Origin of the sequence: Streptomyces sp. PR69, from assembly GCF_026420845.1 — a bacterium.
Taxonomy (GTDB): domain Bacteria; phylum Actinomycetota; class Actinomycetes; order Streptomycetales; family Streptomycetaceae; genus Streptomyces.
In genome coordinates this window covers 1-85239 of record NZ_JAOWCB010000027.1, presented here as the reverse complement: position 1 = coordinate 85239, position 85239 = coordinate 1, and the positions used below count along the sequence as shown (strand labels likewise).

61 protein-coding genes, 10 tRNA genes, 1 other RNA gene, 1 pseudogene and 1 riboswitch are annotated in these 85239 nt (G+C 71.2%); of the genes and pseudogenes, 37 read left to right on the top strand and 36 right to left on the bottom strand.

Annotation, left to right across the window (positions count from 1 at the left end):
- Positions 1 to 292: 292 nt before the first annotated feature.
- Positions 293 to 865 (bottom strand): MarR family winged helix-turn-helix transcriptional regulator, encoded by a 573-nt coding sequence (locus OF819_RS22650; protein WP_267245445.1) that lies wholly within the window; start codon positions 863 to 865, stop codon positions 293 to 295.
- Positions 866 to 1030: 165 nt separating this feature from the next.
- On the opposite strand from OF819_RS22650, the gene OF819_RS22645 reads away from it, so the two are divergent.
- Positions 1031 to 2326 (top strand): MFS transporter, encoded by a 1296-nt coding sequence (locus tag OF819_RS22645; RefSeq protein WP_267245451.1) that lies wholly within the window; start codon positions 1031 to 1033, stop codon positions 2324 to 2326.
- 66 nt (positions 2327 to 2392) lie between these two features.
- Here the strand turns inward: OF819_RS22645 and OF819_RS22640 are convergent, their stop codons facing one another.
- Both OF819_RS22640 and OF819_RS22635 read right to left on the bottom strand, forming a co-directional pair.
- Positions 2393 to 4204: an ATP-binding SpoIIE family protein phosphatase gene (locus tag OF819_RS22640; protein ID WP_267245444.1), complete on the bottom strand. Its 1812-nt coding sequence runs from the start codon at positions 4202 to 4204 to the stop codon at positions 2393 to 2395.
- A 106-nt stretch (positions 4205 to 4310) separates the two neighbouring features.
- Positions 4311 to 5777 carry an NAD(P)/FAD-dependent oxidoreductase gene (locus OF819_RS22635; RefSeq protein ID WP_267245443.1) on the bottom strand — a complete coding sequence of 489 codons (1467 nt, stop codon included), beginning with the start codon at positions 5775 to 5777 and terminating at the stop codon, positions 4311 to 4313.
- A gap of 310 nt (positions 5778 to 6087) precedes the next feature.
- On the opposite strand from OF819_RS22635, the gene OF819_RS22630 reads away from it, so the two are divergent.
- Positions 6088 to 6948, top strand: coding sequence for a TetR/AcrR family transcriptional regulator (locus OF819_RS22630; RefSeq protein ID WP_267245442.1), 861 nt, complete (start codon positions 6088 to 6090; stop codon positions 6946 to 6948).
- A gap of 274 nt (positions 6949 to 7222) precedes the next feature.
- Positions 7223 to 9403 (top strand): sigma-70 family RNA polymerase sigma factor, encoded by a 2181-nt coding sequence (locus OF819_RS22625; RefSeq protein ID WP_267245441.1) that lies wholly within the window; start codon positions 7223 to 7225, stop codon positions 9401 to 9403.
- A 145-nt stretch (positions 9404 to 9548) separates the two neighbouring features.
- Here OF819_RS22625 and OF819_RS22620 read toward each other — a convergent pair whose 3' ends face one another.
- Positions 9549 to 11780 (bottom strand): asparagine synthase-related protein, encoded by a 2232-nt coding sequence (locus tag OF819_RS22620; RefSeq protein ID WP_267245440.1) that lies wholly within the window; start codon positions 11778 to 11780, stop codon positions 9549 to 9551.
- A 1020-nt stretch (positions 11781 to 12800) separates the two neighbouring features.
- On the opposite strand from OF819_RS22620, the gene OF819_RS22615 reads away from it, so the two are divergent.
- The 4 genes from OF819_RS22615 to OF819_RS22600 all read left to right on the top strand — a co-directional run bounded on the left by OF819_RS22615 (position 12801) and on the right by OF819_RS22600 (position 18167).
- A complete protein-coding gene (locus tag OF819_RS22615; protein WP_267245439.1) occupies positions 12801 to 14219 on the top strand; it encodes an MFS transporter in 1419 nt (472 codons plus the stop codon).
- Positions 14220 to 14331: 112 nt separating this feature from the next.
- On the top strand, positions 14332 to 15540 hold the full coding sequence (gene lhgO / locus OF819_RS22610; protein ID WP_267245438.1) for an L-2-hydroxyglutarate oxidase: 1209 nt from the start codon (positions 14332 to 14334) through the stop codon (positions 15538 to 15540).
- 477 nt (positions 15541 to 16017) lie between these two features.
- On the top strand, positions 16018 to 16767 hold the full coding sequence (gene trmB, locus OF819_RS22605; RefSeq protein ID WP_267245450.1) for a tRNA (guanosine(46)-N7)-methyltransferase TrmB: 750 nt from the start codon (positions 16018 to 16020) through the stop codon (positions 16765 to 16767).
- Positions 16768 to 16820: 53 nt separating this feature from the next.
- Positions 16821 to 18167, top strand: coding sequence for a PrsW family intramembrane metalloprotease (locus OF819_RS22600; RefSeq protein ID WP_416370597.1), 1347 nt, complete (start codon positions 16821 to 16823; stop codon positions 18165 to 18167).
- A 291-nt stretch (positions 18168 to 18458) separates the two neighbouring features.
- Here the strand turns inward: OF819_RS22600 and OF819_RS22595 are convergent, their stop codons facing one another.
- The 3 genes from OF819_RS22595 to OF819_RS22585 all read right to left on the bottom strand — a co-directional run bounded on the left by OF819_RS22595 (position 18459) and on the right by OF819_RS22585 (position 21360).
- Positions 18459 to 19538, bottom strand: a complete 1080-nt coding sequence (locus OF819_RS22595; RefSeq protein WP_267245437.1) for a M23 family metallopeptidase — start codon at positions 19536 to 19538, stop codon at positions 18459 to 18461.
- A gap of 11 nt (positions 19539 to 19549) precedes the next feature.
- Positions 19550 to 19695, bottom strand: a riboswitch (cyclic di-AMP (ydaO/yuaA leader).
- Positions 19696 to 19931: 236 nt separating this feature from the next.
- Entirely contained in the window at positions 19932 to 21092 is a 1161-nt protein-coding gene (locus tag OF819_RS22590) for a PP2C family protein-serine/threonine phosphatase (RefSeq protein WP_267245436.1), read from the bottom strand.
- Positions 21093 to 21286: 194 nt separating this feature from the next.
- Positions 21287 to 21360: transfer RNA gene (locus OF819_RS22585), tRNA-Met, on the bottom strand.
- 279 nt (positions 21361 to 21639) lie between these two features.
- On the opposite strand from OF819_RS22585, the gene OF819_RS22580 reads away from it, so the two are divergent.
- The 4 genes from OF819_RS22580 to OF819_RS22565 all read left to right on the top strand — a co-directional run bounded on the left by OF819_RS22580 (position 21640) and on the right by OF819_RS22565 (position 27272).
- Positions 21640 to 22623, top strand: a complete 984-nt coding sequence (locus OF819_RS22580) for a UDP-glucuronic acid decarboxylase family protein (RefSeq protein WP_267245435.1) — start codon at positions 21640 to 21642, stop codon at positions 22621 to 22623.
- Positions 22620 to 24584, top strand: a complete 1965-nt coding sequence (locus OF819_RS22575) for a glycosyltransferase family 2 protein (protein ID WP_267245434.1) — start codon at positions 22620 to 22622, stop codon at positions 24582 to 24584. The genes OF819_RS22580 and OF819_RS22575 overlap by 4 nt, the downstream gene beginning before the upstream one ends.
- Positions 24585 to 24659: 75 nt before the next feature.
- Positions 24660 to 25685: a UDP-glucose 4-epimerase GalE gene (gene galE / locus OF819_RS22570; RefSeq protein WP_267245433.1), complete on the top strand. Its 1026-nt coding sequence runs from the start codon at positions 24660 to 24662 to the stop codon at positions 25683 to 25685.
- A gap of 51 nt (positions 25686 to 25736) precedes the next feature.
- Positions 25737 to 27272, top strand: a complete 1536-nt coding sequence (locus OF819_RS22565) for a UDP-glucose dehydrogenase family protein (RefSeq protein ID WP_267245432.1) — start codon at positions 25737 to 25739, stop codon at positions 27270 to 27272.
- A gap of 1905 nt (positions 27273 to 29177) precedes the next feature.
- On the opposite strand, the gene OF819_RS22555 is transcribed toward OF819_RS22565, so the two are convergent.
- The 6 genes from OF819_RS22555 to OF819_RS22530 all read right to left on the bottom strand — a co-directional run bounded on the left by OF819_RS22555 (position 29178) and on the right by OF819_RS22530 (position 33799).
- Positions 29178 to 29250: transfer RNA gene (locus OF819_RS22555), tRNA-Lys, on the bottom strand.
- A gap of 172 nt (positions 29251 to 29422) precedes the next feature.
- The gene (locus OF819_RS22550; protein WP_267245431.1) at positions 29423 to 31513 is read right to left on the bottom strand and encodes a DEAD/DEAH box helicase; all 2091 of its coding nucleotides are present in this window, start codon (positions 31511 to 31513) and stop codon (positions 29423 to 29425) included.
- A gap of 203 nt (positions 31514 to 31716) precedes the next feature.
- Positions 31717 to 32337 carry a hypothetical protein gene (locus OF819_RS22545; protein ID WP_267245430.1) on the bottom strand — a complete coding sequence of 207 codons (621 nt, stop codon included), beginning with the start codon at positions 32335 to 32337 and terminating at the stop codon, positions 31717 to 31719.
- Between the two features lie 183 nt (positions 32338 to 32520).
- Entirely contained in the window at positions 32521 to 32883 is a 363-nt protein-coding gene (locus OF819_RS22540; protein WP_267245429.1) for a fluoride efflux transporter FluC, read from the bottom strand.
- Positions 32880 to 33440 carry a fluoride efflux transporter FluC gene (locus tag OF819_RS22535; RefSeq protein WP_267245428.1) on the bottom strand — a complete coding sequence of 187 codons (561 nt, stop codon included), beginning with the start codon at positions 33438 to 33440 and terminating at the stop codon, positions 32880 to 32882. The genes OF819_RS22540 and OF819_RS22535 overlap by 4 nt, the downstream gene beginning before the upstream one ends.
- A gap of 8 nt (positions 33441 to 33448) precedes the next feature.
- Positions 33449 to 33799, bottom strand: coding sequence for a metallopeptidase family protein (locus tag OF819_RS22530; RefSeq protein ID WP_267245427.1), 351 nt, complete (start codon positions 33797 to 33799; stop codon positions 33449 to 33451).
- Positions 33800 to 34000: 201 nt separating this feature from the next.
- On the opposite strand from OF819_RS22530, the gene OF819_RS22525 reads away from it, so the two are divergent.
- The 4 genes from OF819_RS22525 to OF819_RS22510 all read left to right on the top strand — a co-directional run bounded on the left by OF819_RS22525 (position 34001) and on the right by OF819_RS22510 (position 35914).
- Positions 34001 to 35548, top strand: a complete 1548-nt coding sequence (locus OF819_RS22525) for a metallophosphoesterase family protein (protein ID WP_267245426.1) — start codon at positions 34001 to 34003, stop codon at positions 35546 to 35548.
- Between the two features lie 80 nt (positions 35549 to 35628).
- Positions 35629 to 35701, top strand: a tRNA-Glu gene (locus tag OF819_RS22520).
- A gap of 39 nt (positions 35702 to 35740) precedes the next feature.
- Positions 35741 to 35815, top strand: a tRNA-Asp gene (locus OF819_RS22515).
- A 22-nt stretch (positions 35816 to 35837) separates the two neighbouring features.
- A tRNA-Phe gene (locus tag OF819_RS22510) sits at positions 35838 to 35914 on the top strand.
- Between the two features lie 148 nt (positions 35915 to 36062).
- Here OF819_RS22510 and OF819_RS22505 read toward each other — a convergent pair.
- The 3 genes from OF819_RS22505 to OF819_RS22495 form a co-directional block, all read right to left on the bottom strand.
- Positions 36063 to 36887: a cytochrome c biogenesis CcdA family protein gene (locus tag OF819_RS22505; RefSeq protein WP_267245425.1), complete on the bottom strand. Its 825-nt coding sequence runs from the start codon at positions 36885 to 36887 to the stop codon at positions 36063 to 36065.
- On the bottom strand, positions 36884 to 37648 hold the full coding sequence (locus OF819_RS22500; protein WP_267245424.1) for a DsbA family protein: 765 nt from the start codon (positions 37646 to 37648) through the stop codon (positions 36884 to 36886). The genes OF819_RS22505 and OF819_RS22500 overlap by 4 nt, the downstream gene beginning before the upstream one ends.
- 89 nt (positions 37649 to 37737) lie before the next feature.
- Positions 37738 to 38190 carry a hypothetical protein gene (locus OF819_RS22495; RefSeq protein WP_267245423.1) on the bottom strand — a complete coding sequence of 151 codons (453 nt, stop codon included), beginning with the start codon at positions 38188 to 38190 and terminating at the stop codon, positions 37738 to 37740.
- Positions 38191 to 38413: 223 nt separating this feature from the next.
- Between OF819_RS22495 and hrpA the strand changes: the two genes are divergently transcribed.
- The 3 genes from hrpA (at position 38414) to OF819_RS22480 (ending at position 43059) form a co-directional block, all read left to right on the top strand.
- Positions 38414 to 42355, top strand: a complete 3942-nt coding sequence (hrpA, locus tag OF819_RS22490; protein ID WP_267245422.1) for an ATP-dependent RNA helicase HrpA — start codon at positions 38414 to 38416, stop codon at positions 42353 to 42355.
- 124 nt (positions 42356 to 42479) lie between these two features.
- A tRNA-Asp gene (locus OF819_RS22485) sits at positions 42480 to 42554 on the top strand.
- A 295-nt stretch (positions 42555 to 42849) separates the two neighbouring features.
- On the top strand, positions 42850 to 43059 hold the full coding sequence (locus OF819_RS22480) for a DUF6274 family protein (protein ID WP_267245421.1): 210 nt from the start codon (positions 42850 to 42852) through the stop codon (positions 43057 to 43059).
- 302 nt (positions 43060 to 43361) lie between these two features.
- Here the strand turns inward: OF819_RS22480 and bldC are convergent, their stop codons facing one another.
- Together bldC and OF819_RS22470 are read right to left on the bottom strand one after the other, a co-directional pair.
- The gene (gene bldC, locus OF819_RS22475) at positions 43362 to 43568 is read right to left on the bottom strand and encodes a developmental transcriptional regulator BldC (protein ID WP_003949541.1); all 207 of its coding nucleotides are present in this window, start codon (positions 43566 to 43568) and stop codon (positions 43362 to 43364) included.
- Between the two features lie 539 nt (positions 43569 to 44107).
- Positions 44108 to 44965: a hypothetical protein gene (locus OF819_RS22470; protein ID WP_267245420.1), complete on the bottom strand. Its 858-nt coding sequence runs from the start codon at positions 44963 to 44965 to the stop codon at positions 44108 to 44110.
- A gap of 154 nt (positions 44966 to 45119) precedes the next feature.
- On the opposite strand from OF819_RS22470, the gene OF819_RS22465 reads away from it, so the two are divergent.
- Together OF819_RS22465 and OF819_RS22460 are read left to right on the top strand one after the other, a co-directional pair.
- A complete protein-coding gene (locus OF819_RS22465; RefSeq protein WP_267245419.1) occupies positions 45120 to 46205 on the top strand; it encodes a Leu/Phe/Val dehydrogenase in 1086 nt (361 codons plus the stop codon).
- Positions 46206 to 46700: 495 nt separating this feature from the next.
- Entirely contained in the window at positions 46701 to 46949 is a 249-nt protein-coding gene (locus OF819_RS22460) for a DUF3073 domain-containing protein (RefSeq protein WP_267245418.1), read from the top strand.
- A gap of 69 nt (positions 46950 to 47018) precedes the next feature.
- On the opposite strand, the gene purM is transcribed toward OF819_RS22460, so the two are convergent.
- The 4 genes from purM to OF819_RS22440 all read right to left on the bottom strand — a co-directional run bounded on the left by purM (position 47019) and on the right by OF819_RS22440 (position 51572).
- The gene (gene purM, locus OF819_RS22455; RefSeq protein ID WP_267245417.1) at positions 47019 to 48101 is read right to left on the bottom strand and encodes a phosphoribosylformylglycinamidine cyclo-ligase; all 1083 of its coding nucleotides are present in this window, start codon (positions 48099 to 48101) and stop codon (positions 47019 to 47021) included.
- A gap of 91 nt (positions 48102 to 48192) precedes the next feature.
- A complete protein-coding gene (gene purF / locus OF819_RS22450) occupies positions 48193 to 49710 on the bottom strand; it encodes an amidophosphoribosyltransferase (protein WP_267245416.1) in 1518 nt (505 codons plus the stop codon).
- Positions 49711 to 49843: 133 nt separating this feature from the next.
- Positions 49844 to 50671 carry an META domain-containing protein gene (locus OF819_RS22445; RefSeq protein ID WP_267245415.1) on the bottom strand — a complete coding sequence of 276 codons (828 nt, stop codon included), beginning with the start codon at positions 50669 to 50671 and terminating at the stop codon, positions 49844 to 49846.
- A gap of 100 nt (positions 50672 to 50771) precedes the next feature.
- Entirely contained in the window at positions 50772 to 51572 is an 801-nt protein-coding gene (locus tag OF819_RS22440) for a maleylpyruvate isomerase family mycothiol-dependent enzyme (protein ID WP_267245414.1), read from the bottom strand.
- Positions 51573 to 51747: 175 nt separating this feature from the next.
- Between OF819_RS22440 and OF819_RS22435 the strand changes: the two genes are divergently transcribed.
- Positions 51748 to 52152, top strand: a complete 405-nt coding sequence (locus OF819_RS22435) for a nuclear transport factor 2 family protein (protein ID WP_267245413.1) — start codon at positions 51748 to 51750, stop codon at positions 52150 to 52152.
- 58 nt (positions 52153 to 52210) lie between these two features.
- Here the strand turns inward: OF819_RS22435 and OF819_RS22430 are convergent.
- From OF819_RS22430 to purS, 5 genes and pseudogenes are all read right to left on the bottom strand, one after another.
- Positions 52211 to 53082 (bottom strand): annotated as a pseudogene (locus OF819_RS22430) (M23 family metallopeptidase).
- 104 nt (positions 53083 to 53186) lie between these two features.
- Positions 53187 to 53705: an ArsR/SmtB family transcription factor gene (locus OF819_RS22425; RefSeq protein WP_267245412.1), complete on the bottom strand. Its 519-nt coding sequence runs from the start codon at positions 53703 to 53705 to the stop codon at positions 53187 to 53189.
- 123 nt (positions 53706 to 53828) lie between these two features.
- Positions 53829 to 56078, bottom strand: a complete 2250-nt coding sequence (gene purL / locus OF819_RS22420; RefSeq protein ID WP_267245411.1) for a phosphoribosylformylglycinamidine synthase subunit PurL — start codon at positions 56076 to 56078, stop codon at positions 53829 to 53831.
- Positions 56079 to 56163: 85 nt separating this feature from the next.
- The gene (gene purQ / locus OF819_RS22415; RefSeq protein WP_267245410.1) at positions 56164 to 56853 is read right to left on the bottom strand and encodes a phosphoribosylformylglycinamidine synthase subunit PurQ; all 690 of its coding nucleotides are present in this window, start codon (positions 56851 to 56853) and stop codon (positions 56164 to 56166) included.
- Positions 56850 to 57128 (bottom strand): phosphoribosylformylglycinamidine synthase subunit PurS, encoded by a 279-nt coding sequence (gene purS / locus OF819_RS22410; protein WP_267245409.1) that lies wholly within the window; start codon positions 57126 to 57128, stop codon positions 56850 to 56852. Before purS ends, purQ begins: the two co-directional genes overlap by 4 nt.
- Positions 57129 to 57427: 299 nt before the next feature.
- Between purS and OF819_RS22405 the strand changes: the two genes are divergently transcribed.
- The 4 genes from OF819_RS22405 to OF819_RS22390 all read left to right on the top strand — a co-directional run bounded on the left by OF819_RS22405 (position 57428) and on the right by OF819_RS22390 (position 58601).
- Positions 57428 to 57763, top strand: a complete 336-nt coding sequence (locus OF819_RS22405) for an Lsr2 family protein (RefSeq protein ID WP_323748954.1) — start codon at positions 57428 to 57430, stop codon at positions 57761 to 57763.
- Positions 57764 to 57885: 122 nt separating this feature from the next.
- Positions 57886 to 57957 (top strand) — tRNA-Gly (locus OF819_RS22400).
- Between the two features lie 88 nt (positions 57958 to 58045).
- Positions 58046 to 58118 (top strand) — tRNA-Gly (locus OF819_RS22395).
- Between the two features lie 410 nt (positions 58119 to 58528).
- Positions 58529 to 58601, top strand: a tRNA-Gly gene (locus tag OF819_RS22390).
- Between the two features lie 118 nt (positions 58602 to 58719).
- Here OF819_RS22390 and OF819_RS22385 read toward each other — a convergent pair.
- The 7 genes from OF819_RS22385 to ffs form a co-directional block, all read right to left on the bottom strand.
- On the bottom strand, positions 58720 to 59622 hold the full coding sequence (locus tag OF819_RS22385; RefSeq protein WP_267245408.1) for a phosphoribosylaminoimidazolesuccinocarboxamide synthase: 903 nt from the start codon (positions 59620 to 59622) through the stop codon (positions 58720 to 58722).
- 161 nt (positions 59623 to 59783) lie between these two features.
- Positions 59784 to 61244, bottom strand: a complete 1461-nt coding sequence (locus OF819_RS22380) for a N,N-dimethylformamidase beta subunit family domain-containing protein (RefSeq protein ID WP_267245407.1) — start codon at positions 61242 to 61244, stop codon at positions 59784 to 59786.
- Positions 61245 to 61412: 168 nt separating this feature from the next.
- Complete coding sequence (locus OF819_RS22375) at positions 61413 to 61538, bottom strand: hypothetical protein (protein ID WP_267245406.1); 126 nt, start codon at positions 61536 to 61538, stop codon at positions 61413 to 61415.
- Positions 61535 to 63604, bottom strand: coding sequence for a hypothetical protein (locus tag OF819_RS22370; protein WP_267245405.1), 2070 nt, complete (start codon positions 63602 to 63604; stop codon positions 61535 to 61537). Before OF819_RS22370 ends, OF819_RS22375 begins: the two co-directional genes overlap by 4 nt.
- Before the next feature lie 211 nt (positions 63605 to 63815).
- Positions 63816 to 65153: a phosphoribosylamine--glycine ligase gene (gene purD / locus OF819_RS22365; RefSeq protein WP_267245404.1), complete on the bottom strand. Its 1338-nt coding sequence runs from the start codon at positions 65151 to 65153 to the stop codon at positions 63816 to 63818.
- Positions 65154 to 65213: 60 nt separating this feature from the next.
- Positions 65214 to 67502: a DNA polymerase III subunit gamma and tau gene (locus tag OF819_RS22360; RefSeq protein WP_267245403.1), complete on the bottom strand. Its 2289-nt coding sequence runs from the start codon at positions 67500 to 67502 to the stop codon at positions 65214 to 65216.
- Between the two features lie 83 nt (positions 67503 to 67585).
- Positions 67586 to 67680, bottom strand: an RNA gene (ffs, locus tag OF819_RS22355) — signal recognition particle sRNA small type.
- 73 nt (positions 67681 to 67753) lie between these two features.
- Here ffs and OF819_RS22350 point away from each other — a divergent pair.
- The 7 genes from OF819_RS22350 to OF819_RS22315 all read left to right on the top strand — a co-directional run bounded on the left by OF819_RS22350 (position 67754) and on the right by OF819_RS22315 (position 74682).
- Positions 67754 to 67838, top strand: a tRNA-Ser gene (locus tag OF819_RS22350).
- Positions 67839 to 68366: 528 nt separating this feature from the next.
- Positions 68367 to 69671 carry a hypothetical protein gene (locus OF819_RS22340; protein ID WP_267245402.1) on the top strand — a complete coding sequence of 435 codons (1305 nt, stop codon included), beginning with the start codon at positions 68367 to 68369 and terminating at the stop codon, positions 69669 to 69671.
- 542 nt (positions 69672 to 70213) lie between these two features.
- On the top strand, positions 70214 to 71707 hold the full coding sequence (locus tag OF819_RS22335) for an ATP-binding protein (protein ID WP_267245401.1): 1494 nt from the start codon (positions 70214 to 70216) through the stop codon (positions 71705 to 71707).
- Positions 71708 to 71770: 63 nt separating this feature from the next.
- Entirely contained in the window at positions 71771 to 72157 is a 387-nt protein-coding gene (locus OF819_RS22330; RefSeq protein WP_416370599.1) for a roadblock/LC7 domain-containing protein, read from the top strand.
- Positions 72154 to 72531, top strand: coding sequence for a DUF742 domain-containing protein (locus tag OF819_RS22325; protein ID WP_267245400.1), 378 nt, complete (start codon positions 72154 to 72156; stop codon positions 72529 to 72531). The genes OF819_RS22330 and OF819_RS22325 overlap by 4 nt, the downstream gene beginning before the upstream one ends.
- A complete protein-coding gene (locus OF819_RS22320; protein ID WP_267245399.1) occupies positions 72512 to 73135 on the top strand; it encodes a GTP-binding protein in 624 nt (207 codons plus the stop codon). The genes OF819_RS22325 and OF819_RS22320 overlap by 20 nt, the downstream gene beginning before the upstream one ends.
- Before the next feature lie 125 nt (positions 73136 to 73260).
- Positions 73261 to 74682: a cytochrome P450 gene (locus OF819_RS22315; RefSeq protein WP_267245398.1), complete on the top strand. Its 1422-nt coding sequence runs from the start codon at positions 73261 to 73263 to the stop codon at positions 74680 to 74682.
- Positions 74683 to 74735: 53 nt separating this feature from the next.
- On the opposite strand, the gene OF819_RS22310 is transcribed toward OF819_RS22315, so the two are convergent.
- Positions 74736 to 75995, bottom strand: coding sequence for a pyridoxal phosphate-dependent aminotransferase (locus OF819_RS22310; RefSeq protein WP_267245397.1), 1260 nt, complete (start codon positions 75993 to 75995; stop codon positions 74736 to 74738).
- 5 nt (positions 75996 to 76000) lie between these two features.
- Positions 76001 to 77107 carry a tryptophan dimethylallyltransferase family protein gene (locus OF819_RS22305; RefSeq protein WP_267245396.1) on the bottom strand — a complete coding sequence of 369 codons (1107 nt, stop codon included), beginning with the start codon at positions 77105 to 77107 and terminating at the stop codon, positions 76001 to 76003.
- Between the two features lie 617 nt (positions 77108 to 77724).
- Between OF819_RS22305 and OF819_RS22300 the strand changes: the two genes are divergently transcribed.
- The 5 genes from OF819_RS22300 (at position 77725) to OF819_RS22280 (ending at position 84760) form a co-directional block, all read left to right on the top strand.
- A complete protein-coding gene (locus OF819_RS22300; protein WP_267245395.1) occupies positions 77725 to 79362 on the top strand; it encodes a Y4yA family PLP-dependent enzyme in 1638 nt (545 codons plus the stop codon).
- Positions 79359 to 80747, top strand: a complete 1389-nt coding sequence (locus OF819_RS22295; RefSeq protein WP_267245394.1) for a pyridoxal-phosphate dependent enzyme — start codon at positions 79359 to 79361, stop codon at positions 80745 to 80747. The genes OF819_RS22300 and OF819_RS22295 overlap by 4 nt, the downstream gene beginning before the upstream one ends.
- Position 80748: 1 nt before the next feature.
- Positions 80749 to 82023 (top strand): aminotransferase class V-fold PLP-dependent enzyme, encoded by a 1275-nt coding sequence (locus OF819_RS22290; RefSeq protein WP_416370598.1) that lies wholly within the window; start codon positions 80749 to 80751, stop codon positions 82021 to 82023.
- Positions 82024 to 82080: 57 nt separating this feature from the next.
- Positions 82081 to 82830, top strand: coding sequence for a class I SAM-dependent methyltransferase (locus tag OF819_RS22285; protein ID WP_416370596.1), 750 nt, complete (start codon positions 82081 to 82083; stop codon positions 82828 to 82830).
- A 520-nt stretch (positions 82831 to 83350) separates the two neighbouring features.
- A complete protein-coding gene (locus OF819_RS22280) occupies positions 83351 to 84760 on the top strand; it encodes a sugar transferase (protein ID WP_267245392.1) in 1410 nt (469 codons plus the stop codon).
- The last annotated feature ends 479 nt before the right edge of the window (positions 84761 to 85239 follow it).

Genomic DNA, 85239 nt, shown 5'->3' with positions numbered 1-85239 from the left:
AGCGGCTCCGACTCTATCAGATCCTTTCAGACCTGATTCCCAGTCAGCGGGAGTTGCCTTTCCGGCCGTTGCGGCCGTTCCGACGCCCAAACTGTAGCCGATTTCCCGGGCGGCTCATAATCGAGCCTTTGAAATGAATTTCGGCATGCCGAAATTCATCCCGGCTGGGAGGTCGTGCGTGAGTTGGGTTGCCGCTCTCGGCGGCGGGATCTGTCGCCGCAAAACCGTTCCGGCTCTGTGACAACCCGAAGAACTCTACGGACCGCGCAGGTGCGTGTCAAGCACTGGCCGATCAGTCCAGGTCGGTCAGCCGACCGCCCGCGTCCGGCTGGGTGTCCTCAACCCGGCGCAGCACACGGATCAGCAGCTCGCCCAGCAGCGCGCGCTCCTCGCCGGACAGGTCCTGGAGCAGATCTTCCTCGAAGCTCGTGGCCATGCGCATCGCCTCAAGCCACTTCGCCCGGCCCTCGTCGGTGAGCTCCACGATGACGCGTACGCGGTTGGTCTCGTCCCGGTCGCGCGTAACGAGGCCCTCCGACGCCATGCGGTCGATGCGGTGCGTCATCGCCGCCGGGGTGAGACCCAGACGGCGGGCAATGTCGCCGGGGCCCATGCGGTAGGGGGCGCCGGAGAGGACGAGGGTCTTGAGGACCTCCCACTCCGTGTTGCTGATGCCCAGGTCAGCCACCTGGCGGCCATACGCCACGTTCATCCGCCGATTGAGCCGGCCCAGAGCCGAGACCACCTTCTCGACCTGCGGGTCGAGATCGCCGAACTCTCGCTGATACGCGGCGATCTGTTCGTCGAGGCTCGGTTCCCGGGGCTCGGGAGAGGTCTCGGGGCCCTCAGGGGTCGCAGTTGGCATGCGCCGCAGTATCGCATGCAGCGCGTTGGCGTTGAAGTCCTTGGATGTGTACTGTTTACCTTCGAACTTTAAGCTTGAAGTCTTCAGACCTGAGGGCTTCACATGTTTCAAACCCCCAGATCTTCGTGATCTTCAGAACCAAGGCAGGTGAGTGTGACCAGGGCGATGGGCGCCGCGATGCGCCGGATCCAGGCAGGCAACGTGCTGAGTGCGTTCGGACTCGGCTTCACCGTTCCCTTTCTGTATGTCTATGTGGCGCAGGTGAGACAGCTGGGCGCGACGACCGCGGGTGTGGTGCTCGCGGTGTTCGCCATCGCCGCACTCGTCGCCCTCCCCTTCACCGGACGGATCATCGACCGCCGCGGGCCGCTGCCGGTTCTCGTGGGGGCCGCTGTGCTGGCGGCCGTCGGAGCCGCAGCACTGGGCGTGTCGGGAAGCGTCCCCGCCGTCGTACTGTCCGCCGCGCTGCTCGGCAGCGGTACGGCCGTGATGCAGCCGGCCCTGGCGACGATGCTCGTGTGGTGCTCCAGCAGCGCCACCCGCACCCGGGCGTTCGCCATGCAGTTCTTTCTGCAGAACCTGGGGCTGGGCATCGGCGGGCTGATCGGGTCGAAGATCGTCGACGAGAGCCGGCCGGCGAGCTTCACCCTGCTGTTCTCCATCGAAGCCGTGATGTTCCTGGTGCTCACGGGGCTCGCGCTGACCATCCGGCTGCCGCAGGCCCCGTCACTGCGCGACGCGCTGCCGGAGAACGCCGAGGCCAAGGCCAGGGGCGGGCTGCGGACGGTGCTGGGGCACCGGGCCATGGTGCAGCTGTGCGTGCTGGGCTTTGTGCTGTTCTTCGCCTGCTACGGGCAGTTCGAGTCAGGTCTCACGGCGTACGGCACGGAGACCGCCGGGATCGACGCCTCCACGCTCGGCGTGGCGATGGCCGCGAACACCGGGGCGATCGTGGTTGCTCAGTTCCTGGTGCTGAAGTTCGTCGAGCGCCGCAGGCGCAGCCGGGTGATCGCCGGAGTCGGGCTGCTGTGGGCCGTGGCGTGGATCGCGGCCGGATACGCGGGCCTGGGGCACGGCAGCCAGGCCATGGCGACGGCCGCCTTCATCTCCACGTATGCGCTGTTCGGGCTTGGTGAGGCGATGCTGTCGCCGACGGTCGCACCGCTGGTCGCGGATCTGGCGCCCGAGTCGATGGTGGGGCAGTACAACTCCGCGTTTGCACTGGTCAAGCAGCTGGCGCTGGCGATCGGCCCGGCGGTGGGCGGTCCTATGGGGGCCATGCTGCCCGGCCCGTACATCGTGACCTTCATCCTCTTCTCGCTCGGCATCACGGTGCTGGCGCTGCGGCTGGGGCGGCGGCTCACCCCCGTACAGGACCAGCCGTCGCTCGCCGCGGCGTCGCGGGTGGTGGCGGTGCACAAGCCCGCGTCGCCGGAGACGGCCGTAGGCGCCGCGCACTGACCGGCTGCCGCTGACCGGCTGCCCACCGGTCACCGAACAGCTGCCCAGTGAGCGGATGGCACCCCGTCAGCGCGGCAGGGCGAACTCGCACCAGACCGCCTTGCCGCCGCCCGGGGTGCGGCGGCTTCCCCAGGACGAGGCGATCGTCGCGATGATCGAGATTCCGCGGCCCGCCTCGTCCTCCGTCTCGGCGCGGCGGCGGCGCGGCAGATGGTCGTCCCCGTCCGTCACCTCGATGGTCAGCCGGCGGTCGGTGCGGCGGAGCCGCAGCCGCATGGGCGGCGTGCCGTGTTTCAGGGAGTTGGCGACCAGTTCGCTGGCCGCCAGCACCCCCAGATCGTGCAGCTCCGGAGAGAAGCGCCAGGACGCCAGCACCCCTGATGCGAAGGCCCGCGCGCGCGGGGCGGCCTCCACACCGCCGAGGAGGTCCAGGGCGGCGTTGTGGAACAGCTCGGCGTCCATGCCGGTGCGGGTGGGGTGCTGGATGACGAGCACGGCCACGTCGTCATCGTGGTCGGCGGTCACTCCCAGGGAGCGGATCAGCCGGTCGCAGACGACCTGGGGTCCGCCCGTCGCGCCGGCGAGGGCGCCCTCCAGCGCGGCCACGCCCTTGTCGATGTCCTCGTCTCGGCGCTCGACCAGCCCGTCCGTGTAGAGGACGGCGCTTGCGCCGGGCGGCAGGGCGATGGAGCCCGAGGTGTGCAGCCAGCCTCCCGTGCCGAGCGGCGGGCCGGTCGGCTCCTCCGCCCTGCGGACCGTGCCGTCCTCGTCCCTGACGAGGATGGGGAGATGGCCGGCGGAGGCGTAGACGAGGCGTCCCTCGTTCGGGTCGTGGACGGCGTAGACGCAGGTGGCGATCTGACTGGGGTCGATCTCGGAGGCGAGCCCGTCGAGCAGCTGGAGCACCTCGTGCGGCGGCAGGTCGAGGCGGGCATAGGCCCGTACGGCGGTGCGGAGCTGGCCCATGACGGCGGCGGCGCGCACTCCGCGGCCCATGACATCGCCGATGACGAGGGCGGTGCGGCCGGCGCCGAGGGTGATCACGTCGTACCAGTCGCCGCCCACCGCGGCGTCCGTGCCGCCCGGTTGGTAGGTGGCGGCGATCCGCAGATCGTCGGGCTGCTCCAACTCCTGGGGCAGGAGCGACCTCTGGAGGGTGACGGCGGTCTCGCGGTGGCGGCGTTCGCTGGCGCGCAGCCGCTCGGCCGCCTCGGCCTGGTCGGTGACGTCGGCCGCGAAGACGAGGACGCCTGCGACGTTCCCGCCGTCGTCGGCGCCCCCTGTGCCTGCCGTACCTGCCGTGCTTGCCGTACCTGCCGTACCTGTTGTGCCTGCTGTGCTTGCCGTACCTGTTGTGCCTGCTGTGGCTGCGGGGGCTTCCGCGCCGTCTGCGGGCGATCCGGCGGGCAGTGCGGCGGCGGCGCGGCTGCGCTCTGCGGGCAGGCAGGTGATGGTGTACGAGCCATGCCCCTGGACCTTGCGGGACTTGACGGTCCGCGGCCTGCCGCTGCGCAGCACCTGGTCCATCAGCGGGAGCAGGCCGAGCTCCGCCAGCTCGGGACAGCTCTCGGCGGCTGCCGTGCCGGCCTTGCGGGACCCGAAGACCGCCGCATAGGCGTCGTTGACATAGGCGACGCGGTGTTCCGGTCCGTACACGAGGGCGACCAGGGCGGGAAGCCGGCCGAGGATCTCGCCGACGGAGAAGTCGTCGAGGGCGGGGGCGTCGGGCGGGGCCTCCGGCTGCCGGGTGTACTCGCCGCGGGCCGCGGGCACCGAGCCTTCCCCCCGCTGGGCCGGGGAGCGCCCATGGTCGGTCCTGCGCGCTGCGGCGCGACGCTGCGTACCCGGGAGCCTTGCGCTCCAACGCGTGAAGTTCACTGACTTTCTAGCCTCAATGGGTTGTCGCCAAGGGTCACTCTGCGCAGGTGTGAGCCCACCTATGGTCACACGTCCAGTGTGACCGACCGGACTGACAGTCCTGCCGCTACGGACCGTCCTTCGGACGGTCTTTGGGGCTGCCGTGCCCGTCCTTGGAGTCGCCGGATCCCAAGGGCCCGTCGGGCCCTTGGGATGTACGTCTGCCGCCCGCGGCGAGTTCAAACTCCGCACGGGGATGTTCCAGCGAACCGAGGGAGACGATCTCGCGTTTGAACAGGCCGGCGAGGGTCCATTCGGCGAGCACCCGCGCCTTGCGGTTGAAGGTGGGCATGCGGTTGAGGTGGTACATGCGGTGCATCAGCCACGCGGGATAGCCCTTGAGCTTGCGGCCGTAGACATGGGCGACGCCCTTGTGGAGGCCGAGGGAGGCGACGGAGCCCGCGTACTTGTGGGCGTACTCCCTCAAGGGGCGGCCGCTGAGCGAGGCTGCGATGTTCTCGGCGAGGACCTTGGTCTGGCGCAGGGCGTGCTGGGCGTTCGGCGCGCACTCGGCGCCGGGTTCGCCGGCCGTGAGGTCGGGGACGGCGGCGGCGTCGCCGGCCGACCAGGCGTGTTCGACGCCGTCGACGGTGAGCTGGGCGGTGCAGCGCAGCCGTCCCCGTTCGTTGAGGGGCAGATCGGTGGCGGCCAGGAGGGGCGCCGGCCGCACACCCGCTGTCCACACGACGGTGCGGGTGGGGAAGCGCGAGCCGTCGCTCAGCACGGCGACCCGGTCCTCGCAGGACTCCAGGCGCGTTTCGAGCCTTACGTCGATGTTGCGGGCGCGCAGCTCCCGTACCGCGTACTTGCCCATCCGCTCCCCCACCTCGGGGAGGATGCGGTCGGTGGCCTCGACCAGGATCCACTTCAGGTCGGCGGGCTTGATGTTGTGGTAGTAGCGCGCGGCATAGCGGGCCATGTCCTCCAGTTCGCCGAGTGCCTCGACTCCGGCGAAGCCGCCGCCGACGAAGACGAAGGTCAGCGCTGCGTCGCGGATGGCGGGGTCGCGGGTGGAGGAGGCGATGTCCATCTGCTCGATGACATGGTTGCGCAGGCCGATGGCCTCTTCGACGGCTTTGAAGCCGATGCCGTGGTCGGCGAGACCGGGGATGGGCAGGGTGCGTGAGATGGAGCCGGGCGCGAGGACGAGTTCGTCATAGGAGATCTCCCGGGGGCCTGCGCCCTCCTCGTCCGTGGCGAGGGTCCTGACGGCAGCCGTGCGCTTGGCGTGGTCGATGGCCGTGGCCTCGCCGATGAGGATGGCGCACTTGTCGAGCACCCGGCGGAGCGGGACCACGACATGGCGCGGGGAGATGTTGCCTGCGGCTGCTTCCGGCAGGAAGGGCTGGTATGTCATATAAGGGTCGCGGGTGACCACCAGGATCTCCACCTCGCCGCGGCCGAGCTCGGCCTTCAGCGTCCGCTGGAGGCGCAGCGCGGTGTACATGCCGACATAGCCTCCGCCGACGACGAGGATGCGCCTGTCCGGACGTCGGCCGGGGGTCGTCCCGCCGGGATTCGCAGCCTTCACCATCCCATGAGGCAACGGGCTCAGGCGTTTGTCCACAGCCCCGGCGAATTGTGTGACCGGCAGTCCGCGCGGAAGCGGGGCGGCACGCTTGCCGCGGGGGATGGAAGGCGTGCAGGTCAGGATAGGCGTGGGGGGTGAGGGGAGGGGGTGTAATAGGGAACCTTCCGGCCCTTGCTCCGATCGGGGGGCGCTCTGTGCGGAACCACCCTCTTCTGAATTGACCCGGGCTCAACTATGTTCGTACCTCGTCGGGGTGTCCGGACGCGGCACGCCCGAAAGACCAGGGTGGGGAAAGTCTCCGGGGGGAGACATCATGACCGGGGGAACACATATGCACATCCAGGACACGCATTGGCACACCGCCGACATCCCGGCGGGGGCGGCAACCACGTCGGCGTCAGCGCCTGCGACCGGGTCAGCGTCTGCGTCTGCGTCAGCGCCTAAGTCCGCGTCGCCGGGCGCGCCGACGGCGGTCGCCACGCGCGCGGGGTCCGTCGGCGCCGGGCGTCAGACGCCGCTGCGGGTGGACGCCCAGCGCAATCTGGAGCATGTGCTGCGGGCGGCGCGCGAGGTGTTCGGCGAGCTGGGCTACGGCGCGCCGATGGAGGACGTGGCGCGGCGCGCCAGGGTCGGTGTGGGGACGGTGTACCGCCGATTCCCCAGCAAGGACGTGCTGGTGCGGCGTATAGCCGAGGAGGAGACCGCGCGGCTGACGGAGCAGGCGCGGACGGCGCTGGGGCAGGAGGAGGAGCCCTGGCCGGCGCTCGCGTGCTTCCTGCGGGCGTCGGTGGCGTCGGGCGCGGGCCGGCTGCTGCCGCCGCAGGTGCTGCGGGTGCGCGTGGACGGCGAGGGCCAGCCGAGTGACGGCGGCGAAGAGGTCCGGGTGCCCCAGCAGCGGGCGGGCGGGCCGGGCGCGGCGCGGGTGGTCGGGCCGCGCGGGGTGCCGGCGGAGGAGCAGGAAGGGTCGGGCGCGGACGAGCTGCTGGAGGTTGTGGGGCAGCTCGTGGAGCGGGCGCGGGAGGCCGGTGAGCTGCGCACTGACGTCACGGTGGCCGATGTGCTGCTGGTGATAGCCACGGCCGCGCCTTCCCTGCCGGACGCGGTGCAGCAGGCGGCGGCCTCGGAGCGGCTGCTGGACATCCTGCTGGAGGGGCTGCGGCCGCGGGCGGTCTGACGTCTCCGGAGGCGGGGCCCGCGGGTCGGCCGGCCGGTCGACCGGGTCGTCAACCGGCCGGTGAACAGGCTGGCGCGTCGGCTGGTGAACCGGCCTGCTGCATGCGGTCGTCATAGGGCCGTCGGGGCATTACCCGAACGAGTGAAGGCTCGTGCCCGGTTTCGGGGAGTCTCCCCGGACGGGTGGTTGCGGGACCTGAGGGTTCGGCGTATAGCGGCTCTGTGGCACTCTGGCCCGGTGTTCGAGTCCGCGCGTGCGTACGGGAGCTTCCGCGATGAGCGGTGACGGTCGGGGTGACAGCCGGGACGAGTCTCTCGACCGTGCGGGCGGCGATGAGTCCGCCGGTCTGCCTTCGCGGCAGGTCCCGAGCCAGGGAGGGCCCCGGGGCGCATCCGGGATGCCGGGCGGTGGTGCGGGCTCCGAAGCGGCTGACGTCCGGGGCTTGGCGGCGGAGGCGGGTTCCGGTTCCGGCGCGGGCTGGGATTCTGGCGGGCATTCGGTGCCGCCGCAGCGCGGGCGTAGGGGACGCCGGGGCGGACACGGCCGGCACACGGGTCGGCGGGGGGCGAGGCAGGGGGAGTCCGTACTGCCGCCGCCCGTGGAGGCGCCTCCGTCGGACGCCGATCTCGTCCAGCGCATGCGGGACGGCGAGGACAGCGCATACGAGGAGCTGTTCCGCCGTCACTCGGAGGCGGTGCGGCGTTATGCGCGCAGCTGCTGCCGGGATGCCCACACCGCCGACGATCTGACGGCCGAGGTCTTCGCACGGACGCTGCAGGCGGTCCGCAGGGGCGCGGGCCCTGAGCAGGCGGTGCGGGCGTATCTGCTGACGACCGTGCGACGGGTCGCCGCAGCCTGGGCGAAAACGGCGAAACGGGAGCATCTGGTCGAGGATTTCGCGGTGTTCGCCGTGGAGGCGGCGCGCAGCGCGGACGGGGCGCGTGCCGAGGGCCTCGATCTGGGCGCGGATGTGCGCGCGATGCAGGAGGCGGAGCAGTCGCTTGCCTTGCAGGCGTTCCGTTCGCTGCCGGAGCGCTGGCAGGCGGTGCTGTGGCATACGACGGTGGAGGAGGAGTCGCCGAGCGAGATCGCACCGCTCTTCGGGCTGACGGCCAATGCCACGGCGGTGCTGGCCAGTCGGGCGCGGGAGGGCCTCAAGCAGGCGTATCTGCAGGCCCATGTGAGTTCCGCGCTCACCTCGGGCGGGGACTGTGCGCGGTATGCGGACCGGCTGGGGGCGTATGCCCGCGGGGGGCTGCGGATGCGGGCGGAGCGGGGGCTGCGCAGACATCTGGAGGAGTGCGCGAGGTGCCGGCTGGCCGCGGGCGAGCTGGAGCATGTCAATGCGGGCATTCCGGCGCTGCTGCCGGTCGCGGTCATCGGCTGGTTCGCCGCCGGGTATTCGCTCAAGGCCGCGGGCGTGGTGGCCGGAGGGGCCGTTGGGGCGGCGGGTGCGGGCGCGGCGGCCGCGGCGACGGGTGGAACGTCCGGGAGCGCCGGCGCATCGGGGGCCGCCGGTTCGGCGGGGGCGTCCGGTACGGCCGGGGCGTCCGGCTCGTCGGGTGGTTCGTCGGCGGCGGGCGGGGCGGCGGGCGAGGGCATAGGGGCCGCTGCCAAGGCAACCATCGCGGCGGCGCTGGCCGCCGCGGCCGCGGCGGCGGTCGTCTGGGCGCTGGCCGGCGACCCGAAACCCAAGTCCGAGCCCGTGCCGCAGGCCAAGCCCCCTGCCGCGCAACCGCTGCCGCCGGCGGAGCCCGCCCCGCCGTCGCCGTCGCCGTCCCCGGAGCCCTCCGAGCCGCCTGCCCCGCCCGCGGCGGCGCCCGCCGCGCCGCCGCCCGCGTCCACACCGACCCCGACGCCAACGCCCCCACCGACCCCCTCCACGGCGCCCGCGCCGGCACCCGTCCCGACCGCGGCGTCTCCGACACCCGCCCCGGAGCCGAGCCCGCCGCCCACGCCCACGCCGTCCCCCACGCCGACTCCCACACCGCCGCCCACACCGGAGCCGCCGCCTCCGGCCCCGGAGGTCTATCAGGTCAATCAGCTCCGATACGGGATCCTCGGCGACCACACCGGGCCCGAAGTGCGGTTGGGCGAGAGCAGCTGGCTCTGGCAGCGCTGGGGCATGTCGATCGCCGGCACGCACTACGCACACGGGGCCACCGTGCACGGCAGGTCCTCCGTCACCATCGACCTCAACCGCTCGTGCACCGCCTACCGGGCCGAAGCCGGCGTGGACGACATGATGCTGGGGCTGGGCGCGGTGCGGTTCTCCGTCTACGGGGACGGGACGCGGTTGTGGCGTTCGCCGGTGATCCGGGGCGGGGACCCGGCGGTGCCGGTGAATGTGTCGCTCGTCGGGCACAAGACGCTGCGGCTGGTCGTGGAGCCGCAGTCGGCGTTCGACTCGGCGACGCTCGCGGACTGGGCCGAGTCGCAGATCAGCTGCCGCTGACCTGCCTCAGGACAGCCGATCCCTGCGGCCGCTCCCGGCAGCCGAGCCCGGCAGCTAATCCGAGCGGCCGCTCCGGAGCCGCTGCTCCGGCGGTGCGGGGTCCGGCGGTGCGCGGTCAGGCGGTGCGCGGTCAGGCGGTGCGCGGTCAGGACTGGAGGGTGCGGCGCGGCGGGACGCCGGCCGCGACGGCCCGCTGGCGCGGGGCGGCCGCGCCCGTCCAGCACGTGCCGCGGCGGGACAGCAGCCGTCTGAGCCAGAGTTCGGTCGAGACGAGGTCGGCCAGTCCGTCCAGGGGGACGGGTTCCCCGTCGGCGGCCTGGCGCAGGGCCTTGCGGATGACCCTGGCCTCCACCAGTCCGGCGTCCGCCAGCAGCGGGGCGTCGAAGAGGGCCATCAGATGCGGCAGCGCCGCGCGCAGCCCCGCGCGTGCCGCCGCCGCGGCATACGCGTGGGTGGTCGCGCCCCAGCCCGGCGGCAGGTCGTGGATGCCCGCCCCCGCGAGCACGTCGCGCAGGATCGCGGCGCGCGCGCCCGGCTGGACCCGCAGCGACTCGGGCAGCCCGCGGCAGGCGCGTACGACGGCGTTGTCGAGGAAGGGAGCGTGCAGCCGCTGGCTGCGGATCTCCGCGGCCTGCTCCAGAATCCGCTGGTCGGTGGCGTGGCGGGCGAGGGCCGCGCGGGCCCGCGCCTCGCCCGGGCGCTGCACGGAGACGGGCCGGGTCGCCGCCGCGCTGAGGCGAACCGATACTTCCGCGAGCGCCTCACCGGTCAGCCAGCGTGCGGCCGGCCCCGGCCGGGACCAGGCGAGGGCGGCGAGCGAGGCGCTGAGCGGCCCGTCGGCGTCCATGAGGTCGGCGAAGCCGTCCCGTGCGCCGCCCGGCCCGCGCCCGGCGCCGCGGCCGCCCGGGCCGCCTCTGCCCGCGCCGCGCCCCGGCGTGCGGTTGGCTTCCAGCAGCCGCCCGGCGGCCTTCTCCATGCCGGTGCGGTAGGGGGTGCGGGCCAGTCGGCGGGCGGCCCGGTAGACGGTCAGCGGAATGAACAGCGACTGCGGCGACGGCCCTTCGGCGCGCGCGAGCGCGGTGACGGGCCGCAGCAGATGGCGGCGGCGTCGGTCCATCAGCAGATCGGCGAGCCGGGCCGGGTGGGCGTCCAGCACCTGCCGGGCCCCTGCCCCGGTGAAGTGGTCGGCGCTGCCCGCGGCGAGCCGGGAGCGGTGGCGTTCCGCGGTGACGAGCGAGGGCGCGGGCTCATCGGTCAGCGGTCCGCTGTCGAGTCCCGTGTAGGGCAGGCCCTCCTCGCCTGCGGCGACCACGACATGGTGCAGCCGGGGGTTGGAGGCGATGGCGCGGGCGCGTTCCAGTTCGGCTTCGCGTACCTCGCGGCCGCCGGTGGCCAGATCGTTGAAGGTGACGGCGAGGAGCCGTTCGCCCGCTCCCGTGCCATGTCCCAGTACGGTGCCGGGCACGCCGGGCAGGCCCGCGGCGAGCAGCGCGAGCGTGCCGGACGCGCTGCCTCCCGACAGATCCGCGCCGATGCCGGGCGCCGGCCCGGAACGTCCGCGGGCGGCGCGCCGTTCGGCGGGCCCCATGCCCGGCACGGGCCCCGGGTCGGGCGGCAGGGTCTCCGGCGCGTGCCGGGGGGCGGTGAGCCGGGCCCGTACGGCTTCGATCAGGGCGTCACGTACGCCGTCGACGGCACGGTCCGGGTCGATCCGCGGTCCGGCGACGGCGAGCGAGGCGACGGGCTCGTATCCGGTGATCTCACGTGAGCCCTCGCGGAGGATCAGCGCATGGCCGGGCGGGATGCGTTTGACCCCTTCGTACGGGGTGGAGTCGCCGAGCGCCTCCGGGCTCTCCGGGCAGGCGAGCAGCGCCGCGAGATGCCCGATGTCGAGCTGCGCCTCGATCAGGTCGGCGAGCGGAAGCGCGGCGGTGGCATAGGCGGTGCCGCCCGCCCACGGGGTGTAGAAGACGGGCCTGGCGCCGGCGAGATCGCCGATCACGGTGACGCGGCGACCGACCTGGACGACGGCGGTGTAGCTGCCGGGCCAGGCGGTGAGATGCCTCAGTGCGCCCCCGCGTGCCGCGAAAAGGCCGAGTCTGAGCTGTTCGTCGCTGGCCGCGCAGCAGCCCAGGACGGCGAGCCTGGCGACGGGGGCGGCCCCGGTGGTGCGAGGGGGAGCGTCGGCGGTGACGACGCGGATCTCATCGGGCCGCCAGTCGCCCACGGCCCACAGCGGATCCGGGTCGCCCCACAGCAGCTGGGAGCCGACGGGGTGGACGGTGCGGGCTTCGTCGGCCGCGCCGGCGGGGTCCCCGACGGCCCCGGCCGTGCCGAAGTGTGCGGCGACACTGCTCCATCCCACCAGCCACCGCATCGCCGCCTCCACAGGTTGTGGACAACCACATCCACCGCTTCACATCTGGGGGACATGCTGCCACGAAGGAGGCGCGCACGCGGGGCTGCGGGTAGCGCGCGCAAAAAGTGAACGCGCCCCTGGCATGGGCCACTTACCTCCCGGAAGCACCCTCGCACGCCCCCTTCAAGCCCCCGGAAGTGTGTCCGCACTTCACCTCAATGGATGCGAACAAGCCTTCAGCAAGGGGAAGTTGGCTCATGCAGCAACGTCGACATTCGGCCAATCTGCGCCGCGAACACAGGGCCGCGCACACATCCGTACAGATGGCTGTGCAGGCCGCCGGGAGGGGGGCGTCGATCTCCGCGCGGCGGGCGCGCGGCGGCCCCGCGAGGGCCCGCAATGGCCCTGCGGCGGCCTCCACGCACGATCCGGGAGACGCGGCACGCCCCCCGGACCGGTCCGCCGCCCGCGGGGATTGAGGCGGCGGCATCCCCCAGCCCACCGGTTGAAGTCCACGGCGGGCCGACCCACGCAGCACTCATGGAAGCGCTCCCCCACCAGTCGGGGCAGAGCGCACACACAGGCGCACGGCCACACGCCCGGAGCACGGCCACACAGGCCGCAAGGGGGGTGACCGGGGCGGTCTTGCCGCGCCCCGCGTCCCGACGCCCTCCCCGCGCCGCCGGGCCGGGCCCCGCCCTTTCGCGCCTCCCCACGCCACCCCCCTCGCCCCGCCGCCGCGCCCGCCGGCCGGCCGGCGGGCGCGGCGTCACGGACGCCGGCCAACTGCCCGCCGTCAGAAGGCCGTCGCGCGTTACGCACAACAATCTCGCCATACGGAACACCGCCCCTTAACGGTCGGGATGCGGCGAACTACGCTGGGTTTACTGATGTTCTCCGCGGGGGCGCATATTCCCGGGGGCTCGGCCACATGCCTTTGCAGCCGTGATCCCGGGCGTGCGAACCGGGAGGACTCAGCACGAAAGCCGCGCGCCCGGGCAGCGACGCGGCGGCCGTCTGTGTGTCGAGGGGTGGCGCATGTCCAGGGAGCAACGCGGGCCGAACGAAAAGCTCGGCACCGTTCTCGCCCTCGCGGGAATCAGCAACGCCGGTCTCGCCCGGCGGGTCAACGACCTCGGCGCGCAGCGCGGTCTGACCCTTCGCTACGACAAGACCTCGGTGGCGCGGTGGGTGTCGAAGGGCATGGTGCCCCAAGGCGCCGCGCCTCATCTCATCGCCGCGGCGATCGGGGCCAAACTCGGCCGTCCCGTGCCGCTGCACGAGATCGGCCTCGCCGACGCCGACCCGGCCCCGGAGGTCGGCCTCGCCTTCCCCCGCGACGTGGGCGAGGCGGTGAAGACGGCCACCGAGCTGTACCGCCTTGACCTCGCGGGGCGGCGCACCGGCAGCGGCGGGATCTGGCAGTCGCTGGCCGGATCGTTCGCGGTCAGCGCCTATGCGACACCCGCCTCCCGCTGGCTGATAACGCCCGCCGACTCCTCGGTCGAGCGTTCGGCGGACGGCGGCGACGAGGCCCCCGCGCGCGTGGGCCACAGCGATGTGGCGAAACTGCGCGAGGCAGCCGAGGACGCCCGCCGCTGGGACTCCAAATACGGGGGCGGGGACTGGCGTTCGTCGATGGTCCCGGAGTGCCTGAGGGTGGACGCGGCCCCGCTGCTCCTCGGCTCCTACTCGGACGAGGTGGGCCGCGGGCTCTTCGGCGCGACCGCGGAGCTGACCCGGCTGGCCGGCTGGATGGCCTTCGACACCGGGCAGCAGGAGGCGGCGCAGCGCTACTACATCCAGGCGCTGCGGCTCGCCCGCGCGGCCGCGGATGTGCCCCTGGGGGGCTATGTGCTGGCCTCGATGTCCCTCCAGGCCACCTACCGCGGCTTCGCCGACGAGGGCGTCGACCTCGCCCAGGCGGCCCTGGAGCGCAACCGCGGCCTCGCCACCGCCCGCACCATGAGCTTCTTCCGGCTGGTCGAGGCGCGCGCCCACGCCAAAGCCAACGACGCCGCCGCGGCCGGCTCCGCGCTGCGGGCCGCGGAGGGCTGGCTGGAGCGCGCCCGCGAGGGCGACTCCGACCCGACGTGGCTCGGCTTCTACTCGTACGACCGCTTCGCCGCCGACGCCGCCGAGTGCTACCGCGATCTGAAGGCTCCCCGCCAGGTGCGCCGCTTCACCGAGCAGGCGCTGTCGCGGCCCACGGAGGAGTTCGTCCGCTCCCATGGGCTGCGGCTGGTGGTCTCGGCGGTCGCCGAGCTGGAGTCGGGGAACCTGGACGCGGCCTGCGCGGCGGGCACGCGCGCGGTGGAGGTCGCCGGGCGCATCTCCTCGGCCCGTACGACGGAGTACGTACGGGATCTGCTGCACCGGCTGGAGCCGTACGGGGACGAGCCGAGGGTGGTGGAGCTCAGAGAGCGGGCCCGGCCGCTCCTGATGACCCCGGCGTAGCCCGCGCACAGCCGTCCGCGGTCGTGGGGGGGGGGAGGCCCACGCCACTGTCTGAGCTGGTTTAACGGCATTGTCAGTGGGCCAGTGCACTATCGGGGTGGGAGGTGTCGCGTTGAGGGCGTACGACTGTGAGGTGCTGGTGGTCGGCGGCGGGATCGTCGGCCTGTCGACGGCCTATGCGCTCACCCGGGCGGCGCCCGGCACCAAGGTGACGGTCCTGGAGAAGGAGCCGGGACCGGCCCGGCACCAGACCGGGCGGAACAGCGGCGTGATCCACAGCGGCGTCTACTACCGGCCCGGCTCGCTCAAGGCGCGGTTCGCGGTGCGCGGCGCGGCCGAGATGGTGAAGTTCTGCGCGGAGTACGGGATCGACTGCAAGGTCACCGGCAAGCTGATCGTCGCCACGGAGCGCGAGGAGCTGCCCCGGCTGCACGCCCTGGTCCAGCGCGGCCGGGAGAACGGCATTCCGGTGCGGGAGCTGGGAGCCGCGCAGATCACGGAGCACGAGCCGCATGTGCGGGGCCTCGCCGCGATCCACGTCGGCACCACGGGGGTATGCGACTTCCGCGCGGCAGCCGCCCAGCTGGCCGCCTCCGCGGAAGCCTCCGGCACGGACATCCGGTATGGGGAAGAGGTCGCCGCCATCGACCGGCGCGCCTGGGGCGTGGCGGTCCGCACCACCGCGGGCACGGTGATACGGGCGCGCGTCCTGGTGAACTGCGCGGGGCTGCACTGCGACCGGGTGGCCCGGCTGGCCGGCGACGACCCCGGCATGCGGATCGTCCCCTTCCGGGGCGAGTACTACGAGCTGACCAGGCCCGCGCTGGTGCGCGGCCTGGTGTATCCGGTCCCCGACCCGGCCTTTCCCTTCCTCGGCGTCCATCTGACCCGAGGGATCGACGGGGAGGTGCACGTCGGGCCGAACGCGGTCCCGGCCCTGGCGCGCGAGGGCTACCGCTGGTCCACGGTCCGCCCGGCCGAGCTGGCCGCCACCCTGGCCTGGCCCGGCTCCTGGCGCATCGCCCAGCGCCACTGGCGGTACGGTGCGGGCGAGCTGCACCGCTCCCTGTCAAAGCCGGCCTTCCTCGCCGCGGTGCGCAGGCTCCTCCCGGAGATCACCGCCACCGATCTGCGGCCCGCGGCGGCGGGGGTGCGGGCGCAGGCGGTGCTGCGGGACGGCACGCTCGTGGACGACTTCCTCATCCACGAAGCCCCCCGCACGGTCCATGTCCTGAACGCCCCGTCCCCCGCGGCGACGGCGTCGCTCCCCATCGGCCGCGAGGTCGCCGCCCGGGCGCTGTCGGCCCTGACGGAGAACTAGCCCCTGGGGCTCCGCCCCAGCCCCGTTTCCCGGGGGCTCCGCCCCCGGACCCCCGCGCCTCAAACTCCCCCAGCTACCGCTGGGAGGTACCCCCAGGCGGGGCTGGATTGTGCGGCACCCGGCGCCTCAAGCGTCGGCGGGGCTGAATGTGCAAGCCTCATTGCCGGCGGGGCTGGGATTTGGCGCAGCCAAATCAAGCCCGTTGGGTGCACCTCCGTGGGGGTACCCCTGGGGGCACCTCCGTGGGGGTACCCCCGGACGGAGTCTGGGGGAGGTAGCTGGGGGAGGAGTCTGGGGGAGGTAGCTGGACACGGCCGAAGGCTGTACAAGGGGTCTGGGGGCGGAGCCCCCAGTTACGGAAAGCGGGGGCTCCGCCCCCAGGACCCCGCGCCGTAGAATCGGGGCATTGTGTCTGCGCAGCTTCGAAACCCCGTACCCGGCGACGGCCCCGACCCCGCGCCCTCCGGCGCCACCCGTGTGAGCCACCGCCCCAAGGGAGCACCGCGGTTCCCCGGCGGCCCCGCCGCCGATCCCGCCGGATCGCACCACGAGCGGCGGATCCGGAGCTTCCAGCCGCGGCGGAGCCGGGTCACCGCAGGTCAGGCCGGTGCGCTGGAGCGGCTGTGGCCCGTCTGGGGTCTGGACATCGACGGGCGGCGCGTCCTCGACCTGGACGAGATGTTCGGCGGGCTGCCAGTCGTCCTGGAGATCGGCTTCGGCATGGGCGAGGCCACCGCGCAGATGGCCGCGGAGGACCCGCACACCGGCATCCTCGCGGTCGACGTGCACACTCCCGGCCAGGGCAACCTCCTCGCTCTGGCCGAACGGAACGGCCTGTCCAACATCCGGGTGGCCAACGGCGACGCGATCATCCTGCTCCGCGAGATGCTGCGGCCCGGCTCGCTCGACGGGGTGCGCGTCTACTTCCCCGACCCCTGGCCCAAGAAGCGGCACCACAAGCGGCGGCTGATCCAGCCCGAGTTCCTCACGCAGGCCGCCGGGCGGATGAAGCCCGGCGGCGTGCTGCACTGCGCCACGGACTGGGAGCCGTACGCCGAGCAGATGCTTGAGGTGCTCACCGCGCACCCGGATTTCGAGAACACCCAGCCCGACGGCGGCTACGCTCCCCGGCCCGCGTTCCGGCCGCTGACCCGGTTCGAAGGGCAGGGGCTCGAAAAGGGCCATGTGGTGCACGACCTGCTGTTCCGCCGGGTATCACCCTCCTGATCGCAGCCACAACACGGTCGCACACTGTCAGTGCCCCTCGTTAGGGTCGTCTGGTGTCCGAGTCGCCACCGCAGCCGCAGCAGTCGCCGCAGTCGCCGCCTCCGCTGCACTCCCCGCAGCAGCTGGCGGAGCTGCTCGCCGCCATGCCCGAGCGCTCCCGGTGGCGCTACAAGCCGCGCCGCGTGTCGCACCTGTGGCGCAGCAAGGCCGTCCGGGCCGGTGCGGTCATCACCCTGCTGGCCCTGTGCGGGCTGATGATCCTCGCGCTGGTGCGCGAGCAGACCGGCACCCATGGTTTTCTCGTCGGCCTGGGCCTGGCCACCCTTCCCGTCCCCCTCCTGATGGCCGCCTTCCGCTGGCTGGACCGGGTGCAGCCCGGCCCCTGGCGGAATCTTCTGTTCGCTTTCGCCTGGGGCGCCTGCGCCGCCGCGCTCGTCGCGATCATCGCCAATACGTTCGCGACGCGCTGGATAGCGACAGCCACTGCGGACCCGGCGAGCGCCGACACCCTCGGCGCGACGGTCATAGCCCCCGTGGTCGAGGAGAGCGCCAAGGCCGCCGCGATCCTGCTGATCTTCCTCTTCCGGAGAAGGGACTTCACGGGAATCGTCGACGGCGTCGTCGTGGCGGGCTTCACCGCCACCGGCTTCGCCTTCACCGAGAACATCCTCTATCTGGGCAGCGCCTTCGGCGAGGACCAGTCACTCGGCACCTCGGGCCTGGAGTCGGTGACCGCGGCGACGTTCTTCGTGCGGATCGTGATGTCGCCGTTCGCCCATCCGCTCTTCACGGTGCTCACGGGCCTCGGCTTCGGGTTCGCCGCGCTCGCGGCCCGGCGCCGCCGGTTTTGCAGGACGGCGCTGCCCGTCCTCGGCCTCCTGCTCGCGATGGGCGTGCACGCGCTGTGGAACGGCTCGGCCACGCTCCTCGGCCCCTGGGGCTTCTATGCCGTCTACGGGGCGTTCATGGTCCCGGCCTTCGGGCTGCTGACCTGGCTGACGATCTGGTCGCGCCAGCGTGAGCTGCGCACGATATCCACGCATCTGCCCGCGTACGCGGCGGCGGGCTGGCTGTCTCCGGACGAGCCGCCCGCCCTGTCGTCGATGCGGGCGCGGGCGATGGCCCGCGATTTCGCCCGCCATACGTTCGGCAAGCCCGCGGCGGACGCGGTGTCCGAGTACGAGTCCTTCGCGACCACGCTGGCGTTTCTGCGCCATCGGGCCCACCGGGGCACGGCCGGAGAGGACTTCGCGGAGCGGGAGCGGGAGCTGCTGCACCATCTGTGGCAGCGCAGGGAGGTGGCCGGCCCCGCGCTGACGTACGCGGCGCGGGCGTCGGGCCAGGTGTGGTCCCCGCCGCCGTACCGGGACTACGGGGGCTACAACCCGTACCGCGCGTAGGCAGCGGCGGCCCGGCGGGCCTGCGCCCCAGGACCCGCAGGGGGAGCCTGCGCCCCAGGACCCGCAGGGGGAGCCTGCGCCCCAGGACCCGCAGGGGGAGCCTGCGCCCCAGGACCCGCAGGGGGAGGGAGGGGCTGCCGCCCGCGGCGCGGCAGACCGGCAGCCCTGGCGTCGGGGGGTGTGCACCAGAGCTGCCGGCGTTCGGTGTGCGGACGCTGCCGCGTACGCGGGCGGCCGCGCCGCCGCACAGGCGCGCCGCGGGGCAGCGTGCGCCTGGGGGCGGGGGAGCCGTCAGACCGTCAGGCCCTTGCCGCGCAGCCACGCCATCGGGTCGACGCCCGCGCCGCCCGGCGTATGCACCTCAAGGTGGAGGTGGGGGCCGGTCACATTGCCGGTCGCGCCCACCCGTCCGATGGTCTCGCCGGCCGTCACCTTCTGCCCGGCGCTCGCGGTCATGGAGGACAGGTGTGCGTACCAGACCTCGGTGCCGTCCTCAAGCTCCAGCACGATGCGGTAGCCGTACGAGCCCGACCAGCCGGCGGACTTGACCGTGCCGCTGTGCACGGCCTTGACGGGGGTGCCCGTCGGCGCGGCGAAGTCGAGGCCGGTGTGCTGGCCGGAGGACCACATGGAACCGGCCTGGCCGTAAGTGGAGGTGATGGTGTACGAGGAGGTGGGCAGGGAGTAGCTCGCGGCGAGCTTGGCGAGGCGCTCCGCTTCCGCCTTGGCCTTGGCGGCCTCCTCTGCCTTCCGCTTCTCCTCGGCGGCCTTGGCCTCGGCCGCCGCCTGCTGCTTCGTCGCCTCGGCCGCTGCCTTCTCGGCTGCGGCCTGCTCCGCCGCCGCCTTGGCCTCCGCCTCGGCCGCGGCCTGCTGCTGTTCGGCCTGCTGGAGGATGCGGGCGCGCAGCGCCTCGCCCGCGCCGCCCGCGCTCGACTCGGGGCTGTCGGAGCCGGAGCCGGAGCCGAGCATGGCGAAGGACCCGCTGCCCGCGCCGCCGTCCTGGTCCGCTGCGCCGGAGTCGTCGGACGCTTCGCCGTCGCCGCCGTCGCCGGAGTCGTCGGAGCTGCCGATCAGGGCGCCGACGCCCGGGAGGGACTCGGCCTCGGGCAGGTCCGGAAGGGATATGGAGACGGCGGGCTTGTCCTGGGCGGTGGCCAGGCCGCCCGCGCCGACCGCGGCGATGACGCCCACGCCGAGCACCGTGGAGCTGCGGGCGAGTCCGCCGCGCTGCTTGACGACGCGGTGCCGGCCGCGCACCGGACGGACGGAGTCCTCGGTGGGGTTCCACTCCCCCCAAGACCGCTCTGCAGCCCGCTCACCGAAGTAGGCGGATTCGAAGGGTGCTTCGGGGGCAGGTTTGTTGGACGCCACGGAGGCGTACTCCTTTCCTTCCTTCTCGCCTACCGGGTTAGCTGACGGGTTCGGAGCAGGAAGGTCTCCTACGGCGCCTTCGCAGGCTGCGAAGGTGTCCGATTCACCCCAAATAGTGGTTCCCCGGCTCCCTTTCAGGATTCGGCGCACACGCACGGCGCCGCCTCTGACGACGGCTGGGACAACCGCGTTGCGTTATCGAACGTTAATAGACACCCGCTCGGGAATCCAAGCCGTTCCGTCTGATCTTTAAGTTCTTTGCGCGAGACACAACTGGACATAAGCACATACAGATAGGCAAGTTGACCGCCCCTCAGTCCTCTCGCGCCCCACCTCTGAACCCGCCCAAGAACTGACTGTGTGTCAAATGTTATGCGGAGGGCTCCCTCTCGATTACGGACGGTGCCGGTCGTCCGCGCTGGCCCGGACGACCGGCACCGTCCTGCGCTTCCGCGGCTGCCGCTCCGTCGGACGCATCACCGCAAGCAGCGCCATATCGTCCGTGGTCCCGCCGTCCGTGTGCCGCCGGACGTCCTCGACCAGCGCGTCCAGCAGCTCCTCGGGACCGGGGAAGATCCGGCCGCTCAGCCGCTCCCCCGGGTCGTAGAAGACGCCGTCGGCATCGCGCGCCTCGGACAGCCCGTCGGTGTAGAGCAGCAGCGTCGCCCCGGGCGGCAGCGGCCGCGCCTCCGCACGGTCCGGCCAGCTCCCCAGGTCCCCCATGCCCAGCGGCAGCGCCGCCTCGGCCGGCTCCAGCAGGTCCACACGCCCGTCGGCGTACAGCAGCAGCGGCGCTGGGTGCCCCCGGTTCACCACCCGTACGGCGTCCAGCGGCCGCGAGACCTCCGCGAGCACCGCCGTGGTGAACCCCTCGACCGCGTCCAGCCCGCTGCGCCGCGTCCCCTCACGCGCCAGCGCCCGCTCCAGCCTCCCCGCGACGCCTTCCAGCGAGCGCTCCTGCTCCGCCGCCTCCCGGAACGCCCCGATGACCACGGCCACGGCCTCCACCGCGTCCAGCCCCTTGCCCCGTACGTCCCCGACCACCAGCCGCACCCCGTAGGGCGTGTCCTGTACGGCGAAGAGGTCGCCGCCGATGAACGCGTCCGCCTGCGCCGCCTCGTATCGCGCGGCGACCCGCAGCCCGCCGATCTGCTCCGCGGGCGTGGGCAGCACGGCGCGCTGCGCGGTCTCCGCGATCACCCGCGCGGAGGCGAGCCGCTCGTTGCCGCGCCGTACGACGTCATTGATGAGCAGCGCGAGAGCCGACACCGTCACCAGCGTGGTGGTCTCGGTCAGGGCCGTGATCTGGCTGACGGTGTGGTTGTAGGCGTGCATCCCCATCACGCCGACGATCGCGGCGAGGCCGGTGATGGCGGTGGCGCGCCGGGAGAAGAAGGGCGCGGCGATCAGCGGGGATGCGGCGAACATGGGGACGGCGGTGAACTTGGCCGGCGTCGCGAAGTCGAAGACGACCCCGCCGAGGATCATCAGACCGGGCAGCAGACGGACGAAGAGCTGCGCCGAGCTCACGTCCTCGTACCGTCGCTGCCCCACCGATGCTCTCCTGCCCAGTCCGCTCAGGCTGCGGACCGTACCGCGCCCCTCCCAGGCTGGCCGGATCCGCGCCGCACGGCGACCCGGCCGTCGGCCGACCGGACGATGCCCCTGCCGCTCACCGGCGAAGCCACCGGGGCACGACGACGGCGGCCCGGCACTCCTGTGAGAAGTGCCGGGCCGCCGTATGCGAGTAGCGGGGACAGGATTTGAACCTGCGACCTCTGGGTTATGAGCCCAGCGAGCTACCGAGCTGCTCCACCCCGCGTCGGTGAACACCACCTTACGCCATCCGAAGCCCGGTCAACGACACGGCTCCCGCCGGACCGGCACACGGCCCCCTGCCGACCGGCCGGGCGACTCGCCCGGAGCCCGTTCACACGCCCGAGTGACGGGGCCGACGGCCCCCGGCCCGCAGGGCGCGCGCCGCGGCCGCCAGATGCCCGCCGATCAGCGCAGCAGCGCCGGAAACCATCACAGAAAATCCTATGAACGTCCATACGCTTTTCTGCGGTTGTCCGATAACCGAGACCGCTGGAGATAAGTCATGCGCGTTGTTGTGACCGGCGGCGGCGGCTTTCTGGGCTCGCATCTGTGCGAGGCACTGCTGCGCCGCGGCGACTCCGTGGTGTGCCTGGATGATTTCTCGACGGGCGAGCCGAAGAACATCGCCCGGCTGAGACAGAACCCCGCTTTTGAATTCCGCCACACAGATGTCAGCGTCGCCGTGGACGTGTCCGGTCCGGTTGACGCCGTGACCCATCTGGCGAGCCCCGCCTCACCGCCCGACTATCTGCGGCTGCCCCTGCAGACCCTGGCCGCCGGCAGCCGCGGCACGGAGAACGCCCTGCGTCTGGCCCACCGCCACGGCGCACGCCTGGTCCTCGCCTCGACGAGCGAGGTGTACGGCGACCCCTTGCTCCATCCGCAGGACGAGGACTACTGGGGAAATGTCAATCCCATTGGCCCGCGCAGCGTGTACGACGAAGCCAAGCGATTCGCCGAAGCGCTGTCCTTCGCCTACCGGCGCACCCTCGACGCAAATGTCGGCATCGTACGCATCTTCAACACCTACGGTCCGCGCATGCGTCCGCACGACGGACGCGTGGTCTCCAGCTTCATCACCCAGGCGCTGAGCGGAGCACCGCTGACCGTTTACGGGGACGGAAAGCAGACCCGCAGCTTCTGCTATGTCGACGATCTGATCCGCGGAATCATCGCCATGCTCGACTCGGACGAGGCGGGCCCGGTCAATCTGGGAAATCCGAGGGAACTGGCGGTCACGGAGCTGGCCGAACTGGTCCTCGACATCACCGGCTCCTCGTCCACGGTGGAGTACCGCGGGCTGCCCGCCGACGACCCGGTGCGCCGCCGCCCGGTGATCGCCCTCGCCGAGGAACTGCTCGGCTGGCACCCGGAGGTCGACATCGCGGAGGGGCTGCGCCGCACGGTGGAGTGGTTCGCGGCCCGCCCCGAGGACCTGGCCGCCGGAGCGAGGCTGCTGCACTCCGGGCGGTCGGGACTGCCATGACCCTCCCGCTCGACCGCCCGCAGGCCCCGCAGGCCCCACAGGCCCCGCAGGCCCCGCAGGCCCCGCAGGCCACGGCCGTACGATCGTCCGCACCGGCCACCGCCGTACCACCGCCCGCACCGCCGCCCGCCGCGGCGCCCGCACCCGGCAGCCCGCCCGACCCCGAAGCCCTGCGGACCCACATCCTGCACCTGTCGGACGGCAATATCCTCGACGTCCCCGCCGACGGCCCGTCCTTCGACCTCGACCCCCGCCCCCTCAAGCCCCGGCCCTACGCTTTCGCGACCTGTCTGCCCCGGCGCGACCGGCTGAAGGTGACGGCACTGGCCACCGGCTGGCTGACCTGCGTCATCTGGTTCTGGATCTGGTGGCTGCAGCCGGAGCACCGGGTGAGCTGGCTCGGCCTGACCGTCAACAGCCTGCTCCTGCTCTATCTCTCCCTCCTCCCCCTTCAGTTCATCGTCGCCGTCATCAGACTCCAGCGTTTCCAGCCGCGGGCCGAGGTCCCGAAGCTGCGCACCGCGTTCGCGGTCACACGCGCCCCGTCGGAACAGTGGGAGGTGGCCGAGAAAACGCTCCGGGCGATGCTGGCCCAGGACTTCCCGTACGCATACGACGTCTGGCTCTGCGACGAGGACCCGTCACCGGAGATCCAGCGGTGGTGTGCGGAGCACGGAGTGCGGGTGTCGACCCGCACCGGGCGGCCGGACTACCACCGCGCCGACTGGCCCCGCCGCACCAAGTGCAAGGAAGGCAATCTCGCCTACTTCTACGACCACTGGGGCTACCGCGACTACGACGTCGTCGCGCAGCTCGACTGCGACCATGTGCCGCAGCCGGGCTATCTCACCGAGGTGGTCCGGCCGTTCGCGGACCCCGCCATCGGCTATGTGGCCGCGCCGAGCGTCTGCGACTCCAACGCGGACTCCTCGTGGGCGGCGCGCGGCAGGCTCTACCGTGAGGCGATCTTCCACGGCGCGGTGCAGCTGGGCCATTCGGGGGGCCTGGCCCCGGTGTGCATCGGCTCCCACTACGCGGTGCGCACCGCCGCCCTGCGCGACATCGGGGGCCTCGGCCCGGAGTTGGCGGAGGACTTCTCGACGGCATTTCTGCTCAACTCGGCTGGCTGGCACGGTGCGTTCGCGATCGACGCCGAGGCGCACGGCGAAGGGCCGTACACCTTCGCCGCCATGATCACTCAGGAGTTCCAGTGGTCGCGAAGCCTGACCTTCATGCTCTTCGGGCTGCTGCCGCGGCATCTGAGACGGCTCCCCTGGAAGCTGCGCATCCGCTTCCTCTACACGCTTTCGTTCTACCCCATGCTGGCGCTGGTCACGACGACCGGGCTGGCGCTGCCCGCCGTGGCGGCGGTGGTGGGCATCCCCTGGATCAATGTGAACTACTTTGTGTTCCTGGTGCACTTCTGGGCCATGTCGGTGTGGCTGGTGCTGCTCACGGTGTTCATGCGGCGGCGGGGCCTGCTGCGACCGCGCGACGCCCCCGTACTGAGCTGGGAGAACTGGCTGTTCGGCCTGTCCCGCTGGCCCTATGTCGCCTGGGGGGTGGCGGCGGCCGTACGGCAGCGGCTGCGACCGCGTCCCGTCGTCTTCAAGGTCACCCCCAAGGCCCGCAACGGCCTGGAACCCCTGCCGCTCCGGCTGGTCGCACCGCATCTGGCCGTCACGCTGACGCTGTCGTGCGCGGCCGTGTACGGGGAGCTCACCGGCCCCGCGGCCGGCTATGTCTTCCTCTGCATCCTCGGCGCGCTGTCCTACGCCGCGGTCACTCTGGCAATCGCGGGGCTCCACGCGGCGGAAGTAGCCAAGGGGGCGGGCATGCCCGTGCACAGGGCGCTCGGCACCGCCCGCACCCCACTGCTGGCCGGGGCCGCGGCGCTGCTCCCGCTCGCCCTGGCCATCGCGCTGTACCCCCGCTACGCGGCGGGCGTCTTCGGCTGGTGACCTGACGCCGGCACACCCCATGCCCCTTCTCCTCCCTGCCTCTTCCCTCCCCGCGGCATGAAACGAGGTCCCTCCATGTCCGAAACGGTCCTGGTCACCGGCGGCGCCGGATTCATCGGCAGCCACACCTGCGTCGAACTGATCGAGCACGGCTACGAGGTCGTCGTCGTCGACGACCACTCCAACAGCTCGCCCCACGCCCTGGAACGCATCGCGAAGGTCGCCGGCCGCCCTGTCGCCGCCGCCTACCGGGCCGATCTGCGCGACCGCGCCGCGCTGGACCGCGTCTTCGCCGCCCACTCCATCGACGCGGTCGTGCACTTCGCGGCGAAGAAGGCCGTGGGTGAGTCCGTGGAGAAGCCGACGGAGTACTACGACGTCAACCTCGGCGGCACGACGGCGCTGCTGCACGCCATGCGGACGCACAGGGTGCACCGGCTGGTCTTCTCCTCGTCCTGCTCGGTCTACGGCGACGCCCCGGCCGGCATCCCGCTCACCGAGAACCACCCGGCCGCCCCCACCAATCCGTACGCCACCTCCAAATGGCTCTGCGAACAGCTCCTGGCCGACGCCTGCCGGCACCAGCCGGAGCTCAGCGTTCTGGCGCTGCGCTACTTCAACCCGGTCGGCGCGCACCCGAGCGGTCTGCTCGGCGAGGACCCGCACGGCGTGCCGGGCAACGTCATGCCGTATCTCGCCCAGGTCGCGGTCGGCAGACGGGAGGCGCTGAGCGTCTTCGGCGACGACTATCCGACGGCTGACGGCACCGGGGTGCGCGACTACATCCATGTCATGGACGTCGCCGACGGCCACCGCGTCGCCCTCGAACACCTGGGCGACGACCGCGGCATGCGGGTCTTCAACCTGGGCACCGGGGTGGGGACGTCCGTCCTGGACCTGATCGCCGCGTTCCAGGAAGCCTGCGGCCGGCCCATCCCGTACGAGATCACCCGCCGCCGCCCCGGGGATGTGGCGGCGCTGGTGGCCGACCCGGGCGCGGCAGGGCGCGCATGGGGCTGGACCGCCACCCGCGGCCTCGCGGCGATGTGCGCCGACGCATGGCGCTTCCAGGACCTCAACCCGGACGGCTACCCGGACTGAACCGGCCAAGCCGGACCGACCTGCCGCACAGCGGCTTACAGGAGGCATGACATGCGGTTGACCGTCATCGGCACGGGATACCTGGGCGCCGTGCACGCGGCGTGCATGGCGGAGATCGGACACGACGTCCTCGGCGTCGACTCCGACGCCGCCAAGATCAAGGAACTCGCCGTCGGCAGCCCGCCCTTCTTCGAGCCGGGGCTGGGCGAGATCCTCGGCAGAAACGTCCGCTCCGGGCGGCTGCGGTTCACCACCTCCCTGCGGGAGGCCGCCGGCTTCGGAGACGTCCACTTCATCTGCGTGGGCACCCCCCAGCAACGCGACTCGCCCGCCGCGGATCTGCGCCACGTCGACGCCGTCGTCACGGGCCTCGCCCCGCATCTGCACCGCCGCTGTCTGATCGTGGGCAAGTCGACCGTCCCGGTGGGCACGACGGTCCGGCTCGCCTCGCTCGTCGACGGGCTCGCCCCCGAGGGCGGGGGCGCGGAGATCGCCTGGAATCCGGAGTTCCTGCGCGAGGGGTACGCCGTCCAGGACACGCTGCGTCCCGACCGGCTGGTGTCCGGCGTCCTGTCCTCCCAGGCCGATCAGACCCTCCGTGCGGTGTACGCGCCCATGCTCGCCGCGGGCGTCCCGTACCTCTGCACCGACCCGGCCACCGCCGAGCTGGTGAAGGTCGCGGCGAACTCCTTCCTCGCCACGAAGATCTCGTTCATCAACGCCATGGCCGAGGTCTGCGACGCGGCCGGGGCGGATGTGGCAACCCTGGCCGAGGCCATCGGGCACGACACCCGCATCGGGCGGCGCTTCCTGTCCGCGGGGCTCGGCTTCGGCGGCGGATGCCTGCCCAAGGACATCCGCGCCTTCGCCGCCCGCGCCCGGGAAATGGGCGTGGGCCACGCCGTGGACTTCCTCCACGAGATCGACGCGATCAATCTGCGGCAGCGGCGGCGGGCCCTGGACGTCGCCAGGGACCTCGCGGGCGGAGACCTCGCCGGCCGGCGGGTGGCGGTCCTCGGGGTGACGTTCAAGCCGGACAGCGACGACGTACGGGACTCACCCGCCCTCGCCGTGGCGGAGGCGGCCCTCCGCGAAGGCGCAGAGCTGTCCATCCACGACCCGGAAGGCGCGGAGAACGCACGCGCGGTGCTGCCCGGGGCGGAGTACGCGCCGGACGCCGTCACCGCGTGCCGGGACGCCGACGTCGTCCTGCATCTGACCGAGTGGGCCGCGTACCGCGCACTGGACCCGGCCGCGCTGGCCCCGCTCGTGCGGACCCCGAGGATCCTGGACGCCCGCAACGCCCTCGACGCACCGCGCTGGCGGGCGGCGGGGTGGACGGTGCGCGCCCTGGGCCGCCCGGCGCCCGGCGGCGCCGCCGGTCCGGCCGCGTCTCTGCTCCCCGGCCAGCAGCCCGCGGCCGGGGTCCGTCAGCCGGCGGGGGAGGCGGGGGGCTCCGTACGGGACTCGGCGCTGGACTTGGCGCTGGACTCGGTACGGGACTCAGTGCGCGACTCAGTGCGGGACTCTGCGGACGGCTGGACGGCGCCCATCGACCTGGAGCCGCTGAGAGGCGTGCCGAAGTAGTCCACGTCCCCCGGATCGATGCCGAACTCCCGCAGATCCAGTGCGCCCGGCACGGTCCCCGAACACCCCGGCACCAGCGCGACGACTCCCTCGTCCGCGCTGGTGACCGGGGCCTTGGCGGCGGGCAGACAGGGGTCCGCGCTGGTGCCGGCCGACGTCCTGCCCCACTTCTCCTGCCCGGAGGCCCCGCGCCACGCGGCCAGCGAGGAGAAGGTCTGCCGCCCCCAGCGCAGCGCCCATGCGCCGGTGCTGAAGTAGTTGTTGGCGCGGAGCGACACCTGCGCGGACGGGAAGGCCGCCCGTGCATCCACCAGCGGGGCCCCGTCCGTCACAAAGATGTTGTTGCTCACCACCGTGTTGTGCAGCCCCTCCTGCAACCGCAGCGCGGGCGCCGCCACACCCGTGCCCGAGGCCTTGAGGACCACCGTGTTGTGATAGATCTTCAGGTCGTCGAGCCGGGCGCCGTACGCCACGATGCCGCCGTACTCCGACAGCTTGCGGGCGTCGTCCAGGCTGAGGTTGAAGCGGACGGTGTTGTCCTTGTGGGTGCCGCCGCCGTGACCGGAGTAGATCATGTAGCCGGGGCCGTCGTTGTGGAACGACAGGTTGTACTGGACGACGGACGACGACACGTTGTTGTCCAGCCCGAAGCCGCCGCCGTCGGCCCGTGACCCGGTGTGGTTGCCCGCCGAGACGTTGTTCTCGATGAGCATGCGGGTCGAGTCGTGCGTCCAGATCCCCTCCGGGCCCTCGGGGGCCTTCGCCGAGGACCGCGCCCCGTTGTCGTACGCGTAGGACCGCTGCACCTTGCCGTCGCGGATGCTGCCCAGGACGATCCCGCTGCCGGTGTTGCGGTCGTGCGCCGTCGGATCGCCGGCGTTCCCGTACACCTTGGCGCGCAGGACGGTCACACCCTCGTGGGCGTACGCCGGTGCCTTCGGGTCGTAGCGCGGGCCGAAGGAGACGATGCCGGTGTCCTGGTTGCCGGACACGGCCACATCGCTGATCACGACATCCCGGAAACCGCCGCCGTCGCGCCCGCCGATGCGGATGCCGTTGCGGAAGTGGGAGACGTCCACATCGGAGATCCTCAGGTGCGCCGGCTTCCTCTCCTGCCTCCCCTCCTGCTTCTTCTCCTGCTCGCCGCCCGCGTCCGCCCCGCTGAAGAAGTCGACGCCCGCCCACTGTTCGAACGCGGCTTTGTCCCCTTCGAGATTGAGATCGCGGATCTCCACGCCCCCGGTGTCCCGCACCGAGATTCCCGGGCTGTCCTCCGCGACGATGGTGGCCCGCCCCTCCCCGTACGACTCGATCACCACGGGCGCCTTCGCGCTCCCGGCGTCCCCCTTGCCGATGCTGAGCGTGCCCCGGAAGCGGCCGCCGCCCTCCAGCCTCAGCCGGTCGCCGGGCCTGAACCGCAGCGCGTCCGCCTGCTGCAGCGACCGCCAGGGCCGCTCTTCGGACAGTCCGTCGTTGTCGTCGTCCCCGTCGGGGCTGACGTAGTACGTGTAGCCGCCCGCGGGATTCTTGCTGGCCGGCGCATAAGGCTCGGGCAACTCACACCCGCCGAGCAATGCCGCCGCACCCATACACCCCGCTACCAGGACGGCCCACCGCGGCCACCGCGTCACTCCCGCCGCACCAGCCCCGGCGCCATACGCCCGCCTCCGCATCGGCCATCACTCCCGCCAGCTCACTCGGGCCGCTCGGCGGCCAGCCTGCCAGAGGAGATACGTCCGGATTCGCTCCCGACATGACGCACCGGCGGGAACCACCCCGCCGGTGTACGCCCGCTCGGGCACGCACGGGGCACACGCACGTCCCGGAACGGCGAAGCGCCCGGCCGGCTGAACCGGTCGGGCGCTTCATCGCAGGTCAGGGAAGTCTCCCCAGCCCCTGGAGCAGTAGGCCGTGTGGGACTCGAACCCACAACCAACGGATTAAAAGTCCGCTGCTCTGCCAATTGAGCTAACGGCCCGCGAAAACAGGCACCCGTGCAGCATAGCCGGACTGCTCGCGCGAGCCGATCGGGTATCGGATCTTCGCCGGGTGTGAAGAGGCATATGGGTGGACGGGCCGGGCGCACCAGGTGCGCCCGGCCCGTCTGCCGGTGTCCGGAGCCTGCTTCAGCCTGTTTCCGAGGCTTTCGGTCAGCCGTTGCGCTTCCAGCGCGGCTTGTCGTCGCGGCGGCCGAAGGAGGAGCCGGAGTTGCTGCGGTGGTCGCCGCCGCGGTGGTCGTCACGACGGCCGTACGGGCGGTCGCTGTTGAAGCGGTGGCCGCCGCCGGAGGGGCGGTCGTCGCGGCGGTCGCGGTTGAAGGGGCGGTCGCTGCCGCGGTGGTGGCCGGGGCGGTCGTCGCGGCGGAAGCCGCCACGCTCGTCACGGCGGTCGTCACGGCGGAACGAACCACGGTCCTCGCGGCGGAAACCGCCGCGGTCGTCCCGCCGGTCGTCACGACGCTCATCCCGGCGGTCGTCACGACGGAACGAACCACGGTCCTCGCGGCGGAAGCCGCCACGGTCGTCCCGCCGGTCGTCACGACGCTCGTCACGACGGTCGTCACGACGGAAACCGCCGCGGTCGTCCCGCCGGTCGTCACGGCGCTCATCCCGGCGGAAGGAGCCGCGGCGCTCGAAGTTGCCGCGCTCGTCACGACGGTCGTCACGGCGGTCATCGCGGCGGTTGTCCCGGCGCTGCTCGCGCTCCTCGGCCGCTGCCGCGGCGGCCGCAGCCGCCTCGACCTCGGCCTCGGCGGCCTCGGTGACCTCGGCGACAGCCGTCTCGGGGTCCTCGCCGCGGTCGCGCGCCGCGCGGGCGACCAGGCGGTCGGCCTCCTCGCGGAGTTCCGCCGCGCGGCGCTGGACGCGCTCAAGGCGGCGGGTCAGCTCGACGACCTCGCGCTCGGCCTGCTTGGCGGCGTTGTTGGCGGAGTCGGCCTGGACCTCGGTCAGGGACCGCGCGCCGGTGATCTCGGCGACCTCCGGGTCGAACGAGCCGCCCTGCCCGATGATGTGGCGCGTGGCGTCCACGCCCGCGTCCTCCATCAGACGGAAGATCTGCCGGCGCTGGTGAGGCAGCGACAGGGAGACGACCGTGCCGGACTTGCCGGCCCGCGCCGTACGGCCCGAGCGGTGGAGATAGTCCTTGTGGTCGCCAGCCGGGTCCACGTTCAGGACCAGGTCGATGCCGTCGACGTGGATGCCCCGGGCGGCGACGTCGGTGGCGACGAGCACATTGACCTGGCCGTCCTTGAAGTCGGCGAGCGTGCGGGTGCGCGCGCCCTGGGTCATGCCGCCGTGCAGCGCGTCCGCCTTCACCCCCGCCTCGCGCAGCTGCTCCGCGACCCGGTCGGCGCCGAGCTGGGTGCGTACGAAGACGATGGTGCGGCCCTTGCGGGCGGCGATGGCGGCGGTGACCGGGGCCTTGTCCTTGGGCTTCACGATGAGGACGTGGTGCGTCATGGTCGTGACCGCGCCGGCCGACGGGTCCACCTCGTGGGTCACCGGGTCCACCAGGTAGCGCTTGACCAGGGTGTCGATCTCGTCCTCGAGCGTGGCCGAGAACAGCAGGCGCTGCCCGCCCTCCGGGACCTGGTCGAGCAGCTCGGTCACCTCGGGCATAAAGCCCAGGTCGGCCATCTGGTCGGCCTCGTCGAGGACGGCGACCTGGACGGACTCCAGGGAGCACGCGCCGCGGTTGATGATGTCCCGCAGCCGGCCCGGGGTGGCGACGAGGACGTCGACGCCGCGCTCCAGCGCGTAGATCTGGTTGCCCATGGACGTACCGCCGCAGACGACCTTCATCTTCAGGCCGAGGACGTCGCCGTACGGCTGGAGGGCGTCCGCGACCTGCATCGCGAGCTCACGGGTCGGGGTGAGGATGACACCGCGGGGCTTCTTCTTCTCGGTGTAGCCGCCGGCCAGGGTGGCGAGCAGCGGCAGGCCGAAGGAGAGCGTCTTGCCGGAGCCGGTGCGGCCGCGGCCGAGGATGTTCTTGCCGGCCAGGGCGTCCGGGATGGTCGCGGCCTGGATCGGGAAGGGGACGGTCACGCCGTTCTGCGCGAGCTTGCGGACGACGCCCTCGGGCAGGCCCAGGTCCCCGAAGGTGATCTGGGGCTCAGCGGGCGCGCTGTCGGCCGCGGAGGCCACCGGGGCCTCGGCGGCCGCAGGAGCCTCGGCAGCCGCGGCGGTGTCCGCCCCGGTCTCGGGCACGACGACGTGATCAGAATTGAATGCGGACATGCGAAATGCGAAACCTTCCGGAGTCTCGGCACGCGCCCAAACTCCGTGATTCGCAAATCGACCGCCTCAATGCGGTCAGCCACGGCCAGGGAGAGTACGCGCCACACGGCGCGCTCTTTCGGCGCCGGGCAATGAATGGGATCAAACGATCTACCACCATACGCACCCTCCCCCTTCCAACGCAAACCGGGTGGCCGACGCCCCTACGCCGGCCCCGGCTGCGGCGACGCCTCCGGCTCGCCCTTCATGCCGTCGCCCTGCTCGTCCGCCGGGTGCATCGCCCCGGCTTGCACCTCGGGGTTGGAGGAGGCCGGCGGCTCGTCGGTGGGCTCCGGCGAGGGCCCGGGGCTCGGCTCGGAGGGCGGCTCCGAAGGCTCGCTCGGCGGCTCGGACGGCGGGGGCGAGGAGGGCGACCCGTCGTCGTCGCCCTCGGTCGGCGACGGTTCGCCCTTCGACGGCTTCGGCTGCGCACCGCCGTCGCCGGGCTCCGGCGGCGGGGAGGGCTCCGGTCCGCTCGGGCTCGGCGACACGGCCGCTTCCTTCTCCCCCTGTGTCTCGTCTTTCTCCTCCGCCCGGTCCTCCTCGTCCTTCGCGCCCTGCTTGTCGATGTGCACCCGCCGGCCGCCCGGGGCCCCGTGCCCGCCGTCCGGCTCCGCGGCCGTTCCGCCCTGGTCCAGGGACGTGCTCGGCGCCGGCTTCGCGTCGCCCTTGTCGTTGTCGCTGACGCTCATACAGCCAGCCGACGAGGCCGCGAGCGCCAATGAGGCGGCGATCCAGACGGCCGTACGGCGGCCACGGCGGCCGGGGACTGACAACTGGCGCACAACGGCACCTCCGGGACGGGAGCAGGGGACGCGACTGCCCTGCCCAACTCCCCTCGCCCCACAAGGGACACGCCCCACAGGCCACCCGCCCGGCCCACACGGCGACACCCGCCCGGCGGGCTCGCCGCGGGACCGCCGCGGGACCGCCCGCATACGGACGCGTGCCTCCACGCGCGCGTACGGCTAGGCCGTGAGGCCGCGTGCCAGCTCCACGCCCAGGAACACCGACCCCAGCCCCACGAGCAGCGACGCCCCCACATTCGCCGCCGCCAGGAACTTCCAGCCGCGCTCCGCCAGCCGGAGCGTCTCGTACGAGAAGGTGGAGTACGTCGTCAGCGCCCCGCACAGCCCCGTGCCCAGCAGCGCATACGTCTGCGAGGACACCGACGCCCCCGCCAGCAGTCCGAGCACCAGCGCACCGCACGCGTTGACGGTGAACGTCCCCCAGGGGAAGACCGAGTCGTGCCGCAGCTGCACCGCACGGTCCGTCAGATAGCGCAGAGGCGCCCCGACCGCCGCGCCCACGGCCACCAGCAGCCAGTTCACCGCGCCGCCGCCGTCCTGGCCAGCACGGCCCGCGTCGCCGACGCCGCCAGCCACACCGCGGCCACCGCGCCCACGACCGTCCCGCCCGCGTACGCCAGCGCCGTACCGGCCTCCTCGCGCTCCAGCAGCTCGGTGAAGTCCAGCGCGTACGTGGAGAAGGTGGTGAAGCCGCCCAGCACCCCGACCCCGAGGAAGGGCCGCACCAGCGGATGCGTGCGCGCACCCCGGCCGCCCTCGCTGACCAGTGCCATGAGCACCCCGATCAGACCGCAGCCCGCCACATTGACCCAGAACACGGCCCATGGGAACGCCCCCGCCGGGGCCGGCCAGTGCACGGAGGCCGCGTACCGCGCCAGCGCCCCGGCCGCGCCGCCCGCCGAGATCGCGCCCAGCACCTGCCACTTGTGCGCGCCGGCCGTCTCGGCGCGCTGTGCGGGCACATGGAGGTCGACGTCGGGGTCGATGGCCTCGGAGGCCGGGCCATGGACGTAGTTGGGGTATCTCCCAGACCCTGCCTTTCCGGACCCCCCGGCTTTCCCTGCTTTCCCGGATCTCATGGCAACCATCATCCGTACCCCAGTGCATGCAGCCGCTCGTCGTCGATCCCGAAGTGGTGGGCGATCTCATGCACCACGGTGATCTCGGTCTCCGCGACGACGTCCTCGCGCGACTCGCACATCCGCAGCGTGGGGCCGCGGTAGATCGTGATCCGGTCCGGCAGCACGCCCGCGTACCACTCGCCTCGGTCGGTCAGCGGAGTCCCCTCGTAGAGCCCGAGCAGCTCGGGGTCGTCCGCGGTCGGCTCGTCCTCGACGAACACCGCGACATTGTCCATCAGCCGCGTCAGCTCCGGCGGGATCCGGTCGAGCGCCTCGGCGACCAGTTCCTCGAACTCCTCGCGCGTCATCTCCAGCACGTGGCCATTGTCACGTACGAGCCCCGTGCGCAGGGTTCCGGCCCGCCTCTCCGCATGCTCCGCTGCTTACCTGGGCATATCGGAGCAATGGACCGCGAAGCCTCGGAACGCCGTCCTCGCCGCCCGAACCCGAGCCGCCGGAACCCGCGCCACCCGATTCCCCCTCGCCGCGCCCCAGGTCGCCTCAGGGGCCCGCTCGACATGCTCCCGCGTCGCTACCGCGCCCACCACGCCACCCCTGTCAGCTCCCTCGTCCACACCCCGCACCCGTGGGCCAGCGCCCTGGGCATGGCGGCGGTGGTGCTGCTCGGCGCGTGGCTCGGGCTGCTGATCGTCGGCAGCGTCCACACCCCGGTGGGGCCGATGGACACCAGCATGACCCTGCGCCCCTCCGTGACCGGCGGCACAAAGATCAACGTCTCGCCGCTCGGCGCGCTGGAACTGGACTCCCATGTCGCCCCGATCCGTCTCGACGTGGACGTCGACCGGCTCGACCCGGCGCGCTCCCAGGACCTGGTCGAGAACCCGCAGCTGATCTCCGGCCTCCAGGACGAGATCTCCCGCGATGTGCGGGACGGCGCCACCGATCTGGCTGTGCGCTCCTGCATCGCCGTCGTCGCCGGCGCCACCGCCCTCGGCCTGGCCGTCTTCCGCAGCCCGCGGCGGGCCCTGACCGCGGGCGGCCTGGCGCTCGCCCTGCTGGCCGCGTCCGGCACCGCCGCGTACGCCTCCTGGAACCCCAAGTCCGTCCTGGAGCCCCGTTACTCCGGACTGCTCTCCTCCGCGCCCTCCGTCGTCGGCGACGCCCGCTCCATCATCAGCGAATTCGACGTCTACCAGAAGGAGTTGGCCCGGCTGGTGACCAATGTGACCAAGCTGTACGAGGCCACCTCCACGCTCCCCGCGTACCAGCCGGACCCGGGCACCATCCGGGTGCTGCACGTCTCCGACGTCCACCTCAACCCCGCGGCGTGGCACATCATCGGCTCGCTGGTGAAGCAGTACGAGATCGACGTGATCATCGACTCCGGCGACACCATGGACCACGGCGCGACCGCGGAGAACGCCTTCCTCGACGCGATCCCCGGGCTCGGCGCTCCCTACGTCTGGGTCCGGGGCAACCACGACTCCCTCATCACCCAGGAGTACCTCAGCAAGCTGAAGAACGTGCACGTCCTCGACGAGGGCGCCGCCATGGACATCGGCGGGCTGCGCATCGCGGGCACCGGGGACCCACGCTTCACCCCGGACCGCTCCCTGGAGGACGGCGGCGAGGCCGTCGAATACATGGCCGGAATCCGGTTCGCCTCCGCCCTGCGCGACCAGGAGAGGGCGGGCACCCCGGTGGACATCGCGGTGGTCCACAACCCGCTTGCCGCCCGCGAGACGGACGGGACCGTTCCGCTCGTCCTGGCGGGCGACATCCACCGCCGCGAGAACGAACTCCTCCCCTTCGGCACCCGCCTCAAGGTCGAGGGCTCGACGGGCGGCGGCGGGCTGCGCGCGGTGGAGAGGGACGAGCCGGCGAAGGTCGAGACCTCGGTGCTGTATCTGGACCGCACGACCAAACGGCTGCAGGCCTGGGACGAGATCACCCTGGGCGGCCTGGGGCTGACCTCCGCAGAGGTGACCCGCCATCTGGCGGAGGAGAACACCCCGCTGCCGACCGCCTCGCCCAGTCCTTCCGCGACCCCCTCTCCAAACCCCTCCCCAGGGCCGGGATCACCCAGCCCCGCCCCCTCCCTCTAAACCGTTTTGGCGATACCTCCTCCCATCCCATATGCTTCTCACGTCCCCGACGCGCTGAGAAGCGCCCAGGTGGGCCCTTAGCCCTCATCGTCTAGTGGCCCAGGACGCCGCCCTTTCAAGGCGGTAGCACGGGTTCGAATCCCGTTGGGGGCACGCATCACCATGTGCGAGACTTGCTCTCGCACCATGCTTGGTCCTGTGGAGCAGTTTGGAGTGCTCGCCACCCTGTCAAGGTGGAGGCCGCGGGTTCAAATCCCGTCAGGACCGCTGCGGCCCTCACCGGTCGCGTGGCTGGGTAGCTCAGTTGGTACGAGCGTCCGCCTGAAAAGCGGAAGGTCGCCGGTTCGACCCCGGCCCCAGCCACCACCGCCCGCCAGGGCCCGAACGCCCCCTCCGGAGCACCGGAGGGGGCGTTCGCGTTTCTCCTACGCCAACGCGCACGCCAAGTGAGGCGACCCGTCCGCTGAGGCCCGGCCCCCGGGGGGGATGTCTCCGGGGCCGGGCCGCTGGGGTGTCAGGTGCGTTCGCGGCGGCGCCAGCCGCGGGTGCCGAGGGTGATGGCGGCGATCGCCACGGCCGCCACGATGAGCAGCCAGTCCGGGATGGCGGCGCCCAGGTCCCGCGCCCACCGCTCGGCTGCGAAGGAGTCGTCGACCGACAGCAGGCCCGGAAGGGCCGTGGCGCCGTCGAAGGCGAGGAAGAGGCCGCCCAGGGCGATGAAGAACAGTCCGGACAGCAGCGATGTGGTGTGCAGCTCCAGCCGGCCCAGCCGGAAGGCGCGGCCCCGCAGCCACCGCCGTCGGCCCAGGTCGAGGCGGTCCCACAGCAGCGCGAGCAGGAACAGCGGCACCGCCATGCCCAGGGCGTAGACCGCGAGGAGCAGACCGCCGTACACCGGGCTGCCGCTGAGCGCGGAGACCGTCAGGACGCTGCCGAGGATCGGGCCGGCGCAGAAGCCAGCGAGGCCGTACACCAGGCCCAGGGCGTAGACGGAGACCGCGTTCGTGGGGCGGATGCGGCCGGAGAGCTCGGCCATACGGCGGGAGGCGAAGCCCAGCCCCAGGATCTGGAGCACGCCCAGCGCGATGATGAGCCAGCCGCCAACCGCGACCAGCAGATCGCGGTTGCCGTAGAAGAAGCGCCCCGCGTAGGAGCCCGCCGCGCCGAGCGGCACCAGGGTGGTGGCCAGTCCCGCGTAGAAGATGCCCGTACGGGCCACGAGCCGGGACGCGGAGTCGATGGAGTACGCGAAGAACGCCGGGAGCAGCAGTGCGCTGCACGGGCTGAGCAGCGCGAGCAGGCCGCCCAGGAAGGCGGCCAGATATCCGATGTCGCTCACTTCGCCGCCGCCTGCTTCGCCGCCGCCTCGATCACCTCGGCGAAGGTCTCGGCCGGCTGCGCGCCCGCCAGCGGCCGGCCGTTGACCAGGAACGACGGGGTGGATGTCGCGCCCAGTCCGTATGCCTCGTCCTGGTCCTTCCGCACCGCCTGCTTCGCCGCGTCGCCGTCCCGGTCCTTGTCGAAGCGATCGAGGTCCGCGACCCCCGCCGTCTCGGCGAGCTGCCTGAGGCGGTCCGCGCCAAACCCCTTCTCCTTCGCCCCCTCGGCGTACGCGGCCTCGTGGAACTGCCAGAAACGGCCCTGCTGCCCCGCCGCCCAGGCGGCCCGGGCCACCGACTCGGACTCCTCTCCGAAGATCGGGAAGTTGCGCCACTCGATGCGCAGGGTGCCCTTCTCGACGTACTTCTTCACCAGCTCCGGCTCGGTGTCCCGGGCGAACTTCCCGCAGTAGCCGCACTTGAAGTCGGCGTACTCGATCAGTACGACGGGCGCGTCGGCGCGCCCCTGGGCGAGCGGGTCCTTGGCGTCGCGGCGGGCGAGTTTCTCCAGCTCCGGGTAGACGCCTGCCTGGGAGTCCGCGGAGGAATCAGTGGAGGAGTCGGCGGAGGAGTCGGCCGCGGCGCTGGCGTTCCGGGACGGCGAGGGGTCGGCGTCGGGGCGGGTGGCCGTGTACGAGGCGAAGCCGAACAGCAGCGCGGCGGCGACGACGCCCGCGCCGATCGCCAGCGGCTTGCGGGATGAACGAGAGAAAGCGGACATGGCAGTGCTCCTGAGCGAAGGCCGTGATGGGTGCGTGAAAGGGGGGGACAGCGTGGTGCGGGTACCGGGTGGGCGGTACCGGGCACTGCCTAAACGCGCAGGATGGACAGTTCCATGGGTGAGGGCGGGGCCAGCGGCGGAGGCCCGCGCTCCGGTGTGACGTCCAGCATGACCCCGGCCAGGCTGCCGCCCGCGGCGGACGCGCTGTGGCCTGTCTGGTGCAGGGCCGGAAGGAACTCGGAGCCGACGCCGCCGCGCGGCGGGGTCGCCGGGTGGGCGCCGTTGTCCTGGTCCTTGACGCCCTTGCGGCAACCGGGGGCGTGCTGATCCGCGAAGCCCTGTTCCGCGACGGTCGCTGTCGCGGCAGTCACCGCGGTCGCCGGAGTCGCGTTCGTCACGCCCCCGGAGGAAGCGGGAGAAGAAGCGGGAGCAGGGGCCGCGCCCGACGACGCGCACAGCAGCAGCGCGAACACCATGCCCAGCAGCACCGCCGTCGCCGCCGCTGCCGGGACCCGGCCTCGGTGCGCGCGACTGGCCAGCATGGACAGGGCTTCCTTTCGCTCAGGACCGGACACGGCGGGGCCGAACACAGCGGGGGCCGGACACGGCCAGGAACCGGATACGGCCGGTCAGGGCCGGACAGGATCAGGCGGGTCCGGACGGATCTGGTCCATACTGCCTCATCGCCTCAGCCAGCCCGCGCCTGAGCCCGCGGGGCAAATACGTTCGCCACCGCTTTCGCGCGGGTGCGATCCTGGGATCCGTATGTCTACTTCCTTCGCCGACCTCGCCGACCTCAAGACCTTGCTGGCCGGGGCCTCGCTGCGCGACGCCCACCGCCTCGGCCGCCGTCTTGAGGGCGCCCGCCGCATCCGCAAGCCCGAGGCGCGGCAGGCCGTGCTGGCCGAGATCGCCGCCGAGGCCGAGAAGTCCGCCGCCCGTACCGCCGCGCGCGCCGCCCGCGTCCCGGAGGTGTCGTATCCGGAGCAGCTCCCGGTCAGCCAGAAGAAGGACACGATCCTGGAGGCGATACGCGACCACCAGGTCGTGATCGTGGCGGGCGAGACGGGCTCCGGAAAGACCACGCAGATCCCCAAGATCTGTCTGGAGCTGGGCCGCGGCGTGCGCGGCATGATCGGCCATACGCAGCCGCGCCGCATCGCCGCGCGCACCGTCGCCGAGCGGGTCGCGGAGGAGCTGAAGACCCCGCTCGGCGAGGCCGTCGGCTGGAAGGTCCGCTTCACCGACCAGGTGAACCAGGACGAGACCTTCGTCAAGCTGATGACCGACGGCATCCTGCTCGCCGAGATCCAGACGGACCGCGAGCTGCGCGCCTATGACACGATCATCATCGACGAGGCGCATGAGCGCAGCCTCAACATCGACTTCCTGCTCGGCTATCTGTCCCAGCTGCTCCCCCGCCGCCCGGACCTCAAGGTCGTCATCACCTCCGCGACGATCGACCCGGAGCGGTTCTCCCGCCACTTCGGCGATGCGCCGATCGTCGAGGTCTCCGGCCGTACGTATCCGGTCGAGGTCCGCTACCGCCCGCTGCTCGAAGAGGACAGCGAGGAGGCCGACCGCGACCAGATCACGGCCATCTGCGACGCCGTGGACGAGCTGCAGGGCGAGGGACCGGGCGACATCCTGGTCTTCCTCTCCGGGGAGCGCGAGATCCGCGACACGGCGGACGCGCTGATCAAGAAGAAGCTGCGCAATACCGAGGTGCTGCCGCTGTACGCGCGCCTCTCGCACGCCGAGCAGCACCGTGTCTTCCAGCCGCACTCCGGCCGCCGGATCGTGCTGGCCACGAATGTCGCCGAGACCTCGCTGACCGTCCCGGGCATCAAATATGTGATCGACCCGGGGACCGCCCGCATCTCCCGCTACAGCCATCGCACCAAGGTGCAGCGGCTGCCCATCGAGCGGATCTCGCAGGCGAGCGCCAACCAGCGCAAGGGCCGCTGCGGCCGCACCTCCGACGGCATCTGCATCCGGCTGTACACGGAGGAGGACTTCCTCTCCCGCCCGGAGTTCACGGACGCGGAGATCCTCCGTACGAATCTGGCCTCCGTCATCCTCCAGATGACCGCGGCCGGACTGGGCGACATCGAGAAGTTCCCGTTCATCGACGCGCCTGACCACCGCAATATCCGCGACGGCGTCCAGCTGCTCCAGGAGCTGGGGGCGCTGGACCCCAAGCAGAAGGATCCGAAGAAGCGGCTCACGCAGCTGGGGCGCAAGCTCAGCCAGCTTCCTGTCGACCCGCGGCTGGCCCGTATGGTCATCGAGGCGGACCGCAACGGCTGTGTGCGCGAGGTCATGGTCATCGCGGCCGCGCTGTCGATCCAGGACCCGCGCGAGCGGCCCGCCGACAAGCAGGCGCAGGCCGACCAGCAGCATGCCCGCTTCAAGGACGAGACAAGCGACTTCCTCGCCTTCCTCAATCTCTGGCGCTATGTCCGCGAGCAGCAGAAAGAGCGGGGCTCGTCCAGTTTCCGCCGGATGTGCAAACAGGAATATCTCAACTTCCTGCGCATCCGCGAATGGCAGGACATCTACTCGCAGCTGCGCACGGTCGCCAAGCAGATGGGCATTCATCTCAACGAGCAGGACGCGTCCGACCAGCAGGTGCATGTGTCGCTGCTCGCGGGACTGCTCTCCCACATCGGGATGAAAGACGTCAAGGAAGGCGCGAAGAACGAGTACCTGGGAGCGCGGAACGCCAAATTCGCCGTCTTCCCCGGTTCGGCGCTCTTCAAGAAGCCGCCGCGCTTCGTCATGTCCGCGGAGCTGGTGGAGACGTCCCGGCTGTGGGCACGGGTCAATGCGAGGATCGAGCCGGAGTGGATCGAGCCGCTCGCCCAGCACCTGGTCAAGCGCACCTACAGCGAGCCGCACTGGGAGAAGGACGCGGCGGCGGTGATGGCGTATGAGAAGGTCACGCTGTACGGCGTGCCGATCGTCGCACAGCGCAAGGTGAATTACGGGCGGATCGACCCCGAGGTCTCCCGTGAGCTTTTCATTCGCAACGCCCTGGTCGAGGGTGACTGGCGGACCCACCACAAATTCTTCGCGGACAACAGAAAACTCCTCACCGAGGTCGAGGAGCTGGAGCACCGCGCCCGCCGCCGGGACATCCTGGTCGATGACGAGACGCTGTTCGACTTCTACGACCAGCGGGTACCGGAGCATGTCGTCTCCGGAGCGCACTTCGACTCCTGGTGGAAGCAGAAGCGCCGTGAAGAGCCGGAGCTGCTCGATTTTGAGCGCGAGATGCTCATCCGCGAGTCGGCGGAGGCGGTCACCAAGCAGGACTATCCGGACTCCTGGCATCAGGGCCGGCTGAAGTTCAAGGTGACGTACCAGTTCGAGCCGGGCGCGGACGCGGACGGCGTGACCGTCCACATTCCGCTCCAGGTGCTGAATCAGGTCACGGAGGAGGGCTTCGACTGGCAGATCCCGGGTCTGCGCGAGGAGGTCGTCACCGAGCTGATCCGCTCCCTGCCCAAGCCCGTACGGCGTCACTATGTGCCCGCGCCGAACTACGCCAAGGCGTTCATGGAGCGCGCCGAGCCGCTTCAGGAGCCGCTGACGGCGACGCTGGCGCGCGAGCTGCAGCGGATGGTCGGGGTGCCGGTCGCGGCCGAGGACTTCGATCTCTCCAGGGTCCCGGACCATCTGAAGATCACCTTCCGGATCGTTGACGAGCGCCGCCGCAAGCTGGCCGAGGACAAGGATCTAGAGGCCCTGAAGCTCCGGCTGAAGCCGAAGGCCCGTCAGGCCCTGTCCAAGGCCGCCGCGGGGGCCGCCACGCGCTCCGGAGGGGCCGTGGAGCGCACGGGGCTGACGGACTGGACGATCGGCTCGCTGACGCGCGTCTTCGAGACCCGGCGGGCGGGCCAGCCGGTCAAGGCGTATCCGGCGCTGGTGGACGCGGGCGACGGCACCGTGTCCGTACGCCTCTTCGACACCGAGGCCGAGCAGGCCGAGGCGATGTGGCGCGGCACCCGCAAGCTGATCATGCTCAACATCCCGGTGAACCCGGCCAAGTTCGCCGCGGACAAGCTCGGCAACCAGCAGAAGCTGGCGCTGTCCCGCAATCCGCACGGCTCCGTGCAGGCGCTGTTCGAGGACTGCGCGACGGCCGCGGCGGACCGGCTGATCGCGGACCGCGGCGGACCTGCGTGGGACGAGGAATCGTTCCGGAAGCTGTACGACGGCGTCCGCGCCGACCTTGTCGACCTCACCGTGCGCACGATCGGCCAGGTCGAGCAGATCCTGGCCGCCTGGCAGGCCTGTGAGCGCCGGCTGAAGTCCGTCAACAGCCCCGTTCTGCTGGCCAACGTCCAGGACGTACGGGAGCAGCTGGCGGCGCTCATGCCGGCCGGCTTCGTCACCGCGACCGGGCTGAAGCGGCTGCCGGACCTGATGCGCTATCTGGTCGCCGCGGACCGCCGCCTGGCCCAGATGCCGACGGGGGTGCAGCGCGACACCACGCGTATGCAGAAGGTCCAGGACATGCAGGACGAGTACGCCTGGCTGCTGGAACAGCTGCCGAAGGGGCGGCCGACGCCGCGGGAGGTCCTGGACATCCGCTGGATGATCGAGGAGCTGCGGGTGAGCTACTTCGCGCACGCGCTGGGCACGGCGTACCCGGTCTCCGACAAACGCATCATGAAGGCGATCGACGCGGCGGCGCCGTAGGGGCGCGGGGGCGCGGCGGAGGGGTGGCCGGTAGCGGCGTCGTCGCCAAGAGTGAGTTCGACCGGACCCTCTGAGCTGCTGTAGAGTCTTGCTTCGCAGCGCACGGAAGAGCGCGGCGAAACCTGGTCCTGTGGAGCAGTTTGGAGTGCTCGCCACCCTGTCAAGGTGGAGGCCGCGGGTTCAAATCCCGTCAGGACCGCGCGTGATGTCGAAGGCCCGCACCTTGTGGTGCGGGCCTTCGCCGTACCCTGGGCCGCCCCCGGAGGCCGCGCCCGCGGCGCCGGCCGCGATCGGGACACCGGCCGCGATCGGGACGGCAAATCCAGCCAGTGCCATGCCCGTTGGGCACGCCAGGCCGCATCATGGATACCGGCCCCTCCGTACCCGCGCCGTGCACGCGCACGGTGGCTGGCAATCGTGCGCGTGTCTTGACGGCGTCATCTGCCACCGGTACGCAGTCTCTAGAGGACGGCACACACCCGGAGGTGACGTGCATGGCGGCGTCCACAGCGAGGCAGCACGAGACCAGGGCGCTGTTGCGCGCCCATCTGTCGGCCGCTTCCAGCTACCGGCACCTCACCCGGCACTGCCCCATCTGCCACCGCCTCCTGAGACTCGCCATGGAGTCTCAGGCGGCCGCCCGGCGGCCCGCGCCCGCCTCCGCGGGCCCCGCCGCCGAGGACGAACAGCCGCCCGCCGAGTGACGGCGACGGCACAGCCGGGGTGTGACCGGAGTCACCAAACAGGTTTTCAGAAACGCGAAACTTACGCGCCCCCTACATGCGCCCCATTTAATGCGTGCAATTGCACCGTCATTTCCGGTGTGCCGCCCAGGAGCGGGACGCGGCCGGTTCACCGGGCCAGGGGCACACAAAGATCGCGCTGGACCCGGCGGAGTCCAGCGCGATCGACGACGCTTGTCTGTTGGGGCAGACGCCCGTCATGTGGAGCTATGGGGTGGGCTTTGCCGGGTTGGGGGTCCGGAACGCCCGGTTGGTGGGGTGTGTCAGGCCTCGCTACGCTGCTGCGGGATGCCCGCAAGCAGTGCGCGGACCTCTGCCTCGCGGTACCGACGGTGTCCACCGAGCGTGCGGATGGACGTGAGCTTGCCTGCCTTGGCCCAGCGGGTCACCGTCTTCGGGTCCACGCGGAACATCGTGGCGACCTCAGCCGGGGTCAGCAGCGGCTCGGCGTCAGGGGTGCGAGCGGTCATGAGCGGCCTCCTCGGGAGAACCGAACCTTCTCGGTTCTTTCCTCTAAATTCTGCACCTTGACCCGCGTTGCCCGAAATGGCAGACGCGGGCCGAGTCGGTTATAGGACGAACGGCTTGTCCTCGGCACTACAACTACACCATCTGTCCAGCCACGTCGGCCAAACCGATGGAATTGCCCTCTCAGGTGTCCATCAACGGCGGAAGGCCGATGGACCATGCCATAGCGGACAGTCACGTCACAGTGACGATCAGTCACAGAGCGATCAGGAGTCGTCAGACCCCCCATAGAGTGCAATGCTGAGTATTCCGCCCATACTTGGACGGAAGGAACCCTCCCCGGACTCCTTGTCCTATTTTGACACGAGGTTGGGTGATGGGCGCAAGGGCCCAGATAGTGCAGTCCATCACGCTTGAGACAAAGGCCCGTATCAGGACCTACGTCCTGGACAGAGGGCCCACTCCGGAGTCTCATAAGCCTCAATGAGTCCAGCGGTCCCCACAAGCCCCGACGGCAACAAAGGCTGAATTGGTCAAATGCTCAATTGGCGAACTGCCGGTCCCTGACCGCGCGCCAACGCTCTGTCAGCCGGGCGTACGCCATGCCCGCGCCCTCCCCGTCCCCGGCCCGCAGCGCCGCGATGCCCTCGGCCACATCCGCCGCCGAACGGTCCTCTGCGAGCTGGGAGGCGGGTACGGCGTACACCAGGCCGCCGTAGTCCAGCTCGACCAGCGACCGCGGATGGAACTCCTCCAGCCACCGGCCGACATCCACGAGCGCCTCCGTCAGCGGCCCCTCGTCGATCGCCTCCCGCAGCGTCTTGAGCGCCCGCGCCACCCTCCGCCTGGCCTGAACCATGGGGGTCCGGTAGCGCAGCACCGGCCCGGACCCCGCGGAGTCCGTCTTGCAGCCCTCGGGGTCGTGCTCCCGCTCCTCGTCCGCGAAGAGGGTGAACCAGCCCACGGGCACCTGCCACACCGAGGTCCTGATCCAGGGCCTGGCGTCCGGGTTGCGCTCCCGCCAGCGCTCGAAGTCCGCGGCCGCCTGCCCGCGCACCACCGGCGGCAGCGCCGCGTCCAGCAGCGGCGCGGGAAGCCGGCCGGGCAGCTCCTCCAGGGCCAGCCAGCCCCGCAGCCGGGTCCGCCAGGGGCAGACGCACACCACCCCGTCGAGCTCCGCGACGAACGCGTCGCCGCTCTCGTGGACCGGCACCGCGACGGGCGGCACCGGCAGCAAGTCGGCGAGCGAGCGGCGCAGTTCGTCCTGGGCGGTCGGCCTGTCCTCGCGCCGGGCATATGCGGCCCAGTGGGCGCGCTCCGGCTCCGGGAAGGCCGCCAGCGGCTCGTAGACCCGCAGGTAGGCCGCGTAAGGAACGAGTACCGAGGACAGCGCTGGCATGCTCCGATCCTTCCACGGGAGTACTCCGGGAGAGGGTGATCCTGAGCACTGGGTCTCAGCTACGCGCGCGTAGGACTTACCCTCATCCCCAACCGCGCCTTCCCCACCCACAGGAAGGCCGTCACCCGCCGCTTCGTACTTGGGAGTCACCACCGTGACCGATGTCACCGACGGCGTCCTGCACACCCTGTTCCGATCCGAGCAGGGCGGCCACGAGCAAGTCGTGCTGTGCCAGGACCGCGCCTCCGGCCTCAAGGCCGTCATCGCCATCCACTCCACCGCCCTGGGCCCGGCCCTCGGCGGCACCCGCTTCTACCCGTACGCCTCCGAGGAGGCGGCCGTCGCCGACGCGCTGAACCTCTCCCGGGGCATGTCGTACAAGAACGCCCTGGCCGGACTGGACCACGGCGGCGGCAAGGCCGTGATCATCGGCGACCCGGAGAAGATCAAGACGGAGCGGCTGCTGCTCGCCTACGGCCGTTTCGTGGACTCCCTGGGCGGCCGCTACGTCACCGCCTGCGACGTCGGCACTTACGTCGCGGACATGGACGTCGTCGCCCGCGAGAGCCGCTGGGTGACCGGCCGCTCCCCGGAGAACGGCGGCGCGGGCGACTCCTCCGTCCTCACCGCGTACGGCGTCTTCCAGGGCATGCGCGCCAGCGCCCAGCATCTGTGGGGCGCGCCGACGCTCAGCGGCCGCCGGGTCGGCGTCGCCGGCGTCGGCAAGGTCGGCCACCATCTGGTGGACCATCTGGTGACGGACGGCGCGACGGTCGTGATCACCGATGTGCGCGAGGAGTCGGTCCGCCGCATCCTCGACCGTCACCCGCAGGTCGTGGCGGTGGCCGACGCCGACGCGCTGATTCGCACCGAGGGGCTGGATGTGTACGCCCCCTGTGCTCTCGGCGGGGCCCTGAACGACGAGACCGTCCCGGCGCTGACGGCCTCGGTCGTCTGCGGCGCGGCCAACAACCAGCTTGCGCACCCCGGCGTGGAGAAGGACCTCGCGGACCGCGGGATCCTGTACGCCCCGGACTATGTGGTCAACGCCGGCGGAGTGATCCAGGTCGCCGACGAGCTGCACGGCTTTGACTTCGACCGCTGCAAGGCGAAGGCCTCGAAGATCTTCGACACCACGCTGGCGATATTCGCACGTGCGAAGGAAGACGGGGTCCCGCCGGCCGCGGCGGCGGACCGCCTGGCCGAACAGCGCATGGCCGAGGCCCGCGGCAACGGCTAAGACGGTCGGGCCCGCGGTGCGCAGCCCGCACCTCACGCGCCCCGGTTCGCCCAAGGGCGAGTGAGCCGAAGGGGTGCGCGGGTGTCGAAAGGGAGAACACGCGCAGGGCCCCGAGGAACGTGGGGGTACCCCCGGACGGAGTCTGGGGGAGGGCCGAGCATGATCGACCGTCGACACACGCTGAAGCACCCCGGAGGCGAAGGAGCCACAAAGAATGGTGCCTGCCCGCCGACCGTGGGAAATCGTGGGAGAGAAGACTCACGCCGGTCGGCGGGTCGACCGTCGAGAAGACGTTAAAATCGCGGTTGACCAGCGAGGACGGGGCGTCTCGCGGGCCCTGCGAGCAGGCGCGTCATGCGGGCGGCGTACCGTATGGGCGCGGAAGCAGGTACCGTTGAAGCTCACGGACCGGTCTCTTCGCGGAGAGACCGCTCTGAACCATGAACGCGTCAAGACTCTGGGGCCGTCGAGCCCCGTCACCGAGGGGGTCGAGCCATGGGGCGCGGCCGGGCCAAGGCCAAGCAGACGAAGGTCGCCCGCCAGCTGAAGTACAACAGCGGCGGGACAGACCTGTCGCGTCTGGCCGACGAGCTGGGCGCCACGGGTCCGCATTCGAGCCAGCCGGCGAACGGTGAGCCGTTCGAGGACGAGGACGACCCGTACGCCCGCTACGCGGATCTGTACAACGACGACGAGGAAGAGGACGAGGAGTCCGGTCCGTCGTCGCGGCGTCGCGGCGCTTGACGTCCGTCATCTGCACGTTCTGCACGCGCTTCCAACCCGGTCCGGGACCCGGACCGGGTTGAGTGCTGTTCAGCTCGCGTAGTCGCCGACGAGCGTCGCGCCCGTGGTGTGCTGCTCGCCACGCTCGGTGATCTCGCCCGCGACCCATGCCTCGACACCCCGGTCCGCCAGCACGCTGAGCGCCACGTCGACCGACTCCGGCGGGACGACGGCCATCATGCCCACGCCCATGTTCAGCGTCTTCTCCAGCTCCGCGCGCTCGACCCGTCCGGCGGCGCCGACCAGGTCGAAGACCGCTCCAGGGGTCCAGGTGGCGCGGTCGACCGCGGCGTGCAGGGCATCCGGGATCACCCGGGCCAGGTTGGCGGCGAGCCCGCCGCCGGTGATGTGGCTGAAGGCGTGCACCTCGGCGGTGCGCGTCAGGGCCAGGCAGTCCAGTGAGTAGATCTTGGTGGGCTCCAGCAGCTCCTCGCCGAGGGTCCGGCCGAACTCCGGAACCTGCTGCTCCAGGGTCATGCCCGCACGGTCGAAGACAACATGGCGCACCAGCGAGTACCCGTTGGAGTGAAGGCCGGACGAGGCCATCGCGATGACCGCGTCCCCCGTGCGGATGCGCTCCGCGCCGAGGACCTGATCGGCCTCCACGACGCCCGTGCCGGCGCCCGCGACGTCGAAGTCGTCCGGGCCCAGCAGTCCCGGGTGCTCGGCGGTCTCGCCGCCGACCAGGGCGCAGCCGGCCAGCACACAGCCTTCCGCGATGCCCTTGACGATCGCGGCGACCCGCTCGGGGTGCACCTTGCCGACGCAGATGTAGTCGGTCATGAACAGCGGCTCCGCACCGCACACGACGATGTCGTCCATGACCATCGCGACGAGGTCATGGCCGATCGTGTCGTAGACGCCCAGGCGGCGGGCGAGGTCGACCTTGGTGCCGACGCCGTCGGTGGCGGAGGCGAGCAGCGGGCGCTCATAGCGCTTGAGGGCGGAGGCGTCGAAGAGGCCGGCGAAGCCGCCGATGCCGCCGAGCACCTCGGGGCGGCGGGCCTTCTTCACCCACTCCTTCATCAGTTCGACGGCGCGGTCGCCCGCCTCGATGTCGACGCCCGCGCTTGCGTAGCTGGCGCCGCCCTCGGCAGTAGGGGTCTCAGACATGGCTGGGAGCTTTCGTGTCGTTGCCGTCCATACGGGCCGTGCGCGGTGCACAGGCGGTACGGGGGAGCATGCGGAGCATTGCGGCTGCGTCCTACGGGCGGCGGAGCGCGTCGGCGGCGTCCGCGCCGCCCGCCAGCTCGGTCTCCAGGAGCTGCTTGCCGAGCAGCTCGGGGTCGGGCAGCTCCATCGGGTACTCGCCGTCGAAGCAGGCGCGGCACAGATTGGGCTTGGCGATGGCAGTCGCCTCGATCATGCCGTCGATGGAGATGTACGCGAGGGAGTCGGCCCCCATCGAGGCGCCGATCTCCTCGATCGTCATGCCGTTGGCGATCAGCTCGGCGCGGGTGGCGAAGTCGATCCCGAAGAAGCAGGGCCACTTCACCGGCGGGGACGAGATCCTCACATGGACCTCGGCGGCGCCGGCCTCGCGGAGCATCTTGACCAGGGCCCGCTGGGTGTTGCCGCGGACGATCGAGTCGTCGACGACCACCAGCCGCTTGCCCCGGATGACTTCCTTGAGGGGGTTGAGCTTCAGCCGGATGCCGAGCTGGCGGATGGTCTGGGACGGCTGGATGAAGGTCCGGCCGACGTAGGCGTTCTTCACCAGTCCGGAGCCGTAGGGGATGCCGCTGGCCTCCGCGTAGCCGATGGCGGCGGGGGTGCCCGACTCCGGCGTCGCTATCACCAGGTCGGCCTCGACCGGGGCCTCCTTGGCGAGCCTGCGGCCCATCTCGACGCGGGACAGGTAGACGTTCCGGCCGGCGATGTCGGTGTCCGGGCGGGCGAGATAGACATACTCGAAGACACAGCCCTTGGGCTTTGCTTCAGCGAATCGTGAAGAGCGGAGGCCGTTCTCGTCGATGGCGATCAGCTCACCGGGCTCGATCTCGCGTACGAAGCTCGCACCGCAGATGTCCAGGGCGGCGGTCTCGCTGGCGACGACCCAGCCGCGGTCCAGGCGGCCGAGGACGAGAGGGCGGATGCCCTGTGGGTCACGGGCGGCGTAGAGGGTGCCCTCGTCCATGAAGGCCAGGGAGAACGCGCCCTTGACGCCCGGCAGGACCTTGGCGGCCGCGTCCTCCACGGTCAGCGGTTTGCCGTCGTCGTCGGTCTGGCCCGCGAGCAGCGCGGTGATCAGATCCGTGTCGTTGGTGGCGGCGACCTGAGTGGCGCGGCCGTTCTCCTTGGGGAGGGCGGCGACCATCTCGGCCAGCTCGGCCGTGTTGACCAGATTGCCGTTGTGACCCAGGGCGATCGAGCCATGGGCGGTGGCCCGGAAGGTGGGCTGGGCGTTCTCCCAGACGGAGGCGCCGGTGGTCGAGTAGCGGGCGTGTCCGACCGCGATATGGCCCTGGAGCGAGCCGAGGGAGGTCTCGTCGAAGACCTGGGAGACCAGGCCCATGTCCTTGAAGACAAGGATCTGGGAGCCGTTGCTCACCGCGATTCCCGCGGATTCCTGGCCCCGATGCTGGAGGGCGTACAGCCCGAAGTACGTGAGCTTGGCGACCTCTTCGCCGGGGGCCCAGACACCGAAGACGCCGCAGGCGTCCTGGGGGCCCTTCTCTCCGGGGAGCAGGTCGTGGTTGAGTCGTCCGTCACCACGTGGCACGCCACCGAGTGTAGGCGAGATCGACCACTGGTCCGAATTGGGGACCGGTGCCAAGCGTCACACCGCCTCAGGCGTCCCCGCCGCCGCCCGGCGTCAGGGCTGGTCAGGCTGCGTCAGGCCGTATCAGGCCGCGTCAGGGCTGCGGCGCGGCGGCGGTCAGGCCCCGGCCGTCGTCCGCGGTCAGGGTCAGGGAGCGCTGCTCGATCTCATACGTCACCGAGTCCTGCTCCAGCACCCTCAGCACCGCGGTCTCCAGCTCCGCCTCCGGCCCTTCGCAGAGCTTCCGGGTGGTCGCCAGCTTGCTGAGAGTGATCGTGGACTGCGCCTCGTCGACCTCCGCCGCGACGCTGAAGGTGTTGCAGCCGAGGCTGCCGCGCAAGGTGCCCTCGTCGTCCAGCGTCAGATGCGCCTTCCTCTCGGCGCCTGCGGGCACCGAGGACACGGTCTCGCCGGAGATGAGCGAGGTCACCGTCCACTTGGCGCCGGCCAGCGGGGCGTCGGGCACGGCCGGGTCGGAGGTGAGGGCGATGGTGTCGCCCTGCCGTGTGGTGAGAGTGAGCCTGCCGTCGTCGACCGCCGCCGTGAGCGTGCCGGAGAACGCCTTGCTGAGCAGCTCCTCGAACCGCATCACGGGCTTCTCGCAGCCGATCTCGGTCATCACGCCCCGGCCGACGGTGACGGTGTCGCCCTCGACGGTGACATCGGCCCCGAAGCGATTGCAGCCGTAGTTGCCCTCGGCGCGCCCCTCGTCGGTGAAGGTGACATGCGCACCGGTCGGGTTCGCGGTCTTCTCGCCGTCCACGGTCACGCTCTCGACGGACCAGCGGATGCCGGTGAGGACAGGGCCCTCGGACACCGAGCTGCCGCCCGGACCGGACCCGGGGTCGTTTCCGCAGGCGGTGAGGGCGACGGAGAGCACGGCGGCCAGCACCGCGGCGGGAAGGCTCAGCTGCTTTCGCATGCCGATGGGACGGGAGGGACGGGCCCGTGGTTCCGCTTTCGCCTCTCTCTTCCTCCCGTCCTCCCGCATTTCCTCTCCGTCACTCTCTCGGTGCGCTGGGTCAGCTGACCACGGGCAGCAGGGCCGACAGATCGGCGCGCTCCCCGCTCGCACTGACCTTCGCCGCGTCCAGCGCCCGGCTCCACTCCAGGCGTCCGGTGGCCAGCCGGACCCAGGTCAGCGGGTCGGTCTCGACGACATTGGGCGGGGTGCCGCGGGTGTGCCGCGGTCCCTCCACACACTGGACCACGGCGAACGGCGGCACCCGCACCTCCGTCGACGCCCCCGGGGCCTTCACCGCGAGGACATCCGCCAGCAGCCGGGTGCACGCGGCCAGCGCCTGGCGGTCGTACGGGATGTCGACGCCGGTCGCATCGGCGAGGTCGTCGGTGTGCACGACCAGCTCGACCAGGCGGGTCACCAGGAACTCGTCCAGCCGCATCGCCCCGAACCGCATCGGGACCAGCCGGTCGTCCGGCGCGAGCGGCAGCAGCTCACGGGCGCGGGCCGCGACGCCGGCGAACAGCTCGGCGGGCTCGGCCTCGGCGGTGAGCTCCCGGGTGTCCTCGTCGACCTGCCCGGCGGCCGTGCCCGTGCGCAACGCCCAGTCCATCATCGCCACTTCGGGCAGGGGCGGGGGCTGCGACGCCGACCGCTCCAGGCCGTGGACCAGCGATCGGACCCCGAGGGCGAGATGCGCGGCCAGCTCTCGCACGGTCCAGTCGCCGAGGCGGGTGGGAAGGGCGAGCTGCTCGGGGGTGAGGGCGTCGACCGCACTTCCCACATGCTCGATCTGCGCGAGGACCGCGGCGCGGGTCTTGGCGGGGTCATAACGGCGGGTGCGCTTCTTGGCCGGAGGCATGGGCCCGACATTAATGCCCCGGCCCGGTGAAGGGCCTCGCATGGCGGGACGCCTTGGGCGGGCGGACGATGAAAGAGGAAGGGGACGCCAAACGGGACACCAAACCGGACACCAATCCGGACACCAATGGGGACAGCAGATTCACGGCGTAGGCGGATGAAAGGTGTGAGCGACCATGGGTGAGCACCCGGACGTGGCTCTGGTGCGCCGGGGCTATGAGGCTTTCAGCAGGGGGGACATGGAGACGCTCGCCTCGTTGATGACGGGGGACGTCGCCCACCATGTGCCGGGCAGCAGCCAGATGTCCGGACACTTCAAAGGCCGGGACAACGTCATGGCGATGTACGCCAAGCTCGCCGAACTGACCGGTGGGACCTTCGCGGTCGCCTTGCACGATGTGTTCACGGACGGCCGCGGCCACGCGATGTCCGTCCACACCTGGCGGGCGGACCACGGCGACCGGGGCATCGAGATGCGCGGCGGGATCTTCTTCACGATCGTCGGCGGCAAGGTCACCGATCTCGACGAGTGCGTGGCGGACATCGAGGAGGCGGACGCCTTCTTCGGAACGGCCGAGTAAGCCAGCGGCCGAGTAGGCCCCTCGGGAAACCCGGGCCCAGCGAGACCCCCTGCCCTGCTCACTCCCCTTGGAGCAGGGCAGGCTCACTGCCCACGGTGAACGTCTCGCGGTTGCCCGGGACACCCAGCCCGCGCCACAGGAAGGGGATGCCGCCCGCGGCCTCCAGATCCGGCCCGTCCATCAGCTGGAAGTGGAGATGCGGCTCCGAGGAGTTGCCGGAGTTCCCGCAGCGGGCCAGCAACTGGCCCGCAGCGACCCGGTCGCCCTCCCGCACCACCGGGGAGCCGCGCTGGAGATGCGCGTAGACGGCATGACGCCGTCGCCGAGGTGGAGCACGACGTGGTTGCCGACGATCCGGGAAGTCCCCGCAACACTGCGTATCGCCCCCTCGACGAGCAGCATGTATATCAGCGCGAGCAGGGACGTGCGGCTGAGGTGGTCGCGCCGGCCGTCGCTCACCCGCACGACGGTGGCGTCCGCCACGGCGAGCACAGGAGCGCCGAAGGCCGGGAACGCGCTGCTGCGGCGGGCGAGGGGCCACAGCCACCGGAAGCCGGGCCGGCCGCCGTCGGCATCGCCGTCCGTGTCGCCTTCCGCCACGATGTCGATCGCGTATGTCTGCCCCAGCTGATGGGTGCCATGGCTGGGCACCCGGTCGGCCGGGCTGTTCAGCGCGGACCAGCGGCCCGTGACCGGCGGGTCCACCTCCACGGCCGTGGGCCGTCTGGCCGTCTGCGCGGCCCGGAGCAGCCGGCCGAGGACGAGCGTGCCGGCGACCGCCAGACCGGCCGGCAGCCAGATCCAGGGCATGGGGAACGGCAGCTGCCCCGACAGATCCACGGCTATCAGTGCGAAGAACGCCAGCCAGCAGCAGCGGATGGTGATCGCGAGCGGCTTGCGCACGGACGCGAACGGCTTACGCGGAGACATCCGGACCTCTCCCCCAGGGTGTCGTCGGTGTTCATGATCGGTCGGGTGACGCCCTGGCCGGGCGGTGTTCACGGCCGGGCGGTGTTCGGGGCCGGGAGCGGCTCTCAGGGGCGTGCGGCCATCAGGGCGACCAGCAGCGGCACCGCCCGGTTGCCCGGCACCTCGTAGCGGCCCCGGCGCCCTCCCGTATGGACCCAGCCGGCGGCGGTCAGCTGGCGCAGATGGTGGTAGATCTGGCCGCTGGTGCCGATCCCCTCGAGTTCGGCGAGCTCCGCCGCCGTGCGCCTGCCGCCGAGTATCTCGCGCAGCAGCCGCAGCCGGACCGGATGGCCGAGCGCCGCGAACGACTCCGCAGCGTCCGACCAGTCGGCGTCGACCGCCATGAGCTGATCGGTCAGGGCCCCGTACTGCCATTCGTACTGCTCGCCCGTCGGAAGCCGCACCGCCCCGGTGAAGAGCACCCCTCCATCGGCCGCGCCCGCCTCCGCGAGCTGGCCCTTGAGTCCTTCCAGCGCCCAGAAGTCGCCCTCGCGCACAGCTCGGCCGACGCTGCCGTCTCCCTGTGGTCCCTCCAGCGCGGCGATGCGCCGCTCCAGCGCTGTGAGGCGGTCTTCCAGTCCCATGCCCCAACCTTACGTAATTACGTAATCCCGCACAAGAAGTCAGGGCAAGAAAATCACAGGCGACGGACATGACAGAGCCCCTGCCCGCGCGGACGGCGGGCAGGGGCTCCGTACGGAAAACGCTCAGGCCAGCAGACCCGGAATGGTCTCCTCGTGCGCGGTCCGCAGCTCGGCCAGCGGGATGCGGAACTCGCCCTGCACCTCGACCTCTTCGCCGTCCACGACGCCGATGCGGGTCGCGGGCAGCCCGCGCGCGCCGCACATGTCGGTGAAGCGAAGCTCCTCGCTGCGCGGCACGGCGACGACCGCACGTCCCGCCGACTCGCTGAACAGGAAGGTGAACGCGTCCAGACCGTCCGGGACGACCAGCCGCGCGCCGACGCCGCCGCGCAGGCATGACTCGACGACCGCCTGGACGAGCCCGCCATCGGAGAGGTCGTGCGCCGCGTCGATCATGCCGTCGCGGGAGGCGGAGATCAGGATCTCGGCGAGCAGCTTCTCCCGGTCCAGGTCGACGGCCGGGGGCAGTCCGCCCAGATGGCCGTGGACGACATCGGACCAGGCCGAGCCGCCGAACTCCTCCTTGGTGTCGCCGAGGAGGTAGAGCAGCTGGCCCTCCTCGGCGAAGGCGATCGGGGTGCGGCGCGTGACGTCGTCGATCACGCCGAGGACCGCGACGACGGGCGTCGGGTGGATCGCCGTCTCGCCGGTCTGGTTGTAGAGCGAGACATTGCCGCCGGTCACGGGCGTGCCCAGGTCCCGGCAGCCGTCCGCGAGCCCGCGCGTGGCCTCGGCGAACTGCCACATCACACCCGGGTCCTCAGGGGAGCCGAAGTTCAGACAGTCCGAGATCGCCAGCGGCTTCGCACCGGAGGCGGCCACATTGCGGTAGGCCTCCGCCAGCGCCAGCTGGGCGCCGGTGTACGGGTCGAGCTTGGCGTACCGGCCGTTGCCGTCGGTCGCCATGGCCACGCCGAGGTTGCTCTCCTCGTCGATGCGGACCATACCCGCGTCCTCGGGCTGCGCGAGCACCGTGTTGCCCTGTACAAAGCGGTCGTACTGGTCGGTGATCCATGCCTTGGACGCCTGGTTCGGCGAGCCGACGACCTTCAGCACCTGAGCGCGCAGCTCATCGGCGCTCTCCGGGCGGGGCAGCTTGCCGGCGTCGTCCGCCTGCAGGGCGTCCTGCCAGTCCGGGCGGGCGTAGGGGCGCTGGTAGACCGGCCCCTCATGGGCGACGGTCCGCGGCGGCACATCCACGATCTGCTCGCCGTGCCAGAAGATCTCCAGCCGCTCGCCCTCGGTCACCTCTCCGATGACGGTGGCGATGACGTCCCACTTCTCGCAGATCTCCATAAAGCGGTCGACATGCTGCGGCTCGACGATCGCGCACATGCGCTCCTGCGACTCGCTCATGAGGATCTCCTCGGGCGAGAGGGTCGCATCGCGCAGCGGCACGGTGTCCAGCTCGACCCGCATGCCGCCGGAGCCGGCCGAGGCCAGTTCGCTCGTGGCACAGGACAGGCCCGCGCCGCCGAGGTCCTGGATGCCCGCGACCAGGTTCTCCTTGAAGATCTCAAGCGTGCACTCGATGAGGAGCTTCTCCTGGAACGGGTCGCCGACCTGGACGGCGGGCCGCTTGGCCGGACCGGTGCTCTCAAAGGTCTCGGAGGCGAGGACGGAGACGCCTCCGATGCCGTCGCCGCCGGTGCGGGCGCCGTAGAGGATCACCTTGTTGCCGGGGCCCGACGCCTTGGCGAGATGGATGTCCTCATGCTTCATCACGCCGATGCATCCGGCGTTGACCAGCGGGTTCCCCTGGTAGCAGGGGTCGAAGACGACCTCGCCGCCGATGTTGGGCAGGCCCAGGCAGTTGCCGTAGCCGCCGATGCCCGCGACGACGCCCGGGAGCACCCGCTTGGTGTCCGGGTGGTCGGCCGCGCCGAAGCGCAGCGGGTCGACGACGGCGACCGGACGCGCGCCCATGGCGAGGATGTCGCGGACGATGCCGCCGACGCCGGTGGCCGCGCCCTGGTAGGGCTCGATATACGAGGGGTGGTTGTGCGACTCGACCTTGAAGGTGACCGCGTACCCCTGGCCGACGTCCACGACGCCCGCGTTCTCGCCGATGCCGACGAGCAGGGCGTCGGACTCGGGGGCCTTCTCGCCGAACTGCTTGAGATGGACCTTGCTGCTCTTGTACGAGCAGTGCTCGGACCACATCACGGAGTACATGGCGAGTTCGGCGCCGGTCGGGCGGCGGCCGAGGATCTCGCGGATACGGTCGTACTCGTCCTTCTTCAGGCCGAGTTCGGCCCACGGCTGCTCGGCGTCCGGGGTCTCGGATGCGTGCTTGACGGTATCGAGGGTCACGCTCGGTCGCTCCTTCGCGCGTGGTGGTGCTGGGATCGCGGGTCGGGGCGCTCAGTCGCTCCCTCGGCTGTTCCGGCATCGAGGGTCATGCGTTGACCAGCTTCTTCAGGATCGACGTGAAGAATCCCAGGCCGTCGGTGCGGCCTGTGCCGACGAGCGGTTCGACGGCGTGCTCGGGGTGCGGCATCAGGCCGACGACATTGCCCGCCTCATTGGCGATGCCGGCGATGTCCCGCAGCGAGCCGTTCGGGTTCATGTCCAGATAGCGGAAGACGACACGGCCCTCCGCCTCCAGCTCGTCCAGGGTCCGCTCGTCCGCGACATACCGGCCGTCGATGTTCTTGAGCGGGATGGAGATCTCCTGGCCTGCCTCGTAGTCCGAGGTCCAGGCCGTCTCGCTGGTCTCCACCCGCAGCTTCTGGTCGCGGCAGATGAAGTGCAGATGGTTGTTCCGCAGCATCGCCCCGGGCAGCAGATGCGTCTCGGTGAGCACCTGGAAGCCATTGCAGATGCCGAGGACCGGCATTCCGGCCCTGGCCTGGTCGATGACCGTCTCCATCACCGGCGAGAAGCGGGAGATGGCCCCGGCGCGCAGATAGTCGCCGTAGGAGAAGCCGCCGGGCAGCACGACGGCGTCGACCTGCTTGAGGTCCTTGTCGCGGTGCCACAGCGGCACGGGCTCGGCGCCCGCGATCCGCACGGCGCGCAGCGTGTCCCGGTCGTCGAGCGTGCCGGGAAAAGTGACGACTCCGATACGGGGCGTCCCGGCGGTCACGACTCCGCCTTCGCGGACTCGGGCGCGGCCTCGGACTCCACCTTCACAACGAAGTCCTCGATGACGGTGTTGGCGAGGAACGTTTCGGCCATCTCATGGATGCGGGCGAGGGCGGCCTCGTCGACCGGTCCCTCCACCTCCAGCTCGAAGCGCTTTCCCTGACGTACGTCGGCGATCCCCTCGAAGCCGAGACGGGGCAGTGCGCGCTGCACCGCCTGTCCCTGCGGGTCGAGGATCTCCGGCTTGAGCATGACGTCGACTACGACGCGTGCCACTGGCACTCCCGGTGGTGTGTTGCGTGGGCGGTTCCCTCAGCGTACCCGCCCGGAAAATCTACGCGAGTAGATATCTCAAGCACACCCGGTGAAAATCCAGGTAAATATCCGGGGGGACATTGCGGCGGACACGCGCAGGCAATTGGCCCGGCTTCACATTGTGAGACCCTTGGCTGTACAAAGGAAAGCAGAGGAAAGCGGCATTGCCCTCGGCATTGCGCCGCAACCAGCCGGAAAGCCGGTATCGCCGCATGTCAGCAGGTTGACGACGACGGTGCCGCCAGAAAGGACCGATATCCGTGGTTCAGCGAGTAGTGGTTGTGCTCTCCGACGACATCGACGGCGGAGAAGCGGCGGAAACGGTCTCCTTCGCTCTGGACGGGAAGTCATACGAGATCGACCTCAATCCCGCCAATGCAAAGAAACTGCGCAAGGCCCTGGCGCCGTACGTGGCCGCGGCCCGAAAGCAGTCGAAGGCGTCGAAGCGCGGCAAGCGCCGCACCGACTACCGGCACACCTCCCTTGAGCCGGCGCCGGCGGCGGTCCGCGCCTGGGCGCAGGCCAACAAGATGGACGTCCCCGCGCGGGGACGCATCCCCAAGCATGTCTACGAAGCGTTCCGCAAGGCGAGTTGAGACACCGTCGGGCGCCCCGGACCGCCTCCCGGGGCGCGGAGTTGCACAGCACCCCCGTTGATCGGCTAAAGTCTGGAGCACGCCGAGGGGCGAGGCCGAAAGGCCGCAGCCCAGCGCAGCGTGCGGGTGTAGTTCAGTAGTAGAACATCCCCCTTCCAGGGGGAAGGCGCAGTGTGCAATTCCTGTCACCCGCTCTGCCGTCGCTTTACCGGTTTCCGGCCTGGCCGGTGGATCAGGTATAGTGGCGGACGCACCGCCCGGTGAGAGCCGAGCGGCAGCAATGCGGACGTGGCTCAGTTGGTAGAGCATCACCTTGCCAAGGTGAGGGTCGCGAGTTCGAATCTCGTCGTCCGCTCAGCGAGGCAGAGGCCCCGGTCATCCGACCGGGGCCTCTGTCGTTTCTCCGGCGACTGTCGGCTGTCGGCTGTGACAGTCGCCACATCGCCGTGGCGCCGGGCCGCCCGGTGTCAGCCGGTGTCACTCCCTGATCGTCACCGGCCGTGGCGGCCCCGGTCACCTCCTGCGCACCCGCGTCGCCAGCGCCCGTCCCCGCCGCGCCCGGCGGAAACCGCTCTGTGGAGCAGGAGTTGGACCACCGGCGCGATCTCCGCGGGATACGCCCGATCACAGAGATCGCCGAGCGGCCTGTTCATGTCGGGGAAGCGGGCGGCAACGGTGCTGCACCCGCCGCCGCGAGTCGGCATGCCGCGATGCGTCCCGCTCGGGAGCGAGGTTGGGTATAGTGGTCTCCGCGCTACGGCGCATGCGGACGTGGCTCAGTTGGTAGAGCATCACCTTGCCAAGGTGAGGGTCGCGAGTTCGAATCTCGTCGTCCGCTCCGTGAAAGAAGCCCCCGGCCGGATGGCCGGGGGCTTCTTCGTGCTGTTCCGCTTTGTGCTGTTCCGCTTTGTGCTGTTCCGCTTCCTGCCGCCCTGCTTCCTGCTGTCCGGCGGCTGCTACGACCAGCGCGCTCCGGTCAGCAGCTCATACGCCTCCAGATACTTGGCGCGGGTCGCCGCCACCACCTCGTCCGGCATCCCGGGCGGCGGCTGGTCGCTCTTGCGGTCCCAGCCGGAAGCGGGCGAGGTCAGCCAGTCGCGTACGTACTGCTTGTCGTACGACGGCTGGGCACGCCCCGGCGTCCACTGGTCGGCGGGCCAGAAACGGGACGAGTCCGGGGTGAGCACCTCGTCCGCGATGACCAGCCGGCCGTCCTCGTCAAAGCCGAACTCGAACTTGGTGTCCGCGAGGATGATCCCGCGGTCGCGGGCGATGTCGCGGGCGCGCCCGTACACGGCGAGCGTCAGCTGCCGCAGCTGCGCGGCGGTCTCCGCGCCGACCTGCCGCGCCACCTCCTCGTAGGAGACGTTCTCGTCGTGGTCGCCGACGGCGGCCTTGGTGGCGGGTGTGAAGATCGGGGCGGGCAGCTCGGAGCCGTCGCTCAGGCCCTCGGGCAGCGCCAGTCCGCAGACCGTACGGGACTCGCGGTACTCGGCCAGGCCGGAGCCCGTCAGATAGCCGCGCGCCACGCACTCCACCGGGACCATGGACAGCGAGCGGCAGACCAGCGTGCGGCCCTCCCAGTCGGCGGGGGCGCCGGGCGGCAGATCCGCGGACAGCACATGGTTGGGGACGAGGTCCTCCAGACGCTCGAACCACCACAGAGACAGCTGGGTCAGCACCCGGCCCTTGTCGGGGATCTCGGTCGGCAGGACCCAGTCATAAGCGGAGATGCGGTCACTGGCGACCATCACCAGATCGCCCGCCTCGTTCCGGTAGAGGTCGCGCACCTTGCCGGTGTGCAGATGCACCAGCCCCGGCACCTGCTGCGGCTCGGGCTTTTCGACAAATCCGGACACGGTTCCTCCCCGTGGTTCTGTACGAGTAAGCCGATTGTCCCGTACGCGGTGGTGATCGGCCTGACCAGGGGGCTCGTATGCAGCGCGCACGGCCGTGCCGCTCGGGATCGGGGGCGGGCCGGGGTCTGCCCGCGGGCGGGCGTGCCCGGGGGCCGGCGCGTTCAGTCCCGCTTGCAGATGCGGTCGAGGAGATTGGCCGTCGCCCGCTGGATACGGCTGTCGACATGGCCGGGCCGGTCCAGCGCGGGCGACCAGGCGAAGGTGCCGGAGGCGAAGACCAGAGCGCCGGAAGAGGCGCGGTACACGGAGGTCTCCTGATGGCGGACGGCCCCCTCGCCGTCCCTGTACGGAGAGTGCGCCAGCAGAATCCTGCCCTGGTGCTCGGGCAGTGCGGTACGCGGGAAATAGCGGTCCGCCTCGCCCGCCACCAGCCCCGGAAGCTCATCGCCCTCGCCCGCTCCGGTGGCCTCCCACAGCCAGTGTCCGGCGTTCCGCACGATCAGCGGGGCGGGCTCGGGCACCCGCCCCGCGTACTGGATGCCCAGCAGCTGCTGCTCGGGGCGGTCGATCTCACGCCAGAGCGCCGGTTTGCCGGGCCCGCGGCGTTTTCGGCAGGTCAGGAGCCGGTCGGGCACCCCGGAGGGGGAGTCGCCCAGTTCGATCCGCCAGTACATCGTGTTCGCGGAGAGGAAGACGAGCGAGGTGCCGCCGTCGCGGGCGGACTCGACCGTGCGGCGCATCGGGACCGACCAGTACTCGTCATGGCCCGGGAAGACCAGTCCGCGGTAGCGGGCGGGGTCGATGCGGCCGGCGTGCAGATCGCGGGCGTCGGCGTAGGCGAGGTCGTAGCCGTAGCGCTCGGCCCAGCGAATGAAGTCGTAGGCATGGCCCACATGCAGCGGCAGCCCCGCGCCCGCGTAGGGGCGGTCGAAGGAAACGGTGGTGGCCGCGTCCTCCTCGCCGAGCAGCCGGCCCTGCTCGTCCCAGGCGTGATACAGGCTCGCTCCGGTGCGGCCGTCCTCGGGATAGAGGTTGTACGCCTGCCAGGTGATGTCGGGCAGCAGCAGAAGAAGATCGGCGGGGCGGTCGTCGCGAACCGTGAAGGGGACATGGGAGCGGTAGCCGTCCGCCGTGGTGAGCACGGCGACATAGGCCCCCACCGACCAGTACGACGGAATCTGCAGCCGCCAGGAGAGCCACCAGTGGTGGCAGGAGACCGTGCGATCGGCCGTCAGGGGCGGCGGCTGGACGATGCCGGACAGCCGGGGGCTCGTGCTGATCTTGGCCGCGCCGTCTCCCGCGTAATGCCCGATGCGGTAGACGTCCACGGAGAACTGCTGGGGCGGGTCGACCGTGATGTGGAAGTCGAGGGACTCCCCGGGCGCCGCCGCGCCGGTCGAGGTGAAGCCCTTGATCTGGCGGCGCACATCGTCGGCGGCCCGGGGGCCGCCTGCTCCGCCCTTCGCCAAGGCCGGGTCCGCGTACCAGGGAACGACCTGGCCGGTGTCGTCGAAGTAGTGCTCGCCGCCGCGCAGCCAGGGCAGCGGGCCCTGGCCGAAGGGGTCCGTGACGGCATGGGCGAGGGCTCCCGATTCCCATCGCCGGATCTGCTCCGCCCCCATGCTGCACGCCCTCCCTCGGCTCCCCGGGTCTACGGCTGTCCCGCGCCGGCTTCCTCCGACCGACACGCGATGCCCAGCACATCACATGACGCATGCGACCCGTCACCGCTTGTTGTGAACGGATATGAATAGATATGAACGGCTGTAAATGGCTTTGAACGGAACGAATCATTCCGGCCTGTCGGCCGGGCTTCGATCAGGCGGTGGTCGGCCGCCCATCAGGCCGCCCGTGTGGCAGCCGATCAGGCCGCCCATCGGGCCGCTCATCAGGCCGCCGGCCGGATCGTCGATCACACCAGGCGGACCGGCTTCTCGGGGCGGATGCCCAGAGAGCCGAGCCAGACCCGCAGCGGCTGCGCGTCGCCGTCCTCGACGAGGCTGAGAACCGTGCTGCTCAGATCAGCCGTGCGCTCGCCGCCGACCAGGAGGGCGGGGCCGTCCAGCCAGTCGAGGCCCGGGACCGCGCCCGCCGTGTCGACCGCCGCGCAGCAGACCATCGCCGTGACATGGTCGGCCAGCAACTCTCGCCCGCTGCGGGGCGGCTGCAGCGGAAAGAGCGGCAGCGGGTCCGCGTCCCACAGGGCGAGCGATTCGCCCGCGGCGCCTCCTGCCGGAACCGGGGTGTAGGTCGAACCAGGCATCCCGGAATCGCCCCCGGGGACGGGCGGCGATCCGGCCGCGCCCAGGGCAGCCGCCTTACGCCTGGCGGCTTCGTCACGGGCCGCCTCCTCCCGGGCTACCTCCGCGCTGATCCCGGCCGCGAGCGCCTCACTCCGCTCATCGGCCCCGCCACCGGCCGCCTCACCGACCCCCGGGGCGGCTGAGGCGCTCGGGGCGGCCGAGGTACTCGGGCCAGCTGAGGCACCCGAGGTGCCGGACGCCTCTTCTGCCGTGGCGGATGCCCCGGATGCCCCGGATGCCCCGGACACCCCGGACGCCGCCGACGCCTGCGCTGCGGCCGACGGTGCGGCCGAGAGATGGTCCATCACCCGTGCGAGCGTCGGCCCCTCGGATCCGGCCGACGGCGGTACACCCATCTCGTCGAGCACCCGGTGCAGCCTGGCCGCCTCCGTACGCCATTTGCGGTCCACGACCTCCTCCGGATACTGCTCCCAGTCCACCGGCGACCAGTCGGGACCCGCCTCGGCCGGGCCTCCGTGGAAGAGGCGGGCCGCGAGCAGCGAGGCGGCCTCGTCCACCGCGCCGGGCTCCTCAAGCAGATCGCACGCGGGCCGTTCGCCCAGCCGGGAGGCGAAGCCCTCGGCGAGCCGGTCGCGCCGGGACAGCTCCGTCAGCGCGGACACCACCCCCGCGTCCAGGCGGGAAGGCCAGCGGCCCATCCGCCAGGCGGGCAGCGCCACTCTGGTCAGCAGCCTGTCCCAGCCCGCGTAGGCGAGACCGACCTGCTCCTGGGCGACGATCCGCAGGCCGTAATCCACAGCCTGTGCACGCTCGGAGGCCGCGGCCGCGACGCCTCGCTCCATCTCCGCCGCGTGCTCCCGGCAGCTGCGGAGCATCCCGCGGGCCGTCCAGCCGACGAAGCGGAGCGCCGTCGCGCGTATCGGCCGTATCAGCCGACGCCGTATGAGCCGCGGCATGAGACGGGGCATGAGACGCGACGGCCGGTCGTCCTGGCCGCCGCCCCCTCGGCCAGGGCCGGTGGCCCACTGCCCGGCGGGACCGCCGTCGCGGGCCGCGTCGCCCACCGCGGCGTCCAGGCCCCGGACGAAGCGCCGCGCCGCGGCTATGTCCGGATGGGCGGAGGGCCCGGTGCCGGCCACGACCGGGGCGAGGACCGCCCGCAGCTCGGCGACCCTCATCCACCACAGGAAGGGCGAACCGATCACCAGCACCGGGGCCTCGTCCGAGCCGCGGCGACGCCGCCTGCCCCGTATCGCATGCGACGGATGGGAGCGGTCCTCAAGCCAGCTGTCGCAGTCTGGTGTGACCGCCAGGGCGGAGGGCGCGGGCACATCGAGCCGGTCGGCCAGATCCCGCACCAGCCGGTACAGATCGGGCGCGGCCCGCTCCGGCAGGTCGACCGTGGGGGTGAGCGCGGGGGTGGCCCGGGCGATCGCGGTGGCGACCGCGGCCGCCACCAGCAGCACTGCCGCCGCGAAGCCGGACACCGCCCAGCGGGCGGCATCCCAGCCCGGACCCGTCATATGCCCGGTGGGGCCGCCCGCGAGCAGCACGACGGCGGCGGCCGTGGGCAGCAGCGCCACGGCCAGCGCCCTGCTGCGGACGCGCAGCACGGCGAGGGCCCGGGAGCGCGCGCCCTGCGCGCCCACCGACTCACCGAAGACGAATGCAGAACCCGAATCTGGACCTGAACCAGAGCCGGAACCGGAAACGGACATGGCCGGACGTCACCCCCTCTGCCCTGCGACGGCTTTGCTCACTCCCCCACTGTGGCATCCGTCACTGACATCGCAATGTCAGTGGGCCAAGTGCCGGAATGCGCCGGAACGCCTGCGCCGCACACTAGTTGGGGTGCCGCCGAGCGTCATCCGGATGGCTTAGCACTCACTCGATGGAATGGCTTTGGGCAAAGGTGCTGACGTCGGCCGTTCAGCCCTGAGTGGCGTTCTCCGCGGCCTCGCGTGCGATGTCCGTACGGTGCTGCGAACCGTCCAGCCGGATGCGCGCCACCGCCTGGTAGGCCCGCTCCCTGGCCTGCGCCAGGTCGGCGCCGGTCGCCGTGACCGACAGGACCCGGCCGCCCGCGCTCACGACCTTCCCGCCGACGCCGACGCCGACGCCGACGCCGCCGTCGCCGTGACCGCCGCCGTCGCCGCCGGGCTGGTCCGGCCTGCCCGCGGACCGCTTGGTTCCGGCGTGCAGGACGTACGCGTGCGGGGCGTCCTTCTCCGCGACCTCGTCCAGTCCCTCGATCGGGTCGCCGGTGCGCGGCGTACCGGGGTAGTTGTGCGAGGCGATGACCACGGTGACGGCGGCGTCGTCGCGCCAGTTCAGCGGGGGCCCGGCGTCAAGGGTGCCGTTGGCGGCGTGGAGCAGGACGCCGGCCAGCGGCGTCTTCAGACGGGCGAGGACCACCTGGGTCTCCGGGTCGCCGAAGCGGGCGTTGAACTCGATGACCCGTACGCCGCGCGAGGTGATGGCAAGACCCGCGTACAGCAGACCGGTGAACGGCGTGCCCCGGCGGCGCAGCTCGTCCACGGTGGGCTGGAGGACCGTCTCCATGACGTCGTCGACGAGCGAGGCGTCGGCCCACGGAAGCGGCGAGTACGCGCCCATGCCTCCGGTGTTGGGGCCCTTGTCGCCGTCCAGCGCCCGCTTGAAGTCCTGGGCGGGCTGGAGGGGGAGGACGGTCGTGCCGTCGGTGACGGCGAAGAGCGAGACCTCGGGGCCGTCGAGATACTCCTCGATGACGACGCGGCCGCAGGCGAGCGCGTGCGCACGGGCGGCGTCGAGGTCGTCGGTCACCACGACGCCCTTGCCCGCGGCGAGGCCGTCGTCCTTGACGACGTACGGAGCGCCGAAGGCGTCGAGGGCCTCGTCGATCTCCTCGGGGGTCGTACAGACGTAGCTGCGGGCCGTGGGCACTCCGGCGGACGCCATCACCTCCTTGGCGAATGCCTTGGAGCCTTCCAGCTGGGCCGCCTCCTCGGAGGGCCCGAAGCAGGGGATGCCGGCGGCGCGCACCGCGTCGGCGACGCCGGCGACCAGCGGGGCCTCCGGGCCGATCACGACCAGGTCGGCCTCCAGGCGGGAGGCGAGGCCGGCCACGGCCGCGCCGTCCAGCGCGTCGACCGTGTGCAGCTCGGCGACCTCGCCGATGCCGGCGTTTCCGGGCGCGCAGTGCAGCGCGGTGACGTCGGGGTCGAGGGAGAGTGAGCGGCACAGGGCGTGTTCGCGGGCGCCGCCGCCGATGACGAGGACCTTCACGCCATGCAGCCTAACCGCCGGCGGCTCATGCCTTCGTACGGGACTCCGACGGCCGGGCCGCTACTCGTTCGTATATTCCTCCACGACTGTCGCGCCGAGCTCCCGGACGATCAGCTCATGGCCGGAGAGCGCGGAGTCGACCAAGTCCGGATCGTCCTCTTCCGGTACGTCGTCCTCAAGGGAGACGGGGGGTGGCGCGGGGGTGTGCGGTACGGGTTCGGGCGACGCGACGGCCGATGCCGCCGCCCCGGCCTGTGCTGCGGCCTGTGCTCCGGCCCGGGAGGCGGGGCGCGGCTCGGGCGCGGCCGCCTGAGCCGCGGGCTGCGATGAGGGGGGCGTGGGGGCGGGCGTGGCTGGGGCAGACGCGGGGGACGCCGCCGCACTGCCGTAGCCGCCGGGGCTGCCGGAGCCGTAGCCGCCGCCGTAGCCGCCGGAGGGAGCGGGCGGACGCGGCGAACCGCCGCCGGGGCCGCCCTGGCCGCCCGAGGGATCGACGATCGCCTCGATCTTCCACTGCACATGGAACTGCTCGGCGAGCGCCTGCCGCAGCACGTCCTCGCTGCCGCTGCTCGCGAAATTGTCACGCGCTCCGGCGTTGATGAAGCCGAGCTGGAGCGTGGTGCCGTCGAACCCTGCGACCTGGGCGTTCTGGCTGAGGAGGATCCAGGTGAAGCGACGGCGGTTCTTGACGGCCTCCAGGATGTCCGGCCACATGTTCCGCACCTGGGCGGCGGCCTGCGCGGACGGCTGCGGCTGCGGCGTCGGAGCGGTTTGGGGCTGAGCGGCTTGAGGCTGAGCGGCCTGGGGGTGAGCGGCTTGGGGCTGAGGAGTCTGCGCGGAGGGCTTGGCCGCTGTGGGCCAGCCGCCGGGCCGACGCCCGCCGTCGCCGCCCTGACCGGCGGGGCCGCCCTGACCGCCCTGACCGGCGGGGGCGGCAGGGGCGGCGGCCGTGGGCCATGCGCCGGGGCGCGCTCCTCCGGAGCCCGCGGCCTGCGGCGGTTCGGAGGCCGGTGCCGGGGCGACCTGGGCAGACGCGGGAGCCGGGGCGGTCGGAGCCTGCGCGGGGGCAGGCGGAGGCACAGGTGCGGGAGCGGGAGGCTGCGTCGCGGGAGCCGGGGCCATATGCCCCTGCACCTCGGGCCCGGGGACGTACCCCATCGCGGGCGCGCCGGCCGGGGGCCCCTGGAGTGCGGCCCCGCGCTCCAGCCGATCCAGCCGGGCCTGCACGGAACGCTCGTCGTCGAAGGCGGCCGGCAGCAGCACCCGGGCGCAGATCAGCTCAAGCTGCAGCCGCGGCGAGGTCGCCCCGCGCATCTCCGTCAGCCCGGTGTTGACCAGATCGGCGGCCCGGCTCAGCTCGGCCGCCCCGAACACCGAAGCCTGCGCCTGCATCCGCTCGACCACATCGGCGGGCGCGTCGATCAGCCCCTTGTCGCCCGCGTCCGGCACGGCGGCCAGGATGACCAGGTCCCGCAGCCGCTCCAGCAGGTCGGCGACGAACCGCCGCGGGTCGTTCCCCCCCTCGATGACCCGGTCCACGACCTCGAAGGCCGCCGCCCCGTCACCCGACGCAAAGGCGTCCACGATCGAGTCGAGCAGCGAGCCGTCCGTGTATCCCAGCAGAGCGGTGGCCATGGCATACGTCACACCGTCCGCGGCCGCGCCCGCGAGCAGCTGGTCCATGACGGACATCGAGTCACGCACGGACCCCGCGCCCGCACGCACGACGAGCGGCAGCACGCCGTCCTCGACGGGGATGTCTTCCTTGGCGCAGACCTCGCCCAGATAGTCCCGCAGGGTGCCGGGGGGCACGAGACGGAAGGGATAGTGGTGCGTACGCGACCGGATGGTGCCGATCACCTTCTCCGGCTCGGTGGTCGCGAAGATGAACTTCAGATGCTCGGGCGGCTCCTCGACCACCTTCAGCAGGGCGTTGAAACCCTGCGGGGTGACCATATGCGCCTCATCGATGATGTAGATCTTGTAGCGGCTGCTCGCGGGCCCGAAGAATGCCTTCTCCCGCAGCTCACGGGCATCGTCCACGCCTCCGTGCGATGCCGCGTCGATCTCGATCACATCGATCGACCCCGGCCCGTTCCGCGCCAGGTCACGGCACGAGTGGCACTCCCCGCAGGGGTTGGGCGTGGGTCCCTGCTCACAGTTCAGACACCGCGCGAGGATGCGCGCACTGGTCGTCTTGCCACATCCGCGCGGCCCGCTGAACAGGTACGCGTGATTGACCCGGTTGTTCCGCAGCGCCTGCTGCAGCGGGTCGGTGACATGCTCCTGCCCGATGACCTCCGCGAAGGTCTCGGGTCGATAGCGGCGGTACAGCGCAAGGGACGACACGCCTACGAGGTTATCGGCCCCCACCGACAACGAACCCCGCCCGCGCCCCGACCGCCCCGACACCCCGGCCCGCCCCCGCAAACACAAGGGCCCCCCACGCACCCGCCAGAGCCGACCTACCCTTGCTGCCTTCCGGCCCTGGGGGAGTTCAGTCAGATAGCGCCACGTGAGGGGCTCCGCACAGAGTACCCGAAGGTGCGGGTGAGGATCGAGTTCGCGAGCACTCCTCTCGGTCATGTAATGTTTCCGGCGGAGGATTCGCCTAGAGGCCTAGGGCGCACGCTTGGAAAGCGTGTTGGGGGCAACCCCTCACGAGTTCGAATCTCGTATCCTCCGCTCCCGCCTGAACAGGCGAAACGAAGGCCCCGGACCGCGCGAGCGGCCGGGGCCTTCGGCGTGCCTGGTCCACGCGATCATGCGACCGGTCTGGGGCCAGCTCGAACGCCCTGGCAGCGCGGCACGGGTCTGGCAGGTCAGCCGTCGCCGCTTCGTCAGCAATGTCCTCGGGCCCCATCTCGAACCGGTCTGCCGCGACTGGGCGCTGCATCACGCCGACCCCGAGCTTCTGGGCGGTCTGCCCGCCCCGCGTCGCCGGCCTGCGCGAGGTGGTCATCGAGTGCCTGACGGACGTTCTCAACATCGCCGAGAGAGACGGCTCGGGGGCCGCCTCTCCCGGGGCCCTAGCGGCGCTGTTACGCCGCGGTGACGGTTTCAAGATCAGCTGGGGTCGCGGGGCGTGTGAAGATCGATTACACGCCGCGTGCACCGCGCATTCGCGTGCACCGCTCTCATCTGATCCGGCCCGTAGGCGAGCGTCCATCGCGCTCAGCGGGTCGCCCGGCCGATTCCTTGGGGGGAGTCATCATGTCCGCTCGTCTTGTCGCAGCCGCCGCCGTCACCACGGCAGCAGCCGTTGGAGCCACACTCGTTCCGGTCCACGCCTATGCCGCGTCCGCCGCTCCGGCGGGGCTCGCGGCGCTCAGTGTCGAGCTTGGTGCGCCGGCGCCGGACGCGGCGTTGGAGCGGGGTGGGGCGAAGGCGTCGTTCTCGTTCACCGTGAGGAACTCCTCGGACGAGGCAGTGGACTTCCGGCCCTGGCTGGTCGGGGAGTCCGATGGGGCCAGCCCCGTCCGGCCCGATCAGGTCGCCTTCGATGTGAGCGCGGTGAACGCGCCCGAAACCGCCTCGCGGCTTCTCGGTGAGGGCACGGGTGTTCAGGGGGCCTTCTTCCCCAAGGGCGGCGGCGCGGGCGAGGCGTTCTCGGTGCCGGCTGGGTCGGAGCTCAGCTGGAAGGTCACCGTCGGTCTCGGCGAGGGCTTTCCCGCCAACAACGGCAGCCTGAAGCTGACCGCCGCCGATCTGAACGGGCCGGTGGGCAGCACCGGATCGGTCGCCTTCAAGGCGGATCCGGCGGTCGACGCCAAGCCGCTTCAGGTGTGGTGGGGCAACGGCCCCGAGGGGGTCATCCGCCCCGGCGGGCCCGCGCGGCACATCAACGTATATCTGCGGGCCCCCGGTGAGGGCGGCTACGACAAGGCCCTGGAGACCCGCGTACGCCTGCTGTCGCCCGGAGGCGGCGGGCCGCGCCCGGAGTTGGGGGTCGAGCTCTACCGCGAGGGAAGCTGGAAGCCGCTGAAGGCCGTTGGCGAGGGCGAGTGGCTGCTTCCCGGCGTCCCCAAGGGCTTCGGCGGCGGGAAGCAGGAGAGCTTCCCGCTGCGCCTGACGGTGCTCGACGCGAACGGCCTGACCGCTGACACCAAGGTCACGCTGATGGCCGCGGTGAGTCTGGAGGGTGAGAGCGGCCCGGCCTTCGCCGAGGCCGAAGGCGTGGTCACCGTGGGGCCTGCGGCCAAGGCGCCCTCCTCGCTGAGCCCGTCCGCGGCCGTCGCCCGCACCGCCCCGGCCACCACGGATGCCACGGACGCCACCGCCCCGGCCACCGACGCGTCCGGGACCGCGGGCGCCCGCGCCGCAGGCTCCGCGGCCGCGCCGGTTTCCGCCGCGGGCGCCCAGGCGGACACCTCCGCTCCGGCGGCCACGGGCAACCTCGCCCGCACCGGCTCCTCCTCGGCGCTGCCGCTGTACGGGGGAGTCGCGGCGGCGCTGCTGGCCGTCGGCGCAGCGCTCGCGTTCGTCGGCATACGCCGGCGGGGCGGCGCACGCTCCTGACGCGAAATCGCCACATAAGGCCCCGACCGGCGGACGGTCGGGGCCTTACGTCGTACGGCGGCCATCCTCCGCCGGGGCGCTCCGAAGGGAAACCGATAAAGCGGGACCGGTCAAAAGGAGGTCAGAAAGCGCACTCAGGCGGTCAGGAGTAGCACAGCAGAGATTCTTCAATTCGGTTTTCCGCTGACCGACCAGGGTCAAACGATTCTTCCGAATTTCGCACATGAGTACATTCATGTGTTGTGTGCACTCGGAGCACATAATCATTCCGACCCCGCTATGCTCGCTGTCGCGCAGCGAGTTGCGACGATTACAGCACGTCGCTGCTGGCTGTCGTGGTGCCGCCGATCGCACGAGAGCCCGGGCGTCCTGGGACCCGGCTCCATGCGCGCGGAACGCCGACGCGACATGCGCCGCGGCCAAGCGCTGGCAAAGCGTGGCCCGGCCGTCGTCGACAGCCGGCGATCTTGATCATGCGACCCTCCCCGGCACCCGTATATGCCCTGTATGACGCCCTGTCCGTGAGCGCTCTGAGGATGCAGATGGTTCGTGCTGGTTCGTCACCCGGGAGGCCCGGGTCCGCCTCCACCCCCATGTGGCTGCTGCCACCCGTACTACTGGCCGTCTGTACGGTCGCTGCCGTCTTGTTGACGCCCCCGACGGCCCGTGCCCAGGTCGCCTGGGTGGGTGCCATCGCGACGGCAGCGGTGGCCGTCGCAGCCGCGGAGGCGGCACGCCGGGGACATGCGATCGACGAACTGCGCAAGCAGAGCGCCGAAAGGGAGGAAGCCCTGCGTCGGCAGCTGGCCGAGCAGGAGACCGAGACCGTGCGGATGGCCGAGGAGCTGCTGCCCAAGGCCATGGGCCGGCTGCAGCAAGGCACCCCGGCCGAAGAGGTGCTGCGCACCATCGACTATGTGTCGCGCGTCAGCCCCCGGTTCCACGACGCGAGCATGTCCGTGCTGCGCTATGTGCTGCAGGCCGTCGAGGCCCAGTCGGATCTGCGTGACTCCGCCCAGCGGGCCTTCGTCAACATCGCCCGGCGCGTCCAGGCCATCGTCCACCAACAGGCGCTGGAAATCCGGGAGATGGAGGACCGGCACGGTCAGGACCCCGAGGTGTTCGGCGATTTGCTGCACCTGGACCACAGGACCGCGCTGATCGGCCGGCTGGCGGACAGCATCGCCGTACTGGGCGGAGCCCGGCCGGGCCGGCAGTGGCAGAAGACCATCCCGCTGTTCAATGTGCTGCGCGGCGCGATGTCGCGGATCACCGACTACCAGCGTGTCGATCTGCACTCCGTGGCCGAGGTCGGCATTCTCGGCCGCGGGGTCGAACCACTGATCCACGCCGTGTCCGAGCTGCTGGACAACGCCACTCGCTACTCGCCGCCGCACACACGGGTCCATCTGACCGCGGCCGAGGTCCAGTCCGGTGTGGCCATCGAGATCGAGGACGCCGGGTTCGGCCTGACCGACGAAGCCCGGGTGCGCGCCGAGCGGGCCCTGGCGCAGAACGCCACCAGCGGACTGGACCTCGACGACCTGGGTGAGGCCCCCCGCCTTGGCCTGGCGGTCGTCGGCCGGCTGTCCCACACGCACAACTTCAAGGTGGCCCTCCGGGTGTCCGCGTACGGCGGCGTACGCGTCGTCCTGATCGTGCCGCCGAATCTGCTCACCACCACCCCGGTGCCCGGCGGAGCGCTGGCCAAGGCCGCCAGCCTGCCGCCGCCCCGCTACCCCTCAAGCGCGGGACGCCGCCCCGCGCCGATGATCGCGGAGGAGTCGGCGCCCGTTCCGCGCGGCGTCAACGGCCTTCCGCAGCGCAGGCGCCGCACGCGCGCCGTGACCCCGCCCCTGCGGCGGCCCAAGCCTCCCGTCCCCACCTCTGACTCCGCGTCCCCGGTGTCAGCCGCCCCACCCCCGCAGGCCGGACTATGGCTGGCCGCCTTCCAGGAGGGCATTTCCGGCGAACCCGAAGCTGAGTCCCCAGCACACCGTCGCCATGGCCTGAGCGCTGAAGAGTCCGAGCAGTAACTGAGCCATGAGGCCCATGAAGTAAGGATGAGTAAGTAAGTGGTGACAAAGCAGCGGCTCAATATGGACTGGATGCTTGAGGAACTGGCGTCCAGTGTTCCGCAGACCCGTAATGTCGTGGTGCTGTCCTCCGACGGGTTGTGCATGGCGCAGTTCGGCACGGACGAGGACGCCGCAGACCGCCTCGCCGCCGCCTGTGCCGGGCTGCAGAGCCTGTCGACGGCCATCGCCACGGAATTCCCGCACGGCGACGGAAAGATGAAGCTCGTCGTCATCGAGATCAACGGTGGCTTCTTCTATCTGATGGCGGCCGGCGCCGGAGCGTATCTGGCGGTGCTCGCCGATGACGACGTGGACGCCGGGCTGATGGGACAGCGTATGCGGGACCTGGTCGCCCGGATCGGCCAGCACCTCACCAGCCCGCCGCGGGCCGACCGGCGGGTTCCGTGAGCGATCCGAAACACGAGCAGCCCCGGCCCTGGGAAGAAGGCGGCCCCGAACGGCTCTATGTCATCACATCCGGCCGAAGCCAGTCCGCCGAAGATCACCGCCCTCTGGACATGGTCACGCTGATCGTGACCAAGAACGACGTTCCCGGTTCGAGCATGCAGCCCGAGCATGCCGCCATCATCCACATATGCGACTACCCGCTGTCCGTCGCGGAGATCTCCGCATACCTCCACCTGCCGGTCAGCGTGGTCACGGTGCTGCTGGTGGATCTGCTGGAGAGCGGCCATGTCGAAGCGCGGGCGCCGATCCCGACCGCGTCTTTGCCCGATGTCGAACTTTTGGAGGCGGTGATGCATGGACTGCAGAATCTCTGAACCCGTCGTCGGCCCGCGCAGCGAGGACACCCTGCCAGCCTCTGTCACCACAGCGGTGAAAGTGGTGATCGTCGGCGGCTTCGGGGTCGGGAAAACCACCCTGGTCGGCTCGGTCAGTGAGATCCGTCCGCTGACCACCGAAGAGACCATGACGCAGGCCAGCGCCGATGTGGACGACATCGCCGGAGTCGAGCGCAAGACCGAGACGACCGTGGCGATGGACTTCGGCCGGATCACCCTCAGCGACAAACTGGTGCTCTATCTGTTCGGCACGCCCGGTCAGCAGCGCTTCTGGTTCCTGTGGAACGGCCTCTTCGAAGGCGCTCTGGGCGCGGTGGTGCTGATCGACACCCGGCGGCTGGAAGACAGCTTTGACGTCATGAGCCAGCTGGAGGAACGCGGCGTGCCCTTCGTCATCGCCATCAACGCGTTCCCGGACGCCCCCGCGTATCCCATGGCCGAGCTCCGAGCGGCCATGGACATCCCCGACACCGTACCCATGATCGACTGCGATGCGCGCAACCGCGGCTCCAGCCGCGACGCCCTGCTGTCGCTCCTGCGCTATCTGCACACCCTCACCACCACACCCCCGGAGTCCCGGTGACCGCCTCTTCGCCCAAGCAGTCCCCCGCCGCGTCCGCCTCCCCGCGGCCTCCTCAGTGCCCGGTCCGATTCGGGGACCCCGACGCTCTGGCGCGGCTCTTCGGGCCTGAGGCGGCAGAGGATCCCATGGGCTTGTACGAACGGCTGCGCGCCAGGCACGGACCGGTCGCGCCCGTCATGCTGGACGGCGATCTGCCCGCCTGGCTCGTCCTCGGCTACCGGGAGATTCTGGAAGTCGTCGGCACACCCTCCCGGTTCAGCCGTGACTCCCGCACCTGGCGCTGGTTCAAGGAAGGCAGGGTCCCGCCGGGCTCCCCGCTGCTCCCGATGATCGCCTGGCAGCCGGTCTGTCTGTTCCTGGACGGCGAGGAGCGCCACCGGCTGCGCCTGGCGCTCAATGTGAGTCTGGAGCGCTTCAACCGCCGTGGAATCCGACGCCATATCACCCGGTTCACCCACCAGTTGATCGACCAATTCGCCGAGCGGGGGGAAGCGGACCTCGCCGCGGACTTCGCGGAGCATCTGCCGATGCTCGTCATGACCCAGCTCCTGGGCATGCCCGATGCATACGGGCCGCGGCTGGTCGAAGCGAGCAGGGACATGGTGGCGGGCACCGAGACATCGGTGGCCAGCAATGAGTACATCGTGGAGACTCTCCAGCAGCTCACCAGGCGCAAGCGGAAAGAGCCGGGCGAGGACGCCACGTCCTGGCTGATCGAGCACCCCTCCAAACTCACCGATGAAGAGGTCTGGAATCACCTCCGGGTCATTCTCATCGCGGCGAACGAAACCACGGTCAACCTGCTCAAGAGCACCCTGCGGATGGTGCTGACCGATCCGCGGTGCCATGCGTCGCTGGCCGGCGGTCAGATGACCCTGCCCGACGTGGTGGAGCAGGTGCTGTGGGACGAACCGCCGCTGATGACCATTCCCGGTCGCTGGGCCGCCGTGGACACCGAGGTCGGCGGCCAGAAGATCAAGGCGGGAGACATGCTGCTGCTCGGCCTGGGCGCCGGGAACCATGACCCGTCCGTCCGGCCCGACCTCTCGGTCCCCCTGCACGGCAACCGCTCCCATCTCGCCTTCAGCAGCGGCCCGCAGGAGTGCCCCGGCCAGGAGATCGGCCGGGCCATCGCCGACACCGGCATCGACACCCTGCTGACGAGGCTGCCCGATCTGCAGCTGACCGTCCCCGATGAAGAGTTGCAGTGGAAGTCCGGCTGGATGACACGCCATCTGACCAGCCTGCCGGTGAAGTTCACCCCGCCTGAGCCGGGGACGTCTCCCGAGTCCGCCACGTCTGCCGCTGCGCCCGCCGCGTCTGCCGGTACGGCCGTCGCCGGCGCGGCGGCTGGGTGTCCGCTCGGGAAGCTCACCGACACCGACACCGACGCGGGCGAGGGCAGCGACTCCGGGGACGAGCCCTCTGTTCCGGCCCAGCAGACAGCAGAACAGACAGCTCAGCCGACAGCAGCTCCACCGGCGGCCGTTCCCCCAGCGCGTACATCGTGGTGGGACTCGCTGAAAGCATGGCTGCGACGGCGGTGATCCGCGGACGTCGGCCGGTACGCCGGTACGTCAGCTAGGCGCCGGCTCCCCTGTCAGGCGGCCGGCAGACGTCCGGGTACGCGGGTCCCGGCGTTCTCGGTGCTTCGAACCGAGAACGCCGGGAGGCCTTGGACAGCCCTCTCCATACGATCCAGCGCCTCTTTCATCATCCCCCGGGATGTGGCATAGCTGATGCGGACGTTGCCTTCGGCACCCGGGCCGAAAAACTCGGTCGTGCCGGCCACGACTGCGATCCGTGCCTCTGCCAGGAGAAACTCAGCCATCTCCTGGCTGCCCAGCCCGGTGGCGGATATGTCAGGGAACAGAACGAACGTGCCGTCCGGACAGCTGCACGATATTCCGGGCATCGCATTGAGCCGAGCCACACAGTAGTCCCGCGTCTCCTGCAGATGCTCCAGAAAGGCATCCCGCCACGACCATCCATGACGCAGCGCGGCCAGGGCGCCGACCTGAGCGAAGGGCGTCAGGCTGTGCGCGGCGCCGAGATGCTGGAAGGCGAGCTGGAGATCGACCGCCTCACGCGCACTCGGGGCGATCACAAACCCCATTCTCAGCCCGGGAAGGGCAAACGTCTTGGAGACCCCGATCACCGTGTGGATTCTCTGACTTCCCGCGGTGTCCAGGCTTGCCATGCTGGTATGCGCCGCGGGAGGGTAGACGATCTCGTTCCAGACCTCGTCGGAAAGGATCGGCACATCTCGTTCACGGGCTATCTCGGCCACCGCACGGAGCGTCTCCTCCGTGAAGACCGTGCCTAGTGGGTTATGCGGATTGCAGAGACAGATCAGAGCGGTGCGCGGCGATATCAGCGAGGCGAGTCGGTCCGGATCGAGCTGTCCGGTGCTCTTGTCCATGGGGCAGTACACCCGTCGGCCCCCTGCGGAATCGATGGCCTGACCGAACAGCAGGTCGACCGGATCCAGCAGTATGCATTCATCGCCTTCCCGGCAGAGCAGGTGCACCACTCCCCAGAGGGCCGCTGCCGTGCCGGAGGCCGGCACCACGCACTCAGGGGGTGCACTGATTCCGTAGCGGGCCTTCGCCACTTCCGAGAAGGTTTCCCGGAGTTCGATGAGTCCGTCAGGCGAAGAATAGAAGAAGTAGCCGTCGGCAAGGGACTGTATGACGGCGTCCGTGACGGCCTGGGGTGCGGGGAAGTCCGCTTCCGCCGCCGTCAGCGGGATGACGTCGGGGGGGTAGGTGCCCCACCGGATATGTGATCGACGCCGCAGCAGTTCGGGCTGGATCTGCGAGTCGTCGAAGAGCGATCCGGTCGCAGCCTGTGGTGACATGGCGATCACCCTCTCTGATAGCGGGCAGGCGGATGCCGGTCGTACAGTTCAGAGGACCAGTACGTGGTCATACGGGGACGGCCTTGCTGCACACGTACAGAGGCATAGGTGTGAATCCCCCGCCCGTCCGACAGCGGTCGGCGAGCCATTTGGTTCAACAGCGACACATAGCGGTCACTGGGGAGACCCACGTCGGTCATGACGGAACTGATGCGGTCCCGTGCTTCCTCATCGCTGTCCACATACAGCCACAGCGGCACGTACACCGTGGCGGACACCGGGGCACAGCCGCCGGCATCCGTGAAGGTCAGATTGCTGACCAGGGGTTGGTCCCTTATCGCGCCGGCCCTGCCGGTCAGCGTATGGCAGAACTTCTCCAGAAGCCCGGGCTCATGAGAAGCGGAAATCTCCATACAGGCGTCAAGGTCTGCCGGGGCGATGTCGTAGTGCCGGAAATAGACCTTCACACGCGACTCGGGGCCGTCGCTCAGGTCAAGGCCGAAGTAGACGATTCGATCGAGGTCGAACCCCCGGCGGGCGTAGTCGGTGACCGCGTCCCACGCCTTTCCGAACCCCAGACGCTCCAACGCCTCGCGCACCCTCTGGGGGCCGGTCATACGGCTGTTGGCGTTCGGGTTGAGATAGACCTTGAACTCAGGACCTCCCGTCGGCGTGAAGATGGCGGCATGCATCATGGCGAAGCCGGCCGGGTCCTGGTGCGGCAGAAACAGATCCGAAACCGCCGCCAGCCTGCGGCGGGCGGCGCCGAATTCTTCGATCAGCGTCCGCGTCAGCTCGACCGCGGATTTCTGCGCGGCCAGAGTGGTCAGCTCGTCCGGAACCGCCTCGACGAGCACTCGGATCTGCGCACAGCGATCCGAGAATGCCGCGGAGAACTCAATCGGCGAGCCGTCGGCGCACACATCGGAATTCCAGTCGGGACGCTGCCCGATCTGCCGCAGCCCCCACGGCGAAAGCATCCTGCGGAGAACCGCCGCGCCCTGTCCGGCATCCATGCCCGCGCTGTCGAGAAGGTCTGCTACGGCGGCGGTTCCGTAATCCAGGAAAGTGCTGCCCGCAGACACTGGTGATTCTGTTCGCAGAGACTCCATCAAATTCCTCCCCCATCTCTCAACGGGCCCGGCCGCGCCATGGCCCCGCCGTGGAGCTACCCAGCAGCTGACAGTTACATTCCTCGGCATTCCTCGGCGGATGCCGCGTTCGTCATGACATGAGGGTTATCGGAATTGCGACGTAGGTATGGTTGCGTTTACTCCATTGATAACGAGGCTTCTTCCGGACCGACAGCGGCGCACAGGGGGCTGGCGAGGCACTCCCCCGTCGGTTGTATACACCTTCGCCTGGCGGATGTGGAGGCCGTCGCCCAGGGAGACGGAAGCGGAGACAGAAGCGGAGACAGAAGCGCAGACAAGCGGAGACAGGGCAGTGGTGAGTGGAGGCGGGCCGGCTGCTCGGGGAGCCCGGCCCCCCGGCACGCCCGGCTGCCGGCCGCCGTCGCCCGGAGGACGAGGACGGCGCGGAGACCATCATGCGCAGCCCATGCGACTCATGTGACTGATGGGGAAGTTGACCGTGCGAACCGGCCGTATCCGCCATGGAAAGCCGTCCCGGGCCTGGAAGTCGGGCATAAAGAGGCCGACCATGGATATGGTCATACGATCGAAGGCTGGCGCGGGTCCGCATTCCTCGTCGGGGAGGAACAGCTGGGATGAGCAACGCCCCCATGCACCTGGAACCGCCGTTACCCGATCCGCTGTACCTCGAACCGCGGCTTGAGCCTCCGCTGGCGTCGCTGCTGAAGGAGACCGCCTTCCTCCACGGGCTGGTGGCCGCGCTGGGCTCGCCCCTCCACATCCTGCTGCCGGAGCAGATCGCGGCGAACGCGGAGCGGTTCCGCGCTGTCTACCGCCGCCACCGGCTCGCCGGGCGGATCTACTTCGCGCACAAGGCGAACCGCTCCAGCGCCCTGGTCCGGCGGCTCGCCGCCACCGGTGAGCGGCTGGGCGCCGGGCTCGATGTGGCCTCCCTGGGCGAGCTGCGGCACGGCCTGGGGGCCGGGTTCGCCGGGGAGCGGATCGTGGCGACCGGCCCCAAGAGCCCGGAGTTCCTCTGGCTCGCGGCGCGTTCCGGGGTGACGGTGAACGCCGACGGCGTACAGGAGGTGGAGGAGGCCGCGCGCCTGGTGCGCGCGTACGGGCTGCCGCGGCTCCGGCTGCTGCTGCGGCTGTCGGAGTTCGAGACGCCCGCGTCGGGCACGCGGACCCTCTCCCGCCGCAGCCGCTTCGGCACCCCTGTGAAGGACCTGGACGCAACTCTCGACGCCGTGGAGCGGCACCGTGAGGCGCTGGAGCCGATCGGCGTCGGCTATCACCTCGACACCACCGGTCTGGACGAGAAGGCCAAGGCGCTCGAAGGCTGTCTGCGGGCCATGGAGGAGCTGCGGATACGGGGGTTCTCGCCGCGCGCCGTCGACGTCGGCGGGGGCTTCGGCACCGGCTATCTGGCCCACGCCGCCCAGTGGGAGCGCTACACCACCGCGCTCACCGACGCGGTCATGGGCCGGCGGCCCCCGCTGACCTGGGGCGGTCACGGCTATGGGCTGCGCGTCGAGAACGGCACGCTCAAGGGGGCGCTCGCCCTGTATCCGGCGCACCGGCAGGTCGCCGGGGCCGGCTATCTCGACGCGCTGCTGTCCCGCCCTGCCCCCGGGCTGGGCAGACCGCTCGGCACCCTGCTGCTGGAGAGCATGTACGAGCTGTACGCCGAGCCAGGGCGCGCGCTGGCCGACCAGTGCGGTCTGTCCCTGGCGACGGTGCTTGAGGTACGGCGTACGGACACGGGCGAGCACCTCGTACGCCTCGCGATGAACGCCGGCGACGTCAGCCTGGAGGACCACGGCGTGCTGATGGACCCCGTGCCGCTGGCCCGCGAGGGCAGCCCTGAGCAGTGCCCCGAGGGCAGCCGCGAGCACGGCCGTGAGGAGGGGCCCGTGGGGGTGCACCTGATGGGGAATCTGTGCCTCGAATCGGATCTGATCAGCCGGAGAAAGGCCTTTCTGCCCCGTCTGCCACGGCCGGGTGATCTGCTCGCCTTCGCCAACACGGCCGGGTACTGCATGGACTTCGGGGCCACGCGCGCGCAGCGGCAGCCGCTCGCCCGCCGGGTCGCCGTCTGGCAGGAGCCCGGGGCGCGGGGGACGGGCGGCTGGCAGTGGCGGCTCGACCAGGAGTACTGGCCCATCACCCGCACACACCCGGACACAGACACGAACACAGGCGCAGACACGGACACGGACACACGCACAGACACACGCACGGGCACACCTACGGGGGGACCGTACGCATGAGGTACGACAGCATCACCGAGGCCATCGGCAACACCCCGCTGGTCCGCATCGCTCCGGATGTGCACGGGCTCCGCCATATCGACCTCTACGCCAAGCTGGAGATGCTCAACCCCTTCGGCTCCCTCAAGGACCGCGCCGCATGGAACATGGCCCGCCCCAGGCTGCACGGCGCGCAGCAGAGCGGGGCGACGATCGTGGAGCTGTCCAGCGGGAACACCGCCAAGGCGCTGGCGCTCATCGCGGGCATGCACGGGCTGCCGTTCAAGTCCGTCACCAACCGGATGCGCATACCGGAGATCAAGGAGCTGCTTCTGCTGCTGGGCGCGGAAATAGAGGAGCTGCCCGGGCAGTCGGAGTGCCTGGACCCGACCGACACCGACGATCCGCTGACCCTGTTCCATCAGCAGCTCAGCCGGCCGGGCGGCGCCCATCTGCACACGGATCAGTATTTCAACGACCTCAACACCCAGGCACATGCGACGGGCACCGGCCCGGAGATCATCGCGGATCTGGACGGCCGGGCCCCCGACTGGCTGATCGCATGCGTGGGGACGGCCGGCTCGTCCACCGGAACGGCCAGGACGCTCCGGGAGCACGACCCCGCGAGGCCCGTGTCCGTCGTCGGGCTGGTCGGTGAGAAGTCGGACTTCATCCCCGGCATCCGCACCATCGACGAGGTGCAGGAGGTCGGGATCTTTGATCCGGGCACCTATGACGCGATCGAGTCGGTGAGCGCCGACGAGGCCATCGACGGAATGCTGACGCTGCTCCGCCGCTGCGGGATACTCGCGGGGCCGACGGGCGGGGCGGCGTACTACGGGGCGGTCCGGCATCTCGCCTCGGTCGACGCCCAGACGGCGGCCGACGCCGTTTTGGCGGAGGGCGGCGCGCAAGGGGCGCGAGGGGCGCGAGGGGCGGAGCCTGAGCGCAGGACCGCCGTGTTCATCGTCTGCGACCGGGTGGAGAGCTACCTCGGATATGTACGGCAGCGGCGTCCCGAGCTGCTGGGCCGGCCCCCGGCGAAGAACTCCGCCGCCTCGGTCACCGAGGCCGAGATCCGCGGGGCGTCCGTCATCGGGGTCGCCGAGGCGCAGAAGTGGATCGCGGAGCAGCGGCCGCTGGTGATTGATCTGCGCGGGCCGTTCGCCTATGCCGCGTTGCACATCGACGGCTCGGTCAACATCGTGGACGAGCTCTTCGAGGAGCTGGTGCGCGGCGGACTGCCGTTCGGCAGGCGGCAACCGGTGCTGCTGGCCTGCCCGGTGGGCGAGAAGTCCGCGCGGTACGCGGCGCTGCTGACGCGCATGGGGCATCCCGATGTACGGAGCCTCGCCGGCGGCATCATCGCCTGGCGGGACGCGGGCGCTCCCCTGGTGCGTGACTGACATGGCCGGCGGCCCCATGGACCCCGTCAAGCCCGTCACGCCCATCAAGCCCGTTGATCCCGTTGATCCCGTCGATCCCGCGCGGGAGCTGAAGGAGCTGGCGTCATGGCAGCGTCCGCTGCGCGACGAGTTCCCCATCATCCGCGGGAATCCGGAGCTGGCGTACTGCGACAGCGCGGCCACCTCCCAGAAGCCGCAGGCCGTCCTGGACGCCGTCCACCGCTATCTCACCACCTCCAACGCCAACGCAGGCCGGGGCTCCTACCCCTGGGCCAACACCACGACGGCGCTGATGGAGGACGCCCGCGACCGCGTCAGGCGCTTTCTGGGCGACCCCGACCCCGAACGGTCCTCGGTGCACTTCACCAGCGGGACCACGGAGGGGCTGCGCACCGTCGCCCGTGACTGGCTGCCGGAGCTGGTGGCCGACGGCGACGAGATCGTCGTGCCGTTCGCCGACCACCAGGCGAATCTGACGCCGTGGCTGGATGCGCGGGAGCTGCTGGCCCGTCAGGGCGTGCGGATCGCGGTACGGGAGCTGCCGCGCCAGCGGGGCTCCGGCGACTACGACCCGGCGGCGCTCGCCGGCGTCGTCGGCCCGCGCACCCGCTTGGTGGCGGCGACCCATGTGCACCATGTGTACGGCGCCGATATGAACGTGCACCGCATCCGGCAGGTCGTCGGCCCTGAGGTGCCCATCTGTCTGGACGCGGCGCAGAGCATCGGCCATCTGCCGGTCTCCGTGGCGGACCTGGACGTGGACTTCGTGGTCTTCTCCGGCCACAAGGCCATGGCGCTGCCCGGCACGGGCGCGGTCTGGGCGCGGGGGCGGCGCGGGCCCGCCTTCCGGCCGGGCGGCTGGTCCGGCACGCCGAACACCGCCGGGGTGGCCAGCCTGACGGCCGCGCTCGACTGGCTGGACGCCGCGGGAACCGACCGGATAGAGCGCTGGACCGCGGCGCTGACGTCCCTGCTCACCGATGGGCTCAGCCGGATGGACGCATACGAGGTCCTGGGCTGTCAGACGAGCCTGGCCGCCGGGTCACGGGTGCAGCGCCGCCGGAGCATCGTGACGTTCCGGCACCGTGAGATCGGCTCGCAGGACCTCGGCTTCATCCTCTTCAGCCGCGGCTTCATGGTGCGGTCCGACGGCCACTGCCAGGCCGGGGGCTCACCCGGCGGCGGGAGGGACGCCTCGGTGCGGGTGAGTCTCCACATACACAACACCCCTGAAGAGGTACAAGGGTTGCTCACAGCCCTCGCCAGTCTGCAATGATTTTCATAAGCAGGGCTGGGCCACAACGGCGGAGGCGCACGAGCGGTGATGGGCAGCATGAGCACGGTGACGGCCGCGCGGTGGGTGGAGCGCTGGGAGAGCCAGCAGCAGCGGTACGCGGTCGACCGCGAGGAGCGGTTCACCGTCATCGCGGACGTGGTCGAGCACATGGCCCTCGGCCGGCCCGCCCCGCTGATCCTCGACCTGGGCAGCGGCCCGGGGGCGCTGGCGGCACGGCTGGCGGCGCGCCTGCCGGACGCCGAAGTGACGGCCGTCGACGCCGATCCGCTGCTGCTGGCGCTCGGGCGCGCGTACTACGGCCCCGCCCTGCGCTACGCCGAGGCCGTGATCGGCGAGCCCGGCTGGCTGGACGGGCTCGCCCCTAACCGCCCGGTGGACGCGGCCGTCTCCACCACCGCCCTGCACTACCTCAGCGAGCCCACGCTGGGCCGCGTCTACCGGGAGCTGGCCGACCGGCTCGGCCCGGGCGGCGTGCTCGTCAACGGCGACCACATCAGCCCGGACTCCCCCCGCCTCGCCGACCTCGCCGTCGTCATCGGCCGCCGCCACGCCGAACGCCATCTGGCCTTCGCCCACGATGACTGGGACTCCTGGTGGACCTGCGCGGCCGCCGACCCCGAACTCGCGCCGCTGCTCGCCGGCGTCGGCCCACGGCGGCATCCGCGCTGCGAGGGCAACGACCTGACGCTGTCAGGCCATATCTCCCTGCTGCGGCAAGCGGGCTTCGCACACGCGGGGACGGTCTGGCAGTTCGGCAACAGCCACGTCCTGGTCGCCGTCCGCTGAGCCCGCCGCCGGACGCCAGGTCCCGGCCGTCCTGAGCGGCCGGCCGTCCGGCGGACGTGCTGTGGAGGCGTTTCAAGGTCGTTGCATTTTCATATGAAAAGCGGAAGACACCTTCCGAATGCACCCCGTGACCACGGCCTGGATGGATCTCCGACACGGGCCATGACCTGCGCGGGGAGCGGTGCGGACCGATTCGGGGAGGCTCGGCGGCCCTGCCCTTCGCTACGCAGCGTAGCCATGGCGCAAAGCAGTTGGGGATAAAGGTGATGTATCCGGGCCTAAGTGTGAACGTGTTCTGTAGAACGTGCGTGTGGCGTAATGTTCTCTGGCACGCAAGGCGGGTGTAACCCACCGAAGCGACACGAGCGCCACGAGCTGACGATTCCAAGCCTGGGGGGGCGTAGGCACCTTGGGGGACGTTCACATTCGTACGTATGAGACGCATGAGGCTGCAGTGCCTTCCGTGCGCGGCGCGCGCCCCCGCGACGGAGCAGCGGCGGCACGGGTACGTGGACACCGGGTGAAGGCGCGGTGGTATCTGCCCGCAGCGCTGAGCGTGGACGTCGTCGTCGCCGCGGGGTCGGTGGGCACGGTCTTCGATCTGGCACGGCAGCCGCATCCCGCCGTGTCCGCCGCGCTCGCCGGGCTCGCCTGGGCGGGCGTGCAGACGGCCAGAGGCCGGTACGCGCGCGTGGCGCTCGGGGAGTCGCGGGGCGCGCTGCCCGTGCTGCACGACTGGTTCATCCTGATCGCCGTGCTGGCGGTGGCGTCGATCGCCGCCGCGCAGAACCCGGATCCGCTCATCGCGCTGGGCGCGCTGCTGCCCGTACTGGCGTGCACCCTGATCTGCCGTCGGGTGACGCACCGTCATCTGACCGCCGCCCGGCGCGAGGCGCAGGCGGTGGACCGGGTGCTCGTCGTCGGCGAGGCGGCCGCCGTGGACAGCGCGCTGGGACGCCTGGCGACGCGTACCGACCATCCGTACGCCGTCGTCGGCACCGTCGTCGTCGGGGACGGGGCGCTGGCCGACGGCACCCGTGCCGACGGCAGGGTCGACCCCGCCGCCCTCGACCCGGGACTGGGCGCCGGGCATGAGGGCGGCCGGCTCGTCGTGGACGTCGCCCGCCGGCACCAGGCGGATCTGGTGCTGGTCGCCCCCGGCGCGAGGTTCGCCGGCGACCGGCTGCGGGGGCTGTGCTGGGCGCTGCACGACGCGGGGCTCGAAGTGGCGCTCGCGCCGGGCCTGGTGGAGACCTCGGTCAAGCGGCTCACCGCGGCGTCCGTCGCCGGGCTCACCGTGCTGCGGGTGGCCCCGCCGGTGAGCCGGGGCGCGCAGGCGGCGCTGAAGACCGTCGCCGACCGGTGCGGCGCGGCGTTCGGGCTGGCGCTGCTCTCCCCGCTGTTCCTGCTGCTCGCCGTGGCGATACGGCTCGACTCGCGCGGGCCGGTCATGTACCGGCAGCAGCGCATAGGGCGGGACCAGCGGCCGTTCACCATGTGGAAGTTCCGCACGATGGTCGCCGACGCGGACCGGATCAAGAGCGAGCTGGCGGAGCGCAACGAACACGACGGGCTGATGTTCAAGATGCGCCGCGACCCCCGGGTGACGCGGGTCGGCCGGCTGCTGCGCCGCACCTCGCTGGACGAGCTGCCGCAGCTGATCAATGTGCTGGCGGGTGATATGTCGCTGGTGGGTCCACGCCCGCCGCTGCCGGAGGAGGTGGCGGCGTACGACGGCACGGAGCTGCGCCGGCTGCGGGTGAAGCCCGGGATGACGGGGCTGTGGCAGGTGAGCGGACGCTCGGACCTCTCCTGGGACGAAACGATTCAGCTAGATCTTCACTACGTCGACAACTGGTCCTTCAGCAGTGACCTCGACGTGATGAGCCGTACGCTCCGGGCCGTGGTCGACGGCCGCGGTGCGTACTGAGGGCGCGCCATGGGGATGCCGCGCCCTGAACTTGGGGCTCCGCCCCGGACCCCGCACGGGGGCTCCGCCCCCGCACCCCCGCGCCTCGATCTCCCCCAGACTCCGTCCGTGCGGACCCCCACGGAGGTGCCCTCAGGGGACCCCCACGGAGGTGCCCCCAGGCGGGGCTGGATGTGCCCGGCGTCCGACACAGGCACCCCCGGGCGGGGCTGGAATCGCCCCGCTTTCGAGGACACGGCCGAAGGCCGTGCAGGGGCGCTGGAGCAGCCCGGCGCGCCTGGGGAGTGCCGTCAAAGTAGCGTCGTCCGCCCGGAGGGCGGGCCGGGCGCGTCTGGTGCTGGGGGCGCCCCCGCGCCCGAAGGGCCGCGGGGGAGATCGCAAGGCGCAGGGTGGGGGCGCCTCCCGGGCCGCCAGGCCCAGGGGGAGAGAGCACAGCGGGCTGCGCTGACGACCGACAACGCCGCGAGGGTGCGCGCCAG

Coding starts and splice junctions, on each gene's coding strand:
- OF819_RS22650 (WP_267245445.1), bottom strand. CDS start 865: ATGCCAACTGCGACCCCTGAGGGCCCCGAGACCTCTCCCGAGCCCCGG.
- OF819_RS22645 (WP_267245451.1), top strand. CDS start 1,031: ATGGGCGCCGCGATGCGCCGGATCCAGGCAGGCAACGTGCTGAGTGCG.
- OF819_RS22635 (WP_267245443.1), bottom strand. CDS start 5,777: ATGGTGAAGGCTGCGAATCCCGGCGGGACGACCCCCGGCCGACGTCCG.
- OF819_RS22630 (WP_267245442.1), top strand. CDS start 6,088: ATGACCGGGGGAACACATATGCACATCCAGGACACGCATTGGCACACC.
- OF819_RS22625 (WP_267245441.1), top strand. CDS start 7,223: ATGAGCGGTGACGGTCGGGGTGACAGCCGGGACGAGTCTCTCGACCGT.
- OF819_RS22620 (WP_267245440.1), bottom strand. CDS start 11,780: ATGCGGTGGCTGGTGGGATGGAGCAGTGTCGCCGCACACTTCGGCACG.
- OF819_RS22615 (WP_267245439.1), top strand. CDS start 12,801: ATGTCCAGGGAGCAACGCGGGCCGAACGAAAAGCTCGGCACCGTTCTC.
- OF819_RS22580 (WP_267245435.1), top strand. CDS start 21,640: ATGCGCGTTGTTGTGACCGGCGGCGGCGGCTTTCTGGGCTCGCATCTG.
- OF819_RS22575 (WP_267245434.1), top strand. CDS start 22,620: ATGACCCTCCCGCTCGACCGCCCGCAGGCCCCGCAGGCCCCACAGGCC.
- galE (WP_267245433.1), top strand. CDS start 24,660: ATGTCCGAAACGGTCCTGGTCACCGGCGGCGCCGGATTCATCGGCAGC.
- OF819_RS22565 (WP_267245432.1), top strand. CDS start 25,737: ATGCGGTTGACCGTCATCGGCACGGGATACCTGGGCGCCGTGCACGCG.
- OF819_RS22550 (WP_267245431.1), bottom strand. CDS start 31,513: ATGTCCGCATTCAATTCTGATCACGTCGTCGTGCCCGAGACCGGGGCG.
- OF819_RS22535 (WP_267245428.1), bottom strand. CDS start 33,440: ATGAGATCCGGGAAAGCAGGGAAAGCCGGGGGGTCCGGAAAGGCAGGG.
- OF819_RS22525 (WP_267245426.1), top strand. CDS start 34,001: ATGCTCCCGCGTCGCTACCGCGCCCACCACGCCACCCCTGTCAGCTCC.
- OF819_RS22500 (WP_267245424.1), bottom strand. CDS start 37,648: ATGTCCGCTTTCTCTCGTTCATCCCGCAAGCCGCTGGCGATCGGCGCG.
- OF819_RS22495 (WP_267245423.1), bottom strand. CDS start 38,190: ATGCTGGCCAGTCGCGCGCACCGAGGCCGGGTCCCGGCAGCGGCGGCG.
- hrpA (WP_267245422.1), top strand. CDS start 38,414: ATGTCTACTTCCTTCGCCGACCTCGCCGACCTCAAGACCTTGCTGGCC.
- OF819_RS22480 (WP_267245421.1), top strand. CDS start 42,850: ATGGCGGCGTCCACAGCGAGGCAGCACGAGACCAGGGCGCTGTTGCGC.
- bldC (WP_003949541.1), bottom strand. CDS start 43,568: ATGACCGCTCGCACCCCTGACGCCGAGCCGCTGCTGACCCCGGCTGAG.
- OF819_RS22470 (WP_267245420.1), bottom strand. CDS start 44,965: ATGCCAGCGCTGTCCTCGGTACTCGTTCCTTACGCGGCCTACCTGCGG.
- OF819_RS22460 (WP_267245418.1), top strand. CDS start 46,701: ATGGGGCGCGGCCGGGCCAAGGCCAAGCAGACGAAGGTCGCCCGCCAG.
- purM (WP_267245417.1), bottom strand. CDS start 48,101: ATGTCTGAGACCCCTACTGCCGAGGGCGGCGCCAGCTACGCAAGCGCG.
- OF819_RS22445 (WP_267245415.1), bottom strand. CDS start 50,671: ATGCGAAAGCAGCTGAGCCTTCCCGCCGCGGTGCTGGCCGCCGTGCTC.
- OF819_RS22440 (WP_267245414.1), bottom strand. CDS start 51,572: ATGCCTCCGGCCAAGAAGCGCACCCGCCGTTATGACCCCGCCAAGACC.
- OF819_RS22435 (WP_267245413.1), top strand. CDS start 51,748: ATGGGTGAGCACCCGGACGTGGCTCTGGTGCGCCGGGGCTATGAGGCT.
- OF819_RS22425 (WP_267245412.1), bottom strand. CDS start 53,705: ATGGGACTGGAAGACCGCCTCACAGCGCTGGAGCGGCGCATCGCCGCG.
- OF819_RS22380 (WP_267245407.1), bottom strand. CDS start 61,244: ATGGGGGCGGAGCAGATCCGGCGATGGGAATCGGGAGCCCTCGCCCAT.
- OF819_RS22370 (WP_267245405.1), bottom strand. CDS start 63,604: ATGTCCGTTTCCGGTTCCGGCTCTGGTTCAGGTCCAGATTCGGGTTCT.
- OF819_RS22340 (WP_267245402.1), top strand. CDS start 68,367: ATGTCCGCTCGTCTTGTCGCAGCCGCCGCCGTCACCACGGCAGCAGCC.
- OF819_RS22335 (WP_267245401.1), top strand. CDS start 70,214: ATGGTTCGTGCTGGTTCGTCACCCGGGAGGCCCGGGTCCGCCTCCACC.
- OF819_RS22330 (WP_416370599.1), top strand. CDS start 71,771: ATGGACTGGATGCTTGAGGAACTGGCGTCCAGTGTTCCGCAGACCCGT.
- OF819_RS22320 (WP_267245399.1), top strand. CDS start 72,512: ATGGACTGCAGAATCTCTGAACCCGTCGTCGGCCCGCGCAGCGAGGAC.
- OF819_RS22315 (WP_267245398.1), top strand. CDS start 73,261: ATGGGCTTGTACGAACGGCTGCGCGCCAGGCACGGACCGGTCGCGCCC.
- OF819_RS22310 (WP_267245397.1), bottom strand. CDS start 75,995: ATGTCACCACAGGCTGCGACCGGATCGCTCTTCGACGACTCGCAGATC.
- OF819_RS22305 (WP_267245396.1), bottom strand. CDS start 77,107: ATGGAGTCTCTGCGAACAGAATCACCAGTGTCTGCGGGCAGCACTTTC.
- OF819_RS22300 (WP_267245395.1), top strand. CDS start 77,725: ATGAGCAACGCCCCCATGCACCTGGAACCGCCGTTACCCGATCCGCTG.
- OF819_RS22295 (WP_267245394.1), top strand. CDS start 79,359: ATGAGGTACGACAGCATCACCGAGGCCATCGGCAACACCCCGCTGGTC.
- OF819_RS22290 (WP_416370598.1), top strand. CDS start 80,749: ATGGCCGGCGGCCCCATGGACCCCGTCAAGCCCGTCACGCCCATCAAG.
- OF819_RS22285 (WP_416370596.1), top strand. CDS start 82,081: ATGAGCACGGTGACGGCCGCGCGGTGGGTGGAGCGCTGGGAGAGCCAG.